Origin of the sequence: Kitasatospora sp. NBC_01300, from assembly GCF_041435235.1 — a bacterium.
Lineage (GTDB): Bacteria > Actinomycetota > Actinomycetes > Streptomycetales > Streptomycetaceae > Kitasatospora.
This window is the reverse complement of sequence record NZ_CP108408.1, coordinates 4,502,170-4,613,844: the sequence shown is the minus strand read 5'-3', so window position 1 is coordinate 4,613,844 and position 111,675 is coordinate 4,502,170. Positions and strand designations below refer to the sequence as shown.

The 111,675-nt window shown below is 73.0% G+C and carries 108 protein-coding genes and 1 tRNA gene (2 of these 109 cut by a window edge); 39 read left to right on the top strand and 70 right to left on the bottom strand.

Translation table 11 applies throughout. The features are described from left to right. The 8 genes from OG556_RS20515 to OG556_RS20480 all read right to left on the bottom strand — a co-directional run. On the bottom strand, positions 1–2,121 hold the 5' portion of the coding sequence (locus OG556_RS20515; RefSeq protein ID WP_371518385.1) for an ATP-binding protein. The gene continues 432 nt to the left of window position 1, outside the view; 2,121 of the gene's 2,553 nt are visible here — the first part of the coding sequence; the start codon lies at positions 2,119–2,121; its stop codon lies beyond the left edge, outside the window. 176 nt (positions 2,122–2,297) lie between these two features. Next, on the bottom strand, positions 2,298–2,933 hold the full coding sequence (gene kdpC, locus OG556_RS20510) for a potassium-transporting ATPase subunit KdpC (protein WP_371518384.1): 636 nt from the start codon (positions 2,931–2,933) through the stop codon (positions 2,298–2,300). A gap of 14 nt (positions 2,934–2,947) precedes the next feature. Continuing rightward, a complete protein-coding gene (gene kdpB, locus OG556_RS20505; RefSeq protein ID WP_363580038.1) occupies positions 2,948–5,062 on the bottom strand; it encodes a potassium-transporting ATPase subunit KdpB in 2,115 nt (704 codons plus the stop codon). Beyond that, positions 5,062–6,723, bottom strand: a complete 1,662-nt coding sequence (gene kdpA / locus OG556_RS20500) for a potassium-transporting ATPase subunit KdpA (RefSeq protein ID WP_371518382.1) — start codon at positions 6,721–6,723, stop codon at positions 5,062–5,064. Before kdpA ends, kdpB begins: the two co-directional genes overlap by 1 nt. A gap of 1 nt (position 6,724) precedes the next feature. Next, positions 6,725–6,814, bottom strand: coding sequence for a K(+)-transporting ATPase subunit F (kdpF, locus tag OG556_RS20495; RefSeq protein ID WP_037971201.1), 90 nt, complete (start codon positions 6,812–6,814; stop codon positions 6,725–6,727). Positions 6,815–7,248: 434 nt separating this feature from the next. After that, a complete protein-coding gene (locus OG556_RS20490; RefSeq protein WP_371522781.1) occupies positions 7,249–9,246 on the bottom strand; it encodes an APC family permease in 1,998 nt (665 codons plus the stop codon). Positions 9,247–9,552: 306 nt separating this feature from the next. Continuing rightward, positions 9,553–11,385 carry an APC family permease gene (locus OG556_RS20485; protein WP_371518381.1) on the bottom strand — a complete coding sequence of 611 codons (1,833 nt, stop codon included), beginning with the start codon at positions 11,383–11,385 and terminating at the stop codon, positions 9,553–9,555. Positions 11,386–11,819: 434 nt separating this feature from the next. After that, positions 11,820–11,900: transfer RNA gene (locus OG556_RS20480), tRNA-Tyr, on the bottom strand. A gap of 216 nt (positions 11,901–12,116) precedes the next feature. On the opposite strand from OG556_RS20480, the gene OG556_RS20475 reads away from it, so the two are divergent. Further along, the gene (locus OG556_RS20475) at positions 12,117–12,605 is read left to right on the top strand and encodes a YajQ family cyclic di-GMP-binding protein (RefSeq protein ID WP_063348915.1); all 489 of its coding nucleotides are present in this window, start codon (positions 12,117–12,119) and stop codon (positions 12,603–12,605) included. Between the two features lie 353 nt (positions 12,606–12,958). On the opposite strand, the gene OG556_RS20470 is transcribed toward OG556_RS20475, so the two are convergent. Then, a complete protein-coding gene (locus tag OG556_RS20470) occupies positions 12,959–13,450 on the bottom strand; it encodes a hypothetical protein (protein WP_371518380.1) in 492 nt (163 codons plus the stop codon). A gap of 42 nt (positions 13,451–13,492) precedes the next feature. Beyond that, positions 13,493–14,146 carry an ArsR/SmtB family transcription factor gene (locus tag OG556_RS20465; RefSeq protein WP_371518379.1) on the bottom strand — a complete coding sequence of 218 codons (654 nt, stop codon included), beginning with the start codon at positions 14,144–14,146 and terminating at the stop codon, positions 13,493–13,495. 204 nt (positions 14,147–14,350) lie between these two features. Here OG556_RS20465 and OG556_RS20460 point away from each other — a divergent pair, with 204 nt between their 5' ends. From OG556_RS20460 to mug, 6 genes are all read left to right on the top strand, one after another. Next, positions 14,351–15,733 carry an MFS transporter gene (locus OG556_RS20460; RefSeq protein WP_371518378.1) on the top strand — a complete coding sequence of 461 codons (1,383 nt, stop codon included), beginning with the start codon at positions 14,351–14,353 and terminating at the stop codon, positions 15,731–15,733. Between the two features lie 379 nt (positions 15,734–16,112). Next, on the top strand, positions 16,113–17,540 hold the full coding sequence (locus OG556_RS20455) for an APC family permease (protein ID WP_371522779.1): 1,428 nt from the start codon (positions 16,113–16,115) through the stop codon (positions 17,538–17,540). After that, positions 17,537–17,974, top strand: a complete 438-nt coding sequence (locus OG556_RS20450) for a hypothetical protein (protein ID WP_063348912.1) — start codon at positions 17,537–17,539, stop codon at positions 17,972–17,974. Before OG556_RS20455 ends, OG556_RS20450 begins: the two co-directional genes overlap by 4 nt. 29 nt (positions 17,975–18,003) lie before the next feature. After that, on the top strand, positions 18,004–19,122 hold the full coding sequence (locus tag OG556_RS20445) for an aminopeptidase P family protein (protein WP_371518376.1): 1,119 nt from the start codon (positions 18,004–18,006) through the stop codon (positions 19,120–19,122). 118 nt (positions 19,123–19,240) lie between these two features. Beyond that, positions 19,241–20,263 (top strand): phosphatase PAP2 family protein, encoded by a 1,023-nt coding sequence (locus OG556_RS20440; RefSeq protein ID WP_363617892.1) that lies wholly within the window; start codon positions 19,241–19,243, stop codon positions 20,261–20,263. Next, positions 20,236–20,802 (top strand): G/U mismatch-specific DNA glycosylase, encoded by a 567-nt coding sequence (gene mug, locus OG556_RS20435; RefSeq protein ID WP_371518375.1) that lies wholly within the window; start codon positions 20,236–20,238, stop codon positions 20,800–20,802. The genes OG556_RS20440 and mug overlap by 28 nt, the downstream gene beginning before the upstream one ends. A 41-nt stretch (positions 20,803–20,843) precedes the next feature. On the opposite strand, the gene OG556_RS20430 is transcribed toward mug, so the two are convergent. Beyond that, positions 20,844–21,743: a sigma-70 family RNA polymerase sigma factor gene (locus tag OG556_RS20430; RefSeq protein WP_371518374.1), complete on the bottom strand. Its 900-nt coding sequence runs from the start codon at positions 21,741–21,743 to the stop codon at positions 20,844–20,846. Between the two features lie 73 nt (positions 21,744–21,816). On the opposite strand from OG556_RS20430, the gene OG556_RS20425 reads away from it, so the two are divergent. Beyond that, on the top strand, positions 21,817–22,503 hold the full coding sequence (locus OG556_RS20425; protein WP_371518373.1) for an FMN-dependent NADH-azoreductase: 687 nt from the start codon (positions 21,817–21,819) through the stop codon (positions 22,501–22,503). Positions 22,504–22,522: 19 nt separating this feature from the next. On the opposite strand, the gene OG556_RS20420 is transcribed toward OG556_RS20425, so the two are convergent. Together OG556_RS20420 and OG556_RS20415 are read right to left on the bottom strand one after the other, a co-directional pair. Next, the gene (locus OG556_RS20420) at positions 22,523–23,479 is read right to left on the bottom strand and encodes a M48 family metalloprotease (protein ID WP_371518372.1); all 957 of its coding nucleotides are present in this window, start codon (positions 23,477–23,479) and stop codon (positions 22,523–22,525) included. Positions 23,480–23,482: 3 nt separating this feature from the next. After that, on the bottom strand, positions 23,483–23,908 hold the full coding sequence (locus tag OG556_RS20415; protein ID WP_371518371.1) for a BlaI/MecI/CopY family transcriptional regulator: 426 nt from the start codon (positions 23,906–23,908) through the stop codon (positions 23,483–23,485). A gap of 216 nt (positions 23,909–24,124) precedes the next feature. On the opposite strand from OG556_RS20415, the gene OG556_RS20410 reads away from it, so the two are divergent. Continuing rightward, on the top strand, positions 24,125–24,658 hold the full coding sequence (locus OG556_RS20410; RefSeq protein ID WP_371518370.1) for a hypothetical protein: 534 nt from the start codon (positions 24,125–24,127) through the stop codon (positions 24,656–24,658). A gap of 48 nt (positions 24,659–24,706) precedes the next feature. Here the strand turns inward: OG556_RS20410 and OG556_RS20405 are convergent, their stop codons facing one another. Then, positions 24,707–25,612 (bottom strand): DMT family transporter, encoded by a 906-nt coding sequence (locus OG556_RS20405; RefSeq protein WP_371518369.1) that lies wholly within the window; start codon positions 25,610–25,612, stop codon positions 24,707–24,709. On the opposite strand from OG556_RS20405, the gene OG556_RS20400 reads away from it, so the two are divergent. Then, positions 25,611–27,065 (top strand): PLP-dependent aminotransferase family protein, encoded by a 1,455-nt coding sequence (locus tag OG556_RS20400; protein ID WP_371518367.1) that lies wholly within the window; start codon positions 25,611–25,613, stop codon positions 27,063–27,065. The two genes, OG556_RS20405 and OG556_RS20400, sit on opposite strands and share 2 nt — an antisense overlap. Positions 27,066–27,136: 71 nt before the next feature. Here OG556_RS20400 and htpX read toward each other — a convergent pair whose 3' ends face one another. The 11 genes from htpX to OG556_RS20345 all read right to left on the bottom strand — a co-directional run bounded on the left by htpX (position 27,137) and on the right by OG556_RS20345 (position 38,285). After that, positions 27,137–28,000, bottom strand: a complete 864-nt coding sequence (gene htpX, locus OG556_RS20395) for a zinc metalloprotease HtpX (RefSeq protein ID WP_350876984.1) — start codon at positions 27,998–28,000, stop codon at positions 27,137–27,139. Between the two features lie 160 nt (positions 28,001–28,160). Then, positions 28,161–29,732: an NADH-quinone oxidoreductase subunit N gene (locus OG556_RS20390; RefSeq protein ID WP_371518366.1), complete on the bottom strand. Its 1,572-nt coding sequence runs from the start codon at positions 29,730–29,732 to the stop codon at positions 28,161–28,163. Between the two features lie 56 nt (positions 29,733–29,788). Further along, positions 29,789–31,369, bottom strand: a complete 1,581-nt coding sequence (locus tag OG556_RS20385; RefSeq protein WP_371518365.1) for a NuoM family protein — start codon at positions 31,367–31,369, stop codon at positions 29,789–29,791. A 62-nt stretch (positions 31,370–31,431) separates the two neighbouring features. Further along, positions 31,432–33,513, bottom strand: a complete 2,082-nt coding sequence (locus tag OG556_RS20380) for an NADH-quinone oxidoreductase subunit L (protein ID WP_371518363.1) — start codon at positions 33,511–33,513, stop codon at positions 31,432–31,434. Then, positions 33,510–33,881, bottom strand: a complete 372-nt coding sequence (nuoK, locus tag OG556_RS20375) for an NADH-quinone oxidoreductase subunit NuoK (RefSeq protein WP_371518361.1) — start codon at positions 33,879–33,881, stop codon at positions 33,510–33,512. Before nuoK ends, OG556_RS20380 begins: the two co-directional genes overlap by 4 nt. Continuing rightward, complete coding sequence (locus OG556_RS20370; RefSeq protein ID WP_371518360.1) at positions 33,881–34,615, bottom strand: NADH-quinone oxidoreductase subunit J; 735 nt, start codon at positions 34,613–34,615, stop codon at positions 33,881–33,883. Before OG556_RS20370 ends, nuoK begins: the two co-directional genes overlap by 1 nt. Beyond that, entirely contained in the window at positions 34,612–35,181 is a 570-nt protein-coding gene (locus OG556_RS20365) for an NADH-quinone oxidoreductase subunit I (protein WP_371518359.1), read from the bottom strand. Before OG556_RS20365 ends, OG556_RS20370 begins: the two co-directional genes overlap by 4 nt. Continuing rightward, positions 35,178–36,137 carry an NADH-quinone oxidoreductase subunit NuoH gene (gene nuoH / locus OG556_RS20360; protein WP_371518357.1) on the bottom strand — a complete coding sequence of 320 codons (960 nt, stop codon included), beginning with the start codon at positions 36,135–36,137 and terminating at the stop codon, positions 35,178–35,180. The genes OG556_RS20365 and nuoH overlap by 4 nt, the downstream gene beginning before the upstream one ends. Continuing rightward, positions 36,134–37,321: an NADH-quinone oxidoreductase subunit C gene (locus OG556_RS20355; RefSeq protein WP_371518356.1), complete on the bottom strand. Its 1,188-nt coding sequence runs from the start codon at positions 37,319–37,321 to the stop codon at positions 36,134–36,136. Before OG556_RS20355 ends, nuoH begins: the two co-directional genes overlap by 4 nt. After that, positions 37,318–37,953, bottom strand: a complete 636-nt coding sequence (locus OG556_RS20350; protein ID WP_371518355.1) for an NADH-quinone oxidoreductase subunit B — start codon at positions 37,951–37,953, stop codon at positions 37,318–37,320. Before OG556_RS20350 ends, OG556_RS20355 begins: the two co-directional genes overlap by 4 nt. Beyond that, on the bottom strand, positions 37,944–38,285 hold the full coding sequence (locus tag OG556_RS20345; RefSeq protein ID WP_371522778.1) for an NADH-quinone oxidoreductase subunit A: 342 nt from the start codon (positions 38,283–38,285) through the stop codon (positions 37,944–37,946). The genes OG556_RS20350 and OG556_RS20345 overlap by 10 nt, the downstream gene beginning before the upstream one ends. A 429-nt stretch (positions 38,286–38,714) precedes the next feature. Here OG556_RS20345 and OG556_RS20340 point away from each other — a divergent pair, with 429 nt between their 5' ends. After that, the gene (locus OG556_RS20340) at positions 38,715–39,884 is read left to right on the top strand and encodes a sensor histidine kinase (RefSeq protein WP_371522776.1); all 1,170 of its coding nucleotides are present in this window, start codon (positions 38,715–38,717) and stop codon (positions 39,882–39,884) included. 167 nt (positions 39,885–40,051) lie between these two features. On the opposite strand, the gene OG556_RS20335 is transcribed toward OG556_RS20340, so the two are convergent. Beyond that, a complete protein-coding gene (locus tag OG556_RS20335) occupies positions 40,052–41,122 on the bottom strand; it encodes a S1C family serine protease (protein ID WP_371522774.1) in 1,071 nt (356 codons plus the stop codon). 225 nt (positions 41,123–41,347) lie between these two features. Here OG556_RS20335 and galE point away from each other — a divergent pair, with 225 nt between their 5' ends. Beyond that, complete coding sequence (gene galE / locus OG556_RS20330; RefSeq protein ID WP_350876964.1) at positions 41,348–42,334, top strand: UDP-glucose 4-epimerase GalE; 987 nt, start codon at positions 41,348–41,350, stop codon at positions 42,332–42,334. A gap of 49 nt (positions 42,335–42,383) precedes the next feature. Here galE and OG556_RS20325 read toward each other — a convergent pair whose 3' ends face one another. Further along, positions 42,384–44,795 (bottom strand): PQQ-binding-like beta-propeller repeat protein, encoded by a 2,412-nt coding sequence (locus OG556_RS20325; RefSeq protein ID WP_371518353.1) that lies wholly within the window; start codon positions 44,793–44,795, stop codon positions 42,384–42,386. 436 nt (positions 44,796–45,231) lie between these two features. Between OG556_RS20325 and OG556_RS20320 the strand changes: the two genes are divergently transcribed. Further along, the gene (locus OG556_RS20320) at positions 45,232–45,879 is read left to right on the top strand and encodes a TetR family transcriptional regulator (protein ID WP_030055725.1); all 648 of its coding nucleotides are present in this window, start codon (positions 45,232–45,234) and stop codon (positions 45,877–45,879) included. A gap of 233 nt (positions 45,880–46,112) precedes the next feature. Here OG556_RS20320 and OG556_RS20315 read toward each other — a convergent pair whose 3' ends face one another. The 6 genes from OG556_RS20315 to OG556_RS20290 form a co-directional block, all read right to left on the bottom strand. Then, the gene (locus tag OG556_RS20315; protein WP_063348894.1) at positions 46,113–47,057 is read right to left on the bottom strand and encodes a beta-ketoacyl-ACP synthase III; all 945 of its coding nucleotides are present in this window, start codon (positions 47,055–47,057) and stop codon (positions 46,113–46,115) included. A 273-nt stretch (positions 47,058–47,330) separates the two neighbouring features. After that, the gene (locus OG556_RS20310; protein ID WP_371518351.1) at positions 47,331–48,578 is read right to left on the bottom strand and encodes a L,D-transpeptidase family protein; all 1,248 of its coding nucleotides are present in this window, start codon (positions 48,576–48,578) and stop codon (positions 47,331–47,333) included. Positions 48,579–48,689: 111 nt separating this feature from the next. Next, positions 48,690–49,853: an aminofutalosine synthase MqnE gene (mqnE, locus tag OG556_RS20305; protein WP_063348893.1), complete on the bottom strand. Its 1,164-nt coding sequence runs from the start codon at positions 49,851–49,853 to the stop codon at positions 48,690–48,692. A 51-nt stretch (positions 49,854–49,904) separates the two neighbouring features. After that, on the bottom strand, positions 49,905–50,867 hold the full coding sequence (locus tag OG556_RS20300) for a threonine/serine dehydratase (RefSeq protein WP_371518349.1): 963 nt from the start codon (positions 50,865–50,867) through the stop codon (positions 49,905–49,907). A gap of 3 nt (positions 50,868–50,870) precedes the next feature. Continuing rightward, on the bottom strand, positions 50,871–51,329 hold the full coding sequence (locus OG556_RS20295; RefSeq protein WP_063348891.1) for an Lrp/AsnC family transcriptional regulator: 459 nt from the start codon (positions 51,327–51,329) through the stop codon (positions 50,871–50,873). A 119-nt stretch (positions 51,330–51,448) separates the two neighbouring features. Then, the gene (locus tag OG556_RS20290) at positions 51,449–52,123 is read right to left on the bottom strand and encodes a UbiX family flavin prenyltransferase (RefSeq protein WP_371518348.1); all 675 of its coding nucleotides are present in this window, start codon (positions 52,121–52,123) and stop codon (positions 51,449–51,451) included. Positions 52,124–52,189: 66 nt separating this feature from the next. Here OG556_RS20290 and OG556_RS20285 point away from each other — a divergent pair, with 66 nt between their 5' ends. Together OG556_RS20285 and OG556_RS20280 are read left to right on the top strand one after the other, a co-directional pair. Beyond that, complete coding sequence (locus tag OG556_RS20285; RefSeq protein ID WP_063348889.1) at positions 52,190–52,933, top strand: cyclase family protein; 744 nt, start codon at positions 52,190–52,192, stop codon at positions 52,931–52,933. A gap of 117 nt (positions 52,934–53,050) precedes the next feature. Then, the gene (locus OG556_RS20280) at positions 53,051–53,761 is read left to right on the top strand and encodes an MOSC domain-containing protein (RefSeq protein ID WP_371518347.1); all 711 of its coding nucleotides are present in this window, start codon (positions 53,051–53,053) and stop codon (positions 53,759–53,761) included. 186 nt (positions 53,762–53,947) lie between these two features. On the opposite strand, the gene OG556_RS20275 is transcribed toward OG556_RS20280, so the two are convergent. Then, positions 53,948–55,135 (bottom strand): hypothetical protein, encoded by a 1,188-nt coding sequence (locus OG556_RS20275; protein ID WP_371518345.1) that lies wholly within the window; start codon positions 55,133–55,135, stop codon positions 53,948–53,950. On the opposite strand from OG556_RS20275, the gene OG556_RS20270 reads away from it, so the two are divergent. Further along, positions 55,121–56,074: an LPXTG cell wall anchor domain-containing protein gene (locus tag OG556_RS20270; RefSeq protein WP_371518344.1), complete on the top strand. Its 954-nt coding sequence runs from the start codon at positions 55,121–55,123 to the stop codon at positions 56,072–56,074. The two genes, OG556_RS20275 and OG556_RS20270, sit on opposite strands and share 15 nt — an antisense overlap. A gap of 108 nt (positions 56,075–56,182) precedes the next feature. Here OG556_RS20270 and OG556_RS20265 read toward each other — a convergent pair whose 3' ends face one another. Next, positions 56,183–56,956, bottom strand: a complete 774-nt coding sequence (locus OG556_RS20265; RefSeq protein ID WP_371518342.1) for a TetR/AcrR family transcriptional regulator — start codon at positions 56,954–56,956, stop codon at positions 56,183–56,185. Between the two features lie 102 nt (positions 56,957–57,058). Between OG556_RS20265 and OG556_RS20260 the strand changes: the two genes are divergently transcribed. After that, the gene (locus tag OG556_RS20260) at positions 57,059–58,285 is read left to right on the top strand and encodes an FAD-dependent oxidoreductase (protein ID WP_371518340.1); all 1,227 of its coding nucleotides are present in this window, start codon (positions 57,059–57,061) and stop codon (positions 58,283–58,285) included. 65 nt (positions 58,286–58,350) lie between these two features. After that, positions 58,351–59,106 (top strand): alpha/beta fold hydrolase, encoded by a 756-nt coding sequence (locus tag OG556_RS20255; RefSeq protein WP_371518339.1) that lies wholly within the window; start codon positions 58,351–58,353, stop codon positions 59,104–59,106. Positions 59,107–59,237: 131 nt separating this feature from the next. Here the strand turns inward: OG556_RS20255 and OG556_RS20250 are convergent, their stop codons facing one another. Then, positions 59,238–60,089: a hypothetical protein gene (locus OG556_RS20250; RefSeq protein ID WP_371518338.1), complete on the bottom strand. Its 852-nt coding sequence runs from the start codon at positions 60,087–60,089 to the stop codon at positions 59,238–59,240. 245 nt (positions 60,090–60,334) lie between these two features. On the opposite strand from OG556_RS20250, the gene OG556_RS20245 reads away from it, so the two are divergent. Together OG556_RS20245 and OG556_RS20240 are read left to right on the top strand one after the other, a co-directional pair. Further along, positions 60,335–61,126: a hypothetical protein gene (locus OG556_RS20245; RefSeq protein ID WP_371518337.1), complete on the top strand. Its 792-nt coding sequence runs from the start codon at positions 60,335–60,337 to the stop codon at positions 61,124–61,126. A 31-nt stretch (positions 61,127–61,157) separates the two neighbouring features. Continuing rightward, the gene (locus tag OG556_RS20240) at positions 61,158–61,499 is read left to right on the top strand and encodes a hypothetical protein (protein ID WP_371518336.1); all 342 of its coding nucleotides are present in this window, start codon (positions 61,158–61,160) and stop codon (positions 61,497–61,499) included. A gap of 214 nt (positions 61,500–61,713) precedes the next feature. Here the strand turns inward: OG556_RS20240 and mqnP are convergent, their stop codons facing one another. After that, positions 61,714–62,619: a menaquinone biosynthesis prenyltransferase MqnP gene (gene mqnP, locus OG556_RS20235; protein ID WP_371522772.1), complete on the bottom strand. Its 906-nt coding sequence runs from the start codon at positions 62,617–62,619 to the stop codon at positions 61,714–61,716. Beyond that, positions 62,607–64,064 carry a menaquinone biosynthesis decarboxylase gene (locus tag OG556_RS20230; protein WP_371518335.1) on the bottom strand — a complete coding sequence of 486 codons (1,458 nt, stop codon included), beginning with the start codon at positions 64,062–64,064 and terminating at the stop codon, positions 62,607–62,609. Before OG556_RS20230 ends, mqnP begins: the two co-directional genes overlap by 13 nt. A gap of 90 nt (positions 64,065–64,154) precedes the next feature. On the opposite strand from OG556_RS20230, the gene OG556_RS20225 reads away from it, so the two are divergent. From OG556_RS20225 to OG556_RS20210, 4 genes are all read left to right on the top strand, one after another. Further along, positions 64,155–64,562 carry a PLD nuclease N-terminal domain-containing protein gene (locus tag OG556_RS20225; protein ID WP_371518334.1) on the top strand — a complete coding sequence of 136 codons (408 nt, stop codon included), beginning with the start codon at positions 64,155–64,157 and terminating at the stop codon, positions 64,560–64,562. 451 nt (positions 64,563–65,013) lie between these two features. Continuing rightward, positions 65,014–66,615 (top strand): acyl-CoA carboxylase subunit beta, encoded by a 1,602-nt coding sequence (locus OG556_RS20220; RefSeq protein ID WP_371518332.1) that lies wholly within the window; start codon positions 65,014–65,016, stop codon positions 66,613–66,615. A gap of 83 nt (positions 66,616–66,698) precedes the next feature. After that, positions 66,699–66,908: an acyl-CoA carboxylase subunit epsilon gene (locus OG556_RS20215; RefSeq protein WP_063348879.1), complete on the top strand. Its 210-nt coding sequence runs from the start codon at positions 66,699–66,701 to the stop codon at positions 66,906–66,908. A gap of 226 nt (positions 66,909–67,134) precedes the next feature. Next, the gene (locus OG556_RS20210; protein WP_350878465.1) at positions 67,135–67,752 is read left to right on the top strand and encodes a ScbR family autoregulator-binding transcription factor; all 618 of its coding nucleotides are present in this window, start codon (positions 67,135–67,137) and stop codon (positions 67,750–67,752) included. Positions 67,753–67,773: 21 nt separating this feature from the next. On the opposite strand, the gene OG556_RS20205 is transcribed toward OG556_RS20210, so the two are convergent. Then, positions 67,774–68,400: a ScbR family autoregulator-binding transcription factor gene (locus OG556_RS20205; protein ID WP_371518330.1), complete on the bottom strand. Its 627-nt coding sequence runs from the start codon at positions 68,398–68,400 to the stop codon at positions 67,774–67,776. A gap of 351 nt (positions 68,401–68,751) precedes the next feature. Here OG556_RS20205 and OG556_RS20200 point away from each other — a divergent pair, with 351 nt between their 5' ends. Beyond that, positions 68,752–69,870 (top strand): ScbA/BarX family gamma-butyrolactone biosynthesis protein, encoded by a 1,119-nt coding sequence (locus tag OG556_RS20200; protein WP_371518328.1) that lies wholly within the window; start codon positions 68,752–68,754, stop codon positions 69,868–69,870. Positions 69,871–69,938: 68 nt separating this feature from the next. Here OG556_RS20200 and OG556_RS20195 read toward each other — a convergent pair whose 3' ends face one another. From OG556_RS20195 to hemL, 7 genes are all read right to left on the bottom strand, one after another. Further along, positions 69,939–70,325 (bottom strand): hypothetical protein, encoded by a 387-nt coding sequence (locus tag OG556_RS20195; RefSeq protein WP_371518327.1) that lies wholly within the window; start codon positions 70,323–70,325, stop codon positions 69,939–69,941. A gap of 140 nt (positions 70,326–70,465) precedes the next feature. Then, entirely contained in the window at positions 70,466–71,590 is a 1,125-nt protein-coding gene (ccsB, locus tag OG556_RS20190) for a c-type cytochrome biogenesis protein CcsB (protein WP_063348874.1), read from the bottom strand. A 3-nt stretch (positions 71,591–71,593) separates the two neighbouring features. After that, on the bottom strand, positions 71,594–73,348 hold the full coding sequence (locus tag OG556_RS20185; RefSeq protein ID WP_371518325.1) for a cytochrome c biogenesis protein ResB: 1,755 nt from the start codon (positions 73,346–73,348) through the stop codon (positions 71,594–71,596). A gap of 2 nt (positions 73,349–73,350) precedes the next feature. Then, positions 73,351–74,124 (bottom strand): cytochrome c biogenesis CcdA family protein, encoded by a 774-nt coding sequence (locus OG556_RS20180; RefSeq protein WP_371518324.1) that lies wholly within the window; start codon positions 74,122–74,124, stop codon positions 73,351–73,353. Next, complete coding sequence (locus OG556_RS20175) at positions 74,121–74,726, bottom strand: TlpA family protein disulfide reductase (RefSeq protein ID WP_371518322.1); 606 nt, start codon at positions 74,724–74,726, stop codon at positions 74,121–74,123. The genes OG556_RS20180 and OG556_RS20175 overlap by 4 nt, the downstream gene beginning before the upstream one ends. Before the next feature lie 163 nt (positions 74,727–74,889). Continuing rightward, positions 74,890–75,537, bottom strand: coding sequence for a histidine phosphatase family protein (locus OG556_RS20170; protein ID WP_079136296.1), 648 nt, complete (start codon positions 75,535–75,537; stop codon positions 74,890–74,892). A 237-nt stretch (positions 75,538–75,774) separates the two neighbouring features. Then, complete coding sequence (hemL, locus tag OG556_RS20165) at positions 75,775–77,103, bottom strand: glutamate-1-semialdehyde 2,1-aminomutase (RefSeq protein WP_371518321.1); 1,329 nt, start codon at positions 77,101–77,103, stop codon at positions 75,775–75,777. A 292-nt stretch (positions 77,104–77,395) separates the two neighbouring features. Here hemL and OG556_RS20160 point away from each other — a divergent pair, with 292 nt between their 5' ends. After that, positions 77,396–78,025 (top strand): hypothetical protein, encoded by a 630-nt coding sequence (locus OG556_RS20160; protein WP_371518320.1) that lies wholly within the window; start codon positions 77,396–77,398, stop codon positions 78,023–78,025. Between the two features lie 65 nt (positions 78,026–78,090). Here OG556_RS20160 and OG556_RS20155 read toward each other — a convergent pair whose 3' ends face one another. The 4 genes from OG556_RS20155 to OG556_RS20140 all read right to left on the bottom strand — a co-directional run bounded on the left by OG556_RS20155 (position 78,091) and on the right by OG556_RS20140 (position 82,259). Further along, positions 78,091–78,582 carry a MarR family winged helix-turn-helix transcriptional regulator gene (locus tag OG556_RS20155; protein ID WP_063348868.1) on the bottom strand — a complete coding sequence of 164 codons (492 nt, stop codon included), beginning with the start codon at positions 78,580–78,582 and terminating at the stop codon, positions 78,091–78,093. A 63-nt stretch (positions 78,583–78,645) separates the two neighbouring features. Then, positions 78,646–79,938, bottom strand: coding sequence for a glycosyltransferase family 39 protein (locus OG556_RS20150; RefSeq protein ID WP_371518319.1), 1,293 nt, complete (start codon positions 79,936–79,938; stop codon positions 78,646–78,648). Between the two features lie 170 nt (positions 79,939–80,108). Continuing rightward, entirely contained in the window at positions 80,109–81,785 is a 1,677-nt protein-coding gene (locus tag OG556_RS20145) for an RICIN domain-containing protein (protein ID WP_371518318.1), read from the bottom strand. Between the two features lie 234 nt (positions 81,786–82,019). Continuing rightward, positions 82,020–82,259, bottom strand: a complete 240-nt coding sequence (locus OG556_RS20140; protein ID WP_363587791.1) for a chaplin — start codon at positions 82,257–82,259, stop codon at positions 82,020–82,022. A 231-nt stretch (positions 82,260–82,490) separates the two neighbouring features. On the opposite strand from OG556_RS20140, the gene OG556_RS20135 reads away from it, so the two are divergent. The 4 genes from OG556_RS20135 to OG556_RS20120 all read left to right on the top strand — a co-directional run bounded on the left by OG556_RS20135 (position 82,491) and on the right by OG556_RS20120 (position 84,094). Further along, positions 82,491–82,742 (top strand): chaplin, encoded by a 252-nt coding sequence (locus OG556_RS20135; RefSeq protein WP_350878448.1) that lies wholly within the window; start codon positions 82,491–82,493, stop codon positions 82,740–82,742. A 235-nt stretch (positions 82,743–82,977) separates the two neighbouring features. Further along, positions 82,978–83,220, top strand: a complete 243-nt coding sequence (locus OG556_RS20130) for a chaplin (RefSeq protein WP_363587789.1) — start codon at positions 82,978–82,980, stop codon at positions 83,218–83,220. Positions 83,221–83,325: 105 nt separating this feature from the next. After that, the gene (locus tag OG556_RS20125) at positions 83,326–83,595 is read left to right on the top strand and encodes a chaplin (RefSeq protein ID WP_063348863.1); all 270 of its coding nucleotides are present in this window, start codon (positions 83,326–83,328) and stop codon (positions 83,593–83,595) included. A gap of 118 nt (positions 83,596–83,713) precedes the next feature. Then, positions 83,714–84,094, top strand: a complete 381-nt coding sequence (locus OG556_RS20120; protein ID WP_363617825.1) for a hypothetical protein — start codon at positions 83,714–83,716, stop codon at positions 84,092–84,094. Positions 84,095–84,173: 79 nt separating this feature from the next. Here OG556_RS20120 and OG556_RS20115 read toward each other — a convergent pair whose 3' ends face one another. Beyond that, the gene (locus OG556_RS20115) at positions 84,174–84,830 is read right to left on the bottom strand and encodes a hypothetical protein (RefSeq protein WP_363617823.1); all 657 of its coding nucleotides are present in this window, start codon (positions 84,828–84,830) and stop codon (positions 84,174–84,176) included. A gap of 302 nt (positions 84,831–85,132) precedes the next feature. Between OG556_RS20115 and OG556_RS20110 the strand changes: the two genes are divergently transcribed. The 3 genes from OG556_RS20110 to OG556_RS20100 all read left to right on the top strand — a co-directional run bounded on the left by OG556_RS20110 (position 85,133) and on the right by OG556_RS20100 (position 86,405). After that, positions 85,133–85,477, top strand: a complete 345-nt coding sequence (locus tag OG556_RS20110; RefSeq protein ID WP_030232098.1) for a hypothetical protein — start codon at positions 85,133–85,135, stop codon at positions 85,475–85,477. 77 nt (positions 85,478–85,554) lie between these two features. Further along, positions 85,555–85,899, top strand: a complete 345-nt coding sequence (locus tag OG556_RS20105) for a rodlet layer protein (RefSeq protein WP_188309838.1) — start codon at positions 85,555–85,557, stop codon at positions 85,897–85,899. Between the two features lie 239 nt (positions 85,900–86,138). Then, the gene (locus tag OG556_RS20100) at positions 86,139–86,405 is read left to right on the top strand and encodes a hypothetical protein (protein ID WP_371518314.1); all 267 of its coding nucleotides are present in this window, start codon (positions 86,139–86,141) and stop codon (positions 86,403–86,405) included. A 76-nt stretch (positions 86,406–86,481) separates the two neighbouring features. Here the strand turns inward: OG556_RS20100 and hemB are convergent, their stop codons facing one another. The 7 genes from hemB to OG556_RS20065 all read right to left on the bottom strand — a co-directional run bounded on the left by hemB (position 86,482) and on the right by OG556_RS20065 (position 93,854). Then, positions 86,482–87,462 carry a porphobilinogen synthase gene (gene hemB, locus OG556_RS20095; protein ID WP_371518313.1) on the bottom strand — a complete coding sequence of 327 codons (981 nt, stop codon included), beginning with the start codon at positions 87,460–87,462 and terminating at the stop codon, positions 86,482–86,484. A 67-nt stretch (positions 87,463–87,529) separates the two neighbouring features. Further along, positions 87,530–89,179, bottom strand: coding sequence for a uroporphyrinogen-III synthase (locus tag OG556_RS20090; RefSeq protein WP_371518312.1), 1,650 nt, complete (start codon positions 89,177–89,179; stop codon positions 87,530–87,532). Next, on the bottom strand, positions 89,176–90,186 hold the full coding sequence (hemC, locus tag OG556_RS20085; RefSeq protein WP_363587777.1) for a hydroxymethylbilane synthase: 1,011 nt from the start codon (positions 90,184–90,186) through the stop codon (positions 89,176–89,178). Before hemC ends, OG556_RS20090 begins: the two co-directional genes overlap by 4 nt. A gap of 41 nt (positions 90,187–90,227) precedes the next feature. Beyond that, the gene (locus OG556_RS20080) at positions 90,228–91,565 is read right to left on the bottom strand and encodes a glutamyl-tRNA reductase (protein ID WP_063348855.1); all 1,338 of its coding nucleotides are present in this window, start codon (positions 91,563–91,565) and stop codon (positions 90,228–90,230) included. Positions 91,566–91,665: 100 nt separating this feature from the next. Then, a complete protein-coding gene (locus OG556_RS20075; RefSeq protein ID WP_371518310.1) occupies positions 91,666–92,559 on the bottom strand; it encodes a redox-sensing transcriptional repressor Rex in 894 nt (297 codons plus the stop codon). A 101-nt stretch (positions 92,560–92,660) separates the two neighbouring features. Continuing rightward, positions 92,661–93,407: an exonuclease domain-containing protein gene (locus OG556_RS20070; RefSeq protein ID WP_371518308.1), complete on the bottom strand. Its 747-nt coding sequence runs from the start codon at positions 93,405–93,407 to the stop codon at positions 92,661–92,663. Between the two features lie 162 nt (positions 93,408–93,569). Beyond that, on the bottom strand, positions 93,570–93,854 hold the full coding sequence (locus OG556_RS20065) for a glutaredoxin family protein (RefSeq protein ID WP_063348853.1): 285 nt from the start codon (positions 93,852–93,854) through the stop codon (positions 93,570–93,572). A 119-nt stretch (positions 93,855–93,973) separates the two neighbouring features. Here OG556_RS20065 and OG556_RS20060 point away from each other — a divergent pair, with 119 nt between their 5' ends. The 3 genes from OG556_RS20060 (at position 93,974) to OG556_RS20050 (ending at position 98,001) form a co-directional block, all read left to right on the top strand. Beyond that, the gene (locus OG556_RS20060) at positions 93,974–95,020 is read left to right on the top strand and encodes an HAD family hydrolase (RefSeq protein WP_371518306.1); all 1,047 of its coding nucleotides are present in this window, start codon (positions 93,974–93,976) and stop codon (positions 95,018–95,020) included. Positions 95,021–95,589: 569 nt separating this feature from the next. Further along, positions 95,590–96,411 carry an ECF subfamily RNA polymerase sigma factor, BldN family gene (locus OG556_RS20055; protein WP_063351307.1) on the top strand — a complete coding sequence of 274 codons (822 nt, stop codon included), beginning with the start codon at positions 95,590–95,592 and terminating at the stop codon, positions 96,409–96,411. A gap of 270 nt (positions 96,412–96,681) precedes the next feature. After that, positions 96,682–98,001, top strand: a complete 1,320-nt coding sequence (locus tag OG556_RS20050; RefSeq protein ID WP_371518305.1) for a DUF5667 domain-containing protein — start codon at positions 96,682–96,684, stop codon at positions 97,999–98,001. A 164-nt stretch (positions 98,002–98,165) separates the two neighbouring features. On the opposite strand, the gene OG556_RS20045 is transcribed toward OG556_RS20050, so the two are convergent. The 5 genes from OG556_RS20045 to OG556_RS20025 all read right to left on the bottom strand — a co-directional run bounded on the left by OG556_RS20045 (position 98,166) and on the right by OG556_RS20025 (position 102,433). Beyond that, positions 98,166–99,173 carry a lysophospholipid acyltransferase family protein gene (locus OG556_RS20045; RefSeq protein WP_371518304.1) on the bottom strand — a complete coding sequence of 336 codons (1,008 nt, stop codon included), beginning with the start codon at positions 99,171–99,173 and terminating at the stop codon, positions 98,166–98,168. Between the two features lie 7 nt (positions 99,174–99,180). Then, positions 99,181–100,293, bottom strand: a complete 1,113-nt coding sequence (locus OG556_RS20040) for an NAD-dependent epimerase/dehydratase family protein (RefSeq protein ID WP_363618043.1) — start codon at positions 100,291–100,293, stop codon at positions 99,181–99,183. A gap of 219 nt (positions 100,294–100,512) precedes the next feature. Beyond that, on the bottom strand, positions 100,513–100,611 hold the full coding sequence (locus tag OG556_RS20035; protein ID WP_003948845.1) for a 30S ribosomal protein bS22: 99 nt from the start codon (positions 100,609–100,611) through the stop codon (positions 100,513–100,515). Between the two features lie 189 nt (positions 100,612–100,800). After that, positions 100,801–101,010 (bottom strand): helix-turn-helix domain-containing protein, encoded by a 210-nt coding sequence (locus tag OG556_RS20030; RefSeq protein ID WP_063351305.1) that lies wholly within the window; start codon positions 101,008–101,010, stop codon positions 100,801–100,803. 226 nt (positions 101,011–101,236) lie between these two features. Then, positions 101,237–102,433 carry an acetoin utilization protein AcuC gene (locus OG556_RS20025; RefSeq protein ID WP_363617807.1) on the bottom strand — a complete coding sequence of 399 codons (1,197 nt, stop codon included), beginning with the start codon at positions 102,431–102,433 and terminating at the stop codon, positions 101,237–101,239. Positions 102,434–102,553: 120 nt separating this feature from the next. Here OG556_RS20025 and OG556_RS20020 point away from each other — a divergent pair, with 120 nt between their 5' ends. Then, the gene (locus OG556_RS20020; protein WP_371518302.1) at positions 102,554–103,069 is read left to right on the top strand and encodes a hypothetical protein; all 516 of its coding nucleotides are present in this window, start codon (positions 102,554–102,556) and stop codon (positions 103,067–103,069) included. Between the two features lie 28 nt (positions 103,070–103,097). Here the strand turns inward: OG556_RS20020 and OG556_RS20015 are convergent, their stop codons facing one another. From OG556_RS20015 to proC, 3 genes are all read right to left on the bottom strand, one after another. Then, positions 103,098–104,294 (bottom strand): MFS transporter, encoded by a 1,197-nt coding sequence (locus OG556_RS20015; protein WP_371518301.1) that lies wholly within the window; start codon positions 104,292–104,294, stop codon positions 103,098–103,100. A gap of 164 nt (positions 104,295–104,458) precedes the next feature. Continuing rightward, entirely contained in the window at positions 104,459–105,109 is a 651-nt protein-coding gene (locus OG556_RS20010; RefSeq protein ID WP_371518300.1) for an HAD family hydrolase, read from the bottom strand. A 22-nt stretch (positions 105,110–105,131) separates the two neighbouring features. Further along, on the bottom strand, positions 105,132–105,959 hold the full coding sequence (gene proC / locus OG556_RS20005; protein ID WP_063348845.1) for a pyrroline-5-carboxylate reductase: 828 nt from the start codon (positions 105,957–105,959) through the stop codon (positions 105,132–105,134). Positions 105,960–106,124: 165 nt separating this feature from the next. Here proC and OG556_RS20000 point away from each other — a divergent pair, with 165 nt between their 5' ends. Together OG556_RS20000 and OG556_RS19995 are read left to right on the top strand one after the other, a co-directional pair. Next, positions 106,125–106,574 (top strand): hypothetical protein, encoded by a 450-nt coding sequence (locus tag OG556_RS20000; protein ID WP_159398487.1) that lies wholly within the window; start codon positions 106,125–106,127, stop codon positions 106,572–106,574. A 132-nt stretch (positions 106,575–106,706) separates the two neighbouring features. After that, the gene (locus OG556_RS19995; RefSeq protein WP_371518298.1) at positions 106,707–108,071 is read left to right on the top strand and encodes a hypothetical protein; all 1,365 of its coding nucleotides are present in this window, start codon (positions 106,707–106,709) and stop codon (positions 108,069–108,071) included. Between the two features lie 3 nt (positions 108,072–108,074). Here OG556_RS19995 and OG556_RS19990 read toward each other — a convergent pair whose 3' ends face one another. From OG556_RS19990 to OG556_RS19975, 4 genes are all read right to left on the bottom strand, one after another. Beyond that, positions 108,075–108,605 (bottom strand): hypothetical protein, encoded by a 531-nt coding sequence (locus tag OG556_RS19990; RefSeq protein WP_371518297.1) that lies wholly within the window; start codon positions 108,603–108,605, stop codon positions 108,075–108,077. A gap of 79 nt (positions 108,606–108,684) precedes the next feature. After that, positions 108,685–110,529 (bottom strand): dihydroxy-acid dehydratase, encoded by a 1,845-nt coding sequence (ilvD, locus tag OG556_RS19985; RefSeq protein WP_371518295.1) that lies wholly within the window; start codon positions 110,527–110,529, stop codon positions 108,685–108,687. Positions 110,530–110,698: 169 nt separating this feature from the next. Beyond that, complete coding sequence (locus OG556_RS19980) at positions 110,699–111,466, bottom strand: class I SAM-dependent methyltransferase (RefSeq protein ID WP_371518294.1); 768 nt, start codon at positions 111,464–111,466, stop codon at positions 110,699–110,701. A 46-nt stretch (positions 111,467–111,512) separates the two neighbouring features. Continuing rightward, positions 111,513–111,675: the 3' end of a sugar phosphate isomerase/epimerase family protein gene (locus OG556_RS19975; protein WP_371522769.1), read on the bottom strand. Its footprint extends 665 nt past the window's final position; the window shows 163 of its 828 coding nt (coding positions 666–828); its start codon lies beyond the right edge, outside the window; the stop codon is at positions 111,513–111,515.

Genomic DNA, 111,675 nt, shown 5'->3' with positions numbered 1-111,675 from the left:
GAGCGCCCGGGGCAGGATCTCGTCGAGGTGGGTCTCGGTGAGGTGCAGGGTGAGCGCGCCGGCCTGGAGGCGGCTCATGTCGAGCAGGTTGTCGACCAGGCGGGTGAGCTTGACCAGCGACTCGTCGGCGGTGGCGAGCAGTTCGGCCTGGTCCTCGGGCGAGAACTCGACGTCGGGGCTGCGCAGCGAGCCGACCGAGGCGAGCGCCGCGGCGAGCGGGGTGCGCAGGTCGTGGCTGACGGCGGCGAGCAGGGCGGTGCGCATCCGGTCGGCGGCCTTGATCGGCTCGACCTCGGCGGCGACCATGGCGAGCCGGTCGCGTTCCAGCGCGACGGCGACGTGCGCGGCGAAGGCGGTGAGGACGCGCTGGTCGGCGGCCGGCAGCCGGCGGCCGGTGAGGACCAGGACGGCGTCCGCGCCGACCGGCACCTCGGTGGTCTCGCTCTGCCCGTCGGAGTCGTCCTGGTGCTCGGCCTCGGAGTGGGCGAGCACCTCGTCGTCGGCCCGGGAGAGCAGCGCGACGGCCTGCATGCCGAAGGCCGTCCGGGACTTCTCCATCAGGGCGGACAGGGCGTCGGCGCCCCGCAGCACGCTGCCGGCCAGGGTGGAGAGGGTCTCGGCCTCGGCGGTGGCACGGGCGGCACGGCTGGTGAGCCGGCTGGCGTGGTCGACGATGGTGGCGACGGCGAGCGCGACGGAGGCGAAGACGATCAGGGCGACGATGTTGTTGGTCTCGCCGATGGTCAGGGCGTGTATCGGCGGGATGAAGTAGTAGTTGAGCAGCAGCGAGGCGGTGACCGAGGCCAGCAGGGCGGAGACCGCGCCGCCGAGCAGGGCGACGATGACCACGCCGAGCTGGAAGATCAGCGCGTCGGTGGTGAGGTTGATGCTCTCGTGCGCCTGGGACAGGATCGCGGTCAGCAGCCAGGGCACCACGAGGCCGGCCGCGTAGCCGGCGATGGTGCGGCGCCTGGAGTGGCGGCGGCCGAGCGAGGGCAGCCGGCCGCGGCCGGTGAACTCGTGGGTGACCATGTGGACGTCGATGTCCTCGGAGTCGTCCACGGTGGTCTCGCCGATGCCGGGGCCGGTGAGGAAGCGGTTGATCCGGCCGCGGCGGCTGGTGCCGAGCACCAGCTGGGTGGCGTCGTGGGCGCGGGCGAAGGTGAGCAGCGCGGTGGGGATGTCGTCGCCGACCACCACGTGGTAGCTGCCGCCGAGGGTCTCGACCAGCTGGCGCTGCTGGGCGAGCGCGCCGGAGGAGGCGCCGGCCAGGCCGTCGCTGCGGGTGACGTGGACGGCCAGCAGGTCGCCGCCGGCGGTGCGGTCGGCGATCCGGGCGGCGCGGCGGATCAGGGTCTCGCCCTCGGGGCCGCCGGTGAGGGCGACCACGACGCGTTCGCGGGTCTCCCAGACGCGGTCGATGTTGTGGCTGGCCCGGTAGTCGCGCAGGCCCTCGTCGACCCGCCCGGCCACCCAGAGCAGGGCGAGTTCGCGCAGGGCCGTGAGGTTGCCGACCCGGAAGTAGTTGGAGAGCGCGGCGTCCACCTTCTCCGCCCTGTAGACGTTGCCGTGGGCCATCCGGCGGCGCAGCGCCTGCGGGGCCATGTCGACGAGTTCGATCTGGTCGGCCCGGCGGACCACCTCGTCCGGGACGGTCTCGCGCTGCGGGATGCCGGTGATCTTCTGGACGACGTCGTTCAGCGATTCCAGGTGCTGGATGTTGACGGTGGTGATGACGTCGATCCCGGCGGCCAGCAGTTCCTCGACGTCCTGCCAGCGCTTGGCGTGGCGGCCGCCGGGGATGTTGGTGTGCGCCAGTTCGTCGACCAGCACGACGGACGGACGGCGGGTGAGCACCCCGTCGAGGTCCATCTCGTCGAACTCGGCGTCGCGGTAGGAGCGTTGGACACGCGGCAGGACCTCCAGGCCGTCCAGCATGCCCTCGGTGTGGCGGCGGCCGTGGCACTCGATGTACCCGACCGCGACGTCGGCCCCGCGCTCCTGTCTGCGCCGGGCCTCGTCCAGCATCCGGTAGGTCTTGCCGACCCCCGGGGCGGAACCGAGGTACACCCTCAGCCGGCCCTTGCGGATGCCGGTGCCGGGGGCGAGGTCGCGGGCCATGGGCACTGCTCTTTCGTTCCTGCGAGGGCTGCCGCCAGGGCGTCCTCGGGCCGGGGTCGGGACGTACGGCGGCCGACCCGGGCGCGGGGGTGGTGCCCCGGCCCGGGTCGGCCTGTTTCACGGATCCAGCCGTTGACCTGTCGCTTCTGTTCCGCTGGTCATTCCTGTTCCGCCGGTCACTTCTGTTCCGCGAGGGCCCGGTTCAGCAGGAGGACGTTGACGCCCTCCTGTCCGAGGAAGCCGAGCGAGCGGCCTTCGGTGTACTTCTCGACCAGCTTCCGCACCGCGTCCGCCGACAGGTTCCGGGTCTTGGCGACCCGGTTCACCTGCTCCTCGGCGTAGGCGACCGAGATGTACGGGTCGAGGCCGGAGCCGGAGGCGGTCAGCGCGTCGGCCGGGACGCTCTCCGGGGCGACGCCGTCGAACTCGGCGGCGGCGGCACGGCGGTCGTTGACGGCCTTCAGCAGGTCGTCGCTGTTCGGGCCGAGGTTGGAGGCGCCGGACGAGGACGAGTCGTAGCCGGTCCCGGCCGCGGAGGGGCGGGGCTGGAACCACTTCGGGTCCGGCTGCGCCTCCTCCTTCGGGTCGTCGGGGTTCTTCTTCGGGAGGTTGAAGTTCTGGCCGATCAGGCTGGAACCGACCTCCTTGCCGTCGGACTTCACGAGCGAGCCGTTGGCCTTCTCGGTGAAGGCGACCTGGCTGATCCCGGTGACCAGCAGCGGGTAGGCGATCCCGAGGATCGCGGTGAGCACCAGCAGCGCCCGCAGTGCGGTGAAGTGGGTGCGGACGGTCGTCGGCAGGGGCTTGGACATCGGATTCTCCTCTCTCAGCTCAGGCCGGGGATGAACTGGACGATCAGGTCGATCAGCTTGATGCCGACGAACGGCACCACCAGACCGCCGAAGCCGTAGACCCCGATGTTGCGGCGCAGCAGGGAGCTGGCGTCGGACGGGCGGTAGCGCACGCCGCGCAAGGCGAGCGGGATCAGGCCGATGATGACCAGGGCGTTGAAGATGATCGCCGAGGTGATCGCGGACTGCGGGCTGTGCAGGCCCATGATGTTGAGGTGGCTCAGGCCCGGGTAGACCCCGGCGAACATCGCGGGGATGATCGCGAAGTACTTGGCCACGTCGTTGGCGATCGAGAAGGTGGTCAGCGCGCCACGGGTGATCAGCAGCTGCTTGCCGATCTCGACGATCTCGATCAGCTTCGTCGGGTTGGAGTCCAGGTCGACCATGTTGCCGGCCTCCTTGGCCGCCATGGTCCCGGTGTTCATGGCCACGCCGACGTCGGCCTGGGCGAGCGCGGGGGCGTCGTTGGTGCCGTCGCCGGTCATCGCGACCAGCTTGCCGCCCTCCTGCTCCTTCTTGATCAGCGCCATCTTGTCCTCGGGGGTGGCCTCGGCGAGGAAGTCGTCCACGCCCGCCTCCTCCGCGATCGCCTTGGCGGTCAGCGGGTTGTCGCCCGTGATCATGATGGTCTTGATGCCCATCCGGCGGAGCTCGTCGAAGCGCTCCCGCATGCCCTCCTTGACCACGTCCTTGAGGTGGATCACCCCGAGGACGCGGGCCGGCTTGGCGCCGACCTTGGTGGCCACCACCAGCGGGGTGCCGCCGGCCGCGGAGATCCCGTCGACCAGGGCGGAGACCTCGTTGCCGACCGAACCGCCGTTCTCGGTCACCCAGTTGGTGACCGCGCCGGCCGCGCCCTTGCGGACCTGGTGGACCGCCTCGGCCTCGTCCAGGTCGACGCCGGACATCCGGGTCTGGGCGGTGAACGGGACCCAGGTGGCGTGCGTCAGCTCGCCCTGGGCGCGGGCCCGCAGGCCGTACTCGGTCTTGGCGAGGACCACGATCGAGCGGCCCTCCGGGGTCTCGTCCGCGAGCGAGGACAGCTGCGCGGCGCTGGCCAGCTCCTCGGTGGACACGCCCGGGGCGGGCAGGAACTCGGCGGCCTGGCGGTTGCCCAGGGTGATGGTGCCGGTCTTGTCCAGCAGCAGGGTGTTGACGTCGCCGGCCGCCTCGACGGCCCGGCCGGACATCGCCAGCACGTTGCGCTGCACCAGCCGGTCCATGCCGGCGATGCCGATCGCGGAGAGCAGCGCGCCGATGGTGGTCGGGATGAGCGCCACGATCAGGGCGACCAGGACGATCATCGACTGCGGGGCGCCCGCGTAGGTGGCCATCGGCTGCAGGGTCACCACGGCGACCAGGAAGACGATGGTCAGCGAGGCGAGCAGGATGTTCAGCGCGATCTCGTTCGGCGTCTTCTGCCGGGCGGCGCCCTCGACCAGGGCGATCATCCGGTCGATGAACGACTTGCCGGGCTCCGAGGCGATCTTCACCACGATCCGGTCGGACAGCACCTTGGTGCCGCCGGTCACCGCCGAGCGGTCACCGCCGGACTCGCGGATGACCGGCGCGGACTCGCCGGTGATCGCCGACTCGTCGACGCTCGCGACGCCCTCGACGACGTCGCCGTCGCCGGGGATGATCTGCCCGGCCTCGACCACCACGTGGTCACCGAGCCGCAGCGCGGTGCCCGGCACCTCCTCCTCGGCCTGCGTGGCGGGCCAGTCGGTGAGCCGGCGGGCGACGCTCTCGGTCTTGGTCTTGCGCAGGGTGTCGGCCTGGGCCTTGCCGCGGCCCTCGGCGACGGCCTCGGCCAGGTTGGCGAAGATCGTGGTGAGCCAGAGCCAGACGGTGATGGCCCAGGCGAACACGGACGGGCTGGCGATCGCGGAGACGGTGGTGACCACCGAGCCGACCTCGACCACGAACATGACCGGGTTCTTGACCATCACCCGGGGGTCGAGCTTCTTCACCGCGTCCGGCAGGGACGCGACGATCAGCTTCGGGTCGAGCAGGCCGCTGGCCACTCTGTGCTGCGCGGCGGGCTCGGCCTTGTCGGCCGGTGCGGGGTTGAGCGTAGGGGTGGACATCAGGAGAGACCTTCCGCGATCGGCCCGAGAGCCAGGGCCGGGAAGTAGGTGAGGCCGACGACGATCAGGATGACGCCCGACAGCAGGCCCACGAACAGCGGCTTGTGGGTGGGCAGGGTGCCCGGGGTGGCCGGGACCGGCTGCTGCTGGGCGAGCGAACCGGACAGCGCCAGGACGAAGACGATCGGCAGGAGGCGGCCGAAGATCATCGCCAGGCCGAGCGCCGTGTCGTACCAGTCGGTGTTGACGGTGATGCCGCCGAAGGCCGAGCCGTTGTTGTTGGCGGCCGAGGTGAAGGCGTACAGCACCTCGGAGAAGCCGTGGGCGCCCGAGTTGAGCATCCCGGCCCGCTCGCCCGGCAGGGCCATCGCCAGGCCCGTGCCGACCAGCACCAGGGTCGGCGTGGTGAGGATGTACAGCGAGGCGAACTTCATCTCCCGGCCGCCGAGCTTCTTGCCCAGGTACTCGGGGGTGCGGCCGACCATCAGACCGGCGACGAACACCGCGACGATCGCCAGCACGAGCATGCCGTACAGGCCGGAGCCCACACCGCCGGGCGCGATCTCGCCCAGCATCATGTTGAAGACCGTCAGCCCGCCGCCGAACGGCGTGTACGAGTCGTGGAAGGAGTTCACCGCGCCGGTCGAGGTCAGCGTGGTCGAGGCGGCGAACAGGCCGGAGGCGGCGATGCCGAAGCGCTGCTCCTTGCCCTCCATCGCGGCGCCCGCGGCCTGGAGGGCGGTGCCCTGGTGCTGCGACTCGGCGAAGGTGAGCAGGGCGGTCGAGGCGACCCAGAACAGGCCCATCACGGCGAGGATCGCGTAGCCCTGGCGGTTGTCCCCCACCATCCGGCCGAAGGCCCGCGGCAGCGCGAACGGGATCAGCAGGATCAGGAAGATCTCGACCAGGTTGGAGAAGCCGGTCGGGTTCTCGAACGGGTGCGCGGAGTTGGCGTTGAAGAAGCCGCCGCCGTTGGTGCCGAGCAGCTTGATGACCTCCTGGGAGGCCACCGGGCCGCCCGGGATCTTCTGCACCTCGCCGCTGAGCGTGGCCACCTCGTGGAAGCCGTGGAAGTTCTGGATCACGCCGGAGGCGGCCAGGACCAGGGCGAAGACGATCGAGATCGGCAGCAGCAGGCGCAGGTTGATCCGGGTGAGGTCCACCCAGAAGTTGCCGACCCGGTCGGTCCGGTTGCGGGTGAAGCCCCGGATCAGCGCGCCGACGACGGCGATGCCGACGGCCGCGGAGACGAAGTTCTGCACCGCCAGGCCCGCCATCTGCGCCAGGTGGCCCATCGCGGACTCACCGGCGTAGGACTGCCAGTTGGTGTTCGCGACGAACGAGATCGCGGTGTTCCAGGCCTGGTGACCCTCCATCTGCGGAACGCCCAGGTTCAGCAGCAGGTAGCCCTGGAGGCGGATCAGGCCGTAGAGGAAGAGGACGGAGACGGCCGAGAAGGCCAGCACCGAGCGGAGGTACACCGGCCAGCGCTGATCGGCGTCGCCGTCGACGCCGATCACCTTGTAGATGCCGCGCTCGACTCTGAGGTGCTTGGTGGTGGTGAGGAGCTTGGCGATGTAGTCGCCGAGGGGGCGGTAGCACAGGGCCAGGGCCCCGACCAGGGCCAGGGCCTGCAGCCAGCCCGCGAGAGTGGATCCCATGTCAGAACTTCTCCGGGAAGATCAGCGCCACGACGAGATAGCCGACGAGCGCGACGGCCACGATCAGACCTGCGATGTTCTCCGCGCTCACAGCTTCTCCACCCCCCGCGCGATCAGGGCGATGACGGCGAACACGGCGACCGTGACACCGACGTAGATGAGATCGGACATGGGCTCCACCAGAGCGGTTCGGGAGACTGCCGCGGGCGGGCCGGGGGCTTCGCGCGGCGCCGGCGGACGACCGGCAGATGCAGCAAAGCAGCCGTCAGAGGCGCGTTATGGCTCCCTGACGCCCTCCATACGGGTGACTGCGGGACGTTGACGCGACCTTGACGCCCGCTTCACCGGGCCGTGACCGTCGTCATCAGGCCGTGATCGGCCCGGCGCCGGAACGCCGGAAGCCCCGGGATTCCGGGGCTTCCGTACGGGTGGGGGTGCGGGTTGGTGCGGCCCGCGGCGGGCCGGGGTGCGGGCTCGTGCGGGCGGGGCCGGCGGGAGCCCCGGGGGGGGTGGCTACTGCTCCCGTCAGACCTTCTCCGGCGCCGGGAGCCGCTCGTACCCGCTCCCCGGGGCCGGCTCACCCCGGCGCACCGCGCCGGGAGCCCGGCGCGACGGGCCGCCCGCGCGCCCGGAGGAGGTCAGCTGCCACGGCACGCTGATCACCATCACGCCCGCCGTGAACAGCAGCCGGCTCTTCAGCCACAGCGCCGACTGGTTGTGCAGCAGGTGCTCCCACCAGCGGCCGACCACGTACTCCGGGATGAACACGGCGACCGCCTCCCGGGGGCTGTCCCGGCGGTGCTCCCGCACATACGCCAGCACCGGCTTGGTGATCTCCCGGTACGGCGAGTCCAGCACCTTCAGCGGCACCCGGACGCCGGCCTCCGTCCACTGCCGCTCCAGCTCGCCGGTGGCCTCCGGCTCCACCGCCACGGTCAGCGCCTCCAGCGAGTCCGGCCGGAACGCCTCCGCGTAGCCGAGCGCCCGCAGCGTCGGCTTGTGCAGCTTGGACACCAGCACGATCCCGTGCACCCGGGCGGGCCGCGCCGACTCGGCCTCCGGGTCGTCCACCGCCAGCTCGGCGGCGACGCCGTCGTAGTGCCGGCGGATGCCGCGCATCATCAGCCACAGCACCAGCGCGGCGACCACGGCCAGCCAGGCGCCCTGGGTGAACTTCGTGAGCAGCACGATCACCAGCACCAGCGCGGTGACGACCGCGCCGAAGGCGTTGATCACCCGGGAGCGCAGCGCCGAGCGGCGCACCGCCGGGTCGGTCTCGGTGGCCAGCGCCCGGTTCCAGTGCCGGACCATGCCGATCTGGGACAGCGTGAAGGAGGTGAAGACGCCCAGGATGTACAGGTGGATCAGGCTGGTGACGTTCGCGTCGTACAGCCAGAGCAGCCCGCCGGCCACCACCGCGAGCGCGATGATGCCGTTGGAGAAGGCCAGCCGGTCCCCGCGGGTGTGCATCTGCCGGGGCAGGTAGCGGTGCTCGGCCAGGATCGAGGCCAGCAGCGGGAAGCCGTTGAAGGCGGTGTTGGCGGCCAGGATCAGCACCAGCGCGGTGACCGCCTGGATCGCGTAGAACAGCACGCTGTGGTCGCCGCCGAAGATCGCCGCCGCGAGCTGGGCGATCACGGTCTGCTGGGGCGTGCTCGCGCAGTCGCCGGGGAAGCCGGTCAGCCGGCAGGCGCCGCCCTCGGTGATGTGCACCTTGGCGATCAGCGCGAGGGCGGTGATGCCGGCGAACATCACCACGGCCGTGGTGCCCATCACGGCCATGGTGCGCGCGGCGTTCCTCGCCTTCGGCGCCCGGAAGGCCGGGACGCCGTTGGAGATCGCCTCCACCCCGGTCAGCGCCGTACAGCCGGAGGCGAACGCCCGCAGGCCCAGCATCAGCAGGCCGAGGCCGGCCACCGTGTCCTTGCCGTCCTCCGGGAGGATCCCGTACGAGGCGCTGGACGCCACCGGCGCGTCGCCGAGCGCGACCCGGACCAGGCCGGTGACCACCATCAGCAGGATGCCGCCGATGAACAGGTACGTCGGCGCGGCGAAGGCCTTGCCGGACTCCCGGACGCCGCGCAGGTTCACCGCCATCAGCAGCAGCACGAAGCCCAGCGCCAGCCAGACCCGGTGACCGGCCAGCGAGGGCAGCGCCGAGATGATGTTGTCCACCCCGGAGGCCACCGACACCGCGACCGTCATCACGTAGTCGACCAGCAGCGAGGCGGCCACCACCAGACCGGAGTTGGCGCCGAGGTTGCGGGACACCACCTCGTACGAGCCGCCGCCGCTCGGGTAGGCGTGCACCACCTGGCGGTAGGACATCACCACGACCGCCATCAGCGCGACCACACCGGCCGCGACCCACGGGGTCAGGTAGAGGAAGGCGGCGCCACCGACGGTGAGCACCAGCAGGATCTCCTGGGTCGCGTAGGCGACCGAGGAGAGCGGGTCGGAGGCGAAGATCGGCAGCGCCAGCCGCTTGGGCAGCAGCGTCTCGCCGAGCTCCTCGCTGCGCATGGCCCGGCCGATGACGAGGCGCTTGAGCGCCTGGGGCACGTTGAACACAAATGTGAGGTTAGGTCGGGAAAACGCAACGGAATTCGTTGCGGAGATCACCCAACACCCACCAGATCAAAGGCTTTCCCGCAGGTCAGAGCAGCTGCGGGCGGGTGAGTGCCGGGCGTATCGAGGGCGTCAAGGCCACCCCGTTAAGACCGTGTCAAGATGCCAGGTTGTTATCGGGCGTCCAGGGTGTGGACGCCCCCGCGGCGCCCTCCCCCAAGCCCGCTCGTCCGCCCGGCACCTCGGCTGCACCGGCCCGGGTCACATCCGCATCCGCAGCCGGCAGACCACCGCGTCGGTGTGCCGGCGCAACGCGCGGTCGATCACGGCGCCGCGCCGGTTCTGCAGCGCCCGCTGCCACCAGCGGGCCGGCTCCACCTCCGGGATCAGCACCGTCAGCCGGTCGTAGACGTGCTCCTCGCCGAGCCGGTTCACGAACGCGGCGATCGGCTGGCCCAGCCGGCGGCGGTCCTCCGGGATCTCCACCAGCGGCACGCCCGGCTGCCACAGCTCCCAGTCCCGCCGCAGCGCCTCCGCCTCGGCCTGCTCGTGCACGACCGTCACCGCCAGCACCTCGTCGCCGAGCGACAGCGCCGCCGACAGGCCGTCCCGGGTCAGCCGGGTGATGGCCGTCACCGGCACGACCACCAGGCTGCGCTGGCGGGTCACCGCGCCCGGGACCCGGCCCAGCTCCAGCCGCTCCCCGATCAGCCCGTAGCTGCGGTGCACCGCCTCGAACAGCACCACCAGCAGCGGCAGCGCCACCACGATGCCCCAGGCGCCCTCGGTGAACTTGGTGCCGGTCACCACCACCGTCGCGACCCCGGTGAGCAGCGCGCCGAACCCGTTCAGCACGGCCTTCCACACCCAGCCGGCCGGCCGGTGCACGGACCAGTGCCGGACCATGCCGACCTGACAGATCGTGAACCCGACGAACACGCCGATCGAGAACAGCGGCACCAGGCTGTTCACGTCCCCGCCCGAGCCGACCAGCAGCGCCGCCGACACCAGGGCGAGGAACAGCACCCCGTGCCGGTGCACCTGGCGGTCGGCCCGCAGCGCGAACACGTGCGGCAGGTGGTTGTCCCGGGCGAGCAGGTGCAGCAGCACCGGCAGCCCGCCGAAGGAGGTGTTCGCGGCCAGCCCGAGCAGCACCACGGTGGCGAACTGGACGACGTAGAAGGCGGCGCCGTGGCCGAGCGAGGCGTCGGCGAGCTGGGCCAGCACCGTGACGCCCTCCACCGGCTGGAGGTGGAAACGGCCGATCAGCACGGCCAGCCCGATCAGCATCACGCCGAGCAGGGCGCCGAGCGCCACCTCGGTGTGCTGCGCCCGCTTCACCCGCGGGGTCCGGAACGACGGGACGGCGTTCGCCACCGCCTCCACCCCGGTCAGCGCCGAGCACCCGGCCGCGAACGCCTTGAGCAGCAGCAGCGCGCCGACGGTCGTGGCGTTCTCGGCCAGCGTCGAGGCGTGGCCCGCGGCGGCCGCGGTGCTCGCCGGGCCGTCCCGGAACAGGCCGACCACGATGATCGCCAGGATCGACACCACGAAGACGGCCGTCGGCGCCATGAACCAGCGCGCCGACTCGGCGATCCCGCGCAGGTTCACCGCCGTCACCAGGGCCAGCACGCCCAGGCACAGCCAGACCCGCTGGTCGTACAGGCTCGGCACCGCCGAGGTCAGCGCCGCCACCCCCGCGGTCACCGAGACCGCCACATTCAGGATGTAGTCGATCACCAGCGAGGCGGCCGCGGTCAGCGCCGTCCGCCGGCCCAGGTGCTCCTTCGCCACCGCGTACGAGCCGCCGCCGTCCGGGAACGCCGCGATCACCTGCCGGTACGACGCCACCAGCACGCCCAGCAGCACCGCGATCGCCACCGTCACCGGGAGCGTGAAGCCCAGCCCGTACGCCCCCGCCGCGGCCAGCACCAGCACGATCGACTCCGGCCCGTACGCGACCGAGGCCATGGCGTCCAACGACAGCGCCGCCAGGCCGCCCAGCGCACTCAGCCGGTGCCGCTCGTCGCCCGCGCCGGTGTCCGGCGGTTCGGGTTCGGCCGTGACGGCCGGGGTGGTGATGGCGCTGGGCATCGGACGGAACCTCCGCGATCGGTTGTTCCTCCGATCCTGCGGGCCGCACCCCTGCCCTTCCCCCGACCCCTACGCGTTCCTGACGCCGTCCCAGGAACCATTGACGGGCCCTTGACGCACCACGGCAGAGCTCACGGCGGGGGGGTGGCGGGGATGGGTGGGCCGCTGTCCCGGCGGGCGCCGGTTGGGAAGACGACCAGCTCTTGCGAAGAACCCCCGGCGCGCCCTACGCACACCCGGGACACCACCACAATCACGCTGAACGGCCCCACCCACCCCCGCACCCACTCTGCTGCCTGCTGCCCGTAATTGCAAGCAATGCGCAATAAGTGTCCCCGCCGCCGCCCCGGCAGCACCGCGGCCCTCGCACGCCGGGAAAACGACAACGGCCCCCGATCCGCGTTTCCGCAGATCGGGGGCCGTTCTCTGTCCTGTGGCTGGTGCAGGGTTCGAACCTGCGTAGCTTACGCGGCAGATTTACAGTCTGCTCCCTTTGGCCGCTCGGGCAACCAGCCAGGATCTTGTCCCCCGGGGCGTCCGCCCCGTTCGACGTCGTAAACAATACCTGATGCCAGGGGGTGCTCCGCCACTCGATAGGTCACGTGATGATCAAGGGCCACGGCGTGGCTGTCGGGGGCGGGGGCGGGGTGCCGCTGGATAGGCTGGGGAGGCGGACGCCCGGTGGGGCAGGCCGTGTCAGTGAAGCCAGAACATCAAGGAGACCAACACCCATGGCCGACTCCAGTTTCGACATCGTCTCGAAGGTCGAGTGGCAGGAGGTCGACAACGCGATCAACCAGACCTCCCGTGAGATCGCCACCCGTTTCGACTTCAAGGGCGTCGGCGGCGAGATCAGCCGCTCCGGCGAGAAGATCGAGATGAAGGCCAACGGCGAGGAGCGCGTGAAGGCCATCCTGGACGTCCTACAGGGCAAGTTCATCAAGCGCGGACTGTCGCTCAAGGCCCTGGACGCCGGTGAGCCGCAGCTGTCCGGCAAGGAGTACAAGATCTTCGCGGACATCAAGGAGGGCATCTCCACGGAGGATGCCAAGAAGGTCGCGAAGATCATCCGCGACGAGGGTCCGAAGGGCGTCAAGGCGCAGGTCCAGGGCGACGAGCTGCGGGTCAGCTCGAAGAGCCGCGACGACCTGCAGACCGTACAGGCACTGCTCAAGGGCAAGGACCTGGACTTCGCGATCCAGTACGTGAACTACCGCTGACCCCCGGAGGGTCGTGCGGCAGGGCCCCGCCCTCGGGAGCTTGAGCTCCCGGGGGCGGGGCCTTTCGCGTGGGTGGGGTCAGCCGGCGGCGGGGTGGGGGCGGGTGGCCGTGGCGAACGCCGTGGTGACCACGGTCAGCGCGAGGGCCGCGATCAGCGCGGCGACCATCCGGGTGGCACGCATGGGTGCTGCTCCCTCTCAAGTGCGAATCAGGCGGGACCGCCTGCTTCACACGGTGGGGCAGCACTCCTGACGCAGCCACCGCAGCTACGCCGAACGCCGAGCAACGAGCGACGGCCGGCGATGGGCCACCCGGCGGCGAGTCATCCGACGGCACCTCAGTCGGCGACGAGTCAGTCGGCGTCCGCCCAGCCGCTGGTGCCGCGGTGGGCGGACAGGCCGACGGACTCGAACTCGTCCACCCGGCCGGCCTCGGTGCGGGCGCCGATCCGCCGCAGGGCGCGGGAAATCGGGGAGCCCTCGGGCGGGAAGGGTTCGAACTCGCCCTTGGTGAGCGGGCCGAGGACGATCCGGCCGTCCTCCCAGACGGCGGCGCGCTGGGTGCCGCTGCCGCCGAAGTACTCGGCCTCGACGCAGGCGATCGGGCCGGCCTTGGACCAGGCGGCCAGCCGGAGTTCGAAGCCGCCCGGGTGCCAGCCGAAGCCGGCCGCCTCGGCGGGCTTCGTCGAGCCGCCGTCGGTCTGGAGGGCGGAGAGCACCGCGGGGGTGACCGGTATCAGGGCCAGCCCCTGCGCCAGTGGCACCACCCGGGCCGTCGAGGTTTCTGCCGCGGCCACCGCCAACAGCTCGAATGTTCCTATCAGGGCCTGGAGTTCATAGGACATGCCGGTCATCGTGTCCCACCGCACTGACAGTCGGCGCGGAGTTTATGATTCCGTGCCCGGCTGGAGTCCGTAGAGCAGGGTGAAGACCGTCACGTCCACCGCGTCCTCGGCCGTGCTGGGCGCTTCCTCGTTCAGCTCGTCGATGACTGCGGCGAGTTGGGTCCGCAGCCGGATCAGCCGGTCCGGGCTGAGCCGCAGCGTCGAGTGCACGAACAGTCCGGGCGGCCCGACCGATCCGTCCCGGGGCGAGCTGAAGTCCAGCCGCCCGCCGAGGACGTGGGCCCGGAAGTCGCCGCGGACCCGGTCCATGGCGGCCAGGATGGCGTCGTACGCCTCGGAGCGGCCCGGGGAGTCGGCGGTGAACATCTCCGGGGCGAGCCGGATCGACTCCTGGGCGGCGGCGTAGCGGCTCTCGACGATGCCGGAGACCAGTCGGGTGCCGGCCACGATGACCAGCCCGGCCTTCTCCAACTGCTTGATGTGGCGGTAGAGCTTGGTCTGCGGTTCGCCGAGCGTGGCGGCGATCTCCTTGGCGGTGAGCGGGCGTTCCTCGCCGGACTTCAGGGCGCCGAGGATGGCCAGCCGCAGCGGGTCGGCCAGCGCCTTGAGCACGGCGACGTCGGCCACCTGGCGTTCCTTGACCCAGGTGGTGGGTTGCTCGCCGCCGTCGGCGGGTTCCAGATCGTGCTCGGCCACGGGCACCACCTTGGCAGATCGGCCGCGCCGCACGCAATCACGCCCTGGTGAGCGCTCACCCTTGCGCAACCAATCATGCTTCCGACATCATTCACGACAGCGTGAATGATGTCGGAATCGCGAACGGCGGGGTGGGCCATGGCGGGGAACAGGACGGCGGCTGACGAGTCGAGGACGGCGGGAGAGTCGGCAGAGGCGCGAGAGGTGGCAGAGGCACGAGAGGCGGCGGAGTCCACGCCGCTTGTTCCGCTGCGACGGAACCTGCGCTTCCAGGCGCTCTGGGCCGGCCAGGCCGCCGCGACGCTCGGCATGCGGGTCGGCGACACCGCCTTCCCGCTGCTGGTCCTCGCGCTCACCGGTTCCTCCACCGCCGCCGGGGCCTTCGGGGCCGTACAGATGGTCACGACCCTGCTGCTCGGCGTCCACGGCGGCGTGGTCGCCGACCGCCTCGACCGCCGCCGGGTGCTGATCGCCTCCGACGCCACCCGGCTGCTCGTCACGGCGACCGTCCCGGTGGCCATGGCCTTCGACCGGCTGACCCTGGCCCACCTGCTGATCGTCGCCGCCGCCGTCGGGGCGACCATCGCGTACAGCGGCCCGATCCGGCTGCTGGCGCTGCGCTCGGTGGTGGCGCCGGAGCAGCTGCCGCAGGCGCTCGCCCAGGACGAGGCCCGGATGACCGGGGCCGCGCTGGCCGGTCCGCCGCTGGCCGGCTTCCTGTACGGGCTCGGCAGCGCGGTGCCGTTCCTCGGCACCGCGCTCGCCTCCCTGCTCGCGCTGGTGGCCGCCATCGTGGTGCGCTTCCCCGGCCGCCCCGCCGACGCACAGCCGAAGCGCGAAGCCGACGCCCGACCGAACCACCCCGCCGATGCGCAGCCGAGCGGCGAAACCGACGTGCAGCCGGGCGGCGAAACCGCCGCGCAGCCGAACCGCGAACCGGGCGGCGCGGAACCGGCCCCCGAGTCCGGCGGCGCCCTGGCCGGGTTCCGCCTGCTCGCCGCCTCCCCCCTGCTGCGCTCCGCCCTGGCCGTCCTGCTGGTGGTCAACCTCGCCGGGACGGCCCTGATGCTGCCGGTGATGGTGCTGCTGCGGGACGGCGGTACGGGCAGCGCCGGGATCGGCCTGGCGCTGGCCGGGGAGGCGGTCGGGGCGCTGGCCGGAACGGTCCTGGTGTCCCGGTTGCACCGGATGGCCGGGCCGGGCGTCCTGCTGCTGGTGGTGGCCTGGACCGCCGTGCCGGTGTCGCTGGCGCCGCTGCTGCCGGGTGGGGTGGTCACCGTGTTCGCCGCGCTGTTCGTGGTGGGGATCGGCGTTCCGTCCCTGCGGGTGATGCTGGACCTGCTGGTGTTCCGGCAGGTGCCGGACGCGCTCCGCGGCCGGGTGATCGCGGCGACCATGACGCTGCTGACCGCGGGCATGCCGGCCGGGACGCTCGGCAGCGGCCTGCTGCTGGACCACCTCTCCCCCGCCGTCGCGCTGGCCGCGATCAGCGTCCTGCTCGCGGCCGCCCTGCTGCCCGCGACCGTGAGCCGTACGCTGCGCCGCGCCGCGTGGCCGGCCCCGCAGGATCCGGCGGCCCGCCCCTGACAGTCGCTCACCCGCGCGGGTGCACGCCGCATGCGGCGGCCTCGGCAACCGGGTGAACTGGCCGGGTACGGCCCGCCCCGGGGCCCCTCCCGGGCGGCGTCCGCGCCCGGGGCGCCTCCCGCCCGGACGTCGCGCAGCCGACCGGGGCCGTACCGGAGGAGGACAGATGGGTTCCACGGACGCGCCCTCGCCCGGCCGGGGCGGCCCCGGCGAGGCCGCCGCCCCCGACGGTCCCAGCAGGTCCGGTGACCCGAGCAGCCCTGATGACCGGGGCGACCCCGGCGGCCAGGAAGGCCCCGACGGCCCGAGGAGCCCTGACGGCCCGATCACCCGCGAGCGGACCGGTGCGGTGGCCACCCGGGTGGTCACCGCACCCCGGATGTCCTGGCTGACGCTCGCCCTGATGACCACGAGTTCGGTGGCCAGCCTGCGCTCCGCCCCGACCATGGCCGTCTACGGCCTGGCCTGCGTCTTCCTCTACCTCGTCCCGGCGCTGGTGTTCCTGCTGCCGACCGCGCTGGTCTCCGCCGAGCTGGCGTCCGGCTGGGAGGGCGGCGTCTACCGCTGGGTCTCGGAGGGCCTGTCGAAGCCGCTGGGCTTCCTCGCCGTCTGGTGCCAGTTCGCGATGACGATCTTCTACTACCCGTCGCTGCTGGCGTACGTGGCATCGACGATCGCGTACGTGGTGAACCCGAGGCTGGCCAGCAACGGCCCGTACACCGCCGTGGTGATCATGGTGCTGTACTGGACCGGCGTCTGGGTCTCCTCGCGCGGGACGAAGGCCGTGGCCGGCCTGTCCTCGATGGGCCTGGTGATCGGCACGCTGATCCCCGGCACGCTGCTGGTGGTGCTCGGCTTCGTCTTCCTCGGCCAGGGCAACGGCTCCGCCGCTCCGATGGACTCCGCGCACCTGCTGCCGCGGTGGACCGGCCTGGCCAGCCTGGTGCTGATCGTCAACAACTTCCTCAGCTACTCCGGCATGGAGATGAACGCGGTGCACGTCTCCTCGCTGCGCAATCCGGCGCGGGAGTTCCCGCGCTCGATGTTCACCGCGTCGGCGATGGTGCTGCTGATCTTCATCCTGCCGGCGCTGGCGATCAGTTGGGTGGTGCCGTCCAGCGAGCTGAGCCTGACGGCCGGCGTGATGCAGGCCTTCGACGCCTTCTTCCAGTACTTCGACATCGGCTGGCTCACCCCGGTGATCGCGGTGGCGCTGGTCGCGGCCTCGCTCGGCGGCATGCTGACCTGGCTGGCCGGGCCGTCCAAGGGCCTGTTGATGATCTCCCGGCAGGAGGGCTACCTGCCGCCGTTCCTGCAGAGGCTGAACCGGGAGGGCGTCCAGCAGAACCTGCTGGTCGCCCAGGGCGTGGTCACCACGGCGATCGCCCTGCTGTACGCGCTGATCCCGAACGTCTCCAGCGCGTACTGGATCTTCTCGGTGATCACCACGCAGGTGTACCTGATCGTCTACCTGCTGATGTTCACCGCCGCGATCCGGCTGCGCCGCACCCGGCCGGACCACCCGCGCGGCTACCGGGCCCCGGCGCTGGTGCCGATCTGCGTGGTCGGGCTGCTCGCCTCGGCGTGCGCGATGGCGATCGGCTTCGTACCGTCGTCCCAGTTCGGCAGCGGCAGCGTCTGGACGTACATCGGGATCGTCGGCGGCGGCCTGCTGGTCCTCGGCCTGCTGGTCCCGTACCTGTTCCTCAGGCTGCGCAAGCCCGGCTGGCGCTCCCCGGAGGCGGCGGCGGAGCTGGCCGCGCAGGAGTCGGCCGAGCTGCGCGGCGCCGCGGGCGGTGCGGCATGACCACCAGTCTGATGGCCTCCCGGCACCGCTGGATCTACCTCGGGGCGATCGGGCTGCTGGTCGCGATGCTGATCACCGGCCTGCTCTCGTTCACCCGGCTGCACGCCACCGACCAGGCCGACCGCAAGGCCGGGCAGCTCGCCCGGGCGCTGGGTTCGGCCGGCTATCCGGTGCCCGCGCGGGACCAGATCGTGCACACCCTGGGCGAGGACGGCGGCGCCGTCTGCGCGAACCCGTCGAACGCGCTGACCCAGGCGCAGTGGACGTCCGGCATGTCCAACGGCGCCGACGGGCCGGGCCAACGACCGGTGCTGTCCGACCGCGACGCGGTGCGGGCCGAGGCGATCGTGCTCTCGGTGTACTGCCCGGGCAGGCTCGCCGAGATCCAGGACAAGATCGACGACCTCAACTTGCAGGACACCGTCCGCAAGTAGCCCGCCCCGCCTTCGAGGAGGACCCGACCGTGCCTCGCCCCTTCACCACCGAGGACTACACCGCCCGGACGGCCCGGGCCGCCGCCGAAGCGACCGCCGCCGGACTGTCCGGCCTGGTCGTCGCCCCCGGCCCCGACCTGGTCTACCTGTGCGGCTACCAGCCCACCGCGATCACCGAGCGGCTCACCGCCCTGGTGATCACCGCCGGACGCGAACCCGCGCTGATCGTCCCCAGGTTGGAGCGCCCGGACGCCGAGAGGGCGGCCGGCGCCCCGGCCCTGCGGCTGCTCGACTGGACCGACGGCGAGGACCCGTACGCCACCGTCCGCCCGCTGCTCGACCCGGCCGGGCGGTACGGCATCTCCGACAACGCCTGGGCGATGCACCTGCTCGGCCTCCAGGCCGCGCTGCCCGGCACCGGCTTCACCTCGCTCACCGAGACCCTGCCGATGCTGCGCGCGGTCAAGGGCACCGAGGAACTGGAGCGGCTGGCCGCGGCCGGCGGCGCCGCGGACGCCGCCTACCGGGGCATCCTGGAGGTCGAGTTCGCCGGCCGCCGGGAGACCGACGTCGCCGCCGACCTCGGCGCACTGCTCATCAAGTACGGGCACAGCCAGGTCGACTTCACCGTGGTCGGCTCCGGCCCGAACGGCGCCGACCCGCACCACGAGGCCGGCGACCGGGTGATCCGGCCCGGCGACACCGTGGTGCTGGACTTCGGCGGGCTCAAGGACGGCTACGGCTCCGACACCACCCGCACCGTGCACGTCGGCACCGAGGTGCCGGCGGAGGTCCAGAAGGTGCACGACGTGGTCCGGCTCGCCCAGCAGACCGCGTTCGAGGCGGTCCGACCCGGGGTCAGCTGCCAGGAGATCGACCGGACCGCCCGCCGGGTGATCGCCGAGGCCGGCTTCGGCGAGTACTTCATCCACCGCACCGGGCACGGCATCGGCATCACCACGCACGAACCGCCGTACCTGGTCGAGGGCGAGGAGCGGCCGCTGGTGTCCGGCATGTGCTTCTCCATCGAGCCCGGCGTCTACCTGCCCGGCCGCTTCGGGGTGCGGATCGAGGACATCGTCACCGTCACCCCCACCGGCGGCCGCCGGCTCAACAACACCCCGCACGAGCTGGGCTCCGTCTCATGACGGGTCCGTCACCCCGCTGCTCCGCCGTCAGAACGGCGGTCCGACTGTGCGACTTTCTTACGAGGCGGTCATGGTTCACCCAGAGTCCTCCAAGTTTGCGTTGGTAGTTTCGGTGAGCATGACGAAGCTGCTCAGCCCGGCCCCGCCCACCCCGGCGCGGGCCGGGCGACTGCGACCCGTGACCGCGCGCCCCCGCCGTACCGGTCTGTCGAGACTCCGGCTGCTGGCCTGGCCGGTCTACCTGACCGCGCTCGTCTGGTACCTGCGCACCCAGGGCATGGCCTTCGCCAACGACGTGGTGTTCCTGTGGCTGATCGGCGCCCTGCTGACGGCGGCCGTGCACAGCGGGCACGGCCGACGCGGCTTCCTGCTGGTGCTGCGCGACTGGGTGCCGGTGATGGCCGCGGTCTGGACGTACTCGCTGCTGCGCGGCTACGGCGCGCACACCCCGTGGGCCCCGCACTGGCTGCCGCAACTGCGCGCCGACGAGGTGCTCGGCTTCGGCGAGACCTGGACCGTCCGGCTCCAGCACGCGCTGTGGACGCCCGGCTCGCCGCACTGGTACGACTACGCGGCGACCGTCGTCTACCTCTCGCACTTCTTCCTGGTCTTCGTCCTGCTCGCGGTGCTCTGGCGGCGCCGGCACGAGCGGTTCCGGCAACTGCTCGCCTGCTACCTGCTGCTCACCTTCGCCGGCTTCGCCACGTACCTGCTCTACCCGGCCGACCCGCCGTGGCTGGTCGCCCAGGAGGGCCACCTGCCGGGGCTCACCCGGGTCGTATGGGACGTGATCTCCACGAGCGGGCTGCCGCAGGCCAACTCGCTGGTCGAGAACGGCAGCCAGTTCGCCAACGACGTCGCCGCGATGCCCTCGCTGCACTCCGCCTACCCGGCGATGCTGCTGTTCTTCTTCTGGCCGACGGCCCGCCCCTGGCTGCGGGCGCTGCTGGTCGCCTATCCGCTCGCGATGGCGTTCACCCTGGTGTACGGCGCCGAGCACTTCATCGTGGACATCTTCGCGGGCTGGGCGTACGCGGCGCTGGTGGTGTTCGGCCTCCGCTGGCTACGGAACCGGCGTACCCGGCTCATCAGGGAACGGGCAGACTTGGCCGGGTGCCGAACCAGCCCCTCCCTCCCGTGAAGCCCACCGCCGAACAGCTCCAGGCGGCCAAGGACACCACCATCCCGGACGTCACCGGGCCCGGACTGCGGGTGCTGTTCTGCGGCATCAACCCGGGCCTGTGGTCCGGCGCCACCGGGCACCACTTCGCCCGCCCCGGAAACCGCTTCTGGCCCGCCCTGCACCGCTCCGGCTTCACCCCGCGCCAGTTCCGCCCGGACGAGCAGGGCGAACTGCCCGCGCTCGGCCTGGGCATCACCAACGTCGCCCCGCGCACCACCGCCAAGGCCGACGAGCTGACCGCCGAGGAACTGCGCGAGGGCGGCGCCGCGCTCACCGAACGCGTGCTGCGGCTGCGCCCGCGCGTCCTGGCCGTGCTCGGCATCGGTGCCTACCGGACGGCCTTCGGGCAGCGGCGGGCCGCGATCGGCCGCCAGCCGGAGGGCATCGGCGACACCGAGGTGTGGGTGCTGCCCAACCCGAGCGGGCTCAACGCGCACTACACGCTGGACGGGCTGGCCGCCGAGTTCCGCCGGCTCCGGGACGCGCTGGACGGCTGAGGGCCGGCGGCCGGCGGCCCTCAGCTGGCGGCGCGGCGCGGTCACTCCGGCAGCACGGCCAGCTCCAGGGCGGCCAGCCGCGCCGGGTCGGCGACCACCTCGTAGCCGGTCACCAGGCCGTCCGCCACCGCCACCCGCAGCACCAGCCGCAACCGCCCTCCCGGGGCGATCACGATCCCCGGCACCCCGTCCACCAGCGCCACCGCGCCGAACCGGGCCCGCCGGCCGAACACCGTCGTCTCCCGGGCCACCGTCTCCGCGCCCCGGGCCACCGGGGAACGCCCGGCCGGCAGCGCGGCCGGATCGGCCCGGCGCACCACGTCCGGAGCCAGCACCGCCAGCAGCACGGCCAGGTCCCCGCCCCGGGCGGCGGACAGGAACGCCTCCACCACCCGCCGGTGCCCGGCCAGCCGCTCCGGCGGCAGCGCGGCCGCCCCGCGCACCCGCTGCCGGGCCCGGCTGGCCAGCTTCTTGGCGGCCACCGGTGTCCGGCCGACGATCGGCGCGATCTGCTCGAACGGCACCGCGAAACCGTCGTGCAGCACGAAGGCGACCCGCTCGGCCGGCCCCAGCCGGTCCAGCACCACCAGCAGCGCCCGACCGACCGAGTCGACCAGCAGCGCCTCCCGCTCCGGGTCCGCGCCCTCGGCCCCCGCAGCGGCCGCCGGGTCCGGCAGGCCGTCCGGCAGCGCGTCACCGGCCGGCTCCTCACGGCGCACCGCGCGGGCCCGCAGCACGTCCAGGCAGATCCGCGACACCACCGTGGTCAGCCAGCCCGGCAGGTTGTCCACCTCGTCCGGGCCGGCCCGGTCCAGCCGCAGCCACGCCTCCTGGACGGCCTCCTCCGCCTCGCCCGTCGACCCGAGCATCCGCTGGGCGACCGCCCGCAGCCGCCCCCGCTCGGCCTCGAACCGCGCCGCCAGCACCTCGTCCCGGTCCATCGGTCACCTTTCCTCGGCCCCGCCCGTCACACCGATGACGATCCACCCAGCACCGAAGTGACGGGAGAACGCTGTGACCACCACCACCCTGCTGCACCTGGACTCCAGCATCAGCCTCGGCGACTCGGTCAGCCGCGCGCTGACCGCCCGGTTCGCCGCCGCCTGGTGCGCCCGGCACGGCTCCGCCGGCCGGTACGTCTACCGGGACCTCGCCGCCGAGCCGGTCGCCGCGATCGGCGCCGGGTACGCCATGCTCGGCCGCCGCGTCGAACGCAAGGGGACCATCCCGGCCTCCGACGTCGCCGCCCTCGCCGAGGGCCCGGACGAGGAACACGAGTGGTCCCTCACCCACCCGCTGGTCGACCGGCTGCTCGCCGCCGACACCGTGCTGCTCGGCGTGCCGATGTACAACCTCACCGTCCCGGCCGTGTTCAAGGCCTGGATCGACCGGATCAGCTTCCCCGGCGTCTACACCGACCCGGCCACCGGCGAGAGCCTGCTGCGCCGCACCCGGGTCGTCGTCGCGGCCGCCCGCGGCGGCGGCTACGGCCCCGGCACCCCGCGCGAGGCCTTCGACTTCCAGACCCCGTACCTGCGGGCCTACTTCGCCAGGCTCGGCGTCCCGGCCGAGCACCTGCACATCGTCCCGGCCGAACTCACCCGCGCCGACGACATCCCCGCCCTGGCCGGGCTGCAGCCGATCGCCGCGAAGTCCCTGGCCGACGCCGAGGCCGCCCTGGACGCGCTCGCCGCCGCCTGACCTGCCTGGCCCGACTGATCTACAGCGGGGTGACGGCCTTCAGCACCACCAGCAGGGCCACGGCGGCGTTGAGCGCGCACAGCGCCGACGCCGCCGTACCGGCCGCGGCGACCATCGCGGCCAGGCCCGCCCGGGTCTTCGCCGGGGGCCAGTTGCGGGACGTCGGCACCGGGCCGAGCAGTGCGGCGACCCGGCGCGGCACCGGGCCGGGCGTGGGCGCCGGGGCGGCGAAGGCCGCGAAGCCTGGCGCCGGCGCCGCGTGCGACACCAGGGCCGCCCGGGCCACCGCCCGCGCGGTGATCCGGCGGTCCCCCACCTCCTGCGCCGACTCCTCGTCCGCCCAGCGCTCCGCGCTGAACGCCACCGCGTACTGCAGCGGCCGCAGGAACGGGTTGACGCAGGCGGCCAGTTGGGTGGTCAGCAGGTACCGGTGGTGGCGGTGGCGCAGGTGTGCCCGCTCGTGCGCGAGCAGCGCCTCCCGCTCGTCCTCGGGCAGCCCGGCCAGCATTCCGGTGGAGACCACCACCCGCCCCGGCGAACCGGGCAGCGCGTACGCGTACGGGCTGCGGTCCGGCAGCACCGCGAGGTCGCCGGCCGACTCCGGCCCCGCCGGCAGCCCGGTCAGCGCCCGCCGGGCCCGGGAGCGCACCCGCAGGTGCCGGCCGACCGTCCGGGCACAGGCCGCGGCCACCAGGACCAGCAGCCACATCGCGGCCGTCCCGAACGTCTCGTGGTACGGCAGCGCGGCCCGCACCTCCGGGTCGGACCAGCTGTCCGGCAGCGGGTTGCCGGGGATCTGCGCGGTGCCCACCACGCCGATCAGGCCGAGGCAGAGCACACTGCACACCGCCATCACCGCGCTGATCACGGTCATCAGCCGGGCCGCACCGCGCGGGTGCAGGTGCTGCTCGGTGAGACGCGCGATCGGGACCGCGGTCAGCGGCAGGATGAGCGGGAGGAAGACGAAGAAGCCCACGGGTCAGCTCTCACGGTCGGCCGCTGCCGGATCGACGGACGCGGCGTCCAGCAGCGCCCGCAGCAGGTCCTCGTCGTGCGGGAGCAGCGCGCTCACGAAGCTGGCCAGGACGGCGTCCCGGTCCGCTTCTCCGTCGAGCATCCGGCGCATCCGCAGGGCCGCCAGCCCGGCCGCGTCGGAAGAGGCCTGCCACAGGTAGGAGCGGCCCGAACGGGACCGCGAGACGGCGCTCTTGGCGTGCAGCCGGGACAGGATGGTCATCACGGTGGTGTACGCCAGGTCGCCCTCCAGGCGTTCCTGGACCCACCCCGCGGTGGCCGGGCCCGGCGCCCGTTGGAGCACCGCGAGTACCTGTGCCTCCAACTCGCCCTGGCCGCGCCTTCGGACGGGCGCTTCCACGGCCGCCGGAGCGTGCCTCTCGTCTGCCATGACGGCCCACTCCCTCCGGATGCCGCGCCCCGGAGCCGGCAGGGCACCCGCTCATCCTAACGAGCGCGGGCCCGGCGTGAACCGGTTCGGGCCGGGCTTCCCGCGCACGACGCGTCGCCCGAACGGCCCCGGCCCGGTTGCCCGGCGCCCCGGCCCGACGGACGGTCGAAGTCCGTACGGTCCGCCCGTAGGCCTGTTCGGCCCCTGGAGGAGTCCATGAGCAGCCCGTCGCCCGACCCCGCGCAGCCGGAGCAGCCCTCTCACACCGGCCCCGAGCAGCCCGGGCAGCCCCCGCGCACCGACCCCGAGCAGCCCGGGCGGACCTGGTACACCGGCCCCAGCACGCCGCCGCCGGGCAACGAGTTCCGCGACTGGGCGCCCGGCCTGGTGATGTTCGCCGGTGTGCTGATGCTGATCAACGGCATCATGGAGGCCCTCCGGGGCATCATGGCGGTCTCCAACGACGACCTCTTCGTCCACACCCCCCGCTACGTCTTCCGGTTCGACCTCACCGGCTGGGGCTGGGTCCACATCGTCGTCGGCGTGCTGGTCGCGGTGACCGGCGCGTTCCTGCTCAAGGGCGCCTCCTGGGCCCGCTACGCCGGTATCTTCTTCACCTCGCTGAGCGCCCTCGACAGCTTCCTGGTCCTGCCGTACTTCCCGCTCTGGTCGCTCGTGGTGATCGCGCTGGACGTCTTCATCATCTGCGCGCTCTGCGTCTACCGCCCCCAGGAGGGCACCACGCTCTGACGGCCCGGCGGTCCGCGCGCCCGGACCCGTCTCAGGTCCGGGCCCGTCTCAGGTCCGGGCCCGCTGGGTGACCGCGATGCAGACCAGCACCACCACCGCCGTGACAGGTGCGGCCGCCGGCAGATCCTCGCCCAGCAGCAGCACCGACCAGACCAGCGTCAACAGCGGCTGCGCGAGTTGCAGTTGGCTGGCCCGCGGCACCCCGATCTCCGCCATCCCCCGGTACCAGAGCACGAACCCGCCGAACTGCGACACCGCCGCCGTGTACGCCAGCCCGGTCAGCGCCTTCGCCCCGAGGTGGACCGGCTCGGCGGGCAGCGCGAGGGCGGTGGTCAGCAGCGTCAGCGGCAGCGCGGCCACCACCGCCCAGGCGATCACCTGCGCGCCCGGCAGGTCCCGGGAGAGCCGCCCGCCCTCCGCGTACCCGGCCGCGCACACCAGCAGCCCCGCGAACAGGTAGAGGTCGGCGGTGGTCGGCCGGCCGTGGCTCTGCAGCAGGGTGAAGGTGAGCACCGCCGCTGCCCCGGCCAGCGCCGCCGCCCAGAACGCCCGGGACGGCCGGCGCCCGGTGCGCAGCGCCGCGCACACCGCGGTGGCCAGCGGCAGCACCCCGATGACCACCGCCGAGTGGGCCGTCGAGGAGGTCCGCAGGGCGAGCGTGGTCAGCAGCGGGAAGCCCAGCACGCAGCCCCCCGACACCACCAGCAGGGCGGGCCAGTGCCGCCGGGGCGGCAGCGGGGCGCGGACGGCGGCCAGGTAGAGCGCGGCGAGCAGGCCGGCCACGACGCCGCGCAGCCCGGTCGCGGTCCACGGCCCGAAGCCGGTCAGGGCCCACGCGGTGGCGGGGAAGCTGAGGGAGAAGGAGGCCACCCCGAGGGCGGCCAGGGCGGTGCCGGAGGCGGGGCTTCGCGGTGCTACCGCCGACGGGCGGGTAGCGCTATCTTGTGCCGTCATGAACGAGCGTAGCAGTGTGACCGATCTCGCCGACAGGCTGCGACGGGAGGTCGAGCGCTACCCGGAGGGGCGAAAGCTGCCGTCCAGCCGGGTGCTGGTGGAGCGCCACCAGGTCAGCCCGGTGACGGTCTCCCGGGCCATCGCGGTCCTCGCGGCCGAGGGCCTGGTGGTCTCCCGGCCGGGCGCCGGGGTGTTCCGGGCGGCAGCCTTCGCCGGGCGCCCGGCCGGCACCGCCGCGCCCGCCGCCCGTCCCGGCGACCTCTCCTGGCAGGAGGTCGCGCTCAGCGCCGACTCCGACCCCCGCGACCTGCTGGCCGCCCCGGTGTTCGCCACCCTCCGCGTGCCCCCGCCCGACGTCATCGACCTCAACAGCGGCTACCCGCACGCCTCGCTGCTGCCCGAACGCCTGCTGGCCACCGCCCTCGCCCGGGCCGGACGGCGCCCGGGCGCCTGGAACCGGCCGCCCACCGACGGCCTCACCGAGCTGCGCGGCTGGTTCGCCCGCGACATCGGCGGCACCGGCGGGCCGATCGGCGCCGGGGACGTCCTGATCACCTCCGGCGGCCAGGGCGGGCTCACCGTGGCCATGCGCTCGCTCGCCGCGCCCGGCGCGCCCGTCCTGGTGGAGTCGCCGACCTACTCGGGCATCCTGGCGGTCGTCCGCGCGGCCGGGCTGCGGCCCGTCCCCGTCCCGGTCGACGCCGACGGCGTGCGCACCGACCTGCTGGCCGACGCCTTCGAGGCCACCCGGGCGCGGGTCTTCGTCTGCCAGCCGCTGTTCCAGAACCCGACCGGCGCGGTGCTCTCACCCACCCGGCGCTCCGAGGTGCTGCGGATCGCCCGCGCGGCCGGCGCGTTCGTCGTCGAGGACGACTTCGCCCGCCTGCTCGTCCACGCGGACGCCCCCGCGCTGCCGCGCCCGCTCGCCGCCGACGACCAGGACGGGGTCGTGGTGCACCTGCGGTCGCTGACCAAGGCCGCCTCGCCCAATCTGCGGGTCGGCGCGCTCACCGCGCGCGGCCCGGCCCTGGCCCGGCTGCGGGCCACCCAGGTGGTGGACAGCTTCTTCGTGCCCCGGCCGCTCCAGGAGGCGACGCTGGAACTGGTCGCCGACCCCGGCTGGGCCCGCCACCTGCGCGCCCTCGGGGCGGAACTGCGGACCCGCCGCACCGCCGCCGTCGCCGCCCTGCACCGCGAACTGCCCGGCCTGCTCGGCACCTACCGGCCCGGCGGCTACCACCTGTGGCTGCGGCTCCCGGACGGCGTCGACGACGGCGCCCTCACCGCCGCCGCCCTGCGCGCCGGCGTCCAGGTCACCCCCGGCCGGCCGTACCACGCGGCCGAACCCCCGGCCCCGCACCTGCGCCTCAGCTACGCCGCCGCCGAGAGCTCCGCGCACGCCGTCGAGGGGATCCACCGCCTCCGCCGGGCCTACGAGGACCTGCCGGCCTGACCTCCGCCGGGCCTACCAGGACCTGCCGGCCTGACCTCCGGCCTGGCTTCCGGCCCCGCGCGGAGCGGGCCTCAGCGCCCGTAGCCCGCCATCCGCTCCAGCCGGGCGATGCGCTCCGCCATCGGCGGGTGGGTGGAGAAGAGCCGGGCGCCGGCCTCGCCGGGGCGGAAGGGGCTGGCGATCATCATGTGGCTGGCGGTCTGGATCTGCGGCTCCGGCGGGAGGGGCAGCCGGCGGGTGCCGGCGTCGAGCTTGCGCAGCGCGCCGGCCAGGGCGAGCGGGTCGCCGGTGATCCGGGCGCCGTCGGCATCGGCCTGGTACTCGCGGGAGCGGCTGACGGCCAGCTGGATGAGCCCGGCCGCCAGCGGGCCGAGGATCATGATGGCGAGCATGCCGAAGAGGCCGGGCCCGTCGTCGTCGTCGCTGCGGCCGAAGGGGATCAGCCAGGCGAAGTTCACCAGGAACATCACCACCGAGGCGAGCGCCCCGGCGACCGAGGAGATCAGGATGTCCCGGTTGTAGACGTGGCTCAGCTCGTGCCCGAGCACGCCCCGCAGCTCGCGTTCGTCCAGCAGCTGCAGGATGCCGTCGGTGCAGCAGACGGCCGCGTTGCGCGGGTTGCGGCCGGTGGCGAAGGCGTTCGGCGCGGGGGTCGGGGAGATGTAGAGGCGCGGCATCGGCTGGCGGGCCGCGGTGGAGAGCTCGCGGACGATCCGGTAGAGCCGTGGCGCCTCGATCTCGCTGACCGGCCGGGCCCGCATGGCCCGCAGCGCGAGCTTGTCGCTGTTCCAGTAGGCGTAGGCGTTGGTGCCGAGGGCGACCAGCAGGGCGATCACCAAGCCGGTTCGGCCGAAGAATCCGCCGATCACCAAGATGAGCGCCGAGAGGCCGCCGAGCAGGACGGCGGTCCTCAGTCCGTTGTGCCGGCGATGCACGTCAGGCCCTCCAATGGTGCGGTGGGGAAGCCCTTTCTGCCTCGTCCCTCTTGCCCGGTCAACGGGTGGGGGCCTGGGCCTTGTTCCCTTGTGACCGGCGTGACACCGCCGCGGCACCCCGCCGGGCCGGACCGCGGCGGCCGGCCGGGCGGGTGCCCGCTCAGAACAGGCTTCCGCCGGCGACCTGGAGGACCAGCTGCGGGGCGAAGGAGAGGACCACGGCCACCGAGGCGGTGAGCCCCAGCGTGGCGGTCAGGCTGGCCGGCAGCCGGCCTTCGGCCCCGGCCCCGCCGACCGGAGCGGCGCCCGGTTCGGCACCTTCCCCGACACCCTGCGCCGGGGCGAACAGCCGGGTCGTCCAGAGCAGGTAGTAGTACAGCGCGATGACCACGTTGACGGCCATCACGACGGCCAGCCAGCCCAGCCCGGCGTCGACGGCCGCGCGGAACACCACGACCTTGCCGAACAGGCCGATCACGCCCGGGGGCAGTCCGGCCAGGCAGAGCAGGAAGAAGGCGAGCGCGAGGGCCGTCCAGCGGCGCCGGGCGAACAGGCCGCGGAAGTCGTCCACGCTGGTCCCGGCCCGGCGGCCGACCGCCGCGACCACGCCGAACGCGCCGAGGTTCACCACGCCGTAGATCAGCGCGTACGCGGCGGTGGCGCCGAGCGGGTCGACCCCGGTGGGCGCGTAGCCGGCGGCGGCGAGCGGCACCAGCAGGTAGCCGGCCTGGCCGACGGACGACCAGGCGAGCAGCCGCACCGCGCTGTAGCGGGTGTCGAAGCGCTGGCGCAGCGCGCCGACGTTGCCCACCGTCATGGTGACGGCGGCCAGCACGGCGAGCGCCAGGCCCCAGGTGTGCGCGTACGGGCGGAAGGCGATGGTGGTGGCGAGCGCGAGGCCGGACAGGCCGGCCGCCTTGCCGACCACCGAGAGGTAGCCGGCCACCGGCAGCGGGGCGCCGGTGTAGGTGTCGGGCACCCAGAAGTGGAACGGGACGGCGGCGACCTTGAAGGCGAAGCCGACCAGGGTCAGCACGGCGCCCGCCTCGGCCAGCGGCTTGAGCTGCGCGGGGGCGTGTTCCAGGCCCTGGGCGACGGCGCCGAGGTGCAGGCTGCCGCTGGCCGCGTAGACGAAGCCGACGCCGAGCAGCATCACGGCCGTGGCGGTGACGGAGGAGACGAAGAACTTGAGCGCGGCCTCGGCGCCCCGGCCGTCCCGGCGCAGCGCGACCAGGGCGAAGGCGGGCAGCGAGGCGACCTCCAGCGCGATCACCATGGTGGCGAGGTCGCGGGAGGCGGGCAGCAGCGCGGCGCCGGTGGCGCTGGAGAGCAGCAGGAACCAGTACTCGCCGCCGGGCAGCTTCTCCTCCTCGACGGTGTGCGCGGAGAGCAGCGCGGCGATCAGCGCACCGCCGAGGGCGAGCAGCTGGAACACCAGGGCGAAGTGGTCGGCGACGTACGAGCAGCCCGCGTTGTCAGACCCCCCTGCTACGTTCTGCACACAGAAGGTCGCCCGGGGTGATCCCCCGGTGAGGGGGAGGAGTGCGATGAGGGCGAGGGCGAGTCCGGCCGCGGCGAGGCGGCCGAGCCACTTCCGGTGCCGCTCGGGCAGGAACAGGTCGGTGAGCAGGACGGCGAGGGCGGCCACCGCGGCGATCAGCGGGGGCGCGATCGCCACCCAGTCCACGGACTGGATCAGGCTGCCCGGGTTGGCTACGGCGAGGGAGGTCACAGTGTGCTGCCCCGTGGAGTGAGGTCCGAGTGCGGCGATCTGGGCTCCGAGCACGGTCAGCCACCCCCGAGGAGGTGCTTGACGGTGGGGTCGGAGAGGCCGAGCAGGAGCGCGGGCCAGAGGCCGGCGAGCAGGGTGAGGGCGGCCAGCGGCGTCCAGCTGACGGCCTCGTACGGGCGCAGGTCGGCGACCTGGTCCACCGGGGCGGGCTGCTCGGGGTCGCCCATGCAGACGCGCTTGACCACGATCAGCAGGTAGGCGGCGGTGAGGAGGGTGCCGAGACCGGCCAGGACCATGTAGGTGACGAACGCGGGGCGCGACAGGCCGTCGGCCGGGTCGAACGCGCCGAACATGGCGAGCAGCTCACCCCAGAAGCCGGCCAGGCCGGGCAGGCCGAGGCTGGCGACGGCGGCGAAGGCGAGCAGCGCGCCGATCCGCGGGGCGCGGCCGTACAGGGCGGCGCCGGTGGCGCCGGAGAGGGTGTCGAGGTCCGCCGTGCCGTAGCGGTCCTTGAGGGCGCCGACGAGGAAGAACAGCAGACCGGTGATCAGACCGTGGGCGATGTTGGCGAACAGCGCGCCGTTGACGCCCACCGGAGTGAGGGAGGCGATGCCCAGCAGCACGAAGCCCATGTGGCCGACGGAGGAGTACGCGATCAGGCGCTTGAGGTCGCCCTTGGCGCCGGGGCGGGCCAGCGCCAGACAGGCCAGTGATCCGTAGACGATGCCGACGGCGGCGAACGCGCCCAGGTAGGGGGCGAGCGTCGCGGTGCCGTCGGGCACGACCGGGAGGAGGACGCGGACCAGACCGTACGTGCCCATCTTCAGCAGCACGCCGGCGAGCAGCACCGAGCCGACCGTCGGGGCGGCGGTGTGCGCGTCCGGGAGCCAGCTGTGCAGCGGCCAGGCGGGGGCCTTGACCGCGAGCCCGACCATGATCGCCAGGGCGGCGATCACCTGGGTGGTGTGGCTCAGGCCGTTGCCGTGCGCGGCGGCCAGGGCCTGCATGTCGAAGGTCCCGGCCTTGCTGCCGATCAGCAGGAAACCGAGCAGCATCACGGCCGAGCCGAGCAGCGTGTACAGGATGAACCGGTTGGCGGCCGGGGCCTTCGCGCCGCTCCCCCAGCGGGCGATCAGGAAGTACATCGGGATCAGCACGATCTCGAAGGCCAGGAAGAAGAGCAGGAGGTCCAGCACCGCGAAGGTGGCGAGCATGCCGACTTCGAGGAGGAGGAACAGCCCGACGAAGGCCTTCGCCGACGGACGGCGCCCCTCAGGGGCCTCGCCCCGGGCGTCCCCGCCCGGCAGCCGCTTCTCCGAGTACAGCGCGCAGAGGAAGGTGAGCAGTGCGGTCAGCACGATCAGCGGCAGCGAGATGCCGTCCACGCCGAGGTGGAGGCGCACGTTGAGGGCCGGGATCCAGGACACGTCGGTGGTGGCCTGCATCCGGGCGGGCTCGTCGTGGTCGAAACCGGCCGCCAGGGCGACGGTGAGCAGCAGCACCGCGCCGGTGACGACGGTGTTCAGCCGCAGCGCCCGCCGGTCGGCGGCGGCCGGCTCCCGGCCGAACACCGGCGCCAGGGTGAGCGCGGCGCCGAGCAGCGGCAGCACCAGGAGGGCGATGAGGACTGCGTTCATCGGGGGCTCCTACGGGCGGCGGTCGGAATCGGGGGAACCGGGGAGAGGGGGTACGGCATCCGCTACACCGCCACCAGGACGGCCAGCAGGACGACGCCGGCGAGCAGCGCGCTGAGGTAGGTCTGCGCGTTGCCGGTCTGCGCGAGCCGGACGGCCCGGCCGAGCAGGTTGGCGCCGACCCCGCTGCCGCGCACGTAGGTCTCGACGACCTCGCGGTCGAGGAAGCGGACCAGCCGGGCGGCTGCGGTCACCGGGCGGACGAACACCGCGTGGTACAGCCGGTCGACGCCGAACCCGTGCCGGGCCGGGCCGAACAGCGGGCCGAGCAGGGTGCGCCCGGGGTCGGCGACGATCACCTCGGCGGCCGGGGCTCCGGCCTGCTCGGGCACCCGGCCGGCGTCGGCCGGGGCCGGGCGGCCGGTGGCCAGCCGCGCGGTCGCCGAGCGCCAGGCGCCGTACGCCGCGAGCACGCCGACCACGGCGAGCCCGGTGCCGATGACGGCGGTGACGGCCGAGGGGCGCAGCGAGCCGCCGTCCAGCAGCGCGGGCAGCCAGTCCGAGCGCAGCCCGGCGACGCCGAAGCCCATGGTCGGGATCGCCAGCACCCAGAGCGGCCAGCGCATCGCGGGCGGCTCGGCGGTGGCCGGGTCGGCCTCGTCGAGCTCGGGCGAGTACGGCGCGTCCGCCTCGTGCCCGGCCGCGGACGCCACGGTCGGCGCCGCGCCGACCTGGGAGGCTGCGGTCTGCGACGCTGCGGCCGCCTGCGCCCCTTCGGCCTGCGGGCTGTGGAAGCCGACCAGGAAGAGCCGGGTCGCGTACGCGGCGGTGAGCAGCGCGGTGAGTCCGGCGGAGATCAGCACGATCCACCCGGCGGCCTCCGGCACGGCCGAGGCCGGGCCGAGCCCGTTGGTGAGCGCCTCGCCGTTGGCGGCGTGCTCGGCGGCGGTCAGCACCGCCTCCTTGCTGAAGAAGCCGGAGAACGGCGGCAGCCCGACCAGGGCGACGAGCGCGATGCCCATCGTCCAGTAGGCGTCCGGGACGCGCTTGCGCAGCCCGGGGATCCGGGACATCGCGGAGATCGAGTTGGTGTGCGCGGCGTGGATCACCACGCCGGCGGCCAGGAACAGCAGCGCCTTGAAGGCGCCGTGGCTGACCAGGTGGAAGACGGAGGCCTCGCGGTCGCCGGCGGCCAGCGCCCCGGCCATGTAGCCGAGCTGGCCGACGGTGGAGTAGGCGAGCACCCGTTTGAGGTCGTCCTGGGCGAGCGCGCAGAGCGCCGAGCCGATCATCGTCACGGCGGCCATCACGGCCAGTACGACCAGCGCCGCGCCCGACAGCAGGAACACCGGCAGCAGCCGGGCCACCAGGTAGATGCCGGCCGCGACCATGGTGGCGGCGTGGATCAGCGCGGAGACCGGCGTCGGGCCGGCCATGGCGTCCGGGAGCCAGGTGTGCAGCGGGAACTGCGCGCTCTTGCCGGCCACCCCGGCGAGCAGCAGCAGGGCGATCAGCGTCGGGTGGCCGAGCCGCCCGTCGGTCGCGGCGGCCAGCACGTCGGGGATCCGGAAGCTGCCGGCGTCGGCGCCGAGCAGGAAGATCCCGAACAGGAACGGCACGTCGCCGAGCTTGGTGACCAGGAAGGCCTTGAGCGAGGCCGAGCGGGCGTCCTCGGTCTCCCAGTGGTGGCCGATCAGGAAGTACGAGCAGATGCCCATGACCTCCCAGCCGACCAGCAGCACGATCAGGTCGCCCGAGTAGACCACCAGGAACATCGCCGCGGTGAACAGCGAGACCAGCGCGGCGTACGACGGGTAGCGCGGGTCCTTCCTGAGGTACGCGGTCGAGTAGACCTGCACACAGGTGGCGACCAGGCCGACCAGCACGGAGATCAGCGAGCTGAAGCCGTCCAGGTGGAGGGCGAGCGCGATGTCCGGGCCGCCGGTCGGGGTGAGCCGGGTGGCGGCGTCCAGCGCCTGGCCGGTGCCGAGCTGGAGGGCGACGACCAGGGCGAGCACGGCCGAGACGGCGACCGGCACGATGGCCAGCGGCCGGGCCAGGCCGGGCGCCTTCTTGCCGACGGCCAGGGTCGCGGCGGCCCCGAGCGCGGGCAGCGCGGGGACGAGGGCGGGCAGGGCGAGGTTCATGCGGCGGCCTGGCCCTTCAGCGCCTCGGCTCCGGCCGGCGTCTCCTCGGCGAGCGACTCCGCCGGATCGCCGAGCGCGGTGGCCCGGTCGATGTCCGCGGTGCCCCGGGCCCGGAACAGCAGCAGGACGATGGCGAGCCCCAGCCCGACCTCGGCGGCGGCGACGGTGATGGTGAACAGGGTGAGCGCCTGGCCGGCGTGCAGCGAGTCGCGCAGCCAGGTGTCGAAGGCGACCAGGTTGAGGTTGACGGCGTTGAGCATCAGCTCGACGGACATCAGGACCAGGACGGCGTTGCGCCGGGCGAGCACGCCGTACACGCCGACGCTGAACAGCAGCGCGGCGAGGACGACGGGGTAGGCGAGGTGCATCAGCTCTCCTCCGACGCGGACGGCGCGGACGGCGCAGCCTCTGCGGCCTTCGGGGCCGCCGGGCTCTCCGGGCTCTCCGGCGCCGGCCGGGGCACGGTGGCGGCGACCGTCCCGTTCGAGCCCACCGGCCGGCCGGCCCGCAGCCGGCCCGCCCGGGGCGGCGGCACCCGCCGCTTCGACCCGCGCGACAGCACGATCGCGCCGACCAGCGCCGCCAGCAGCAGCACGGAGAGGGCCTCGAAGGGCAGCACCCAGTGGCGGAACAGGCTCGCCCCGGTGACGGCGGCCGAGCCGCCCCCCGCGCCGAGGTCGATCCAGGAGGTCCGGAAGGCGTCGACGACCAGCGTCACCAACGTCCCGGCCGAGGCGAGCGCCACGGCCAGGGCCACCCAGCGGTTCTTGGAGTCGGCGTCCGGCGAGCGCCCGATCGGCGCCTTGGTGAGCATCAGCCCGAACAGCACCAGGACGATCACCGAACCGAGGTAGATCAGCACCTGCACCCAGGCGATGAACTCGGCGGTGAGCAGCAGGAACTCCACCGCCAGCCCGCCCAGCGCGACCACCAGCCAGAGCGCGGCGTGCACCAGCTGCTTGGTGCTGACGGCGACCACGGCCGAGCCGAGCACGGCGATGCCGACCAGCAGGAAGACGATCTCCACCCCGGTCGGGGACAGGAACGAACGGGCGGCCGGCTCCAGCGAGCCGGTCGCCGCGAGCAGGGTGGCGGCGCTCACTGGGCCTCCCCCTCGTCCGAGGCCGCCGAGGCGGCTGCGGCAGCAGCGGCGGCCGCCAGCTTGTCCGCGGCCTTGCGCGCGGTGGTGATCTCCTTGGGCTCCTCGGCCGCCGGGTCCAGCGCCGGCGGCGCGGGGACGGTCCACATCCACTCGCGGAGCTTGTCCCGCTCGTGGGTCAGCTCCAGGATGTCGGTCTCGGCGTACTCGAACTCGGGCGACCAGAACAGCGCGTCGAAGGGGCACACCTCGATGCAGATCCCGCAGTACATGCAGAGCGAGAAGTCGATGGCGAACCGGTCCAGCACGTTGCGGGTGCGGGCCCGCGCGTTCGGCTCGGCGGCCGGCAGCGTCTCCTTGTGGGAGTCGATGTAGATGCACCAGTCCGGGCACTCGCGCGCGCAGAGCATGCACACCGTGCAGTTCTCCTCCAGCAGCGCGATGACGCCGCGCGAACGCGGCGGCAGCACCGGCTGCACGTCGGGGTACTGCGCGGTGACGGTCTTCTTCGTCATCGTCCGCAGGGTCACGGCCAGGCCCTTGGCCAGGCCGGCACCGGGAAAACTCATGAGATCGCCACCTTGATGACGCCGGTCAGGGCCAGCTGGACGAGGGCGAGCGGGATCAGCACGGTCCACGCGAAGCGCATCAGCTGGTCCTCGCGCAGACGCGGGTAGGTGACCCGCAGCCAGATGACCACGAAGGCCAGCGCGAAGGTCTTCAGGATCATCCAGAGCCAGCCGAGCTGGTCCGCCAGCGGGCCGTGCCAGCCGCCCAGGAAGAGCACCGCGGTCAGCGCCGACACCACCAGGATGCCCACGTACTCGGACAGCAGGAACAGTGCGAAGCGCAGGCCCGTGTACTCGGTGTACGCGCCGAAGATGATCTCCGAGTCGGCGACCGGCATGTCGAACGGCGGGCGCTGGAGCTCGGCCAGACCGGCCGTGAAGAACACGAACGCGCCGATGAGCTGCCAGGGCAGCCAGTACCACTCCCAGGCGTCCACGATCCCGGGCAGCGAGAGCGTCCCGGCGGCCATCGCCACCGAGGCCGCCGCCAGCACCATCGGCAGCTCGTACGACATCAGCTGCGCGGCCGTGCGCAGGCCGCCGAGCAGCGAGAACTTGTTCGCCGAGGCCCAGCCGGCCATCAGCTTGCCGATCACGCCGACGCCCATCACGGCCAGCACGAAGAACAGGCCGGCGTCGATCGCCTGGCCGACGAAGCCGTTCGGGCCGACCGGGATCGCCAGCAGCACGAAGAGGTACGGCAGCAGCGAGACGGCGGGCGCCAGCTGGAAGATCCGGCGGTCCGCCCCGGCCGGGACGATGTCCTCCTTCTGCGCGAACTTCACGCCGTCCGCGACGAGCTGCGCCCAGCCGTGGAAGCCGCCCGCGTACATCGGGCCGAGCCGGCCCTGCATGTGCGCCATGACCTTGTGCTCGGTCTGGCCGATGACCAGCGGGAAGGTGAGGAAGACGACCAGGGTGGCGACGCAGCGCAGCACCGTGTCGAGCAGGTTCACGCGCCGTCTCCGTCCTGGCCGGCCGGTCCGGCCGACGTCTCGTCCTGCTCAGCCGCGGGCACGGCGGGCTTCGCCGGCTCGGCGGGCGCCTGCTCCTCGGCAGGCTGCTCCGCGGGCTTCGCGGGCTCGGCCGGTGCCTGTGCCTCGGCGGGCTTCGCGGGCTCGTCGTGCGCGGGCACCGGGTTGTGCCAGGGCGCGTCCGAGGACCGGGTCCGCGGCGACGCCGAGCCCTCGGCCTTCGGTTCGGCGGGTGCAGCGGCCTCGGCGGGCGCCGGCTCCGCAGCCTGGCTGACCGATCCGTCGGACACCGACCTGACCCGGCGCGGCCGGTCCGCCCGCACCACGGGCGCCGCCTCACCAGCGGCCGAAGCCACGGTCGGAGCAGCAGCCGAAGCAGCGGTCGGAGCAGCGGCACCAGCGGCCTCGGCCCCCGCCTGACTCGCCGACCCCTCCGCCACCGTCCTGGTCCGCCGCGGCCGGTCCGCCCGCACCGCCGCGCCCTCGGCACCGGCAGCAGCAGCACCGGCCCCAGCACCAGCAGCACCAGCAGCCCGGGGCGTCCGCCCGGCCGCGCCCGCCGCCCGCGCACCGCGCGCGGGCCGCTCGGCGACCGGCGGCAGGGTGCCCTTCAGCGGCCCCCACTCGTTCGGGTCCGGCACCCCGGCCGGCTGCATCTTGCGCCGGGCGGGCCCGTCGCCGTGGTCCGACTCGCCCGGCTCCTTGGCGCCCGGCCAGGCCTTGGCGACCCGGGCCGCGAGCACGAACTCCTTGCGCAACGGGTACCCCTCGAAGCCGTCCGGCAGCAGCAGGGTGGCGAGGTAGGGGTGTCCGGGGAAGTCGATGCCGAACATCTCGTGGGTCTCGCGCTCGTGCCAGCCGGCGCCCGCGTAGACCGGGACGGCGGTGGGCAGCGCGGCCTTGTCCCGCGGCACCCGGGTGCGCAGCGCCAGGTGGCGCACGCCCGGGGCGTCGGCGGAGGCGAGGTGGGCGACCACGGAGAAGCCCTCGGCCAGTTCGTCGACGGCGCTCAGCCAGTCGAAGTAGCCCAGGCCGAGCGTGTCGCGGGCACTGGTGAGCGCCTCGATCCAGTGCTCGGCGGGGACGTCGACGGTGACCAGCCCGTAAGCCTCGGCGCCGGTCGCCCACTCCCCGACCGACGCCGCGTACTGCTCGGCGGAAGTCACGAGACCCCTCCCTCGGTCGAAGGCCCCGTCACCAGCGGGCGGCGCAGCGCCGCCGCAGGCGCGGTGTAGCGGTCGGGCAGCGACTCGGCGGCGATCTTCTCCTGGAGCTTGAGGATGCCCTGGAGCAGCGCCTCGGGCCGGGGCGGGCAGCCGGGCACGTAGACGTCGACCGGGATGATCTGGTCCACGCCCTTGGTCACCGAGTAGGAGTCCCAGTACGGGCCGCCGGAGTTGGAGCAGGCGCCGAAGGAGATGACGTACTTCGGCTCAGGCATCTGCTCGTAGAGGCGTTTGACGGCGGGCGCCATCTTGTCGGTCACCGTCCCCGAGACGATCATCAGGTCGGCCTGACGGGGTCCGGGCGCGAACGGAATGACACCCATCCGGATGAAGTCGTGTTTGGCCATGGACGCGGCGATGAACTCGATCGCGCAGCAGGCCAGGCCGAAGTTGAAGCACCAGAGGCTGTAGCGGCGGCCCCAGTTGAGCACGACCTTGACCGGGTCGGGCGCGAGCCGGGCCAGCGGGCCGATGCCGCGGCGCTCGACGGCGCCGGGGCGCGACGGGTCCGGGAGGCCGAGCGGGACCGGGCCGTCCTGGGCGCCGTGCGAGTGGGAGTGCGTCACGTCCATTCCAGAACGCCCTTCTTCCAGGCGTAGAGCAGGCCGACCGCGAGGAAGCCGATGAAGAGGAACATCTCGATCAGCGTTCCGGCGCCGTACCCGGCGGTGGCGAAGACCGTCGCCCACGGGAACAGGTAGATCGCGTCGACCGCGAAGATCACGTACAGGAAGGCGTACACGTAGTAGCGGATCTGGGTGTGCGCCCAGTCCTCGCCCACCGGGTCCACCCCGCACTCGTAGGCGAGGAGTTTCTCGGGCGAGTAGACCACCGGCCGCAGCAGTCGGTTGGCGGTGAACGCCACGGCGACGAAGAGCACCCCGACGACGGCCAGCAGGCCCATCGCGGCGTACGCGTCGAAGTAGCCGCCGCCGACCGCCGGGTCGGCCGCGACGGCAGCCGCATGCTGCCCCTCCATGCCTTCGCCCTCCACCTCGGCCGTGAACAACCCCTCAAGGCAGTTCTACGACGTTTCCTCGCACGGTCATAACCATGGCCAATGCGTGAGTCTAAGGGGACGGCTCCGCTCCGCCCGAACCCTGCCCGCTCCGCAAGACGTCCGGTGGACACTCCCGCGAGCACCGGGCAGTGGCCCGACGACCCCGTCGGGGGTGGGGATAACCCCCGTCCGGGAAGATGTATCACCCCCATGGCATCTCCTGCCCCGGGTTCGGGAAGCTTGGTCCACCAGCTCGACCAAGAGGGACGGTAGATCCAGATGAAGCCGCTGCACAGCCGTACCGTGGACGCCATCAAGGGGCAGGGTGACCGGATGGGCCGCCCGCCGCTGTACGGCGCGCAGATGTGGCGGCAGGTCGGCCAGCTGCTGCTCAACCTGCCGCTCGGCGTCGTCGGCTTCTCGCTCACCGCGATCACGCTCTCGGCCGGTCTGGGGATGTCGATCACCGTGGTCGGCCTGCCGCTGCTGGCCGGCGGGCTGGCCGTCTCCCGCGCCCTGGGCGGGCTGGGCCGCTGGCGGGCCCGGGCGGCGTACGACTCCGCGATCCACGAGCCGGAGCCGGTGCAGCAGCGCCGGCCGGGGGTGGTGGGCTTCACCATCGCCCACCTGACCGACCTGCTGAACTGGCGCTCGGCGCTCTACAACGTGCTGATGCTGCCCTGGGGCATCCTGAGCTTCACGGTGACCCTGGTCGCGGTCACCGTGATGTGGCCGGTGCTGCCCTGGGTGATCCGGGCGCTGGCGGCGATCGACCGGATCCTGGTCGAGTCGCTGCTCTTCCCGGGCGCCCTGGCCGAGCGGGTGCGCGAGCTGGAGGACGACCGCGGCATGGTGGTCGACACCGCCGCCGCCGACCTGCGCCGGATCGAGCGCGACCTGCACGACGGCGCCCAGGCCCGCCTGGTCGCGCTGGCCATGGACCTGGGCATGGCCAAGGAGCGGCTGCGCGAGGTCGAGACCGAGGACGACGTGGTGGCCGCCACGAAGATGGTCGACAACGCGCACGGCGAGGTGAAGCTGGCCCTCCAGGAGCTGCGCGACCTGGCCCGGGGCATCCACCCGGCGGTGCTCACCGACCGCGGCCTGGACGCGGCCCTGTCCTCGGTCGCCGCCCGCTGCACCGTCCCCGGCGGGGTCAAGGTGAACGTCGACCTGAAGGGGCCGGACGGCCAGCCCGAGCGCCCGGACTCGGCGGTCGAGGGCATCGCGTACTTCACCGTCAGCGAGCTGCTGACCAACGTCTCCAAGCACGCCGGCGCCCGCACCGCCTCGGTCGACGTCTGGCGCTCCGACAACCAGCTGATGGTGCTGGTCCAGGACGACGGCAAGGGCGGCGCCGCCCCCTACCCGGGCAGCGGCCTGGCCGGGCTGACCGAGCGGATCCGCGCGGTGGACGGGGTGCTCCTGGTGCAGAGCCCGGAGGGCGGCCCGAGCAGCATCACCGTCGAACTGCCCTGGCGCACCCGCACCGCCCGCCGCTGAGCCGGAGCGCGGCACGGCGCTGAGCCGGAGCGCGGCACGGCGCTGAGCCGGAGCGCGGCACGGCGCCGGGACCTCGTCGAGGCAGTGACGAGGTCCCGGCGCCGTTCCGGTGGGGCGGCCGGTCCGCGGAGCCCTTGCGCGGCGTGCGGCCCGGCCGGACGGGGCCCTCAGGGGCTCTCCAGGGTGCCGAGGGTGACGTCGGCGGTCCGGCTGTTGCCGTCCCTGGTGTAGGTGACGGTGGCCTTGTCTCCCGGGGTGAGCGAGGCGAGCGCGGTGGTGAGCGCGTTCAGCGAGTCGACCGCGGCGTCCCCGATCTTGGTGATCACGTCGCCGGCCTGCATCCCCGCCGAGGCGGCCGGGCCGCCCGCGGTGACCGCCACGATGACCGCGCCGGCGGGCTTGAACTGCTGGTCGAAGCTGGTCCGGGCGGTGATGCCGAGCGCGGCCCGGCCGGAGTTGGTGACCTTGCCCTGCTTGATCAGCTGGTCGGTGATGTTGGTGATGGTGGACGCCGGGATCGCGAAGCCGATGCCGGGTGCGGCCGCGCCGTTGGCCTCGGGTTCCGTCGCCGCGAGCGTGTTGATGCCGATCACCTGGCTGTCCAGGTTGACCAGCGCGCCGCCGCTGTTGCCCGGGTTGATCGCGGCCGAGGTCTGCACCATGTTGCCGATGGTGGCGCCGGGCGAGCCGCCGCCCCTGGGTTCGGAGACGGTCCGTCCGGTGGCCGAGACGATGCCCTGGGTGACGCTGCTGGAGAGGCCGAGCGGGCTGCCCATGGCGAGGGTGATCTGGCCGAGCTGGACCTTGCCGGAGTCCCCGAAGACGGCCGGCTTGAGGCCGCTCGGCGGGCTGCTCAGCTTGATCACCGCGAGGTCGGTGTCGGGGTAGCTGCCGACCAGGGTGGCGTCCAGCGACCTGGTGCTGTTGGCGAGAGTGACGGTGAAGGTGGTCGCGGTGCCCACCACGTGGGCGTTGGTGACGATGTCGCCCTTGTCGTCGTAGACGATCCCGGAGCCGAGGCTGTCGCCGGTGGTGATCTGCACCACCGAGGGCAGCACGTCGGCGATGACCCGCTGGTAGTCGTCCTGCAGCTGGTTCCCGTCGGCCGACCGCGCGGGGGCCGACGAGGCCGGCCTGGCCGAGCCGGAGTCCGACGGGGAGCCCGCGGCCTGCGAGGCGGACGAGGAGGAGCCGCTGCTGCACCCGGCCAGCGCCAGCGCGGTCAGCACGGCCACCACGCCGGGCACGAGCAGACGGCCGTGGACCGTCCTGGGTCCGGTCGGCCGGGGCCCGGCCGGCAGGGGGCGGGCGTGTTCCTTCTTTCGGCTCACCTTGGCTGCCTCCGATTCGTCACCACGCTGGGAACACGGAAATCTTTGTCAGCATTTCACCGATTTGTCCGATTTGACGGCTCGACTCGCCCGGCACTCACCCCGGAAACCCGAACACCCTAGAATCGGCCCATGACTTGGTTGATCACCGGCGGTGCCGGATACATCGGCGGGCACGTCGTCCGCCAGCTGCTCGACGCCGGTGAGCGCGTCGCCGTCCTGGACGACCTCAGCACCGGCGACGCCTCCCGCCTGCCGGAGGGCGTCGCCCTGGTCGAGGGCTCCACCCTGGACCGGGCCGTCCTGGACGCCGCCATCCGCGAGCACGCGATCGAGGGCATCCTGCACTTCGCCGCCAAGAAGCAGGTCGGCGAGTCCGTCGAGCAGCCGTTCTTCTACTACCGGGAGAACATGATCGGCCTGCAGACCGTCCTGGAGGCCGCCGCCGAGGGCGGGGTCAAGCGCTTCCTCTTCTCCTCCTCCGCCGCCGTCTACGGCATGCCGGACGTCGACCTGGTCACCGAGTCGACCCCGTGCGCCCCGATGAGCCCGTACGGCGAGACCAAGCTGGCCGGCGAGTGGCTGGTCGCCGCGGCCGGGAAGGCCCACGGCATCTCCACCGTGGCGCTGCGCTACTTCAACGTGGCCGGCGCGGCCTCCCCCGAGCTGTCCGACACCGGGGTCTTCAACCTGATCCCGATGGTCTTCGAGCGGCTCACCGCCGGCGAGGCCCCGCGGGTCTTCGGCGACGACTACCCGACCCAGGACGGCAGCTGCGTCCGCGACTTCATCCACGTCTCCGACATCGCCTCGGCCCACGTCGCCGCCGCCAAGCGGCTGGCCGCCGACCCGGCCGGCGAGACCTCGCTGGTGCTCAACATCGGCCGCGGCGAGGGCGTCAGCGTCAAGGAGATGCTGGAGGTGATCGGCAAGGTCACCGGTTACGACACCACCCCCGAGGTGACCCCGCGCCGCGCCGGCGACCCCGCGCGGGTGGTGGCCTCGGCCGACCTGATCCGCCGCGAGCTGGGCTGGGGCGCCCGCCACGACGTGGCGGAGATGGTGGCCTCCGCGTGGGACGGCTGGTGCAGCCGCCACCCCGGGGCCCGCAAGGCCTGACCGGACGCGTCCGACGGCGGCGGGGCGCCCGCCCCGCCGCCGCGCCGGCTCAGCGCGCCGGGACGGCCGTGCCGTAGAAGGCGTCCAGCGCGTACACGCAGCGGTCCTTGGAGCCGACGAAGACCCGGCCGCCGACCGCGACCGGCGAGCCGGTCAGCTCGCCCTTGGTGCCGAGCTCCCAGCGCAGCTGACCGCTCGCCAGGTCCAGGGTGTGCAGCGAGTGGTCCCGGCTGCCCAGGTGCACCAGGCCGTCGGCCACCGCCGGGGAGCCGACGATCTCGCCGCGCGCCGTGTAGCGCCAGCGCTCCCGGCCGCTCGCCGCCTCGAAGGCGTACAGCACCCCGCCGCTGCCGACCAGCACCATGCCGTCCCCGACCACCACCGGCTCGGCGCCCTGGCGGTTGCCGGTGACCCCGCGCCAGCGGTCCCGGCCGGTGGCCGCGTCCAGCGCGTACACCGTCCCGAGGTAGTCGGCCACGTAGACCGCGTCGGCGTCCAGCGCGGGCGGGGTGAACAGCACCACCGGGGCCTCGAAGCGCCAGCGCTCGGCCCCGCTGGCCGCGTCCAGCGCGTACACCCGGGAGCCGGCCGTCACGTACAGCACGCCGCCGCGCTCGACCGGGTGCGAGGGCACGTCCTCGCCGACCGGGAAGGACCAGCGCAGGCCGGCCCCGCGCGGGTCGATGCAGCGCAGCCGCCCGGCCCCGTAGTAGTAGGCCGCGCCGGCCACCAGGACCGGCCCGGACTGCGGGTTCTCGTAGTCCTGCTGGGCGTCGTCGGCCCGCCACAGCTCGGCGCCGTTGGCGGCCGAGCGCAGCTGGACGCCGCCGCCGCGGACGCCGCAGCACAGCACCCCGTCGGCGGCGGAGAGCGAGTAGACCCAGCCGTCCAGTGAGGTGCGCCAGCGCTCGGTGCCGTCCGCGACGTCCACGGTGTACAGGTGCGGGCCGTCGGCCGCGTGCACCCGGCCGGCGTCCACCGCGAGCGCCCAGGCGACGTCCCGGGTCTTGTAGCGCCGCTCGCCCGAGGCGATGTCCAGCGCGTGCACCTCGAAGCTGGAGACGAAGAGCGTGCCGTCGGCGACCACGGGGGTGCCCCAGACGTCGTTGGACATCCGGAACCGCCAGGGGCGCCAGCGGGCGGCCGGCACCGGCGGCGGGGTGACCCGGCGGACCCAGTCGGTCTCCGCCGGGGCGGTGCCCGGGCCGGACTGCTCGTGCTCGGCCCGCGGCCCGGGGCCTATCCGCACCGAGGCCCCGGACAGCCGGACCTCGACGGCCCCGCCGCCGCCCGGCGCGCGGTGCTTGTTGGGGGAGGCGATCTTCGCGGTCGGGATCTCGCCGTCGGACACCGGGCCCCGCCGCGGCCCCGTGTGCACCGGCCCGGACGGCGGCGGCGCGTGCCCCCCGCCCGGGTGGGTGCGCGGGTCGTCCAGGACGGGGCGCTGCACCGGGACCGGCTGGTGCGGCTGCGGCGGCTGGTGGGGCTGGAGCGGGCCGGCGGGCGGCGGCCCGGCCGGGGGCGGCGGCGCGCCGGCCGGCAGCTGGACGGCCCGGGGCGGCGCGCTCGGGCGCCGCCCGCGCTTGCGCTCGATCAGCTCCAGCGCGTTCACGGGGAGCCAGTCGCCGACCTCGCCGGCGGCGTCGTCCCGGGAGAACAGGTGCGGGGCCAGTTCGGCCTGGATCTGCGCCGGGCTGGGCCGGTGCTCGGGCGAGGGCCGCATGCAGGCGCGGACCAGGTCCATCAGCTCACGCGGCATCCCGGACAGGTCCGGCTCCTCGCGCAGCAGCTGGAACACCGTCTCGACCGGGTTGGAGCCGCCGAAGGGCGGGTGCCCGGTCGCACAGAACACCATCAGCGAGCCGAGCGAGAAGACGTCGCTGGCGCCCCGGACGTTACGGCTGTCCTTGGCCTGCTCGGGGGACATGTAGGCGGGGGTGCCGACCGCGACGTTGGTCATGGTGAGCCGGGTGCTGGAGACGCCGGAGGCGATGCCGAAGTCGATCACCTTCGGGCCGTCCTCGACCACCAGCACGTTGGAGGGCTTGAGGTCCCGGTGGATCAGCCCGGCCGCGTGGATGGACTGCAGCGCCTCGGCGATGCCCGCGATCAGCCAGCGGGTGGCGTCCACCGGCAGCGGACCGCACTCCTCGACCAGGTCCTCCAGGGAGGGGGCCGGGATGTACGCGGTGGCCAGCCAGGGCACCCGGGCGTCCGCGTCGGCGTCCACCACGGCCGCGGTGTAGAAACCGCCGACCGTCTTGGCCGCCTCGATCTCGCGGGCGAAGCGGACGCGGAACAGCTCGTCCTCGGCCAGTTCCGCCCGGACGGTCTTGATGGCCACCCGCCGGCCGGAGGCGGAGCGCGCCAGGTAGACCAGCCCCATCCCACCCGCGCCGAGCCGCCCCAGCACCTCGAAGGGCCCGATCCGCCTCGGATCGTGCGCCGTCAGCTGGTCCACTCCGCTGCCACCTCCCCGTTTTCCGCACCCGCCGCGTGGTGCCGGACCCGATTCTCCAATGCCGCCCGGCGCATCTCCAACCTCCCCCGCCCAGAGCCGACGGCGGCCCCGGGAGCGCCGCCGTCCGGCCGGTGATGACGGAACGGCCGGATTCTGACGCCCGTTCCGGCCGCGGTTTGCACCCGGACGTCCGGACCCTCCACTTCGGCGCCGATCTTTCGACGCCGCCCGTCGTCACGCTCTGTCACTCGACCACCCCTCAGCGGACTCGCCGTCACGCTGTGGGGTCAAAAGCACACGGGGGGGCTTCAACGACACCTGCGGAGCGCGGTGAATATCCGTCCGAAGTGGTTCATGCCCCTATAGCAACCCCCCGTGCGGAGTAATAGTCGCATCACCGAATCGCGCCAAGATCGTGCCACGGTAAGCTGACGGCATGACAGGACAAGTTCGCACCGTCGACGGTCGCGTCGCCGGGCGACGCGGACAGGAAACGCGGCAGAAGCTGCTCGACTGCCTCCGCGAGATGCTCAGCACGTCGCCGTACCGGGACGTCAAGGTCATCGACGTCGCCCGTATGGCGGGTACCTCCCCCGCGACCTTCTACCAGTACTTCCCGGATGTCGAGGGCGCTGTCCTCGAAATCGCCGAGGAAATGGCCAAGGACGCCGACACCCTCAAAGAGCTGGTGGCCGGAAAGTCCTGGGCAGGGAAGTCCGGTCCGACCACTTCGGAAGAACTGGTCGACGGATTCCTCGCCTTCTGGCGCAAGAACGACGCCATTCTCCGAGTGGTCACGCTCGGTGCCGCCGAAGGGGACAAGCGGTTCTTCAAGATCCGCATGACGGTCCTCAACGCGGTCGCCAAGCCGCTCGCGGAGGCCGTCAAGGAACTCCAGGCGAAGGGCCAGGCCGACAAGTCGCTCGACCCGAACGCCGTCGCCGGGGCCCTGGTCTCGCTGCTCGCCTCGGCGGCCGAGCACCAGAAGGCCTTCACCTCCTGGGGCGTCAAGGTCAAGGACCTCAAGCCCAACCTCGCTCCCCTGGTGTACCTGGGCGTCACCGGCAAGAAGCCGCCCAAGTAGACCATCCGCTCAACCGACCATCCGCTCCGCGCGCAGCCCCGGCCTCCTGTCCGGGGTACGACGGACGGCGGCCGTGTCCTCGGGGGAGGTCCGCCGACGTACCGCACGCGCGCCAGACATGCCGGTGGGCGGGCACCCCTCACACAGGGTGCCCGCCCACCGGCATGTTCGCGTTCCGGCCCCTCAGGGGCCCTCAGGGGCCCCAGGGGCCCCGTACGCCCGGCTCCGCGCCGTCAGGGGCAGCGGACCACCTGGCCGGCGTAGGCGAGCCCGCCGCCGAAGCCGAAGAGCAGGACCGGGTCGCCCGGGGACAGCTCGCCGCGTTCGACCAGCTTGGAGAAGGCCAGCGGGATCGAGGCGGCCGAGGTGTTGCCGGAGTCGACCACGTCCCGGGCCACCACCGCGTCGGTGAGGCCCAGCTTGGCGGCGATCGAGTCGATGATCCGCAGGTTGGCCTGGTGCGGCACGAAGCCCTTCAGCTCCGACGGGTCGATCCCGGCCTGCTCGCAGGCCCGGCGGGCCAGCGGGGCGAGCTGGGTGGTGGCCCAGCGGAACACCGACTGGCCCTGCTGGCTGATCACCGGGTCCCAGCCGGTGATCACCACGGCGTCGCCCTTCTCCGGCTCGGAGCCCCAGACCACCGGGCCGATGCCGGGCTCGGCACCGTCCTCCTGGGCCTCGACCACCGCGGCGCCGGCGCCGTCGCCGAAGATCACGCAGGTGGTGCGGTCGGTCCAGTCCAGCGTGTCGGACATCCGCTCGGCGCCGATCACCAGCGCGCGGCGGGCCGCGCCGGCCCGGATCGCGTGGTCGGCGGTGGCCAGGGCGTACGAGAAGCCGGAGCAGACCGTGTTGATGTCGTACGCGGCGGGGGCCCGGACGCCGAGCCGGGCGGCCACGGCGGCGGCGGTGTTGGGGCTGCGCTCGATCGCGGTGCAGGTGGCGACCACGATCAGGTCGATCTCGTCGGCCGTCCGACCGCTCTTGGCGAGCGCCTTCTGCGCGGCCTCGGTGGCGAGGTCGACCAGGGTCTCGCCCTCGGCGATGTGCCGGGTTCTGACGCCCACCCGGCTACGGATCCACTCGTCGTTGGTGTCGACGAGCGCCTCCAGGTCGTCGTTGGAGAGGACCTTGGGGGGCTGGTAGTGGCCGAGTGCCACAATGCGCGAACCGCTCATAGTGCCATGGAACCGGGTTACCCACTGGTCAGCTGGGCGCGCCCGGCTACAGGATCCACCCCCGCGATCTGTAGGAGCCCGACAAGGGGCGTTGCGGCGACTGGCCTCCGGGCGCGCCGGGATCGACGCCGGGGCGGACGAGGGGGCGGGCACCGCCGCCGTTGACGGGCCCCGCACCGCCCGGAACGCCGCGCGGACGCCGCCGCAACGCCGGTGTCGGGCCAGGGCGGGCCAGGGTCGGGCCGGGGCCGGGCTGGGGTCGGAACGCCGGGGTCAGGCGGCCAGCGAGGTGGCGTCGCCCATCACGATCACCGGGTGGGCCGCCGGGTCCAGGGTGCGGATCAGCTCGGCCATCTTGTCCTCGGGGATCGAGACGCAGCCGTGGGTGGGGCCGTCGTGGTCGACGTGGATCCAGATCCCGCCGCCCTTCTTCGCTCCCATCGGGCGGCGCGGGTCCAGCGGGGAGTTTCCGGGCACCCGGTTGTAGTTGATCGCGACCACGTAGTCGAAGGAACCGGCCAGCTGGTCGCCGAAGAAGCCCGTCCCGGAGACCACGAAGCTCGGGTCCTTGTCGTACGGGAGCTTGCTGCCCGGGTCGGCCTTGCGGCCGCCCGCGTCGGTGAGCGCGAAGACGCCGATCGGGCTGCGCAGGTCGCCCTCGTTGTGGTCGGCGGTCCAGCCGTTGTTGCCGTTGTGGCCCTGCCAGGTCTCGCCGGCCAGCCAGCGGCCCTCGGGGGTGCGGGTCCAGAGCGTGACGCTGTTCTTGTTGCCGTTCTTGTCCTGGCCGGAGGCGAGCACCACCTGGGTGGTCTCGGCGGGGATCTTCGCGACGAAGTCGGCGCCGAGGCCGGGTATCGCGGCGACCGAGCCGTCCGAACGGACCTGGCTGCGGGCTGCGGCCGGGGTCTGGGCCTGCCGGTCGGCGGCGGCCCGGGCGGCGGGAGCCGGCTGGTCGGGCGTGCTGACGCCCTCCGGGCCGGGGCCGTCGGCGGCCGCGGCGACGGGCTTGGCGTCGTCCTGGCCGACGGTGTACCAGCCGGCGGTGGCCGCGACCAGCAACGCGGTGCCGGCCATCACCGCCTTGCCGTGGCGCTTCTTCTTCGCCTTCCGGCGGTGCCCCCGGGCGGCCGCCCGGGCACCCACGGGCGCCGCGGCGGGCAGGGGCGCGGGCTGCCGGACGGGCTCCGGCTCGAACGCGTACACCGGTTCGGCGTCGTACACGGACCCGGCGTCGTACGCCGGGTCGGGGACGTACGCGGGCTCGGGGGCGTACGCGGGCTCGGGGGCGTACACCGGCTCGGGCCCGGCGGCGTACGGCTGGGACGGCTGGAACGGCTGCTCGTACGCCTCGAAGTACCCGTCAGGGGCCTGCGGGGGCTGCCCGTACTCGCCGTAGTGGTCCTGCCGGACGGGCTGCCGGTACGGCTCTCCCGCCCCGTACGGCTGCTGCGGCACCCCGTACACCGGCTCCGGTATCGGCTCGTACGACGGGTACGTGGTGGCGCGATGAGAACCGGACATACCGCCGATCCTGCCAAACGGTGTACCGGTTGGTAAACCCGGGGCAGGTGCGGGGGCGGTGAAGAAACGCCGCCGCCCGGGCCGGGGCCCGGGCGGCGGGGAGGTCGACGGTCAGAGGCGCATGGCCTGCGGGGCCTCGCGGCGCCCCAGGTCCGGGCCCTCGTACTCGCGGATGATCTCGTAGCGGGTGTTGCGCTCGACCGGGCGGAAGCCGGCGTCGCGGATCAGGTCGAGCAGGTCGTCGCGGCCCAGCTTGTTCGGGGTGCCGAAGTTGTCCGCGTCGTGGGTGATCTTGTACTCGACCACCGAGCCGTCCATGTCGTCCGCGCCGTGGCTGAGCGCCAGCTGGGCGGTGGTGACGCCGTGCATCACCCAGAAGACCTTGACGTGCGGGACGTTGTCGAAGAGCAGTCGGGAGACCGCGAAGGTCTTCAGCGCCTCGGCGCCGGTGGCCATCTCGGTGCGGGCCATCAGCTTGTTGCGCACGACGCCGTCCTTGGAGTCGTGGAAGTCGTGCTGGTAGCGCAGCGGGATGAAGACCTGGAAGCCGCCGGTCTCGTCCTGCAGCTCACGCAGCCGCAGCACGTGGTCCACTCGGTGCCGGGGCTCCTCGATGTGGCCGTACAGCATGGTGGCCGGCGTCTTGAGGCCCTTGCTGTGGGCGAGGCGGTGGATCCGCGACCAGTCCTCCCAGTGGGTGTCGTGGTCGACGATGTGCTGGCGGACCTCCCAGTCGAAGATCTCCGCGCCGCCGCCGGTCAGCGACTCCAGGCCGGCGTCGATCAGCTCGTCCAGGATCTCGTCGGCGGGCAGGCCGCTGATCTTCTCGAACCAGTGGATCTCGGTGGCGGTGAAGGCCTTCAGCGAGACGTTCGGCAGGGCCGCCTTGAGCTCCCGCAGCGAGCGCGGGTAGTAGCGCCAGGGCAGGGTCGGGTGCAGACCGTTGACGATGTGCAGCTCGGTGAGGGAGTCGACCTCCATCGCCTTGGCGAGCCGGACGGCCTCCTCGATGCGCATCGTGTAGGCGTCCTTCTCGCCCGGCTTGCGCTGGAACGAGCAGTACGCGCAGGACGCGCTGCACACGTTGGTCATGTTGAGGTGGCGGTTGACGTTGAAGTGGACGACGTCGCCGTTCTTCCGCGTCCGCACGTGGTGGGCCAGACCGCCCAGCCAGGCCAGGTCGTCGCTCTCGTAGAGCGCGATCCCGTCCTCGCGGGTCAGCCGCTCACCCGCGTAGACCTTCGCCTCCAGCTCGCGCTTCAGCCCTGCGTCCATGCGGTGCCCCGCCTCCTCCGACTTCGATTCCTTGCCGGACCGAGCGTACGCCTATGCCGACAGCAGCTCAGCGAGCAGTGCGGGTTCGATGTTGCCACCACTGACCACGGCCGCGACCGTCCGGCCCCCGGTCTCGGCGGCGCGGTGGAAGTAGGCCGCCGGGGCGACCGCGCCGGAGGGCTCGGCGACCAGCCGGCCGCGACGGGCCAGCAGGGCGACGGTGGCGCGGATCTCGTCCTCGGTGACGGTGACGATGTCGTCCACGTACGCGGTCAGGTGCTCGAAGGGCAGCTCGCCGACCGACGGGGTGCGCAGCCCGTCCGCGATGGTCCGGTAGGTGTCGGCGACCGGCCAGGCCAGCCGGCGGCCGGCCCGGAAGCTGGCCTGCGCGTCGGCGGCCAGCTCCGGTTCCACACCGATCACCCGGATGCCCGGGCGGGTGAGCTTGAGCGCGGCCGCCGTCCCGGAGATCAGGCCGCCGCCGCTGACCGGCACCAGGACGGTGTCCAGCCCGGCCGGGGCGTCCTCGGCGATCTCCAGGCCGACCGTGCCCTGGCCCGCGATGATGAACGGGTCGTCGTACGGCGGCACCCAGACGTAGCCGTGCCGCTCGGCCAGCTCGGCGGGCAGGGTGTCCCGCTCCTCCGGCGGCACCAGGACGACCTCGGCGCCGAACCCCCGGGTGGACTCCACCTTCACGGCCGGCGAGGTGTCCGGCATCACGATCACGGCCTTGATGCCGAGCAGCGCCGCCGCGTACGCCACCGCCTGCGCGTGGTTGCCGCTCGACTGGGCGACCACGCCGCGGGCCCGCTCGGCCTCGGTGAGCGCGGCCAGCCGGTTGTACGCGCCGCGGGTCTTGAAGGCCCCGGTCGGTTGGAGGTTCTCGGGCTTCAGCCAGAGCCGGCGCTCCCCCTCGTCCGCCCACGGGGCGGGAACCAGCGGGGTGCGCACGGCCACCCCCGCGATCCGCTGCCGAGCGGCGCGCAGCTCCTCCAGACCGACCAGTGCCATCCGTCACTCTCCTTCGGGAGGGAGTTCGCTCACCCGGTTCTCCCACTTCGTGGAGAGTACGACGGTGGTGCGGGTGCGGGCCACGCCTTTCGTGCCCGAGATCCGCTTGACCACCGACTCCAGGCCCGCCACGTCGGCCACCCGGACCTTGAGCATGTAGGAGTCGTCACCCGCGATGAACCAGCAGTCCTCGACCTCGTTGAGGTCCTTGAGCCGGTGCGCGACGTCCTCGTGATCGGCGGCGTCGGTCAGCTGAAGGCCGATCAGGGCCGTGACGCCGAAGCCGAGCGAGGCCGGGTTGACCGTCGCGCGGTAGCCGGTGATGACGCCGGCCTGCTCCAGTCGGTTGATCCGGTCCGTGACGCTCGGGCCGGAGAGTCCGACCAGTCGGCCCAGCTCGGCGTAGGACGCGCGGCCGTTCTCCCGGAGCGCCTGGATGAGCTGTCTGTCCACCGTGTCCATATACCGTCCGCGTCCTTCCGAACCTCACCAGACCCACAGATCATTATCCGGATTCCAAGGCGCCATGCGCGGAACAACCCGGATATCGCAGAGAAGATACTCTCCCGCCCCCGGCCTCCTCACTCCCCCTCAGTCGACACGCTGCCGTTCTCGTCGGCCCGGCGGACCGCCGCCCCCAACTCCCCTTCCCAGCGCAGGTACAGGGAATGCGGGACGCCGACCGCGTCCAGCACCCGGCCGGCCACGAAGTCGACGAGTTCCCGCACGGTCGAGCCGCCGGCGTAGAAACCGGGCGAGGCGGGGACGACGACGGCGCCCTGCGCGTCGAGCTCCACCAGGTGCTTCAACGTCACCCCGTTGAGTGGCGTCTCGCGCACGCACACGACCAGCGGGCGGCGCTCCTTGAGGGTGACGCTGGCCACCCGCTGCAGCAGGTCCTTGCTCAGGCCGAGCGCGATCCCGGCCACCGCGCCGGTGGTCGCGGGCACCACCAGCATGCCCTTGGCCGGGTACGAGCCGCTGGACGGGCCGGCCGCGAAGTCCCCGGCGGGCCAGTAGCGGACGTCGTCCAGGCCCTCGTCGGAGCCCAGCCAGGCGGCCAGGTCGGCGCGCCAGTGGGCGTCCCGGAAGGAGATGCCGGTCTCGTCGAGGATGGTGAGCCGGGCGGCTCGGCTGACGATCAGGTCCACCGGCTCCCCGGCGGCGAGCAGCGCCCGGATCACCGAGGCGGCGTACGGCGTCCCCGACGCACCAGAGACCCCGACCACCCACGGCTGACGCTTCACTGTTCCCATGTCCCATTTCTATCCGGACTCACCCGGTCGGGCCTCATCCGCGGGCTCCCCTGGAAGGATGGGGGCATGGCAGCGACCCTCGTCGACCTCACCCATCAGGTGACCACCGCGATGCCGGTCTACCCCGGCGATCCGGCCGTCCTGTTGGAGCCCGCGCTCACCACCGCCACCGCCGGGGTGAACGTGCTGGCCCTGCACCTCGGCTCGCAGTCCGGGACGCACGTGGACGCGCCGTACCACGTGGACGTCACCTGGCCGACCCTGGACGGGCTGCCGCTGGAGCGGTTCACCGGCCCCGCGGTGCTCGCCGACCTGCGCGGGCTGGAGCCCCGGGCCGCCGTCACCCCCGAGCTGCTCGCGCCCGCCCTGGCGCGCGTCGGCGAGGGGTCCGTCCTGCTGCTCGCCACCGGCTGGGCCCGGCACTGGGGCACCGACGCCTACCTCGCCCACCCCAGCCTGACCGCGGCCGCCGCCGAGGCGATCGTCGCCGCCGGGGTGCGGACCGTCGGGGTGGACGCGCTGAGCGTCGACCCCACCCCCGACCCGGGCCCGGGCGACCCGGCGGTCGCCGCGCTGCTCGCGGACCTCACCGACGAGCACGACCAGCCCGGGGCCGACGAGCCGACCCTCGCCGCGCACCGGGTGCTGCTGGGGGCGCCCGGCGGCGGGGTGATCGCCGAGAACCTGACAGATCTGCGGGCGCTGCTGGACGCCCAGGAGGCCGGGCGGCCGGTCGAGGTGTCGCTGTTCCCGCTGCGGCTGGCGGCGGCGGACGGTGCGCCGGTCCGGGCGGTGGCGCGGCTGGGCTGAGGCGTGTCGTCGGCGTGCAAGCGGGCGTCCGAGGACACGCCCTGAGACGTTCCGGCCAGTCGCCGCACGGGACTTGGTCTAGACCATCCCCCGGCGCCGCCGCTACGCTGTCCGCCCATGGCAGAGATCATCGGAGTGATCGAGCGACTCTGGCGCTACCCCGTGAAGTCCACCGGCGGCGAACGGCTCGACTCCGTCGAGGTGGACGAGCGCGGCCTGGCCGGCGACCGCCTCTACGCCGTCCGCGACGCGGACGGCAAGCTCGGCTCGGGCAAGAACACCCGCCGCTTCCGCCGGATGGACGGCCTGCTCCGCCTCTCCGCCCGCCTCGGCCACCGGATCGACGGCCCCGAACTGTTCGACCCGCTCGGCCGCCCGGTCACCGACCCGGCCACGTTCCTGCGCGCCTACCTCCAGCGCGAGGACGTCGAACTCGCCCGCGAGGACGCCGTCTCCCACTTCGACCAGCTGCCGGTCAGCGTGCTCACCACCGCCACCCTGGACTGGGCCCGCGAGGCCGCCCCCTTCACGGTGGTCGACGAGCGCCGGTTCCGCCCCAACATCCTGCTGCGGACTCCCCCTGGCACCCCGCCCTTCATCGAGGACGGCTGGTTCGGCCGGGAGGGCCACGGCGGCACCGGCGCCCGCCTCGCCTTCGTCCGCTCCAGCGAGCGCTGCGCGATGACCGGCGCCCCGCAGCCTGGGCTGCCGCACGCCCCCGAGATCCTCAAGGCGATCGTGCACGCCCACGACGGCCGGCTCGACGCCCTCGCCGAGGTCGCCGCCCCCGGGCGGCTGAGCGTGGGCGACGAGCTCGCGCTGCACTGAGACCGGCGGGGGCGGGGACAGAAGAACCGCAGGTCAGAGCGGTCTCGGAGATTTTCGAAAAAACTTTTGGATCAGCTGCAACCCCAGCGGCCGCCGCACGTCTATGTCAGTGAGAGGCGGGGAAGCCCGCCGAACCCGGACCGCGAGAGGCGCTGGGGGCGACGCCCTCGAACTTCGGGTCCGACTTCAACCACATGCACCGGCCGGCGGCTGAAATGCCGACGGCAGAACACCCTGGGGGGTATTTCCATGCCTGCTGTCCGCGCCCGTCGCTCCCGCCCAGGTGCCGTCTGCGTCGCGGTAGTCGACCTTGATGGCGTACGCCGAGACGGAGTTCGTGCCGCTCGTGCCGATCTTCAGGGTGAAGGAGGCCTCGGTGGTACCGGGGTTCGTGATGGTCTCGGTGAACTCGACCGGCTGTCCGCCGCGGCCGACCGTCGCCGGCGCGTTGACCTTCAGCGCGGGCTTGTCGGCCGTGGCCTGGGCGGCCGGCGCGGCGGGGGCGGTCGCGGCGGTCGGGGCCTGGGCGGCGTACGCGGCGGGGGAGGACAGGACCGCGCCGGTGGCCAGCAGCACGCCGAGGGTGGCGGCGGTGAGGACGGGGGGACCGACGATCGCCTGCATGGCCCCGGGGCCCTGGTCGAGCATCGCCCACGGGTGGATGTAGGCGGTGCCGAGCGGGGCGTCGGCGGTGAAGGCGAAGCGGACGTGCCGGGTGTCGCTGCTGCCGGCGGCGATGGTCCTGTCGTCGGTGAGGTGGTACGTGACCCGGTCGGAGCCCGGCTGGCTGCTGGGGGTGCCGGTGATGTTCTCCCAGCTGCCGTCGGCCTTCCGCACCTGGAGCGTGCTGTGCTTGTCCGCCTCCACGACCTTGTCGACGGTGGTGTAGCGGGAGGCGCTGGGGTTGGTCACGGTGACGTCGAACTCGACCGGGGCGCCGCCGGCGACGGCGGTGGTCGGCGCGTCCTTGACCTGCACGGTGATGGCCTTGGCCGCGACCTGGTCGGTGCTCTCGGCGAGGACGGTGGTGCCGGTCGCGTCGAGGACGGCGGAGCTGAGCGTGACGGTCGAGTCCTGGTTGGACCAGTAGGCGGCGAGCTCGGTGGTGAGGCGCAGCTGGACGGTCTTGGTGGCGCCGGCGGCGACGGTCAGGCCGGGGACGGTGTCGGCGACGGGCTTCCACAGTTCGTCGCGATCAACGTCACCGCCACCCCGGCCACCCCCGCTCTGGGCGCCACCAAGCCGGCGTTGACCATCCAGGAGCCGTCCTCGATCGGGTTCGGCGGCGAGCCCGTCGAGTTCTCCGAGACCGTCACCAACCCGGGCACCGCCGAGGCCCCGTTCACCCTGAAGCTCAACGTGAGCAACGTGCACGCCCGGGTGCACGACGCGTTCGCCATCGAGTACCGCGACGCCGACGGCACCTGGAAGCCGGTCGAGCTGACCTTCAAGCAGAGCGACAGGACCTTCAACTTCAGCGGCAAGGTCACCGGCCTGACCGTCCCCGCCGGCGCCACCAAGACCTTCCAGCTGCGGCTCGCCGCCGTGGGCAACAACGACGCGAGCGGCTACAACCAGCCGACCAAGCTCTACTCCGCCGTCGTCGACCCGGCGGCCGAGGACACCGTGCTCGCCGAGGACACCAAGGACGTCGCGGTGAAGTCGCTGGCCGTCCAGCTCAAGAACGCGCCGACCACCGCCGTCGTCGGCGGCGCCCCGGTCGAGTTCGACGTCGCCGTCAACAACCCCAGCGCCTCCCGGTTCGGCAAGCTCGCCACCATCCTGTGGGCCGACCCGCACAGCGTCCTGGAGATGCAGAAGGCCGATGGCACCTGGGAGACCGTGACCGGCACCCCGGGCCCCCAGGTCGGCGTCCTGGTCCGCTACCTCCTCAGCGACGACGCCCTCGCGGCAGGCACGACCATCACCAAGCACGTCCGCCTCGCCTACACCGCCGAGGCCAAGGTCGGCCAGACCTTCGTCAACCCGTCCGCCCACATCAACGAGGGCACCGCCCACGCCGCCAGCGCGGGCCCGCAGGGCACCGCGATCCAGCTCACCGCCGCGCCCGCCGACACCTCCGGCATCGGCACCGGCCCCGCCATCCGGACCACCTACACCACCGGCACCGCCGACGAGACCGACACCGCCGCCACCACGGGCACCACTGGCACCACCGGCACCCAGCTGGCGGGCGGCCAGCTCGCCCACACCGGGTCGGACGGCGTCATCAAGACCGCGGCGGGCGCCGCCGCCCTGCTCGTCAGCGGCATCGGCGCGCTCTTCGTCGCGCGCCGCCGCCGCAGCGCCTGACCGCCCCCGTCCGAGCCCCGGCTCCCCGGCTTCGCCCGGCGAGCCGGGGCTCGGCGTTTTCCCGGGAGCCACGCCCCGGAAACGGATCAGGCAGTCTCCCGGCCCCCGCTACGGCAGGGCGACCGCCCGCAGGTAGGTCTCGGCGAAGAGGTCGATGGACTCCTCCAGCGAGGGCAGTCCGGCGCCGAAGGCCGGTTCGAGGACCGGCCGCAGCAGGATGTGGTTGACCAGCGGGCCGAACAGCAGCTGGGCCAGCACCGGGAGCGGCAGCGGGCGCAGCCGTCCGGCCTCGATGTACGGCAGCAGCAGCCGGCCGAGGCCGTCGAACAGCCGCGGCAGGTGGGCCGCCATCATCCGGGAGGCGGGGCCGTCCGGGCGGGCGAACAGGTCGGCGAAGACCGCCGGCATGACCCGGGGCTGGCGGTCGAAGGCCGCGGCGAAGGCGCGGTGGAGCGCCCGGACGGTGCCCTCCAGATGCTCCGGCGGGTTCGCGGCGAGCGCTTCCAGGTCCGGCAGCGGGCCGTACTGGAGGAAGACGGCGGTGAGCAGGCCGTCCCGGCCCTCGAAGACGGTGTGCAGGCTGGGCAGCGAGCACTCGGCGCGGTCCGCCACGGCGTCCAGGGTGACCCCGCCCAGGCCGCGTTCGGCCACCAGCCCGGCCGCCGCCGCGATCGCGCGCTCCCGTACCGGCGGCCGTCCGCCCGGGTCGACGCCCGCCTGTCGGACCGCCTCGTCCAGCGGTGCCCGGCAGCCGCCGAGCCTGCGCAGCAGGGTGCTGCGGGAGATGCCGGCTGTCGCGGCGATCGCCGTCAGCGGGACGTCCGCGACGTCCTGGCCCCGGTCCTTCGCCGCCGCGAGGGCGGCCGCCACCAGATCCTTCATGTGAAGCAGCATACTACTTGACACCTGAGACAGTTCCAGAGACTCTGTAAATGCAAGTTCCACACGGAAGGTGATCAACCGAGCACAGCAAGGGAGAGAGCCATGAGCGTCGTGATCTCCGGGGGCGGACCGGCCGGAATGATGTTGGGCCTGCTGCTGGCCCGGGCGGGTGTCGAGGTGACCGTGCTGGAGAAGCACGGGGACTTCCTGCGGGACTTCCGCGGCGACACCGTCCACGCCTCCACCGTGCGACTGATGGACGAACTCGGCCTCGGCCGGAAGTTCGCCGCACTGCCGCAGAGCCGGCTCGGCAACCTGGTGGTGCCGGTGCCCGGCGTCGGCCAGGTCCCGCTGAGCGCCTACGACCGGCTGCCCGCGCCGTACAACTACATCGCGATGATGCCGCAGTGGGACCTGCTCAACTTCCTGGTCGAGGAAGCCCGGCAGGAACCCACCTTCACCCTGCGGATGAACACCGAGGCCACCGGGCTGATCCAGGAGAACGGCCGGGTGGCCGGCGTGCGCTACCGCACCCGGGACGGCGAGCAGGGCGAGCTCCGCGCCGACCTCACCGTCGGCACCGACGGCCGGCACTCCACCCTGCGCAAGGCGGCCGGGCTGGTGGCCGAGGAGTACCCGGTGCCCTTCGACGTCTGGTGGTTCCGGCTGCCCCGGCACGCGGAGGAGCAGGCCGCGCCGCCCAGCCTCGTCGCCGGCTTCGGCAACGGCGAACTGGCCCTCAGCATCGCCCGCGACGGCTACTTCCAGATCGCCTACTTCAAGCCCAAGGGCTCCGACCCGCAGCTGCGCGCCGAGGGCGTGGAGCGCTTCCGCGAGCGGATCGCCCGGCTGCTGCCCCAGTACGCCGACCGCGTCGACCAGTTGGCGGGCATGGACGACGTCCACATGCTCGACGCCCGGCTCAACCGGCTGGACCGCTGGTACACCGACGGGCTGCTGCTGATCGGCGACGCCGCCCACGCGATGTCCCCGGCCGGCGGGGTGGGCATCAACCTCGCCATCCAGGACGCCGTCGCGGCCGCCACCCTGCTCGCCGAGCCGCTGCTGCGCGGCCGCCCGACCACCGCCGCGCTCGCCCGGGTGCAGCAGCGGCGGCAGATGCCGACCGTGGTCATCCAGCGGCTGCAACGGATCCTGCACGGCGTGATGTTCGTCCCGGCGCTCACCGGCCGGAGGTCCGGCCCGCCGATGGGATTCGCCGCGCTCGTCCGCCACGTCCCGGCGGTCCGGCTGGGCATCTCCCGCCTGATCGCCTTCGGCCCCCGCCCCGAACACGCCCCGGCCTTCGCCCGGCGCCCCACGGCGTAGCCGGCCGCCGCACGGGCCGGCGACCGGCCGTTCGGGCGGGAGGCTTCCTGGGAAGGACCGAGGGCATGACGATCCCTCACCGTTCGACCGGCACCGGCGACCACCACGTCCTGGTCCTGCACGACTGGTTCGGCACCAGCACGGGCTGGGGGCCCTTCCTCGACTACCTCGACGACAGGGCCTTCAGCTACGCGTTCCTCGACTACCGGGGCTACGGGGAGCGCAAGGACGTCACCGGCTCCTACACGCTCGCCGAGATCGCCGCCGACGCCCTCGCCCTGGCCGACCAACTCGGCTGGGACCGCTTCTCGCTGGTCGGCCACTCGATGGGCGGCAAGGCCGCACAGCAGGTGCTGGCCGAGGCGCCGCTGCGGGTGCGCAAGCTCGTCGGCCTGGCACCCGTCCCCGCCGGGGCCTACCCGCTGGACGCCGACGGCGAGGCGCTGTTCTACGGCGCGGCCGAGGACCGCGAGAAGCGGTACGCGATCCTCGACCTGGTCACCGGGCAGCGGGCGGGCCGGGTCTGGCTGGACCGCATGGTCGACCAGTCGCTCCGGCTCTCCACCCCCGAGGCCTTCGGCGGGTACGTGCGGGACTGGGCGACGGCCGACCTGGAACGCCGCATCAGCGGGAACCCCGTCCCCGTCAAGGTGATCGTGGGCGCACACGACCTCGCCCTGACCGCCGACGTGATGCGCGGCACCTGGCTCGCCCACTACCCCAACGCCGAACTGGAGGAGCTCGACGGCAGCGGCCACTACCCGATGTACGAGACACCGGTGGCGCTGGCCACCTCGCTGGAGTCCTTCCTGCACAACTGACACCCGCCTCCACCCGTCGAATCACGGCCACCCAGTACGAGGCCTTCCTCTCCGACCGTTCGGAGTAGCCGCCCCAGGCGAGCGCACAGGAAGTCGGCGATTCCGACTTCCTGTGCGCAGCCGACAGCCGGTCAGGCGACAGGGGCCAGGGCGAGTCTGCGGGCGGCGAGGAGAACCCCGCGGGCTCGGGCGGCGCCGGTACGGGCGGTGGCCGGGTCCGGGGCGACTCGTCGGGGGACGAGGCCGGCACAGGAGCGGCAGATGCCGGGGCGGGGCACCGGATCGCGGCACTCCGCGCATTCGGAGCGGGCAGGTGCGGCGACGGCGGGTTCACGCGGCGGCGGGAGCTTGCGCTGCAAGCGGTTGCGGAGCAGGCCGACCGGCGAGTGCAGGGGTCGCGGCAGGTCGGGGAGCAGGGCCTGGGCGAGGTCGGCGTCCGTGTGGCCCCTCGCCAGCCATTCGGCGACCAGGGGTGCGAGGGCGGCGGCCTCGGCCTCGCCGAGGCGCAGGCGGGGCTCCCGGCGGATCACCCGGTGGAGCGTGGCCACCGCCTCCCGGACGTGTGGATCGGTCTCGGTCAACGCGGCGGGGAGGGTGGGTACTTCTTCCGGGTTCTTTACGGGAGGGGCGTCAGAGGGGCCGGTATCGGGCTCACCGGAGGCCGGGGGTGGGGCACTCGGCGGCCCCGGACGCTGAGGAGTGTCGTACACGTGCACCTCGGTCCGGATCGTGCCGTCGGGCATCCGGACCTTCTCGACCCGGTAATACCCGGCGTCCTTCAGCTCGTTGAGCGTCCGGCGGATCGCGCCACGCCCCTGCGGGCTGCTGTCGGCCATGCCCCGGCCGTCCTCGCGCCAGCCGTCCGGGCGGGAGAGGAGGTCCGCGAGGAGTCCTCGGGCGGTGTAGCTGAGACCGCGGTCCTGGAGGAGTCCGTTCGGAAGGACGGAGAAAAAGCGCGAGTGCGCGCTACGATGAATCTGCATGGGGAGGGTTTGCTCCTGGTGCCAGGCCCCGGGGTGTTGGTAGCACCGCCGGGGTCTTCTCTTTTCCGCTTGCGCCACGGAACGTAACACGCTGATAGCAGCTGGTGTTAACCGGATTGACGACCAATCAGCGCGCGAAGCACCCGGGGGCGCACGCGAGTTGGCGCGCGCCTGGTAGACGATGGCGCATGAACCGGAGACCCGCAAGCATGGGGCGTCTCATGGTTCTCGCCTACGTTCGAGACATGACAGAGAAGCGAGTTGACGATACGTCACCTGTGCTGGCGGTCGGCGTCCCCGGAGCGGTCGAGCGACACGTCGGGCTGCAGCTCGCCGCCGCCGGGGTGCGGGTGCGGACGCTGACGCAGCGGGCCCTGCTCGACCCGGCATCGCTGGAGGCGGCGGTCCAGGGGGCGGGCGCGGTACTGCTGGGGTGGCCGTTCCCCACGGCGGACGAGGCGGCGGACGCGGTGGGGGTGCTGGCCCGGGAGGCCGGGCGGGTGGTGCTCCTCTCCTCGACGGCTGTCCGGGCCGAGGGCGAGGTGGAGGCGCTGCTCGCCGGGAGCGGCGTCCGGCACACGGTGCTGCGGGCGCACGGGTTCACCGCCGCGCTCCAGTGGGCGGAGGAGATCCGCTCCGGGGGCGCCGTACAGGGCTACGGCGGCGCGGCCGGACTGAACCCGGTGGACGAGCGGGACATCGCGGCGGTCGCCGTCCGCGCCCTCACCGAGGACGGCCACGACGGCGCGCGCTACCTGCTCACCGGCCCGGAGTGCCCCACCCAGGCGGAACAGGTGGACATCATCGGCGAGGCCGCCGGCCGCCCGGTGAAGTGGCAGGAGATCCCCCGCGAGGCGGCCCGCCGCCGCATGTCCGCCGCCGGCCGGCCCGGAGCGGCCGTCGACAGCGCACTGGACTTCATCCACGCCCGCATCACCACCCCGAACCCGGCCACCACGACGGTCCAGGACCTCACCGGCCACCCACCCCGCAACTTCCGCACCTGGGCCACGGATCACGCCGCCCTGTTCCGCTGACCCGGCTCAGGTGGGACGACAGGATTGCCTCATGAATCACCCTGGGCAAGACACCATCCCCCGCCCCGAGAAGACCCCGACCTCACTCAAGGCCGCGCTCACCGTCGTGGCCGCCGACCGACTTCCGGAGCTGGTGGAGGGGCAGGCCAGGGCCATGGCGGAGGCCATCCGAACGGGCGCCGCCGGCCCGATCCACGCGTTCGTCGCCCACTGGGCCGCAGTTGTGGAGATCGAGCGGGTCCCGGAGACCGCAAAGGCGTACCACCGGGCGAACTACCTGGCCAACCATGCCCCGACAGCCGAGGAGCGCTGGTCCCACGCCGTCGAGGTCGCCGAGCTCTACCGGGCCGCCCTCGCGGCGGTGAACGGGTGAGCTGGGGCTTGGAGCACCTTCCCGGCAACGAGCGGCACTCCACCTGGATGACACCGCGTACGAAGGCAGCGGCGAACCCACGCGTGTCGCTCTAGGCCAGCATGTCGAGCTCGGCGGTGATTGCGGTGCAACTCCCGTTCAACGAGACCGTTGTCGGGATCGACGATAAGCACCCATGGCGACCAGGTCGACGCAAGAAGTGACTCCGCGGGGCTCAGACTCCGAGCCCGCGGATGATCAGGTCCAGCAGGGCGAAGGCGAACAGCGAGATGCCCACGAAGCCGTTGGTCTGGAAGAAGGCCCGGTTCAGCTTGGACAGGTCGTTCGGCTTGACGATGGTGTGCTCGTAGACGAACGCGCCCGCGACGACGACCAGGCCGACCCAGAACGCCGCGCCGGCGTGGGTCAGGATCGCGAACCACCCCAGCAGGAGGGTCGTGACGACGTGGCACACCCGCGCGCCCCAGATGGCCGCCGGGATGCCGAAGCGGGCCGGTACCGACCGCACCTTGCCGTGCCGGTCGGACTCGACGTCCTGGCAGGCGTAGATGAGGTCGAAGCCGCCGATCCACACGCCGACCGCGACGCCCAGCACGAGGGCGTCCCACGACCAGGTGCCGGTCACCGCGAGCCAGGCGCCGACCGGGCCCATGGCCTGGGCGAGGCCCAGGATGGCCTGCGGGAAGTCGGTGAAGCGCTTGCCGTACGGGTAGACCACCATCGGCACGACGGCGACCGGCGCGAGCGCCAGGCAGAGCGGGTTGAGCATCGCCGCCGCGCCGAGGAAGACGATCAGTGCCACGGCCGAGCCGGCGTACGCCGTCTTCAGCGACACCGCGCCCGTGACGAGTTCGCGCGAGGCCGTGCGCGGGTTCCGGGCGTCGATCTCGCGGTCGATGATCCGGTTGGCGGCCATGGCGAAGGTGCGCAGGCCGACCATGCAGACGGTGACGATGAACAGCTCGCCCCAGTGCACCCGCTTGTCGGCGAGGAACATGGCCGTCAGTGCGGCGGTGTAGGCGAAGGGCAGGGCGAAGACCGAGTGCTCGATCATCACCAGCCGCAGGAAGGCCTTCGTACGCCCGGGCGTCTCGACGGCAGCGGTGCTCACAGTCCGTATTCCTTCCAGCGGCGGGACACCAGGGCGGCCGTGGCCGGGTCCGACTCGACCATCTCGGGCCACCCGCCGTCCCGGGTGTACCCCTCCTCGGGGAGCTTGCGGGTCGCGTCGATGCCCGCCTTGCCGCCCCAGAACTGCTGGTAGGAGGCGTGGTCGAGGTGGTCGACCGGGCCCTCGACGACGGTGAGGTCGCGGCTGTAGTCGACGTTGCCGAAGGCCCGCCAGGCGACCTCCTGGTAGTCGTGCACGTCGCAGTCGGAGTCCACCACGATGATCAGCTTGGTCAGCGACATCATGTGGGCGCCCCAGATGGCGTGCATCGTCTTCTGGGCGTGCTTGGGGTACTTCTTGTCGATCGAGACGATCACGCAGTTGTGGAAGCCGCCGGCCTCGGGCAGGTCGTAGTCGACGATGTCCGGGATGATGATCTTCAGCAGCGGCAGGAAGAACCGCTCGGTGAACTTGCCCAGCGGGCCGTCCTCGGTTGGCGGGCGGCCGACCACGATGGACTGGAGGATCGGACGGCGGCGCATCGTCACGCAGTCGATCTTCAGCGCCGGGAACGGCTCCTGCGGGGTGTAGAAGCCGGTGTGGTCGCCGAACGGGCCCTCGGGGAGCATCTCGCCGGGCTCCAGCCAGCCCTCCAGCACCACCTCGGCGTCGGCCGGGACCTGGAGCGGGACGGTCTTGCAGTCGACCATCTTCACCCGCTCCCCGGCGACGAAGCCGGCGAACAGGTACTCGTCGATGTCGCCGGGCAGCGGCGCGGTGGCCGCGTAGGTCACGGCGGGCGGGCAGCCGAAGGCGATCGCGACCGGCAGCCGCTCGCCGCGCTTCGCGGCCACCGCGTAGTGGTTGCGGCTGTCCTTGTGGATCTGCCAGTGCATGCCGATGGTGCGGCGGTCGTGCCGCTGGAGCCGGTAGAGCCCGAGGTTGCGGATGCCGCTGTCCGGGTCCTTGGTGTGGGTGAGGCCCAGGTTGAAGAAGGAGCCGCCGTCCATCGGCCAGGTGAACAGGGCGGGCAGCTCGTCCAGGTTGACGTCGTCGCCGGTGAGCACGACCTCCTGGACCGGCGCGTCACCGGACTTCACGTGCCGGGGCGGCACGTGCGCCATCGAGGCGAGCTTGCCGAAGGCGTCCCGGAAGCCGGTGAAGCCCTGCGGCAGCTCGGGCTTGAGCAGGCCGGCGATCTTCTCCGCGATGTCGTCCGGGCCCTTGAGGCCGAGTGCCTTGGCGAGGCGCCGCTCGGTGCCGAAGACGTTCATCGCGAGCGGCATCGTCGAGCCCTTGACGTTCTCGAAGAGCAGCGCGGGGCCCTTGGCCTTCTGGACCCGGTCGACGATCTCGCCGATCTCCAGGTGCGGGTCCACCTCTGCTTTGATGCGCTTGAGGTCGCCCTCACGGTCGAGTGCCCGCAGGAACGAGCGGAGATCGTCGTATGCCATGCCTGTCAGTATCCGCCACCGGATAGCCTGGCTCCGTCAAGGGCCCCGGGAAGGCACCCGCCCCGACCGCCCCGCAGGGAGATCGCCGCCGTGCTGAGAATTCTTCTGACCATCATCCTTCCGCTCGCGCTCTGGGTGTGGGCGTTCATCGACTGCCTGACCACGCCCGAGGACCAGGTGAAGCACCTGCCCAAGCCGGTGTGGGTGCTCATCGTGCTGCTGTTCCCGCCGGTGGGCCCGATCGCCTGGCTGGTGGCCGGCAAGCAGCGCGGCCTCCTGCGGACCGGGGCGCCCGACGAAGCCGACGGCCGTCCGGGGCAGCCGGTCCGGCGCGACGGCCGCCCGCTCGCACCGGACGACGACCCCGAATTCCTCGCCTCGTTGAAGAAGAGCGACAAGGATCACGAGGACATGCTGAAGCAGTGGGAGGCCGATCTGCGCCGCCGCGAGCAGGAGCTTCGGGGCGAGGACGAGCCCGAGGACGGCCGAAAGAGCTGATCGGAGCCACTGGGGGGATCCCCCGGACAGCCCACCCGGACGGCATCGGGTGGGCTGTGGTGTTTTTGGCGCTTCCCTACGACTCGGCGCCCTCTAGCACGGATCCGCACCGGTGCCCGACCGGACTTGAGCAGGGCTTGAGCAAGGCGCAAGAGAGCCGCCCTACATTACTGAACGACGGCCCTGACCTGCACTTTTCTTCATGTTCAGATCATCGGGCCATCACCTGACCGACAGCCCCCGGTATGCGAACGGACACCCAGCGCTCCGGCTTCGACACCACCGCTTCTGTCCAGGCCTGACATCTAAACGGACCTGACCTTGTACGGAATCGACGCCGAAACCAACGCACGGCCCCTCGTACAGTCATAAGTGAAGAAAGTGATTCGCAGCCGGGGGCACAGCAGACGTTGGCTGTCGGACAGTTCCCTCACCCTTGGAGTGGTTCGAGATGACGGTTGTGCATGAGGCGCCAGTCGACGGCGAGGTCCCCGAGGTCGCGGCCGACGCCCGCGGGCGGGTCGCCGAGCTGCACGAACTGCGCGAGAAGGTGCGGCGCGGCCCCAGCGACAAGGCCACCGAGGCCCAGCACGCGAAGGGCAAGCTGACCGCCCGCGAGCGCATCGACCTGCTGCTGGACGAGGGCTCCTTCCGCGAGGTCGAGCCGCTGCGCCGGCACCGCGCCCAGGGCTTCGGCCTGGAGGCGAAGAAGCCGCACACCGACGGCGTGATCGTCGGCTGGGGCACCGTGCACGGGCGGACCGTCTTCACCTACGCGCACGACTTCCGGATCTTCGGCGGCGCGCTGGGCGAGGCCCACGCCCAGAAGATCCACAAGATCATGGACATGGCCATCGCGGCCGGCGCGCCCCTGGTCTCGCTCAACGACGGCGCCGGCGCCCGCATCCAGGAGGGCGTCACCGCCCTCGCCGGCTACGGCGGCATCTTCCAGCGCAACACCAAGGCCTCCGGCGTCATCCCGCAGATCTCCGTCATGCTCGGCCCCTGCGCCGGCGGCGCCGCCTACTCCCCCGCGCTGACCGACTTCGTCTTCATGGTCCGCGAGACCTCCCAGATGTTCATCACCGGCCCCGACGTCGTCCAGGCCGTCACCGGCGAGAAGATCACCCAGAACGGCCTCGGCGGCGCCGACGTCCACGCCGGCGTCTCCGGCGTCTCCCACTTCGTCTACGACGACGAGCAGTCCTGCATCGAGGAGGTCCGCTACCTCCTCTCGCTGCTCCCCCAGAACAACCGCGAGATGCCGCCCCCCGCCGTCAACGACGACCCCGTCGAGCGCCGCAACGACACCCTCCTCGACCTCGTCCCCGCCGACGGCAACCGCCCCTACGACATGCGCAAGGTCATCGAGGAGATCGTCGACCACGGCGAATACCTCGAAGTCCACGAACGCTGGGCCACCAACGTCCTGTGCGTCCTGGCCCGCATCGACGGCCACGTCACCGGGATCATCGCCAACCAGCCCCAGTCCCTCGCCGGCGTCCTCGACATCAACGCCAGCGAGAAGGCCGCCCGCTTCGTCCAGATGTGCGACGCCTTCAACATCCCCCTCGTCACCATGCTCGACGTCCCCGGCTTCCTGCCCGGCGTCGACCAGGAGCACGACGGCATCATCCGCCACGGCGCCAAGCTCCTCTACGCCTACTGCAACGCCACCGTGCCCCGCATCCAGCTCATCCTGCGCAAGGCCTACGGCGGCGCCTACATCGTCATGGACTCCCGCTCCATCGGCGCCGACCTCTCCTACGCCTGGCCCACCAACGAGATCGCCGTCATGGGCGCCGAAGGCGCCGCCAACGTCATCTTCCGCCGCGACATCAACGCCGCCGAAGACCCCGACGCCATGCGCGCCCAGAAGATCAAGGAATACAAGAACGAACTGATGCACCCGTACTACGCGGCCGAACGCGGCCTCGTCGACGACGTCATCGACCCCGCCGAGACCCGCCAGGTGATCGCCTCCGCCCTGGCCATGCTCCGCACCAAGCACGCCGACCTGCCCAGCCGCAAGCACGGCAACCCGCCGATGTGACGCCCGCGCCCACGCGCGGCCCGCAGCACGCAGTTCCGAGCGACCACCACACACCACAAGCCACCGGGGGAGAAAACCAGACCATGACTGCTTCCGCCGAACCCCTCGTCCGTATCGTCCGCGGCTCGCTCTCCGACGAGGAGCTGGCCGCCCTCACCGCCGTGCTGATGGCCCGGGCGGCCGTCGCGCAGCAGGCCGCCGCGACCGCGCAGGTCGAGCCGATCGCCAACTGGCAGCGCCTGGAGCGCCGCCCGGCGTACTACTCGCCGGTCAGCTGGCAGCAGGCCGCCTGACGGCCCGGAACCTTCCGCGACGGCCGGTCACCCCATCCGGGTGGCCGGCCTTCCGGCCTTCCCGGCGGCCCGAGCCACCGGGCCCGGCCGGTCCGACCAGCGGGTGTCCGTTCCGCCCCGGCGCGGCTCGGTAGAATACCTACTGGACGGTATGCGGCCCGCCGCCCCGTCGGCCCCCATAGGATCGGCCGCTGCCGATGGACCAGAACTATCCAGGGAGGCTGCGATGGCCAGGCAGGCCCGCGCGCTGGCGACCCGCCAGACGGTACTCCTCGCGGCGGCCGAGGTGTTCGACGAGCGGGGCTACGCCGCCGCCACGATGTCCGAGATCCTGGACCGGGCCGGTGTCACCAAGGGCGCGTTGTACTTCCACTTCCGCTCCAAGGAGGAGCTGGCGCTCGCCGTCATCGAGGGGCAGGGCGCCTGGCTGGGCACCTGGCAGCCGTCCTCGGACAGCCCGGTGCAGACCCTGATCGACCTCGGGTACGCCTTCGCCCACGCCCTCCAGGACGACCCGCTGGTGCGCGGCAGCATCCGGCTGACGATCGAGCACGGCAGCTTCACCCAGCCGCAGATCGCCGCCTACCAGGGCTGGTCCGACGTGGCCCGCGGGCTGCTGGAACGCGCCCGGGACGCCGGGGACCTCCACCCGGGGATCGACCTGGCGGCCGCCGCCGGGGTGATCACCGGGGCCGTCACCGGGATCCAGCTGAGCTCCCAGGTGCTGACCGACCGGCGGGACCTCATCCAGCGGATGTCCGACCTGTGGACGCTGGTGCTGCCCGGCCTGGTCCAGCCGCACGCGCTCGCCCGGCTGAGCGTCGCCGAGCGCGTGCCCTCCTAGGCACCCTCCGCCCGAAGCCGCTCAGAGCCGGTAGCCGGCGCAGTGCTCCACCGCCACCAGGGCCGGCAGCGCGGCCGCCCAGAGCCGACCGACGGCCTCCGGCCCGGGCCGGTCGACCTCCTCGGCGGCGAGCAGCACCTGGCCGGCCGCCATCGTCGTCAGCAGTTCGGCGGCGGCCCGGCGGTCCAGCCCGGGGCGCAGCTCGCCGGCCTCGGCGGCGCGGTCCAGCAGCCGGTGGACGACGGCGGTGAGGCTGCGCCAGGCGGTGTCCGCGCCGGGCGGGCCGTCCGGGGTGTCGACCCGGGGCGGGCCCTGGCGGCCGAGCCGGACGCCGGCCCGGACCATCACGTCCTCGCGCAGCAGCCGGGCGAGTTCGTGCGAGAAGTCGATCAGGCCCTGGAGGGCCGGTCCGCCGGAGCGCAGGGCGCGCAGCGCGGCCGAGCCGATCTCGCGCCCGGCGGCGGCGCGCACGCCGTCGGCGAGGGCCTGCTTGGAGACGAAGTGGAAGTAGAGGGCGCCCTTGCTCACCCCGGCCCGGCGGCTGATGTCGACCAGGCTGGCGGCCTCGAAGCCCACGCCGGCGAACGTGTCCGCCGCGGCGAGCAGCACGGCACGCCTGGTCCGCCCCGCGCGTTCCTGCTTGACCACTGGGCCCCTCCGGACTCGGCCGGACGCGTTTCCCCCCGCCCGCCCCGCTGCTGTCAGCGCGCCGCCGTTGGGGGGCGACGCCTCGCATGCGGACGGCGCCGACCGAAACCGCATGGTTGGTATCTAATCTAGCTCCTTCGCCGACCCCGCCGTCCAGCGGGGAGCACCCCCACCCCGGGCCTGCCACCCCCTGGGCGGCCATTACCCCAGTCCAGAGGCCGGGTAGCGTGGTCGCGTCGGGCTGCGCGGCAGGGGCCACCCCAGACGCAGAAGAGAAACCGGGTGGTCTGTATGTTTTGTTTCAGGCGGCCGTACCGGCCGCTCGACCGCCACCCTGGAGTAGGGCCCGTCATGCCATTGATCGTAGAGCCGGACGCCCACGGTCCGTACGCCCACCCCGGTCCCGGCTACGACTTCCACGAGCGGACCGTCTCCCGCCACCTGGTGCACCGCACCTCGGTGTCCGAGGTGTTCCTCACCGGCTGGCAGGCCACCGGTCCGTACGACTTCCTGCTCGGCGCCCAGTGGCCCCGGCTGCACGCCTTCTACCGCCTGCCCGGGGACCGCTTCCACGACCCGGTGCTGATGGCCGAGACCATCCGGCAGGCCGGACTGCTGATCGGCCACGCCGGCTTCGGGGTGCCGCGCGGCCACCACTTCGTCATGGAGGACCTCTCCTACGCGCTCGGCCCGGACGGCCTGCGCGGCCTGGCCGTCACCACCGGACCGGCCTCGCTGATGCTCGCGGTCGGCTGCGAGGACGTCCGGATGCGGCACGGGCGGCTGGTCTCACTGCGGGTGCACATCGACATATCCCGGGACGGCCACCCGGTCGGCCACGGCTCCGGCCAGTTGCGGGTCGTCTCCCCCGCCTCCTACGCCCGGCTGCGCGGCCCCGAGCGGCGGTCCACCACCCTGCCCCGGCCGCCCGCGCCCACCGCACCCGAACTGGTCGGCCGCGCACAGCCCGCGGACGTCGTGCTCAGCCCCACCCTGCGGCCCGACACCTGGCTGCTGCGCACCGACGCCGGGCACCCGGTGCTGTTCGACCACGAGCTGGACCACGTGCCCGGGATGCTGGTGCTGGAGGCCGCCCGGCAGGCCGCCCAGCGGCTGCGCCACCCCGAACCGGTGGTGCCGGTCGAGCTGGTGACGTCCTTCGACCACTACATCGAGCTGGACCGGCCCTGCCTCGTCCGGGCGGTCCACGAGCAGGCGCCGGACGGCCGCCGGCTGCCCGTCCGGGTGCTGCTGGTCCAGGACGGGCGGACGGCGGCCGACTGCCGGCTGCTCACCGAGCCGATCGACGGGCCCGCCGACGGATCGGCGGACAGGCCGGCCGACAGACGGGGTGACAGAGCGGGTGACAGACCGGGCGAGCCGCCGACGGTGCCCGCCCGGCGGGAGGCCTTCGACGACCGCCCCGCCGGCCAGGGCATCGGCAGCCCCCGGCTGCCGCTGGCCAGTTGAACCGGCCTCCCCCGAACCTCCCCCCGAACCTCCCCTGAGCGCCCCCCCTGGGCCCCCTCAACCGCCCGCTAGGCGGCGACCAGCGCCGACGGCCGACCGGCGTGCATCACGCTGAGGTTGGTGGCCAGCCGGACCGGGTCCTGGGCCAGCCAGAGCCGCAGCGCCGCGCCCAGCATCGCGCTGGCCGACCCGATCCGGACCTCGGTGACCTGCGCGATCCGCGCCGCGCCGGGCACCAGCAGGTCGGCCAGCGGGGTCGGCAGCCAGACCGTCAGCGCGCACGGCGCCGGCGCCGCCAGGGCGCCCAGCAGGCGGTAGGCGTCCACCGGCGAGCTGAGCGTGGGGATGATGTCCAGCAGGCCGTCGGCCACCACCTCTGACACGTCGCTGCGGTGTCCCTGGGCGAGCCGGCGGAGCAACGTGCGCTCGGCGGCGGTGATTCGGACGGTCAGCATGACCTCGTCGCACTCCATTGCGCGATTTCCTCCTCGTTCCTCCCCGTGCCGGCCGGCGGCCGGCACGAACTACCCCTGTCGCACCTCGGCCCGGCTACCTTCTGCGGAGAGCCGGGCCGGTGGGTGACTGTGTGCCCCGGTCAGATCCCCGCGTAGGAGTGCTTGCCGGTGACGAAGATGTTCACGCCGTAGTAGTTGAAGAGCCAGCAGGCGAAGGCCGCCAGCGCCAGGTAGGCCGCCTTGCGGCCCTTCCAGCCGGCCGTCGCGCGGGCGTGCAGGTAGCAGGCGTAGGCGACCCAGGTGATGAACGACCAGGTCTCCTTCGGGTCCCACTCCCAGTACTTGCCCCAGGCCGCCTCGGCCCAGATCGCGCCCGCGATGATGGTGAAGGTCCAGAGCGGGAAGACCAGGGCGTTGATCCGGTAGGACAGCTTGTCGAAGGTGGACGCGGCGGGCAGCCGGCGCCAGACCGACGCCGGGGTGCCCAGCGGGCCGGTGGTCAGGCCGGCCGCGATCCGCTTGTCGAAGGAGTCCTTGCCGAGGTACAGCAGCGTGGCGATGAACGCCGCGTAGAAGGCGCCGCCGCAGAAGATCGCGGTCGAGACGTGGATCGCCAGCCACGGCGAGTGCAGCGCCGGGACGAGCTGCTCGGAGTCGGTGTAGAGCACCGTGGTGGCGATGCCGAGGGTCAGCAGCCCCGCGAGCACGACCGGCAGGCCGAGCCAGCGGACGTTCTTCTTCGAGGCCAGCAGCACCAGGTACGCCGCCGTCATGGCGAAGGCGAAGGCGCAGGAGAACTCGTACATGTTGCCCCACGGCCAGCGGGAGACCGAGAGGCCGCGGGTGACGATGCCGCCGGCGTGCAGCAGGGCGCCCAGCACGGTGAGCGAGACCGCGATCCGGCCGGCCAGGTCGGCCCGGGTGCTGTTGCCGGCCGCGCCCGGACCGTCCTCCTCGTCCGCGCCGCGCCCGCTGGTGACCACCGTCGCGCCCTCGCCCGCCAGGGCGGTGCGGGTGAGCGTGGTGGTGCCGCCGCCGGCCCCCGCCACGGTGACGGTGACCTTCTTCGCGCCCTTGGTTCCGGCGACGGTCTCGGACAGGCTGCCCGACTGCTCCGTCGAGCGGACGGCGACGGCGCCCTTGCTGCCGAAGGTCCACTCGATCATGTGGGCGAACATGGCGAGCGTGTAGACCACCATCGCCGAATAGATCAGCTTGTTGGAGAGGTCGGCCAGCTGTGGGTCGACCCCCGAGGCGAGATGCACCGTCTACTCCTTGGAGTTCTGGTCGGCAGGGACTGCGGGGTCCTCGGGCGCGGGGCCTTCGGCTGTGGGGCCTTCGGGCGCGGGGCCTTCGGGTGCGGCGGCGTCCTCGTCCTCCGACGCCGGGGCGTCGTCCTGGAGGTCCACCGCGAGTTCGGCCAGTTCCTCGGCGATCTTCGCCGACTCACTGCGGGCCAGACCGGCCAGCTCCACCTGGGTGCCGCCGCCCGGCAGGGCGACCGCGCGCACCCAGATCCGGCGGCGCTGCACGAACAGCGAGCCGATCAGGCCGAGGATCGCCAGCACCGCACCGGTCAGGGCGATGGTGTTGCCCGGGCGGTGCGAGACGTTGAAGCTGGCCCACTGCTTGTAGCCCTCGAAGGTGACGCTGCCGTAGCCGTCCGGCAGGTCCCAGGCCTGGCCGGGCTTGAGCCGGGCCTTGGCGGGCTGGCCGTCCTGGGTGAGCTGGGTCAGCTTGCGGGTGTTGAGCTGGTAGATGTTCTGCGGCAGGCCGGAGTCGGTGCCCAGGTCGCCCGCGAAGGCGTTCAGCACCAGCTCGGGGGCGGCGTCGCCGGGGAAGAGCGAGACCGGGCCGGTGCCCTCGAAGCTCAGCGGCGCGGTCGGCAGGAAGAAGCCGGAGAAGCCCATCTGGGTCGAGCTGCCGTCCGGTCCGACGCCGTAGTCGGAGACCTTCACGACACCGGTCGAGGTCAGGTTGCCGTCCTGCGGCAGGAACGGCACGGCGCCCCGGTAGACGACGTCGCCCTTGCCGTTCTTGACGGTGATGACCGGCGCGTAGCCGTGGCCGATCAGGAAGACCTTGCTGCCGCCGATCTCCAGCGGGTGGTTGACCTCGATCGTGCCCTGCTTGAGCTTCGAGGTGTCCTCGCCCGCCGTGTACTCGACGTTCGCGGTGAACTGCCGGGCGGCGCCGATCTGGTCGCCCTTGTCCTGGAACTTGGCGGTGAACCCGTTCAGCTTCAGGTAGAAGGGGTCGAGGTCCTCGGTGCCGTAGAACCGCGTGCCGTTGAAGTCGTCGAGCTGGGTGATGGTGTTGGAGTAGCCCTCGCCCTCGACCATCAGCTTGCCGCCGGTGCCGGACGCCAGGCTGGCCCAGGCGAAGCCGCCGAGCAGCGCGAACAGCGACATGTGGAAGAGCAGGTTGCCGACCTCGCGCAGGTAGCCCTTCTCGGCGGCCACCGAGCCGCCGGCCAGGTTGGCGCGGAACCGGCGCTTGCGCAGCAGCCGGTGGGCGGCGGCGTTCACCGCGTCGGCGTCCGCCTCGGTGCGCCAGGCCGCGTAGACCGGCATCCGGGTCAGGTTGCGCGGCGCGGCCGGCGGCTGGGCCCGCAGCACGCCGACGAACTGCCAGGTGCGCGGGACGATGCAGCCGGCCAGCGAGACGAACAGCAGGATGTAGATCGCGGAGAACCAGACCGAGCTGTAGACGTCGAACAGCTGGAGCTTCTCGTAGATCGGCGCGACCGTGGTGTGGTGCGTCTTCCACGCCTCGACCTTGAGCAGGCCCTGGCCGTTCTGGTACTGCGGGATCAGCGAGCCCGGGATGGCGGCCAGCGACAGCAGGAAGAGCAGGATCAGCGCGACCCGCATCGAGGTCAGCTGGCGCCACATCCAGCGCGCCCAGCCCAGCACCCCTATGCCGGTCGGGCCCTCGGACTCGACCGGCGCGGTGCTGAGCCGCTCGGCGGCCGCGTCGTCCGGAGCCGGGGGCAGCTCGGCCTCGGTCGTGGTCTTGCTCACGGTCAGATTCCGATCGAGAAGTCGGCGGTCCAGGACTGCAGTTCGCTCATCATCGAGTCCCAGACCCCGGTGACGAGCAGCAGACCGACCGCGACGAGCATGCCGCCGCCGATCCGCATGACGAGCGGGTAGTGCCGCTTGACCCAGCCGAAGGCACCCAGTGCCCGGCGGAAGGCGAGCGCGGCCACGATGAACGGTACGCCCAGACCCAGGCAGTAGAAGGTCATCAGCAGGGCGCCGCGCTGCGCGTCGGCCTGGTTCAGGGCCAGGTTCTGGACGGTCGCCAGGGTCGGGCCGATGCAGGGCGTCCAGCCGACGCCGAACACCATGCCGAGCAGCGGGGCGCCCAGCAGACCGACCGCCGGGCGGCGGTGGGAGCGCACCTCGCGCATGCTCAGGCCGGGGACGAGGCCCATGAAAGCGAGGCCCATCACGATGGTCAGCGCGCCGAGCACGATCGAGATGACCCGCTTGTGCGCCTGGAGGGTGTCGCCGAACTGGCCGAACAGCGCCCCGCCCGAGACGAACACCGCGGTGAAGCCGAGGATGAACAGCGTCGCCCCGAGCAGCATCCGGCCGCGCCGCGCACCGCGGGCGTCCGCGAGGTCGGCGGCGGAGAAGCCGGTCACGTACGACAGGTAGCCGGGGACGAGCGGCAGCACGCAGGGCGAGAAGAACGAGACGAGCCCGGCCGCCAGCGCGATCGGCGCGGCCACCAGCAGTGCCCCGCTCTGGAGGGTCCCGGTGTTGTCGGCGAGCTGTAGCGGCAGGCTCACTGCTTCGGCTCCGCGACCACCGGCTGGAGGATCGACTCCAGCGCGTCCTGGGTCGTGCCGCCGACGGCGCGGGCGGCCAGCTTGCCGTCGCGGTCGACGATCAGGGTGGTCGGGAGCGACTGCAGGCTGAGGCTGCCCTTGGGGAACTTGAGCAGCTGGGTGCCCGCCGGGTCGAAGATGCTCGGATAGGTGACGCCCTGCTCCTGCTCGAAGCGGACGGCGTTGGTCTTGTCGCTGTCCCGGGTGTTGACGCCGAGGAACTGGACGCCCTGGTCCTTGTACTTCTCCGAGACGGCCTGGAGGCTCTTCGCCTCGGCCCGGCACGGCCCGCACCAGGAGCCCCAGACGTTCAGCACCACGACCTTGCCCTGGTAGTCCGAGAGCTTGGTCTGGCCGCCGTCCAGGGTCTCCCCGGAGATGTCCGGCGCGCTCCCGCGCTTGCCGATGTCCACCTTCGACAGGTTGGTCCCCTTGACGGTGACGAAGCCGACCTGGCCTTCGCCGCTGCCCGACGAGCCCGAGGAGGAACAGCCGGTGAGGACGAGCGCAGCGGCGGCGACAGTGGCGGCGGCTGCGGCGACACGGGGACGGGGGCGCGCCATGGCAGACATGTGAAAAGTTTCGCATGGAGTTCCGGGCAGGTTCGCCGGGGTCCTCCCTAGCGCGTCGCACCCCCTCTGACCTGTGACGGAGTCGGGCCGCCCGGCTCTCGCCGGGCGGCCCGATCCCATACTTACGCGGGGTTTACCAAACGGCCCCGCGGGCTCACGCGCCGAAGCTCTTGCCCACCGGCTTGTCCTTGCCGCCCTTGCCGATCAGGTGCGCGGGCAGCAGGTCGCGGGCCGGCTCGCGGTAGCCGACCGAGACGATCTTGTCGCCCTCGAAGGTGAAGCTGGTCAGCGAGGCCAGCGAGCACTGCCGGCGGCGCGGGTCGTGCCAGAGCCGGCGGCGCTCGACGAAGGAGCGGACGATCCAGATCGGCAGCTGGTGGCTGACGCAGACCGCCTCGTGCCCGCGCGCGGCGTCCCGGGCGGCGCCGAGCGCGCCCATCATCCGCACCACCTGGTCCAGGTAGGGCTCGCCCCAGGAGGGCTTGAACGGGTTGGTGAGGTACTTCCAGTAGCCCGGGTTCCGCAGCGAGCCGTCACCGACGCCGAAGGTCTTGCCCTCGAAGATGTTGTCCGCCTCGATCAGCCGCTCGTCCGCCGCGACGTCCAGGCCGTGCGCCTTGGCGATCGGCCCGGCGGTCTCCTGGGCCCGCTCCAGCGGGGACGCCACCACGTGGGTGATGTCCCGGCCGGCCAGGTCCTCGGCGACCCGCTCGGCCATCTCCCGGCCCAGCTCGGACAGCCGGTAGCCCGGCAGGCGCCCGTACAGGATGCCCTCCGGGTTGTGCACCTCACCGTGCCGCATCAGATGGACGACGGTGATCTCTTTGGCGCTCACTTCTCAGTACTCCTGGGGCTCGCAGGGATGGATCGGGGCCTAGGGCGCGTCTGACAATTCCCGCCGGGCGCGCGACGCCGGGCATCCCGCCTGACCGCACCGGCGAAACGTCCAAGTACGACCCAGTACGAGGACGCTTCGCCGGCACGCCCAGCCGGGCGCCCAACGCCGCGCGCTGATCCGCCGCGAATTGTCGGACACGCCCTAGACCGTGGCCGCGGCGGCCGCGCGGGCGGCGGCCGGAAGGGCGGCGGCGATCCGCTCGATCGCCCGCTCGTCGTGGGCCGCCGAGACGAACCAGGACTCGAAGGCGGACGGCGGCAGGTAGACGCCCTCGGCGAGCATCGCGTGGAAGAAGGCGGTGAAACGGTACGCCTCCTGGGTCTTGGCCTCGTCGTAGTTGGTGACGGCGGCCTCGGTGAAGAACACCGAGAACATGTTCCCGGCGGTCTGCAGCCGGTGCGTCACGCCCTCCTTGGTGAGCGCCTCCGACACCAGGCCGGAGATCTCGGCGGCGACCTTGTCCACGGTCGCGTACACCTCGTCGGTGCAGCCGCGCAGTTGGGCCAGGCCGGCCGCGGTGGCGATCGGGTTACCGGACAGGGTGCCCGCCTGGTAGACCGGGCCGGCCGGGGCCAGGTGGGCCATCACGTCGGCGCGCCCGCCGAAGGCCGCGGCCGGGAAGCCGCCGCCCATGACCTTGCCGAAGGTCAGCAGGTCCGGCGCCCAGCCCTCGTTCGCCGCCTCCAGGCCGTACCAGCCGGCCTTGGAGACGCGGAAGCCGGTCATCACCTCGTCCGAGACGAACAGCGCGCCGTTCGTCCGGCAGAGCCGGGCCAGGCCCGCGTTGAAGCCGGGCAGCGGCGGGACGACGCCCATGTTGCCGGGCGAGGCCTCGGTGATCACGCAGGCGATCTCGCCCGGGTGGGCGGCGAAGGCCTGCTCGACGGCGGCCAGGTCGTTGTAGGGCAGCACGATGGTGTCGCCGGCCTGGGCGCCGGTGACGCCCGGGGTGTCCGGCAGGCCGAAGGTGGCCACGCCCGAACCGGCGGCGGCCAGCAGGGCGTCCACGTGGCCGTGGTAGCAGCCGGCGAACTTCACCACCTTCGCGCGCCCGGTGAAGCCGCGGGCCAGCCGGATCGCGGACATGGTGGCCTCGGTGCCGGAGGAGACCAGGCGGACCTGCTCGACCGGGGCGACCCGGCCGACGATCTCCTCGGCCAGCTCGACCTCGCCCTGGCCGGGCGTGCCGAAGGAGGTGCCGCGGGTGACCGCCTGCTGGACGGCGTCGATCACCGCGGGGTGCGCGTGGCCGAGGATCATCGGGCCCCACGAGCACACCAGGTCGACGTACTCGCGGCCGTCGGCGTCGGTGAGGTAGGGGCCGGTGCCGGACACCATGAAGCGCGGCGTGCCGCCGACCGCGCGGAAGGCGCGCACCGGGGAGTTGACGCCGCCGGGCGTCACGACGGAGGCGCGGTCGAACAGCGACTGGGACTGGGGGGCTTCGTAGGGGTAGCTCACGTGAGACATGGTCTCAAATCGTGTCCTTGAGCTCTGCATGTCGGACCCGATCATCTGGAACGATGATCCGGGCACCGTTGTCTGTACGGTTGTCCGTACAGACGGGGCCGCTGACTGCTCCGGAGCACGGACCAGTCAGACTGTGCACTCAGAGTGCGCAAGTGTTCCGGTTGTGTGCAGGGGTGTGGAGAGGACTGCCGCGTACCGCGAGTGGGTACGGCGGCGCATGACGGGTAAGGAGCACGTCCGGAGGGACGCCGGACGTGCGGGGGTCTGTCGATTCCGGCGAATTCCGGTGAGGATGGTCCGAGTGTCCGAGGCGCAGGACGGCTACGACGAGGCTGCGGGGGGCTCCCGCAGGCCCGCCGAAACCGCACGCGGGGGTAAGGGAGCGGGCACGGGTCGTGGCCGCCGCGGCGGCGAGAGGCGGGGTGAGGGACGCGTGGGGGTGACGTACAAGTACTTCGGCGCACCGGACCGCGCCACCGCCGCCAGAGTCCCCACCGCCCTCGGACCGGGCGGGCTCGGCCTGGACGCCGGCGAACTCGGCTCGCTCGGGCGGCTCGGCGACCTGATGGAGACCAGCGGCTCCCCCAACGGCCACCTCTCCACCAAGATCAAGCCGGAGACCATGAGCGCCATGGTCCTCACCGGCATCCAGGGCGTCCCGCTGCACCAGGTCCCGCCGCTGGAACTCGTCGTGCTGCACCCCGACTACGCCGTCGTCCAACTCCCGCAGAACGTCGTCGAACCGCTCCGCAAGGCCGACGAGACCGAACTCGGCGCCGCCGCCTTCATCTGGTCCACCGTCCCCGACCGGCGCGGACCGCGCGACGCCTTCGTGATCTACAGCATGCTGCACGAGTGGCAGGACTTCGCCAACCGGCTGCACGAGGCCGGGCACCAGCTGTACTGCCTGGTCTGGCCGTAGGACTTCCCGGAACCCTTCGCCCCGCCCGCCGAACGGCGGCCGGGGCGAAGGGATGTGATCTCGCGTCAGTTCGTCCGGGCGCGACGCGCCCGGCGGACCGCCCGTTCGCTCTCCACCGGCTCCGCCAGCGGCCCGTCCACCAGGCGCGTCAGCGCCGACACGAACACGTCCCGCTCCGGGCCGGGCAGCGACTCCAGCACCTCCCGGTGCACCCGGTCGGCGATCGCGGTGCCCCGCTCGACGGCGCGCTCGCCCGCCTCGGTGACGGAGATGATCCTGGCCCGGCGGTCGGTCGCGGACGGGCGGCGCTCGGCCAGGCCCGCCTTCTCCAGCTCGTCCACGGTGACGACCATGGTGGTCTTGTCCAGGTCCGACAGCTCGGCCAGCTGGATCTGGGTGCGCTCGGTCTCCTGCGCGTGGAACAGCACGGAGTACGCGCGGGGGGTGATCCCGAGCTCGGTGAAGGCGGCCGCCATCCGGGTCGCCAGCACGTGGCTCGCGTGGTCCAGCAGGCCGGAGATGTCACGGATCTGGCGCACGGGCGGGGTCGTCGTCATACGTCCGAGATTAGCAACGGCCCGTCCGCTGCCGGATGATCCCGTTGGCAACCAACTCCGGGTCTACGGGATGCCCAACTCGAACAGCGCATACCCCGCGTACCAGCCCGCCGCCACCACCGGCATCGCGAGCAGGCCGACCAGCGAGGACGTCCGCACCCGGCGCAGTGCCACCGCCAGGCCGATGAACAGCGGGAAGGCCGGCAGCAGGTAGCGCGAGATGTTGCCGAAGATCTGGTTGCTGCTCAGCGCGGTGGCGATGGTGAGCACCGTGTAGACCACCAGCACCAGCGGCGGCCGGGTGCGCCACAGCAGCACCAGCAGTCCGGGCAGGGCCATCAGCAGGGCGATCGCGATCAGGTCCGGGGTGGGGTTGGACTGCCAGAAGTTCCAGTGCCCGGTGATCACGTCCATGACGGTGCGGACCGTGGAGGCGCCGCCGTCGAAGTAGCGGTTCCAGGCGCCCCGCTGGAGCTTGAAGTAGCCGCCCCAGTCGCCCATCCGGTAGCCGACCCAGACGACGTACCCGATCAGGCCCCACGGGGTGATCAGCATCGCGGTCAGCGGCCGGGCCACCCCGTCGGTGCGCCGGATCAGCGCCACCAGCGCGGCGATCGACACCGCGGCGATCAGCGCGGCGGCGGTCGGCCGGTTGAGGCCCGCCACCAGCGCCAGCACGCCGGCCGTCAGCCAGTGGCGGGTCATCACGCAGTAGCAGGCCCAGGCGGACAGCGCGACGAACAGCGAGTCCGAGTAGACCGCCCACTCCACCCCCGAACCCGGGAACAGGCCCCAGATCACCGCGGCGATCACGCCCGCCCGGAAGCCGCCTAGCCGCTCCGCGATCGCGAAGATCCCCGCCGCCGCGACGAGCGAGGCGATCACCGAGACGGCGATCCCGGAGCCGTACGGGCCGAGCCCGGTGACCGCGCCGACCAGCCGCATCAGCCACGGGTAGAGCGGGAAGAAGGCGGCCGAGTTCTCGTAGTAGGAGGCCAGCGGCCAGCCGTGCATCGGGAGCAGCTGCGGGTCGTAGCCGTTCTCGGCGATCCGCTGGTACCAGACGCCGTCCCAGGTGCCCAGCACGTCCCACGGCTGGGCGCCGCCGCCGCGGCCCGGGTTCTTCTTGAGGTAGTCCCCGGTGTGCGACAGCAGCAGCATGAAGACCGTGAGGCCGATGGCCTTGACCACCGCGTACGCCCCGAGCGCGGGCGCGAAGCGCTCCACCAGGGTGCCGAACCGCCCGGGCCGCCGGCCCGCCCGCTCCTCGGAGCGCTCCGCGGGCCGCTCCGCCTCCGGCGCCGCGGGCGCGCCGGGCTCGGTGCTGGACGACTCGGTGCTCGATGCCGTGCTCATCTGCTCTGGGTACTCCCCGCCACGCTGGTGGTCCGCGCGGCTACGGCGCAGCGATTTCAGGTGAGCCTACGGCACGTCCCCACCTGCCCCGCGAACGCCCGCCCGCCCCGAAAACCCCGTGGCGCCGCCCCCACCGGCCGATGGGGGCGGCGCCACGGGGGTGCCCGGGATCAGCCGTGGAGGTAGACGATGCCGAGTTTGGTGAGCTGCCAGAGCTGGGTCGCGGCGCCGGTGTCGGTGGCGAGTTCGACGGCGGGGTTGCCCTTGGCGTCGAGGGTGGTGCCGGGGGCGATCACCTTGGTCGGGTCCTGGGAGTCGGCGATCTTGTAGCGGCCGCCGCCGGCCGGCTTGAGGACCCAGTGCTGGTTGCCGCCGCCGTTGCAACGCCACTGCTGGATGCGGGTGCCGGCGGCGGTGGAGGCGGCGTTGGCGTCCAGGCACATGTCCCGGTTGCCGCTGAAGTCGAGCTCGTAGCTGCCGCCGGCCTTGGCCTCCAGGACGAAGGACTGGTTGAGCCCGCCGGTGGCCGGATAGGTGATGGCGGCCCGGCCGTTGGTGGAGTCGCCGTAGGTGCCGCCGCCGGTGAGGTCGAGCGCGTTGCCGCTGGCCGCGTTGGTGAGCTGGTACCAGGAGCCGTCCTCGGGGGCGTCCGCGAACGGCTGCCCGGGGGTGAGCGGCTGGATGGAGGTGGTGTTCTGCTGGTTGAGCGTGCAGTAGGCCTGCGCCAGTTCGGGCTTGGCGAAGAACTGGCCGAGGCAGACGCCCTCGCCTCGGTAGCCGGCCACCCTCAGGTGGTACGACTGGCGGACCATGTTCATGCACAGCCCGGGGATGCCGATCTGCGAGTCGCAGCCGTTGCGGGCCCACTCGGCGAGGTTGATGACGTCCCCGTTGCTGTACTCGTACGGGGAACTGGTCCACTCCGCGCAGACCTCGTGGCCGAAGGCGACCCGCCGCTGGTCGAGGTAGCGCACGCCGGGCACCTGCTCGGCGGCGCCGCGCAGCGCGTCGCTGAAGGTCGGCACCACCCAGTTGTGGCCCCAGGCCAGGTCCTCGGGGAAGGCCGGGCAGCCGTCGGCGACCTTGCCGAGGTAGTCGTTGCGCCGGATGTCCGGGGTGATCGGATTGAAGTACGACTGGTAGACCAGCTGGTACGAGGAGTCGGCGTAGCCCGCCTTCCGCATGGTCTGCCGGATGTTCTGGAGCGCCGCGACGACCTTGGGCTGGACCCGCTTGGCGCGCTGGACGATCTCGTCGCTGCCGATGGTGTCGCGGCAGCCCTGGTCCTTGGGGATCGGGAAGTACTGCGCGAGGCAGTGCATCATGATCCCGCTGAAGTCGAAGTCGTCGTTGGCGCCGATCGTGACGACGACCATCTTCACGTCGTACCTGCCCGCCGCGTCGGCGAGTTTGACGTCCTGTTTGGGCTCGCCGAAGTCGCCGCTGCCGGAGCCGGTGACCTTGGCGAGTTCGGGATCGCTGACCAGGTCGCCGGTCTGGGCCCCGGAGCAGGCGAGGTCGATCGGGGTGACCCCGGGGATGTCGGTGACGAAGATCTCCGACTTGGGGTGCCGGTGGCAGTAGTTGGTGGGGCTGTCGGTCTCCGGGAAGTAGCCGTCGTTGGTGTCGGTGCCGGCGCCCTCCCCGGAGATGGCGCTGTCGCCCAGGGCGATGATGGCGGCCGGGCGGGTGGCGCCGGCCGCGGGGGCCGGGTCGGCGAGGGCGGCGGGGGCGCCGGCCAGGCCGAGGGCGGCGACGAGGGCGCCGGTGGCGAGCAGCGCGCCGTACGGGGAGCGGCGCGCCACCGTCCGGGGCCGCCGCGCCGCTGTCAGTCGGGACCTGATCACACGCGACTCCTTGCGGGGGGGGTGGGGGGCCGCCCGGCCGGGCGCCGAGCGGCGCGGAGCAAGAAAGGTGAGCAGGTCTCATATTCTAGGTACTGACAAGTAACGCAACAAGGCTTGTGACACCGCCGGAACCTGACGCCCCGACACGCCCCCGGACATGCGCAGAGCCGCCGCCCCGCGCCCCAGGAGGGAAGCGCGGAACGGCGGCTCGTACCGGCCGAACCGGGAGCAGGATCAGCCCAGGTTGGCGCAGTGGTTGCCGAACGCCGGGTTCAGCAGGCCGATGATGTCGATGGTGTTGCCGCACAGGTTGACCGGCACGTGAACCGGAACCTGAACCTGGTTGCCCGAGATGACACCGGGGGAACCCGCGGCGACACCCTCGGCGCCGGAGCTGGCCATCGCGGTGCCGGCGCCGGCGGCCACGATGCCCACCACGGCCGCGCCGACGGCGGCGGTCTTCTTGATGCTCATACGAGCCTCCTGACTGTTCATACAGAGATGCACGGGGAGTGCGACATCAAGAACGACACCCACCCGGGCCGGTTGCGACAGTGGACGCACTGTCACCCATCCGGCCCAACGGGGACGGCGACCGGCATTCGGGTGATCAGCGGACCGGACCGTTTCCCCTCGCGCGGTGCCTCGTTCTCTCTGGCGGAACACGATCCACCCGGCCCCCTTCACACGAATCGAGTACCGCCCATGCGCAAGCTCGCCCACGGCGTCGTCGGCACCGCGGCCGGCGCCGCCCTGCTCGCCGCCGGCGCCGGCGTCGCGTCCGCCCACCACCTGCACGGCGCGTCCGCCGAGGGTGTCGCGGCCGGCTCGGCCGGCGTGGTCTCGGGCAACTCGGTGGAGGTGCCCGTGCACATTCCGCTCAACGTGTGCGGCAACTCGATCGACGTGGTGGGCCTCCTGAACCCGGCGTTCGGCAATAACTGCCTCAGCGCCTGACCGGGAATTCCCCTGGTCGCACCTCCGCCCGAACCGCTCCCGGCCGTGCGGGAATTGTTCGCGAGGTGCTGGAACAACGCGGCGGCCGCGTCGACGCCCGAGCCATGGGCGAAACACGCCGGTGTGCGCCGCCGGAGTGACAATCACGGCAATCCCCAGAAGCCAGCGGGTGAGTATTCGTGCTCGCCCGGCTCCCGACATTTCCCATCCGTCGGGCAGAAAACGGAGGAAAGACATGCGCAACTTCAAGAAGGCCGCCGTCCTGTCCCTGGCCGCCACCGGTCTGGTCCTCGGTGCCGCCGGCGGTGCGTTCGCCAGCTCCGGCGCCGAGGGCGTGGCCGCCGGCTCCCCCGGCGTGCTCTCCGGCAACCAGATCCAGATCCCGGTGCACGTCCCGATCAACCTGTGCGGCAACTCCATCAACGTCATCGGCCTGCTCAACCCGGCGTTCGGCAACACCTGCGTCAACGCCGGCTGAACCGGCCGTCGCCGCACCGGCGACAGCTGATTCACCGAGTGCCGCGCCCCGCGACGCCGGGGCGCGGCACGCTCCACCCGTGTGTGATCGAGGAGATCAACCCCCATGCAGAACGTGAAGAAGGCCGCCGTCCTGTCCGCCGCCGCTGCCGGCCTGGTGCTCGGCGCGGCCGGGTCCGCCGCCGCCAGCTCCGGCGCCGAGGGCGTGGCCGCCGGCTCCCCCGGTGTCGTCTCCGGCAACCAGGTCCAGATCCCGGTGCACATCCCGGTCAACCTGTGCGGCAACTCCATCAACATCGTCGGCCTGCTGAACCCGGCCTTCGGCAACAGCTGCGCCAACGTGGAGCTCCCCCCGCCGCCCGCGGACGACTGCTGATCCCCGATCGGCACCCGTTCCGGCCGTACTGCCCCCCGACCAGCCGGCCGGGGGGCAGTTCGGCATCCCCGGGCGGCCGGTGGCCGTCCGGCCCCCGATCCACCGAAGGGTGATCCGCATGGTTTCGAAGAAGAGCGGGGCCTGCCTGGTCGTCGCCGTCGGCGCCACGGTGCTGCTCGGCGCCGGCTCGGCGCAGGCCGCCACCACGACCGATTCGGCCCCCGCGTCGGGCCCGGCCAAGCTGGCGAAGACCGATGTCGGTCAGGCGCTGAACGGGACGACCTCCGGCCTCGGTTACGGGCTCGCGCCGGTCAAGGACCTGCGCCTGGACCCGTGGGCGAACTCCTCGGCCGACGTGCTCAACAACGGCGCGACCGTCAAGCCCGACCAGGGCCTGGCCCCGGTCGGCACCGGCGGGCTGACCGGCCCGCTGAGCGCGGGCGGCGGCATCCGGGACCTCCCGCTGGTCGGTGGGCTGACCGGCGTGCTGCCGGGCTGAGCCGCCCGGCGCAGGCGGGAGCCCGGCACCCCGGTCGCGTCCGGGGTGCCGGGCTCCACCGTGCCCGGAGCCGCTGGGCTCAGAGCTGGGTCAGGTCGGTCAGGCCGGTCTGCTGCACCACGCCGGTGGTGGTCGCGGTGGTCGTCGCGGCCAGGTCGCCCACCTTGTCGGTGACCGAGATCGGGTGGTCGTCGTCGCCGAGGCTGGCAGTGGCACCCGGAACGGCCTGCACCGTGCCGGTGACCAGTCGCGGGTCCACCTCGCCCACCTTGAGCCGGCCGTCGGCCAGCTGGCCGGTGCCGTCCTGGACGAGGGCGAGCGGCTTGCCGACGGCGAGGCCGGGGGTGTCGGCGTGCAGCGGCGCGGCCGGGGCCTCCAGCAGCACCTGGCCGAGGTCGGCGCCCTGGTCGACCAGCGGGAGCGGCAACTGGGCCTTGGCGCTCGGGCCGACCTTCCCGGTCTGCAGCTCGGGGACCAGCCGGTCCGGGATGAGCTCGGTGCTGGTGGTGCGGCCGGGCGCCGGCGGCAGGAGCAGCGAGGTCGGGATGCCGGCCGTGACGCGGCTGCCGAGCGGGGTGAGCGGCACGTCCGCCGGGACCTGCTGGGTGGCCAGCTTGTCCTCCAGGGCACCGACCTGGTCGGGGCTGACCGGGGCGGCACTGGCCGCTCCCTGGGAGGCGAGCATGCCCGCACCGACCGCCAACAGCATCGCGCCGGCCCGCTTGGAGAACTTCATGCTTTTCACCGTTCTGCCTGTCCGTACTGGAGATCCCTGAAGGGAGGGGCTGCGGGGCGCAGCCGGAAAGCAATCTGCCTCAACGAGTGACCGCGAGTGCGGATTGCGGCGGTTAACCGGTTCGGCCTAATAATCCGACCGGAAACCACTCTTCGACGCGCCTCCCGGACTCTTTTCAAAAATCCCCGTAACCTTCCGTGCCGTCATTCTTTGATCTGGACGTCAGTCACTGCAGACCGGGTCTGAGCGTTCTACGCGTTGTACGCACGGAAACCAAGAGCATTTCAGAGAGGGATCTTCCCATGATCCAGAAGTCTTTCGCCGCCGCCGGCCTGGCCGTCGCCGCGCTGGCCGCCGCCGCCGCGCCCGCCTCGGCGATCGGTGACGCGGACGGCGCCGCAGCCTCCATCGAGGGCAACGGCGGCACCAACTTCACCGGCACGGTCGGGAACAACAGCCCGAACTTCCACTTCCTGGACAACGCGAACGTCTGCCTCCCCGAGATCCACAACATCGCGGTGGGCGTGCTCGGCGTGGCCGTCCCGGTCGAGGTCCCGATCGCCAACAGCGGTGGCAAGCAGTACTGCACCCAGGGCCAGGGCACCCAGAGCCACGGCGACGCGGGCGTGTCCCACCTGATCGGCTGACCGTTCCCCCAGCTGCACTCCCCCTGAACCACCCTTCGAATCGCTCCCCGATTCACCCCTCGAGAGGAAAACCGGAAATGATCAAGAAGTCCCTCGCCGCCGCCGGCCTGGCCGCCGCCGCCATCGCGATGTCCGCCGGCTCGGCCTCCGCCATCGTCGACTCGGACGGCGCCGCCACCTCCGTCCAGGGCAACGGCGGCACCAACCAGACCGGCACCCACGGCAACGGCAGCCCGAACTTCCACACCCTGGACAACGCGAACATCTGCCTGCCGGAGGTCCACAACATCGCCGTCGCCGTGGTCGGCGTCGCGGTTCCGGTCGAGGTGCCCGTCCTGAACAGCACCCCGAAGCAGATCTGCAACGTCGGCCAGAACACCCAGTCCTCGGGCGACGCGGGCGTTTCGCACCTGATCGGCTGATCAAGGGGCACGGCACGGACGGAGGGCCCGGGGAGGTACGTCTCCCCGGGCCCTCCGGGCGCTACGGGTGCTTCGGGCGCCACGGGCGAGGTGTCCGGCCGGCCGCCGCCGAACAGGCGCGGACCGGCCGGGTGAGCGGGCGTTCGGACCGGCGCGTGGGGTGTCGGCCCGAACGCCCGGATGTGATCACGTGTCAGAGGCAGCGCCCGCCGGGGCGCTCCGAAAGAGAGGGCATTTCCATGAAGAGCAAGCTGGCCAAGGCCGCACTGACCGCCACCGCCGCGCTGGCGCTCGCGGGTGCCGCCACCCCGGCGTTCGCGCACGTCGGCTTCGCGGGCGGCGGCGAGTTCGTCGCCTCGGGCGACCACCCGTTCGCGGCCGGTGCGGGCTTCGGCGTCGGCCACACCAGCGACGTCATCGCCGGCGGCTTCGGCGGCGGCGCCGCCACCTCCACCGACGTGATCGGCGGCGGCGAGGGCTTCGCGCACATCAACGGCTGGAAGTAGGACCCGGAAGGCCGGGCCGCTCCCACGGGGAGCGGCCCGGCCTTCTCGTTGCCCTGCTTCTGCCTTGCGGCGCGGGCTACTTGAGCATCGCGGCGGCCTCGACCGCCCAGTAGGTGAGGATCTGCTCGGCCCCGGCCCGGCGGATCGAGGTGAGCGTCTCCATGATCATCCGCTCCCGGTCGATCCAGCCGTTCGCCGCGGCCGCCTCGACCATCGCGTACTCGCCGGACACCTGGTACGCGGCGACCGGCACCGGGGAGGCGTCGGCGACCTGGCGCAGGATGTCCAGGTAGGCCATGGCCGGCTTGACCATCACCAGGTCGGCGCCCTCGGCGAGGTCCTGCTCCAGCTCGCGCAGCGACTCACGGGCGTTGGCCGGGTCCTGCTGGTAGCTCTTGCGGTCGCCCTTGAGCGAGGAGCCGACCGCCTCGCGGAACGGCCCGAAGAACGCCGAGGCGTACTTGGCGGTGTAGGCGAGGATGCCCACGTCCTGGTGCCCGGCCTCGTCCAGCGCCCGCCGGATCACGCCGATCTGGCCGTCCATCATGCCGGACGGGCCGACCAGGTGGACGCCCGCGTCCGCCTGCACCCGGGCCATCTCGGCGTAGCGCTCCAGGGTGGCGTCGTTGTCCACGCTGCCGTCGGCGGCCAGCACGCCGCAGTGGCCGTGGTCGGTGTACTCGTCCAGGCAGAGGTCGGACATGACCACCAGGGCGTCGCCGACCTCGGCGACCACGTCGCGGATCGCCTGCTGGAGGATGCCGTCCGGGTTGGTGCCCTCGCTGCCGGTGGCGTCCTGCACGGCCGGCACGCCGAACAGCATCAGGCCGCCCAGGCCCGCCTCGGCCGCCTCCACCGCGGCCTTGCGCAGGGTGTCCCGGGTGTGCTGGACCACGCCCGGCATGGAGGTGACCGGGACGGGCTCGCTGACGCCCTCGCGGACGAACAGCGGCAGGATCAGCTCCGCCGGGTGCAGCCGGGTCTCGGCGACCAGGCGGCGCATCGCCGGGCTCTGGCGCAGCCGGCGCGGGCGTACGTACGGGAATTCAGCGGACACGGCTTCTCTCTCCGAACGGTTGTGCAGTGCCGGGGGCGACGGATCGCCGCCCCCGGTCCCGAGGGTGTCAGCGGGCCTTGCGGCGCGAACCCGGACGGCGCTCGCTGGGCCGGTAGACCGGCTCGCCGGCGGCCGTGGCGGTGTCGCGGCGCCTGGCCCCGAAGTCTGCCAGCGCCTGGGCCAGCGCGGCCGCCGACGGCGCCGGGGCCATCACGTCGACCCGCAGGCCGTGCTCCTCGGCGGTCTTGGCGGTGGCCGGGCCGATGCAGGCGATGACCGTGACGTTGTGCGGCTTGCCCGCGATGCCGACCAGGTTCCGCACGGTCGAGGACGAGGTGAAGAGCACCGCGTCGAAGCCGCCGCCCTTGATCGCCTCGCGGGTCTCGGCCGGCGGCGGCGAGGCGCGCACCGTCCGGTACGCCGTCACGTCGTCGACCTCCCAGCCCAGCTCGACCAGGCCGGCCACCAGGGTCTCGGTGGCGATGTCGGCGCGCGGCAGCAGGACCCGGTCGATCGGGTCGAACACCGGGTCGTACGGCGGCCAGTCCTCCAGCAGGCCGGCCGCGGACTGCTCGCCGGAGGGCACCAGGTCCGGCTTCACGCCGAAGTCCACCAGGGCCTGCGCGGTGGTCTCGCCGACCGCCGCGACCTTGATCCCGGCGAACGCGCGGGCGTCCAGGCCGTACTCCTCGAACTTCTCCCGGACCGCCCGGACCGCGTTCACCGAGGTGAAGGCGATCCACTCGTAGCGGCCGGTGACCAGGCCCTTGATGGCCCGCTCCATCTGCTGCGGGGTGCGCGGCGGCTCGACCGCGATGGTCGGCACCTCCTGCGGCACCGCGCCGTACGAGCGCAGCTGCTCGGACAGGCCGGTGGCCTGCTCCTTGGTGCGCGGCACGAGCACGTTCCAGCCGAACAGCGGCTTGGTCTCGAACCACGAGTGCGAGGACCGGTGGGCGACCTGCTCTCCCACCACGGCTATCACCGAGGTCGCCGGGTCCACCGGGGCGGAGACCGGCGAGGGCAGCACCCGGGCGGCCTTCAGGTCGGCGGCGATGCCGGACAGCGTGGAGGTGAAGGTCCGCTGCCGGGTGGTGGTGCCGGAGAGCGTGGCGCTCAGCGCCGACTCCGGCTTGCGGCCGTTGGCGACCAGGGCGCCGGCGGTGGCCGGCAGCTGGCCCAGGGTGGTCCGGACCACCAGGGTGGTCTCCGGCGCGCCCAGGTCCACCGGGCTGCCGGCCAGCAGCGCGGTGCCGTCCACGAAGCGCACGTCGGTGCCGGCCGCGCCGCGCAGCGGGACGCCCGCGTACGCCGGGACGCCGACCGACTGGGCGACGCCCGGGATCACCTCGAAGGGGATGCCGTCGCCGGCGCAGCTGAGCATCTCCTCGGCGGCGCAGCCGTCCAGGCCCGGGTCGCCGTCGACGGTGCGGACCACGTGCTTGCCGGCCCGCACGGCCTCGGCGACCAGCCGGGCCAGGTTGAAGTCCGCGCCCTCGGCCGCCGGGGTGTGCACCTGCACACCGGCCGGACAGTGGGTGCGCACGGCCACCGCGGTCAGCGGGTCGGCGACCAGGATGTCGGCCGAGGACAGCACCTCGACCGCGCGCAGGGTCAGCAGCCCCGGGTCCCCGGGGCCCGCGCCCAGGAAGGTGCACCGTCCGGTGGCGGACTGGCCGCCCGGGAACGGGGTTTCGGTGGCGGCGGTGGGGCTCATCGGGCTCGCTCCCCCATCAGGGTGGCCGCGCCCGCGTCGAGCAGCCGGGCGGCCAGCGCGCGGCCGAGGGCCGTCGCGTGCTGCTCGGCGGTCTCGTCGAGGACGATCGGACCGTTGGCGGACATCTTCAGCAGGGCGGCGCCGTCGGGGTCACCGACCACGCCCTCCAGCCGCAGTTCGTTCGGCCGGACCCAGGTGGCCAGCGCGGCCACCGGAGCCGAGCAGCCGGCCTCCAGGGTGGCCAGCAGGGCCCGCTCGGCGACCACGGCGACCCTCGTGGGGGCGTGGTCCAGCGCGGCGAGCGCGGCGGTCAGGTCGGTGTCGGCGCTGGTGCACTCGATCGCGAGCGCGCCCTGGCCGGGGGCCGGGACCATCAGCTCCGGGTCGAGGTGCTGGGAGATCTCGGCGCTGCGGCCGAGCCGGTTGAGGCCGGCCGTGGCCAGCACCACCGCGTCCAGCTCACCGCTGGTCACGTAGCCGATCCGGGTGTCCACGTTGCCGCGGATCGCGACGGTCTCCAGCGCGGCGCCGCGGGCGGTCGCCCAGGCGTTCAGCTGGGCCATCCGGCGCGGCGAGCCGGTGCCGATCCGGGCCGGGCGGCCGGCGCCGGCCAGCTTCTCCACCAGCTCGTCCAGGGTCAGGCCCTCGGCGGCGACCAGGGCGTCCCGGGCGTCCTCGCGCTCGGGGACGGCGGCCAGCGCCAGGCCCTCCGGGGCGGCGGTGGGCAGGTCCTTGAGCGAGTGCACGGCGAAGTCGATCCGGCCCTCCAGCAGCGCGTCCCGCAGGGCGGAGACGAACACACCGGTGCCGCCGATCTGCGCCAGCGCCTCCCGGGAGGTGTCGCCGTAGGTGGTGATCTCGACCAGCTCGACGGGGCGCCCGGTGACCCGGGTGACCTCGCGGGCCACCATGCCCGACTGGGCCATGGCGAGCGCGCTGCGCCGGGTGCCGAGCCGCAGGGTCGCGGTGGCGGCCGGAGTCTGCTCCGTGATCGGTTGACCATTCATGAGGTGATCGTCCCGGTGGTACTCGTGGGATGGCTGACGGTTCATCTGGCGCCTCCGCCCGAGGGCTGGGGGCCGCCGACGGGTGTGCCCGACACGGCGTGCACGGCCGCCGGGTCGAGGTCGAACAGCTCGCGCAGCGCGTCCGCGTAGGAGGCGCCGCCGGGCTCGGCGGCCAGCTGCTTCACCCGGACGGTCGGGGCGTGCAGCAGCTTGTCGACGACGCGGCGGACGGTCTGGGTGATCTCCGCGCGGGAGCGCTCGTCCAGGTCGGGCAGCCGGGAGTCCAGCCGGCCCAGCTCGGCGGAGACCACGCCGGAGGCCATCGCCCGCAGCGCGACCACGGTCGGCGCGATCCGGGCGGCCCGTTGGGCGGCGCCGAAGGCGGCCACCTCGTCGGCGACGATCCGGCCGACCTGGTCCACGTCACCGGCGCCGGGGGTGGCGGCGTGCGCGTGGGAGAGGCTCTCCAGGTCCACCAGCAGGGCGCCGGGCAGCTCGTGCACGGCGTGGTCGACGTCGCGCGGCATGGCCAGGTCGAGCAGGGCGAGCGGCTGGTCGGCGGTGCGGGCGGCGACCGCGGCGGCCACGTCCCCGGCCTTGACCACCACGCCGGCCGCGCCGGTGCAGGAGATCACCAGGTCGACGTCGGCCAGCGCCTCCGGCACCTTGGCGAGGTCCAGGGTGCGGGCCACGCCGGAGCCGAGGATCTCGACCAGGCGCTCGGCGCGGGCCGGCGTCCGGTTGGCGATCAGCACGTCGGTGACGCCGGAGCGGACCAGGGTGGCGGCGGCCAGCGAGCTCATCGAGCCCGCGCCGACCACCAGCGCCCGCTTGCCGGCGATCTCGCCCGCGCCCGCCGCGACCTGCTCCAGGCCGAAGGTCACCAGCGACTGGCCGGCCTTGTCGATGCCGGTCTCGCTGTGCGCCCGCTTGCCGACCCGCAGCGCCTGCTGGAACAGCTCGTTCAGGCCGCGCCCGGCGGTGTGCTCCTCCTGCGCGGTGGCCAGCGCGTCGCGCAGCTGGCCGAGGATCTGGCCCTCGCCGACCACCATCGAGTCCAGGCCGCAGGCCACCGAGAACAGGTGGTGGACGGCGCGGTCCTCGTAGTGGACGTAGAGGTGGGAGGTCAGCTCCTCCAGGTCCACCCCGCTGTGGTGGGCGAGCAGCAGCGACAGCTCGGCGACGCCGGCGTGGAACTTGTCCACGTCCGCGTACAGCTCGATCCGGTTGCAGGTGTTGAGCAGCGCGGCCTCGGCGACGGTCGCGGTGGCGGCCGCGTCGTGCAGCAGCCGGGTCGGCACCTCACCGGTCAGCGCGGCGCGCTCCAGCACGCCGACCGGCGCCGTGCGATGGCTCAGTCCAACGACGAGAAGACTCACGCCCGCCCCCAGGTCCCACGGTTGTCCGTACTCATGCGGCCGCCCCGCACCGCTCGGCGGGAGCTCCGCACGACCTGCGCCCTGCGACTGACTCGCTCGCTCATGCGGGCATCACCGCGGGGAGATCGCCCTCCTCGCCCTTGCCGGACTGGCCCGGCTCGGCCTGGTCCTTGGCCGCGGGCTCGGCGGTGCCGCGGCCCTTGCCGCTGCCGCCCGCCGCGCGGCGCAGCTTGGCGGCCGCCGCCCGGACCGGGCCCGGGGCGCGGTCCAGCACCGACTCGGCGCGGTCCGGCTCCTCGCCGGCCTTGCGCTGCTCGTGGAAGGCCAGGATCTGCAGCTCGATGGAGAGGTCGACCTTGCGCACGTCCACGCCGTCCGGGACGGTCAGCACGGTCGGGGCGAAGTTGAGGATGCTGGTGACGCCGGCCTCCACCAGCCGGTCGCAGACCTGCTGGGCGGCGCCGGGCGGGGTGGTGATCACACCGATCGAGACGTGCTGGCTCTCGACGATCGACTCCAGCTCGTCCATGTGCCGCACCGGCAGGCCGGCCGCGCTGCCGCCGACCACGTTCGGGTCGGCGTCCAGCAGGGCGGCCACCCGGAAACCGCGGGAGGCGAAGCCGCCGTAGTTGGCGAGGGCGTGGCCGAGGTTCCCGATGCCGACGATGACGACCGGCCAGTCCTGGGTCAGGCCCAGCTCGCGGGAGATCTGGTAGACCAGGTACTCGACGTCGTAGCCGACGCCGCGGGTGCCGTAGGAGCCCAGGTAGGAGAAGTCCTTGCGCAGCTTCGCCGAGTTCACGCCGGCGGCGGCGGCCAGCTCCTCGGAGGAGACCGTCGGCACCGAACGCTCGGAGAGCGCGGTGAGCGCGCGCAGGTAGAGGGGGAGGCGGGCGACGGTCGCCTCCGGGATGCCCCGGGCACGCGAGGGTCGGCGCGCGGCGCCCTGGTCGGGCGTCTGCGAACTGCTCTGTGGTGATCGGCCGATTGCCACGGTGCTCCTGTGGGTGAAGCTGGGCTTTGGCAGCCAGGCTATGCGTTTGTGAACGTGTGCACAAAGATGGTGTCCGTTTTGTCCCCACACAGTGATGCGCATCACGCCGTCGAACCCATAGCACCGCGCTCCGTCAGGAGGACGGCCGGGGCGGGTACCCCGGGCAGCCACGGGCCGTACGGCGCCTCCCGGCGCACCAGCGGGACGGGCGTGCCGGACGGGCGGGAGCGGGCCCGTCCCAGCCGCGGCCAGGGCACCCGGGCCGCCTCGCGCAGCGGGCCCGCCCAGTCGTCCGGCGGGCAGGACGGGACGCCGACGCAGTGCCGCAGCAGCTCGGCGGTCACCCGGGCGTCGCCCAGCGCGGTGTGCGCCGGGTACCAGCCCAGGCCCGCCGCCTCCACGCAGGCCGCCAGGCCGTGGCCGCGGGCCTGCGGCAGGTGGGCGCGGGCCAGCCGCATCGTGCACAGCAGCGGCACGGGCGGCAGCGCGACCCCGATCCGGGCGAACTCGCGGTCCAGGAATCCGTGGTCGCAGCTGACGTGGTGACCCACCAGCACCCGGCCGGCCAGCAGCTCCAGCAGCCGCGGGGCGATCTCCCGGAAGCGCGGGGCGCCCTCGACGTCCGCCTGGTGTATCCGGTGCACATGGGTCGGACCGACCGGGCCCAGCGGGTCGAGCAGGGTGGCGAACTCCGCCTCCGGGCGCAGCCGCTCGTCCAGCAGGACCACCGCGATCTCGACCACCCGGTGCCGCCACGGGCTGCGGCCGGTCGCCTCCACGTCCACCACGGCGAAGCCCCGGGCGCCCTGCGGGGCTTCGGGCGTCCCAGGGGTCGGGCCGGGAAGCATGGCGGCACTCCTCGTGTGCTCAGCCCCCCTCGGGCGCAAACGCGTTCGATCGTAAGCCGACCAACCGGGCCCGGCCCAAGCCGGACCGGGGTGTCTTCGACAACGATTCGGCGAACCGCCCCCGCCGAGTGGCGGGGCGGCAGCGCCGGTGCGCGGGAGCGGTCAGCCGCCGAGGGCGGCGCGCAGGCGGCGCTCGTCGACCCGCCAGAAGTCGTGCTGGCGGCCGTCGATCAGGGTCACCGGGATCTGCTCCCAGTAGCGCCGGTACAACTCCTCGTCCTGGGTGATGTCCTTCTCCTCGAAGGTCGCGCCCAGCTCGCCCGCCACCCGGACGATCACCTCCCGGGCGTCGTCGCACAGGTGGCAGCCGGGCTTGCCGACCAGGGTCACGGTGCGGTCGGCCGGCGCGGGCTTCGGGCTCTTGTCACGTCGCAGCAGTGGGCTCACCCGGCCATTGTCCGCCCGCCCGACGACCGCCCCGCCGGAGCCCGGGACCGCCCGGTGTTCACCGCGCGGGCACGCCGTCGTCACGGCCGCCGCGCGCCCGGCTGGCTATGCTCGATGACATGGCCGTGCTCCGAAGGCTCACCCAGACGAAGCGTTCCACCACCGAGCGGAGCGCCCTGGCGGGCGAGGCTGCCGCCGAGGCGGCGGCAGCTGCGCTGCAGGCCGATCCGGCGCCGGCCACCGCCCCCGCGGGGAGCCCGGTGGAGAGAACCGCGGAGAGCGCCGCACCCGCCGCAAGCACTCCTCCGGCCGAGAGCGCCGCGCCCGCCGCGGGCAGGCCCGGCAAGGCGCCCAAGGCCCCGGCCGAGAACCACACCCCCGAGCCGGGCGACCCGCGCGCCGCCGCGTTCTTCGACTGCGACAACACCATCCTGCGCGGGGCCGCGATCTTCTACCTCGGGGTCGGCCTCTACCGGCACGGCTTCCTCACCCGCCGCGACATCGCCCGGTTCGCCTGGCAGCAGGCCTGGTTCCGGCTGAACGGCGCCGAGGACCCGGAGCACATCTCGGACGCCCAGCACACCGCGCTCGGCCTGGTCGCCGGGAAGCGCACCGCCGACCTGGAGGCGATCTGCGAGGAGGTCTTCGAGCAGGTCGTGGCCGACAAGATCTGGCCCGGCACCCGTGCCCTGGTCCAGATGCACCTGGACGCCGGCCAGCGGGTCTGGCTGGTCACCGCCGCCCCGCTGGAGGTGGCCCGGGTGATCGCCCGTCGGCTCGGCATGACCGGCGCCCTGGGCACCGTCTCCGAGGTCGACGGGGGCCGGTACACCGGCCGGCTGGTCGGCGAGCTGCTGCACGGCCCGGCCAAGGCGGCCGCGGTGCACGCGCTGGCCCGGCACGAGCGGCTGGACCTCGACCGCTGCGCCGCGTACAGCGACTCGGCCAACGACATCCCGATGCTCTCGCTGGTCGGCCACCCGTACGTGGTGAACCCGGACGGCGCGCTGCGCCGCCACGCCCGGGCCCAGGGCTGGCGGGTGCGGGACTTCCGGACCGGCCGGAAGGCGGCCCGGGTGGGGCTGCCGGCCGCGGCCGCGCTCGGGGTGCTCGCGGGTGCGGCGGCCGCCGGGGTGGCCCTGAACCGCCGCCGCCGCTGCGCCTGACGGGCGTCCGCCTCCCCCGGTCGCGCCCCCTCCGACGGGCCTGCGCGGGGCCTCCCCGCGGCCTCCCTGCGCGGGTGACCAGCCGTCAACCAGGCCTCTGACCTGGCCCCTCGTACGGGCGAACTCCCGTTTCCGGTACGGCTTTCCGGCCTAATGAACGAACCTGTCAGCCGGTGACTGGTTCTGATCGTTCGCCAGACCGGGAAAGTCGGGGGTTGCCGGGCCTCAAGACTGGGAAACCACCGGTCCGACCGCCGAATTGGTCACCCTGGGCGCCCGAACGGTCACGTTGAGCCGGATGAACGACGACAGGACCGGTCAGTGTCAGCCGAATATGCGCGATAAATGGATCCCAAACGACCACTTCGACCACACGGTGTAGCTGTCATTGCACAAAGCGTTATTCTCTCCTGGATGCACGTCACCCACGCGCCCCGCTCGAACGGGCGGCGCGGGAGTGCTCTCCGCGCAGGCGGAGGTGATCCGTCCACAGTTCTGCCTCTGGGAGTCCCGTGTACCCACCCGTCCGGAACGACGCGCCTGCACCCTCCCGCCCGTCGTCCGCGCCCCTGCGCCCCCGCACCGGCCTCCGCGGCCGCCCCGTCGCCGACCGACAGATCTCCACCGGCCTGGACCTGCTGCGCAACCTGCTCCGCAGCCAGCTCGCCGCCTCGCCCCAACTCGTGCCCGCCGGCGCCCCGTTCGGCCACCCGCACGGCTCCGGCCTGGCGCTGCGCACCACCGCGGCTGGCTCCACCGGCACCGGCTCGCGCGGCCGCACCGGCAGCACCGGCGTCGGCCGCGGCCGCGCCCGGACCGCGCCGAGCCCCGGCTACGAGACCGAGCACAACCCGATCATGGAGCTGGTCGAGCGGGCCCAGGCCGGCGAGAGCGAGGCCTTCGGCCGGCTCTACGACCACTACGCGGACACCGTCTACCGCTACATCTACTACCGGGTCGGCAGCCGGGCCACCGCCGAGGACCTCACCAGCGAGACGTTCCTGCGCGCGCTGCGCCGGATCGGCACCTTCACCTGGCAGGGCCGGGACTTCGGGGCCTGGCTGGTGACCATCGCCCGCAACCTGGTCGCCGACCACTTCAAGTCCAGCCGCTTCCGGCTGGAGGTGACCACCGGCGAGATGCTCGACTCCAACGAGTGCGAGCGCAGCCCGGAGGAGTCGGTGCTGGAGTCGCTCTCCAACGCCGCCCTGCTGGACGCGGTGCACCGGCTCAACCCGCAGCAGCAGGAGTGCGTGACGCTCCGCTTCCTCCAGGGGCTCTCGGTGGCCGAGACCGCGCGGATCATGGGCAAGAACGAGGGAGCCATCAAGACCCTCCAGTACCGCGCCGTCCGCACCCTGGCCCGGCTGCTGCCGCCGGACGCCCGGTGAGGCCGCGGTGACCGGGGACGGCATAGCCGGCGGGCGGACCGGTCGGCCGTCACCAGCCGCACCCGGCCGACACGTCCGGGTGAACGGTCGATCCGATGATCAGCCGCGCGTAACCCACCGCCCGCACCACTCGTTGGCCAGCGTGCAAGTCCCCACCAGGCGTACGGTCAAGCCGAATTGCGACCTGTCACCCGATGGAGTGGCTTTGGCCCGCCGAGGCAACCGTCCGGCAGGCCGGGGTGTCGACAACGACGAAGGGAGGTGTGGCCCGTGACGGCAAACGTGCTGGAGCACCGACGGGCGAAGGCCTTCGCCGAGGCGCTGGAGGCCCACCGGGCGGAGCAGCGCGGCGCAGCGGACGCCGAATCGGCCAACACCGCTGCCACCGGCGCCGGTTCGGTCGCGATGGCCCAACTGGTCGGCCTGACCGACGCACTGGGCGCGATGCCCGGACCGGCGCTGGACCCGGAGGTACGGACCGTCCAACGCGCGCAGCTGATGGCCGCGTTCGAGCAGGCCTTCGCCGGCGGACCGGGCGCCACGGTGCCCCGCCAACGCCGGCACCGGGCCATCCGGATGGCGCCGCGCGGCCGCTGGAGCCGCCGGTTCGCGATCGGCGGGCTGGTCGCCGGACTGGCCGTCGGCAGCCTCGCCGGCGCCGCCGCCGCCAGCTCCAACGCCCTCCCCGGGGACACGCTGTACGGCATGAAGCGCGGCCTCGAAGGGCTCAGGCTCGACCTGGCGGACACCGACTCCGAGCGCGGCGAACTGCTGCTCGACAACGCCGCCACCAGGCTCGGCGAGGCCAAGACCCTGGTCGGCCACCCCGGCCCGGCCACCGGGCTCAGCCCGGGCACCGTCGAACGGGTCCGCCGCGCGCTGGACGACATGCACGCCGACGCCATCAAGGGCCGCGAGCTGCTCCGCTCGGTCTACCGCAGCAACGGCTCGCTCGGCCCGATGCGCGCCCTGGCCGGCTTCGCCCAGGGCGAGGACGGCCGCTGGACCGAACTGGCGGGCCAGCTGCCCGTCCAGCTCACCCAGCAGGCCCACCTGGTCGACCAGCTCTTCGACGACATAAGCGAGGACGTCGCGCCCCTGCGCCTGGCCCAGCCCGCCGCCAAGAGCGGTGGCCCGGCCGGCACCGGAGCGGGCGGCGACACGGCCGGCCCGGCCACCGGCGGCGCCCCCGCCGACGCCCCGGCGAACGGCTCCGGCGCCGCGCCCGGCAACGGCCCGGCCCAGGGCGGCGCCAGCGGCGCGACCAGCGGCGGCAACAACCGCCCCGGCGGCGCCGAGCGGGCCCCCGCCAGCACCGGCGCCAGCACGCCCGGCGGCACCGGCGCCAAGGGCGGCGGCCTGCCGAGCACCCTGCCCACCAGCGCGCCGGACGCCGTCAACGGGCTCGTCGGGGACCTCACCAGCGGGCTCACCGGCGGCAAGACCTCGCCGAGCGCCGCCCCGGCCCCGCCGCAGGCACCGCAGCCGCCTTCCGGCACGCCCAGCGCCCCGGCCGCCGGCCAGCCGCAGGGCGTCGAGGTGCCCCCGCTGATCCCGGGCCTGCTGCCCGGGCTGCGGCTCCTCGGCTGACCGGCGGCAGACCGGACGGCCGCCCGACGGCTGACCGGACGGCGCAGGGCCCCGGCGACACCTGGAGTTCCAGGATCGCCGGGGCCCTCGGCCGTGCCTCGCGGGTCCGCCGCGCCTCGGAGGCACGGGAGGCCCCACGGGTTGCGGGAAACCCAGCGGGAAACCTAGAAGAACACCGACCGCCGCTGCACCAGCAGCTTGTAGAGCGTGTGCTGGATCGTCTCGCGCACCTCGTCGGCCAGGTCGAAGACCAGCATCGGGTCGTCCGCCGCCTCCGCCGGGTACCCGTCGGTGGCGATCGGCTCCCCGAACCGGATGGTCCACTTGGTCGGCAGCGGCAGCACGCCCAGCGGCCCCAGCCACGGGAAGGTCGGCGTGATCGGCACGTACGGCAGGCCCAGCAGCCGGGCCAGCGTCTTCACGTTGCCGATCATCGGGTAGGTCTCCTCCGCGCCGACGATCGAGCACGGCACGATCGGCACCCTCGCCCGCAGCGCCGAGGAGACGAAGCCGCCGCGCCCGAAGCGCTGGAGCTTGTACCGCTCGGCGAACGGCTTGCCGATGCCCTTGAAGCCCTCCGGCCAGACCCCGACCACCTCGCCGCGCTCCAGCAGCGCCTGGGCGTCCTCGTTGCAGGCCAGCGTGTGGCCGGCCTTGCGGGCCAGCTCGTTGACGCCCGGCAGCACGAACACCAGGTCGGCGGCGAGCATCCGCAGGTGCCGGTGGTGCGGGTGGTGGTCGTGGATGGCGACCTGGGTCATCAGGGCGTCCAGCGGGATCGTCCCGGAGTGGTTGGCGACGATCAGCGCGCCGCCCTCGGCCGGGATGTGCTCGACGCCCTGGACCTCGATCCGGAAGTACTTCTCGGCCAGCGGGCGCAGCAGGGCGAGCAGCACCTCCTCGGTGAGCTCCCGGTCGAAGCCGAACTCGTCCACCTCGTAGTCGCCGGTGATCCGGCGGCGCAGGAAGGCCAGCCCGTCCGCGGCCCGGCCCTCCCAGCCCTTGCCGAACAGCCTGGTGGCCGCCGAACCGAGCTGCCCGGACAGCGCCCCGCCGACGGCGTCGGCGAGCCGGTCGGCGGGCCCGGGGTCGTCGGGCGAGGTCCAGCTGGGGGCGGACTCGATCGGGATGACCCTGGCCTCGCCCGGCGCGTTCTCGGCTGCGGCACTCATCGCGGGTTCAGCTCCTGGGTCGGCGGGGGCGGTCGGTACGGACGGTGGGGACGCCGGCGGCCGGGGCCCGCACCGGGCCGAGCAGGGCGGCCAGCCGGTCGGTGACGGCGGCCAGCCGCTCGGGCGGCAGCAGGCCCGGCCCCTGGGCGGCGGCGAAGTCGGCGAAGGCCTCCGGGGTGGTGAACGCCGGGCGGTAGCCGAGCGTCTCGCGCAGTCGCGCGGTGTCCACCACCCGGCCGTGGGTGAGCAGCCGCAGCTGCTCCGGCGAGACGTCCAGCAGCCGGGTCTGCCGGGCCAGCCCGGCCATCCAGCTGACCGCGGGCAGCAGCAGCGGCACGGTCGGCCGGCCGAGCCGGCGGGCGCACTGGGAGAGCAGCAGGACGCCCTCCCCGGCCACGTTGAAGGTCCCGGTGTTGACGGTGCCCGGCTCGGCCTCGGCGGCGGCCCGGCAGAGCACCGCGACGGCGTCGTCCTCGTGCACGAACTGGAGCCGGGGGTCGTAGCCGAGGACGGTCGGCAGCACGGGCAGCGCGAAGTACTCGCTGAGCGGGGTGTCCGCGCCGGGGCCGACGATGTTGGCGAAGCGCAGGACCGTCACCGCGACGTCCGGGCGGCGCCGGGCGAAGCCGCGGACGTAGCCCTCGACCTCCGCCGCATCCTTGGCGAAGCCGCCGCCGGGCGGGTTCTTCGGCTGGATCCGCTCGGTGAACACCGCCGGGTCGCGGGGCGCGGAGCCGTAGACGCCGGTGGTCGACTTGACCACCAACCGGCGCACCCCGGGCGCCTTCTGGCAGGCGCCGAGCAGCTGCATGGTGCCGATGACGTTGGACTCCTTCACCGCGGAGCGGTTGGTGGAGCCCAGGCCGGTGGCGCTGACGCTGAGGTGGACCACGGTGTCGACCCGGTGTTCGGCGATCACCCGGGAGACCGCCGGGCGGCGCAGGTCGAGCTGGTGGAAGCGGTACTCGGCGGCCGGTCCGTCCGGCTCCTCGACCGGCAGCCGGGGCGGCTGCACGTCCACGCCGACCACCAGGTCCACGCCCGGACGGCGGCGGACCTCGGCGGCGAAGCGGGCACCGAGATGGCGTGCCACGCCGGTGACGAGCACGACCACGCCCACGGTGTGCACCCCATTCCCTCGACCCGAGCGGCCTGCGTGCACCGTACCGTGCCGCCCTGCCGGGCCGTGAAACGACACCGCCCGCCCAGGCCGAGGCCTGGACGGGCGGTGGAACGCCTGAACCCCGCCGAGGCGGGGCGCACTACTTCTTCCTGCGCCGTTGTACGCGAGTCCGCGGATAACCCCCGCCTGGGCGGGGCCGAAGCGCAGGCTCAGGCGTTACTTCTTGTTGCGACGCTGGACCCTGGTCCTCTTCAGAAGCTTGCGGTGCTTCTTCTTGGCCATACGCTTGCGACGCTTCTTGATGACAGAGCCCACGGAACAACCCTCGCTCACTGAGACTCTCGCCCGTGAGAGACGGAGTCCATACGACTGACGGACGGCCTAGCCTACCGTCCACGGGCCCAGGGCCGTAATCGTGCTCCCGGTGACCGGGAAACTCGCGGGGAATCCCCGGCGAACGGGGGTGGGATCCGCAGCTGCGGCCCCACCCCCGCCCACCCGGAACTACGCGCTCTCAAGCCTCACGTAGGACTCCTTGAGGTACTCGTGCACCGCCTGCTGGGGCACCCGGAAGGACCGCCCGACCCTGATGGCCGGCAGCTCTCCGCTGTGCACCAACCGGTACACCGTCATCTTCGACACCCGCATGACCGAGGCAACCTCCGCCACGGTCAGGAAGACGACTTCCTGCAAGGGGCGTTCGCCGGAACTCATGACCATCACCCGACCCTTCACCCGTGTGCAAGGCACCGGCTTCCCCTCCGGTGACTCCACCGGCACACGTGTATCCCCAGAGTAGTTATGGGTGGTACCAGTGGGAAGAGGGGAGGTGCGGTCCTCGTACGGTGAGAGATAGGACTGTTGCAGTACGTAGTCACTCGGCGGAACGCGGGAGTGGGCGTACGCACGGCCCACCCGCACCTGGGCCGGGATGCCGGTCTCAGGCCAGGAGGCCGAGGTGGGGGAACACCGCGCGGCGGCTGGCGAGGATGGCCTGATCGAGTCGGTCGGCCGGATCGTAACCCGCGTCGAAGTCGCGCCAGACCGGTCGGGCGCCGTCGGTCATCCGCAGCGGGGCGGGTCGGCGGGTGCGGCGGTAGACCTCGGCGCGCCAGGACTCGGGGGTCTCGGTGGCCGGGTCGACGGGCCGTCCGGCGGCGGTGGCGACCAGGTGGGTCCAGGTGCGCGGGACGACGTCCACGACGGCGTAGCCGCCCCCGCCGGTGGCGATCCAGCGGCCGCCGGTGAGCCGGTGGGCGAGGTCGTGCAGTTCCTCGGCGATCATCCGCTGGGCGTCCAGCGTGACGGCGAGGTGGGCGAGCGGGTCCTCCAGGTGGGTGTCGGCACCGTGCTGGGTGACCAGGACCTGCGGGCGGAAGGCGGTGAGCAGTTCGGGCACCACGGCGTGGAAGGCGCGCAGCCAGCCGGCGTCGCCGGTGCCGGCCGGCAGCGGCAGGTTGGCGGCGGAGCCGGGGGCGTCCGGGCCGCCGGTCTCGGTGGGCCAGCCGGTCTGCGGGAAGAGCGTGGCGGGGTGCTCGTGGAGCGAGATCGTGAGCACCCGGGGGTCGTTCCAGAAGGCCTGCTGGACGCCGTCGCCGTGGTGGACGTCCACGTCGACGTAGGCGACCCGCTCGGCGCCGAGTTCGAGCAGCCGGGCGACGGCCAGCGCCGGGTCGTTGTAGACGCAGAAGCCGGAGGCCTTGGCGGGCATCGCGTGGTGCAGCCCGCCGGCGAAGTTCACGGCGTGCGGGGTCTCCCCGCGCCAGACCGCCTCGGCGGCGGCGACGGATTGACCGGCGATCAGCGCGGAGGCCGAATGCACTGCGGGAAAGGCCCAGTTGTCGTCGGTGCCGAGCCCGTGCCGGGGATCCGACTCGTCGGGGTGGGCGGCGGCGTATTTGACCGCCTCGACGTACTCCCGGGTGTGCACCAGCCGCAGGGTGGACTCACCGGCGGGCGGCGCGGCCCGCACCGTCACCCCGGGCCCGGTGTCCAGTCCGAGGGCCTCGACCAGGCGCATGGTGAGCGCCAGCCGGGTCGGGTCCATCGGGTGGCCGGGGCCGAAGTCGTAGGCGGTGACGGCCTCGTCCCAGAAGAGGTGCAGGCCGCAGGGGGTGTCACGCTCGGCGTCGGGCATGGCCTCCACCGTAGCGGGTGGGGGTGGCCGGGCCTTGTCCAGGGCGCGCCGGGGGCGGGGCCCGGAGCCCCGGCGGAGGCCCTACAGACAAAACCTTCACGACTTCATATCCTCTCCGCCATGAAGCCATTCAGCGCGCAACGCCTTGGGGTAATTCTCGCTGCATTACTGGGACTTGGCCTGCTCTTTGCCGCCCAGCCGGCCTCCGCCGCGGTCAGCGGCAGCTCGTTCGCCGTCGACAGGAAGACGGCGGCGGCGGGCGACCAGCTGACCCTGACGCTCTCGCTCACCAACACCGAGACCACCGACATCTACTTCGCCTACGAGTTCATCCAGCCGATCTGGCCGGCCAACCAGGAGGCCGGCGCGTTCACGGTCACCGGGTGCTCGGGCGACTCCACCGACTGCGCCTTCAACGGGAACAACGCGAACTTCCACTTCCGGGCGCCGATCGCCCCGGGTGAGACCCGCACCGTCGCGGTCACCGTCCAGATCACCTCGGCCCCGACCTGGACCGGGCCGTACACCCTGAACTGGGCACCGTACGTCTACTACGAGTACTACCAGTCGGGCGGTGGAGCCAAGGAGCAGCTGTGGGCCAACGGCCTGCCCGAGCTGGCCACCGTGATCGGCTGACCTCCCTACCCGCCCCCGCTCGCCCCCGTCACACCGTGGCGGGGGCGAGCACGGGCGCCGGCGCGAAGCGCTCGGCCAGCGGCAGGACGGCGAGCACCAGCAGCATCGGGGCGAGCAGCGCCCAGCGGTACGAACTCGCGTCGGCGATCGTCCCGACCAGCGGCGAACCGATCAGGAAACCCACGTAGTTGAAGAGGTTCAACCGGGCCACCGCGGCGTCCGAGTCGGCCGGGAACAGCCGGCCCCCGGCCGCGAACACCTGCGGGATGATGGCGCAGATGCCGAAGCCGAGCACGGTGAACCCGGCGATCCCCACCCAGGCGGCGGGCGCGGCGGCGGCCAGCGCGAAGCCGAGCGCGGCCAGCCCGGCACCGGCCCGGACCACCGGGACGGCGCCCCAGCGCTGCACCGCCCGGTCGCCCAGCGCGCGGCCCAGCAGCATCGCGACCATGTAGCCGAGGTAGGACAGCTTGGCGACGTCCGCGGCGCTGCCCAGGCCGTCGGTGAGGTACTTGACGCTGTAGTTGGAGACCGAGGCGTCCGCGATGTACGCGAAGGCCATCGCCAGGCACAGCGGCAGCAGCGGCCGCCAGGGGATGGACCGCGCGGCGGCCTCGGCGGCCTCCCGGACGGCGTCCCCGAGTTCGGCCGGCCCGGCGAACCGGGTGCCGGTCAGCAGCGCCAGCGGGGCGATCACCGCCGCGACCGTGCCGAACAGCACGGGCAGGCCGAGGTCGTAGTGCGAGCCGAGGCCGGCGAGGGCCGCCCCGAGGATGCCGCCGAGGCTGAACGCGGCGTGGAAGCCGATCATGATCGAGCGGCCGTAGCGGTGCTGCAGGCCCACCCCGAGCATGTTCATGCTCGCGTCGAGCGCGCCCACCAGCAGGCCGAACGCCCCGAGCGCGACGGCGAGTTGCCAGAGCGTGTCGCCGAGGCCGACGCCCGCGAGGCTGAGGCAGACCAGCGGCTGGACGACCCGCAGCACGGCCCGCGCGCCGGTGCGCTTCACCAACTGTTCGGAGGTGATCGAGCCGACCCCGGCCAGGACCGGCACCGCGGCCAGGAACAGCGGCAGCAGCGCGTCGCTCAGCCCGTACCGGTGCTGGATCTCCGGGATGCAGGTGACCAGCAGCGCGAAGGTGGTGCCCTGGAGCAGGAAGCTGACGGCGAGCGCGGCCCGCCCGGCGCGCAGGCCGGGCGGGATCGCGGGTGACGCGGCACTCATGGCGAACCTCGCTACTGGCCGGTACGACGATGTTGGCGAGAGCGTAGGCGGTGGACCGCGATTGCGGGAGGGGTCGCGCAGGGACTTTCCGCAGCCGGACGCAAGGGCCGGGCGCAAGGGCTGGGCCGAACCGGGCGGAGCAGAGCAGGTCGGAGCAGGGCGGGTCAGAGCAGGGCGGTGACCTCGGAGAGGTCGGCGATCAGCCCGGTGGCCCCGGCGGCGGTCAGCTTCGCCGGGTCGGTGAGCGCGGTGTAGCCGTACACGTCCATGCCCGCGGCCCGGGCCGCCAGCACGCCGTTGGGGCTGTCCTCGACGACCAGGCAGCGGGCCGGGTCGACGCCGAGGGTGCGGGCGGCGTGCAGGAAGAGGTCCGGCGCGGGCTTGCCCACGCCGACGTCCTGGGCGCTGAAGATCCGCTCCTCGGCGACGTACCCGCGCAGGCCGGTGACGTCCAGCGCGGTGCGGATCCACACGTGGTGCGCCGAGGAGGCCAGGCAGTGGGGGACGGAGCGCTGCCGCAGTTCCTTCAGCAGCTGCTCCGCACCCCGCACGGCCGTCAGCTCGGTGCCGAACGCGTCGAAGACCCGGCCGTGGAACAGCTCGTCGAAGCCCTCCGGCAGCGTCGCGCCGTCGTACCGCTCGGCGATCACGTCGTGGATCCGGTGGGCGGCGCAGCCCATGAAGTCCCGGTAGGAGTCCTCGACCGTGGTCGGGTAGCCGAGTTCGGTCAGGTACGCGGCCAGCACCCGGTTGGAGAGCGGCTCGCTGTCCACCAGGACACCGTCGTTGTCGAAGATCACCAGGTCGTAGGCCATGTCGTCGAGCCTACCCAGCCGGCTACTTCCCCCCGGAAGCGAGCTCCCGGGAACGGTCCCGCGCCGCCTCCAGGGCGCCCAGCAGCGCGGCCCGCACCCCGTGGTTCTCCAGCTCGCGGATGGCCGCGATGGTGGTGCCGGCCGGGGAGGTGACGGCCTCGCGCAGCTTCACCGGGTGCTCGCCGGAGTCGCGCAGCATCACCGAGGCGCCGATCGCGGACTGCACGATCAGGTCGTGCGCCACCTGCCGGGGCAGGCCGAGCAGGATGCCCGCGTCCGTCATCGCCTCGACCAGGAAGTAGAAGTAGGCCGGGCCGGAGCCGGAGAGCGCGGTGGCCGCGTCCTGCTGGGCCTCGGGCAGCCGCAGTGCCTTGCCGACCGAGCTGAAGATCTCCTCGGCCCGCTCCAGGTGCTCCTCGGTGGCGTGCGAGCCGCCGGAGATGACGCTCATCCCCTCGTCCACCAGGACCGGCGTGTTGGGCATCACCCGGACCACCGGGGTGCCGGCCGCCAGCCGCTCCTCGAACCAGGCGGTGGGGATGCCGGCCGCGGCCGAGATCACCAGCCGGTCCGCGCCGACGTGCGGGGCCAGCTCCTCCAGCAGGGTGCCCATGTCCTGGGGCTTGACGGCGAGGATCAGGGTGTCGGCGAGCTTGGCGGCCTCGGCGTTGGAGGCGGCCACCACGCCGTAGCGGGCGGCGAGTTCGGCGGCGCGCTCGGGGCGGCGGGCGGTCACCAGGACGTCCGCCGGGTCCTTGCCGGCCCGCAGCAGGCCGGAGAGCAGGGCCTCGCCGATCTTGCCCGTGCCCAGGAAGGCGATCTTCTGTCCGTGTGCTGCGCTGGCGCCCATGGCCGCTCCTTACCTCGGTACTGCGGCCATCCTCGCACCGCACGGGGGCACCCGCCGGGACCGTCCAGCCCGTGGTCGGCGGCGGCGGTGCGTTCGGCGTCCCTAGGGAGAATCTCGGGGGTTTCCCCTATGGCCTCCGGCGCCGCGCGGGAGCACCGTGGAGTCATGGCACACGACGAAATGTCCCGACGTGAGAACCGGCAACTCGCCGTCGCCTCGGCGACCGTGGGACCGTGGCGGACGGCCGCGGGGGTCGGTGCGGTGGTGGGTGCGACCGCCCTGGGGATCGACGCGATCTCCGGGCACTGGTCCCTGGGCATGCTGGCCGGGCCGGCCGGCTGGGCCCTGTTCTTCTTCTTCCTGGTCGGCACCGTCGGCGGGCAGCTGCGCCGCGACACCTCCGAACGGCGGCTGCGCCGCTGGGCGAACGACCACCCGTGGCAGTCGGCCCTCCCGGCGGCCGGCGGGCTGCTGGTGCTGGACATGCTGGCGCAGCTGCTGCTCGGGGACGCGGGCCTGTTCGGCGCGTTCTTCCTGGCGCTGCTGCCGGCCGGAATCCTGCTGGCCGTCGCCGGGATCGTGGGGTCGGTGAAGCAGGCCCGCACCAAGGACTGACGCCCCCGCAGGGCGCGCCGGACACGGCCGGAACGGAACAGACCGGGACGGATCGCCGCGCCCGCGCACGAGTTCACCACAAGGTGTGCCCCCGATCGACGAATCGTCACACCCCGTCGGCATACTGGCGCGATGCCGATAGCCGAAGATCCACAACCGCGCCCTGCGGAGGGCCGTGAGCCGGGCGGGTCCGACCCGTCCGGAGCGGGCGAGAAGGACCCGTTCGCAGACCTCGTCCTGGACGAGGAGTTCGTCAAGGGTGCCGCCGTCACCGAGCAGTCCGGGCGCACCCGGATGCTGGCCGCCCGATGGAAGCACACCCCGCCGGTCGACCCGGGCGGCCGCCGCTCGGTCAACGACGGACCGGCCAAGGCCGGCCGCCGGTTCGGCCGCACGCCGAAGCCCCCGGTGACCGACCCGTGGGGCAACCCGCGCCCGCGCCGCCGCCGGCTGGACTGGCGCGCGCCGCTGTACGTCGCGCTGACCATCGCGGTGCTGCTCGCGGCCCTGAACCTCGACGGGCTGCGCAGCTGGTACTCCGACCACTACGGCGGCGACTCCTCGACGGCCCACGCCCCCGTGCCCACCGTCGCCCCGGAGACGGCCAAGCCGACCGCCGCACCGCCGAAGGTCGACGAGCAGCAGCCGACCGTGGACCACCCGTGGGCCGGTTCCGTCGCCGAGGGCTGGCCGAACGGCGCCGAGGCCCTCGTCCTGCCCGACGCCCAGGCCACCGGCGCGTTCTCCGCCGAACAGGTGGGCGCCCAGCTGCAGTTGGTCAAGGACTACCTGACCGCCGCCAACCTGGACCCGCAGGTGATCGCGGGCGGCCGGCCGGAAGCCGCCCTGGCGCTGCTGGACCGGGAGGACCGGGACCGCGCGATCAACGCGCTGGCGAACCCCTCCAAGGACACCGACCCGACCACCTGGTTCAGCCGCTTCGACCAGCGCGAGGCCGTCCAGGTGGGCGACACGGTCAAGGTGCAGGGCCGGATCACCTTCGAGGGCGACGGGGACAAGGGCCTCCTCGTCCACGCCGACTTCAGCTACGTGTACGCGATGCGCCCCGGCCCGGACGCCGCCAAGCGCGCCGCGTCACCCCAGCCGCCGACGGGCGGGCAGCCGCCGACGAAGCCGGCCGCGCCGAAGGACGGCACGGCCAAGCCGGTGGGTCTGCTGGTGCCGGCGGCCGACGTGACCGGGGACACCTGGACCACGCGCACGATCGTGCGCCGGGTCGACAACTTCCGCTTCTACGACCCGGCCCGCTACCGGATCAACCCGAAGAAGCTCGTGTTCGGCGAGGGCGGCGGGTCGGAGTCCGCCAACTCGTCCTGCGACGTCTACGACGGCTACTACCACCCGCAGTTCGACCAGTTCGCGGCGCAGTCGCCGGACACCCCGGGCAGCCGCCCGACCGGCCCCACGACCGACCCGTACGACCGCCGCAACGACCTGTCGACCCGCGACGAGTGCGGCGCGGCCAGCCGCCTCTGAGGCTCAGCCCCGGCGCTTGCCCCGGCCCGGCGCCTTGGCGCCGGGCCGTCCGCTGCGGCCCGCCTGGCGCTTCTCGTACTGGGCGACGGCCCGCTCGTACGAGGCGCGCCTGACCGCCTCGCCGGGGGCCTCGACCAGGCTGCGGGCGAAGTAGGCGGCCAGGCTGCCGGCGCCGCCGATGAGCCAGACCGCGCCGAGCGACTTGTCCTCGGCCATCCAGCCGCTCAGCTGGTCCTTGCCCTCGGTGAGGACCTTCCAGGTGCGCATGACGCACATCATCGAGCAGACCGCGATCGCGGCCGTCAGCAGCCCGTTCAGGAAGCCGCCGCCATCGGACAGGGCGACGCCCTCGACGCCGAAGCGCAGCAGCAGGACGGAGGCGGCGGTCGTGACCAGCGCGCCGGCCGACACCGCGACGCGGCGCAGCCAGTAGCCGTTGTCCCGGTTCACCCAGCTGGTGCCGAACCAGCGGATCGGCTCCGGCTCGGGGGCGCCGGCGGGCTTGGGTGCGGGGGTGGGGGGCTGCTCGCTCACGGGGTCGATTATCACCCAACGCGCGAGGAGCCGCCCCGGCCTGCGGGACGGCTCCTGCGGTACTGCGGTGCTGCGGGGCTCAGCCGAGCTTGGTGACGTCGCGGACGGCGCCCTTGTCGGCGGAGGTGGCCATCGCGGCGTAGGCGCGCAGGGCCTGGCTGACCTGGCGGTCACGGTTCTTCGGGCGGTAGCCGCCCGCGGCCTCCAGGGCGCGGCGGCGCTCGGCCAGGACCTCGTCGGGCACCTCCAGGGAGATGCTCCGGCCCGGGATGTCGATGGCGATGATGTCGCCGTCCTCGACCAGGGCGATGGTGCCGCCGGAGGCGGCCTCCGGGGAGGCGTGGCCGATGGACAGGCCGGAGGTGCCCCCGGAGAAGCGGCCGTCGGTGACCAGCGCGCAGGCCTTGCCGAGGCCGCGGCCCTTGAGGAAGGACGTCGGGTAGAGCATCTCCTGCATGCCCGGGCCGCCCTTGGGGCCCTCGTAGCGGATGACGACGACGTCGCCCTCCTTGACCCGCTTGGCGAGGATCGCCTCGACGGCGTCGTCCTGGGACTCGACGACCACGGCCGGGCCGCTGAAGGTCCAGATCGACTCGTCGACGCCGGCGGTCTTCACGATGCAGCCGTCCTCGGCGAGGTTGCCGTGCAGGACGGCGAGGCCGCCCTCGACCGAGTAGGCGTGCTCGACGCTGCGGATGCAGCCCTTGGCGGCGTCGGTGTCCAGCGACTCCCAGCGCTCCGACTGCGAGAAGGCCTCGGCGGAGCGGACGCAGCCGGGGGCGGCGTGCCACAGTTCGACGGCCTCGGCGGAGGGCGAACCGCCGCGCACGTCCCAGGTCTTGAGCCACTCGGCGAGCGAGTCGGAGTGGACGGTGTGGACGTCCTCGTGGAGCATTCCGCCGCGGTACAGCTCGCCGAGGATGGCGGGGATGCCGCCGGCCCGGTGCACGTCCTCCATGTAGTACGAGCCGTTGGGCGCGACCTTGGACAGGCAGGGGACCCGGCGGGAGACGGCGTCGATGGCCCGCAGGTCGAAGTCCAGCTCGGCCTCCTGGGCGGCGGCGAGCAGGTGCAGGATGGTGTTGGTCGAGCCGCCCATGGCGATGTCCAGGGCCATGGCGTTCTCGAAGGCGGCGCGGGTGGCGATCGCGCGGGGCAGCACCGAGGCGTCGTCCTGGCCGTAGTGGCGGTCGGCGATCTCGACGACCGTCCGCCCGGCCCGCTCGTACAGGTCCTTGCGGGCGGTGTGGGTGGCGAGGACGGAGCCGTTGCCGGGCAGCGAGAGGCCGATGGCCTCGGTGAGGCAGTTCATCGAGTTGGCGGTGAACATGCCGGAGCACGAGCCGCAGGTGGGGCAGGCGTTCTCCTCGATGATCGCGATGTCCTCGTCGGAGACGTTCTCGTTGGCCGCCTGGGAGATCGCGTCGATCAGGTCGAGCCTGCGCACGGTGCCGTCGACGAGGGTGGCCTTGCCGGCCTCCATCGGGCCGCCGGAGACGAAGACGGTCGGGATGTTCAGGCGCAGCGCGGCCATCAGCATGCCCGGGGTGATCTTGTCGCAGTTGGAGATGCAGATCAGCGCGTCGGCGCAGTGCGCGTTGACCATGTACTCGACCGAGTCGGCGATCAGGTCGCGCGAGGGCAGCGAGTAGAGCATGCCGCCGTGGCCCATCGCGATGCCGTCGTCCACGGCGATGGTGTTGAACTCGCGCGGGATGCCGCCCGCCTGCTTGATCGCCTCGGAGACGATCCGGCCGACCGGCTGGAGGTGGGTGTGGCCCGGGACGAACTCGGTGAAGGAGTTGGCGACCGCGATGATCGGCTTGCCGAAGTCCTCGCGGGCTACGCCGGCGGCCCGGAGAAGCGCCCGGGCGCCTGCCATGTTGCGACCGTGGGTGACCGTACGGGACCTCAGCTCGGGCACTGTGCTCCACTCCTTCGGGGCTCTCGCCGGCGCCCCGCCGGTAGGAGGATGCGGGGGCCGCTGTGGCTACCGAGCCTACGCCCGCCGTCCAGGCGGCGGACGGCCCGTCCGCGATGCGGTCACGCGGGCGGGCCGTCCGGGCGGGGTGCGGGTCAGGCCGGGGTGTGGGTCAGGCCGGGGTGATGCCCACCGCCAGTTCCAGGACGTAGGGCTCGACCACCCAGCCGTCCGGGAACTCGGCGGTCATCGCCCGCCGCTCGACGGCCAGCACCGGTTCGCGCTCGGCCGGGGAGAGCGAGGCCACGAACGAGCGGGAGACCAGGTCGTCGAGCACCTGGTCGACGGTGATCCGCCGCTCCCAGCGCAGCACCGCGCGTTCGACCCTCAGCCCGGCCGGGGCGAGCAGGGCGATGAACTCGGCGGTCCGGCCGTAGCCGTGGTAGTTGGGCAGCGCGGCACTCAGCCGCTCCGCCCGGGCCCGGACCCAGGGCACGGTCTCGTCGTGCACGTTCCACCAGACGGCGAGGGCGCCGCCGGGCCGCAGCACCCGGATCGCCTCGGGGATGGCCCGTTCGGTGCGGGTCCAGTGGAAGGACTGGGCGTAGCTGATCAGATCCGCGGAGTCGTCGTGGAACGGCAGTTCGTCACCGCCGGCCCTGACCAGCGGCAGGCCCGGAGAGGAGGCCAGGAACTGGGCGGCCATGCCCGCGTTGGGCTCCACCGCGACGACGTCGGCGCCGCGCGCGACCAGCAGCCGGGTGGCGATGCCGGTGCCGGCGCCGACGTCCAGCACCCGGGCCCCCTTGAGGCGGCGACCGGACAACCGCTCCAGTGCCTCGAACAGCCCGTCCGGGTAGCCGGGGCGGGCCCGGTCGTACTCGGCGGCGACCCCGCCGAAGCTCTGGGCGATCTCCCGGAAGTCCTGTTGATCCGTCATTTCTCCCCTTGCGCAAGGAAGTTCGCACCCAGCCGGGCGCGTTTCCTCAGCGTACGCGCGAGGGGGTGGCCAGGTGCAAGCGGGTGAAGGCGAGGGCCTCGGCGAGGTCGGCCTCGCGTTCGGCGGGGGACGCGGAGCGGCGGGTGTTGACCTCCAGCACCACGTGGCCGTCGAAACCGGTACGGGCCAGGTGCTCCAGCAGTTCGGCG

Excerpts from the sequence above, each read along its gene's own strand:
- OG556_RS20440 (WP_363617892.1), top strand. The coding sequence starts at position 19,241 with ATGACGAAGCTGCTCAGCCCGGCCCCGCCCACCCCGGCGCGGGCCGGG.
- OG556_RS20160 (WP_371518320.1), top strand. The coding sequence starts at position 77,396 with ATGGTCCGAGTGTCCGAGGCGCAGGACGGCTACGACGAGGCTGCGGGG.
- OG556_RS19980 (WP_371518294.1), bottom strand. The coding sequence starts at position 111,466 with ATGACGGATCAACAGGACTTCCGGGAGATCGCCCAGAGCTTCGGCGGG.
- OG556_RS20315 (WP_063348894.1), bottom strand. The coding sequence starts at position 47,057 with ATGAGCGGTTCGCGCATTGTGGCACTCGGCCACTACCAGCCCCCCAAG.
- OG556_RS20030 (WP_063351305.1), bottom strand. The coding sequence starts at position 101,010 with ATGAGTTCCGGCGAACGCCCCTTGCAGGAAGTCGTCTTCCTGACCGTG.
- OG556_RS20255 (WP_371518339.1), top strand. The coding sequence starts at position 58,351 with ATGACGATCCCTCACCGTTCGACCGGCACCGGCGACCACCACGTCCTG.
- OG556_RS20400 (WP_371518367.1), top strand. The coding sequence starts at position 25,611 with ATGAACGAGCGTAGCAGTGTGACCGATCTCGCCGACAGGCTGCGACGG.
- OG556_RS20015 (WP_371518301.1), bottom strand. The coding sequence starts at position 104,294 with ATGAGTGCCGCGTCACCCGCGATCCCGCCCGGCCTGCGCGCCGGGCGG.
- OG556_RS20380 (WP_371518363.1), bottom strand. The coding sequence starts at position 33,513 with ATGAACCTCGCCCTGCCCGCCCTCGTCCCCGCGCTGCCCGCGCTCGGG.
- kdpA (WP_371518382.1), bottom strand. The coding sequence starts at position 6,723 with ATGGGATCCACTCTCGCGGGCTGGCTGCAGGCCCTGGCCCTGGTCGGG.
- OG556_RS20195 (WP_371518327.1), bottom strand. The coding sequence starts at position 70,325 with ATGCTGACCGTCCGAATCACCGCCGCCGAGCGCACGTTGCTCCGCCGG.
- OG556_RS20340 (WP_371522776.1), top strand. The coding sequence starts at position 38,715 with ATGGGCCGCCCGCCGCTGTACGGCGCGCAGATGTGGCGGCAGGTCGGC.
- OG556_RS20070 (WP_371518308.1), bottom strand. The coding sequence starts at position 93,407 with ATGCTTCCCGGCCCGACCCCTGGGACGCCCGAAGCCCCGCAGGGCGCC.
- OG556_RS20280 (WP_371518347.1), top strand. The coding sequence starts at position 53,051 with ATGGCAGAGATCATCGGAGTGATCGAGCGACTCTGGCGCTACCCCGTG.
- OG556_RS20110 (WP_030232098.1), top strand. The coding sequence starts at position 85,133 with ATGATCCAGAAGTCTTTCGCCGCCGCCGGCCTGGCCGTCGCCGCGCTG.
- OG556_RS20240 (WP_371518336.1), top strand. The coding sequence starts at position 61,158 with ATGAATCACCCTGGGCAAGACACCATCCCCCGCCCCGAGAAGACCCCG.
- OG556_RS19995 (WP_371518298.1), top strand. The coding sequence starts at position 106,707 with ATGCCGATAGCCGAAGATCCACAACCGCGCCCTGCGGAGGGCCGTGAG.
- OG556_RS20490 (WP_371522781.1), bottom strand. The coding sequence starts at position 9,246 with ATGCGCAGCGAGGAGCTCGGCGAGACGCTGCTGCCCAAGCGGCTGGCG.
- OG556_RS20135 (WP_350878448.1), top strand. The coding sequence starts at position 82,491 with ATGCGCAAGCTCGCCCACGGCGTCGTCGGCACCGCGGCCGGCGCCGCC.
- OG556_RS20455 (WP_371522779.1), top strand. The coding sequence starts at position 16,113 with ATGTCCTGGCTGACGCTCGCCCTGATGACCACGAGTTCGGTGGCCAGC.
- OG556_RS20090 (WP_371518312.1), bottom strand. The coding sequence starts at position 89,179 with ATGAGCCCCACCGCCGCCACCGAAACCCCGTTCCCGGGCGGCCAGTCC.
- hemL (WP_371518321.1), bottom strand. The coding sequence starts at position 77,103 with ATGTCTCACGTGAGCTACCCCTACGAAGCCCCCCAGTCCCAGTCGCTG.
- OG556_RS20220 (WP_371518332.1), top strand. The coding sequence starts at position 65,014 with ATGACGGTTGTGCATGAGGCGCCAGTCGACGGCGAGGTCCCCGAGGTC.
- OG556_RS20245 (WP_371518337.1), top strand. The coding sequence starts at position 60,335 with ATGACAGAGAAGCGAGTTGACGATACGTCACCTGTGCTGGCGGTCGGC.
- kdpC (WP_371518384.1), bottom strand. The coding sequence starts at position 2,933 with ATGTCCAAGCCCCTGCCGACGACCGTCCGCACCCACTTCACCGCACTG.
- OG556_RS20125 (WP_063348863.1), top strand. The coding sequence starts at position 83,326 with ATGCAGAACGTGAAGAAGGCCGCCGTCCTGTCCGCCGCCGCTGCCGGC.
- OG556_RS20475 (WP_063348915.1), top strand. The coding sequence starts at position 12,117 with ATGGCCGACTCCAGTTTCGACATCGTCTCGAAGGTCGAGTGGCAGGAG.
- OG556_RS20290 (WP_371518348.1), bottom strand. The coding sequence starts at position 52,123 with ATGGGAACAGTGAAGCGTCAGCCGTGGGTGGTCGGGGTCTCTGGTGCG.
- OG556_RS20025 (WP_363617807.1), bottom strand. The coding sequence starts at position 102,433 with ATGCCCGACGCCGAGCGTGACACCCCCTGCGGCCTGCACCTCTTCTGG.
- OG556_RS20485 (WP_371518381.1), bottom strand. The coding sequence starts at position 11,385 with ATGCCCAGCGCCATCACCACCCCGGCCGTCACGGCCGAACCCGAACCG.
- OG556_RS20020 (WP_371518302.1), top strand. The coding sequence starts at position 102,554 with ATGAAGCCATTCAGCGCGCAACGCCTTGGGGTAATTCTCGCTGCATTA.
- OG556_RS20300 (WP_371518349.1), bottom strand. The coding sequence starts at position 50,867 with ATGGCACTGGTCGGTCTGGAGGAGCTGCGCGCCGCTCGGCAGCGGATC.
- OG556_RS20100 (WP_371518314.1), top strand. The coding sequence starts at position 86,139 with ATGAAGAGCAAGCTGGCCAAGGCCGCACTGACCGCCACCGCCGCGCTG.
- OG556_RS20150 (WP_371518319.1), bottom strand. The coding sequence starts at position 79,938 with ATGAGCACGGCATCGAGCACCGAGTCGTCCAGCACCGAGCCCGGCGCG.
- kdpB (WP_363580038.1), bottom strand. The coding sequence starts at position 5,062 with ATGTCCACCCCTACGCTCAACCCCGCACCGGCCGACAAGGCCGAGCCC.
- OG556_RS20320 (WP_030055725.1), top strand. The coding sequence starts at position 45,232 with ATGACAGGACAAGTTCGCACCGTCGACGGTCGCGTCGCCGGGCGACGC.
- OG556_RS20295 (WP_063348891.1), bottom strand. The coding sequence starts at position 51,329 with ATGGACACGGTGGACAGACAGCTCATCCAGGCGCTCCGGGAGAACGGC.
- OG556_RS20175 (WP_371518322.1), bottom strand. The coding sequence starts at position 74,726 with ATGGCGCGCCCCCGTCCCCGTGTCGCCGCAGCCGCCGCCACTGTCGCC.
- OG556_RS20215 (WP_063348879.1), top strand. The coding sequence starts at position 66,699 with ATGACTGCTTCCGCCGAACCCCTCGTCCGTATCGTCCGCGGCTCGCTC.
- OG556_RS20155 (WP_063348868.1), bottom strand. The coding sequence starts at position 78,582 with ATGACGACGACCCCGCCCGTGCGCCAGATCCGTGACATCTCCGGCCTG.
- OG556_RS20170 (WP_079136296.1), bottom strand. The coding sequence starts at position 75,537 with ATGCGGCACGGTGAGGTGCACAACCCGGAGGGCATCCTGTACGGGCGC.
- OG556_RS20470 (WP_371518380.1), bottom strand. The coding sequence starts at position 13,450 with ATGTCCTATGAACTCCAGGCCCTGATAGGAACATTCGAGCTGTTGGCG.
- nuoK (WP_371518361.1), bottom strand. The coding sequence starts at position 33,881 with ATGCACCTCGCCTACCCCGTCGTCCTCGCCGCGCTGCTGTTCAGCGTC.
- OG556_RS20405 (WP_371518369.1), bottom strand. The coding sequence starts at position 25,612 with ATGACGGCACAAGATAGCGCTACCCGCCCGTCGGCGGTAGCACCGCGA.
- hemC (WP_363587777.1), bottom strand. The coding sequence starts at position 90,186 with ATGAATGGTCAACCGATCACGGAGCAGACTCCGGCCGCCACCGCGACC.
- OG556_RS20310 (WP_371518351.1), bottom strand. The coding sequence starts at position 48,578 with ATGTCCGGTTCTCATCGCGCCACCACGTACCCGTCGTACGAGCCGATA.
- OG556_RS20210 (WP_350878465.1), top strand. The coding sequence starts at position 67,135 with ATGGCCAGGCAGGCCCGCGCGCTGGCGACCCGCCAGACGGTACTCCTC.
- mqnE (WP_063348893.1), bottom strand. The coding sequence starts at position 49,853 with ATGGACGCAGGGCTGAAGCGCGAGCTGGAGGCGAAGGTCTACGCGGGT.
- OG556_RS20260 (WP_371518340.1), top strand. The coding sequence starts at position 57,059 with ATGAGCGTCGTGATCTCCGGGGGCGGACCGGCCGGAATGATGTTGGGC.
- OG556_RS20200 (WP_371518328.1), top strand. The coding sequence starts at position 68,752 with ATGCCATTGATCGTAGAGCCGGACGCCCACGGTCCGTACGCCCACCCC.
- OG556_RS20410 (WP_371518370.1), top strand. The coding sequence starts at position 24,125 with ATGAGCAGCCCGTCGCCCGACCCCGCGCAGCCGGAGCAGCCCTCTCAC.
- OG556_RS20140 (WP_363587791.1), bottom strand. The coding sequence starts at position 82,259 with ATGAGCATCAAGAAGACCGCCGCCGTCGGCGCGGCCGTGGTGGGCATC.
- OG556_RS20060 (WP_371518306.1), top strand. The coding sequence starts at position 93,974 with ATGGCCGTGCTCCGAAGGCTCACCCAGACGAAGCGTTCCACCACCGAG.
- galE (WP_350876964.1), top strand. The coding sequence starts at position 41,348 with ATGACTTGGTTGATCACCGGCGGTGCCGGATACATCGGCGGGCACGTC.
- OG556_RS20000 (WP_159398487.1), top strand. The coding sequence starts at position 106,125 with ATGGCACACGACGAAATGTCCCGACGTGAGAACCGGCAACTCGCCGTC.
- OG556_RS20010 (WP_371518300.1), bottom strand. The coding sequence starts at position 105,109 with ATGGCCTACGACCTGGTGATCTTCGACAACGACGGTGTCCTGGTGGAC.
- OG556_RS20365 (WP_371518359.1), bottom strand. The coding sequence starts at position 35,181 with ATGAGTTTTCCCGGTGCCGGCCTGGCCAAGGGCCTGGCCGTGACCCTG.
- proC (WP_063348845.1), bottom strand. The coding sequence starts at position 105,959 with ATGGGCGCCAGCGCAGCACACGGACAGAAGATCGCCTTCCTGGGCACG.
- OG556_RS20350 (WP_371518355.1), bottom strand. The coding sequence starts at position 37,953 with ATGGACGTGACGCACTCCCACTCGCACGGCGCCCAGGACGGCCCGGTC.
- OG556_RS20105 (WP_188309838.1), top strand. The coding sequence starts at position 85,555 with ATGATCAAGAAGTCCCTCGCCGCCGCCGGCCTGGCCGCCGCCGCCATC.
- OG556_RS20115 (WP_363617823.1), bottom strand. The coding sequence starts at position 84,830 with ATGAAGTTCTCCAAGCGGGCCGGCGCGATGCTGTTGGCGGTCGGTGCG.
- OG556_RS20130 (WP_363587789.1), top strand. The coding sequence starts at position 82,978 with ATGCGCAACTTCAAGAAGGCCGCCGTCCTGTCCCTGGCCGCCACCGGT.
- OG556_RS20415 (WP_371518371.1), bottom strand. The coding sequence starts at position 23,908 with ATGGCAGACGAGAGGCACGCTCCGGCGGCCGTGGAAGCGCCCGTCCGA.
- OG556_RS20450 (WP_063348912.1), top strand. The coding sequence starts at position 17,537 with ATGACCACCAGTCTGATGGCCTCCCGGCACCGCTGGATCTACCTCGGG.
- OG556_RS20345 (WP_371522778.1), bottom strand. The coding sequence starts at position 38,285 with ATGGGCCTGCTGGCCGTCGTCGGGGTGCTCTTCGTCGCCGTGGCGTTC.
- OG556_RS20265 (WP_371518342.1), bottom strand. The coding sequence starts at position 56,956 with ATGAAGGATCTGGTGGCGGCCGCCCTCGCGGCGGCGAAGGACCGGGGC.
- OG556_RS20120 (WP_363617825.1), top strand. The coding sequence starts at position 83,714 with ATGGTTTCGAAGAAGAGCGGGGCCTGCCTGGTCGTCGCCGTCGGCGCC.
- OG556_RS20385 (WP_371518365.1), bottom strand. The coding sequence starts at position 31,369 with ATGAACGCAGTCCTCATCGCCCTCCTGGTGCTGCCGCTGCTCGGCGCC.
- OG556_RS20430 (WP_371518374.1), bottom strand. The coding sequence starts at position 21,743 with ATGGACCGGGACGAGGTGCTGGCGGCGCGGTTCGAGGCCGAGCGGGGG.
- OG556_RS20045 (WP_371518304.1), bottom strand. The coding sequence starts at position 99,173 with ATGAGTGCCGCAGCCGAGAACGCGCCGGGCGAGGCCAGGGTCATCCCG.
- OG556_RS20230 (WP_371518335.1), bottom strand. The coding sequence starts at position 64,064 with ATGGCATACGACGATCTCCGCTCGTTCCTGCGGGCACTCGACCGTGAG.
- OG556_RS20250 (WP_371518338.1), bottom strand. The coding sequence starts at position 60,089 with ATGCAGATTCATCGTAGCGCGCACTCGCGCTTTTTCTCCGTCCTTCCG.
- OG556_RS20285 (WP_063348889.1), top strand. The coding sequence starts at position 52,190 with ATGGCAGCGACCCTCGTCGACCTCACCCATCAGGTGACCACCGCGATG.